Below are 112765 nucleotides of genomic sequence, written 5' to 3'. Positions count from 1 at the left end.
GGCAGGAGGGCCATTGCCTGCACGCCCCCACCGAGGAACTGGTGGGCCTGCGCAACCACTACCGCTACAGCCCCAGCGAGGTCTACGAGCACATCTACCTCAACCCGCGGTTCTATGCCTGGCAATGCCTTGAGGGTGTGGAGAAAGGCTTGTGCGACACCGACCGCTGCCATTACTACAAGATCGCCGAGCAGCTGTACCTGTTCGTCTGGCAGGAGAAGATCGTGCCCACCCTCGGCCTGGTGCTGATCGACCTGCAACAACACCGCAGCGACGGCAAGATCTTCGGCTATGCGGGGGCATCCTTCGACGCGCTGTCGAACTTCCCGATCAGTTCCTATTGCCAGGTGCTCAACCGCACGGAGTACCCCCGTGACTGAGGCGCGCACGGTGGTGATCACCGGGGCCGGCACCGGCATCGGCGCCGCCTGTGCCCGGCTGTACGCGCAGGAAGGCGCACGGCTGGTACTGATCGGCCGGCGCCGCGAGCCACTGGAACAGGTAGCGCAGGCCAGCGGCGGCCTGATCCTGGTGGGCGATGCCGCCTGCCCCGACACCTGGGAGGGCTTTATCCGCGAGATTCACGCCCACTACGGGCGTATCGACGTGCTGCTGGCGTGTGCCGGCGGTCATGGCCTGGGCAGCGCGACCCAGACCAGCCCGTCTACGTGGGAAGCGGCGCTGCGCAGCAACCTGGACAGCGCGTTCTACAGTGCCCGCGCCTGCCTGCCGCTGTTGCAGCAAAGCGCCGGCAGTGTCGTGCTGATCGGCTCCATCGCCTCGCTCGCGGCGGGGCCCGAAGTGTGCGGCTACACCACGGCCAAACATGCGTTGCTCGGGCTCAATCGCTCGCTGGCACGGGACTACGGCCCCCACGGCGTGCGCGTGAACGCGGTGTGCCCGGGCTGGGTGCACACGCCGATGGCCGATGCCGAGATGCAGCCGTTGATGGAGGCGTACGGCGACACCTTGCAGCAGGCGTACGAGCGCGTGTGTGCCGATGTGCCGCTGCACCGTGCCGCCCGGGCCGAAGAGATCGCCAAGGTATGCCGCTTCCTGGCCAGCGACGACGCATCGATCATTACCGGGGCTACGTTGGTGGCGGACGGTGGGTCCAGCATCGTCGACGTGCCGACGCTGGCGTTTACGCGCCTGGAGCCTGCCCATGCCCAATGACCTGGATTTCAGCGACCAAGTCGTGCTGGTCACCGGCGGCGCCCAAGGGATTGGCCTGGGTATCGTCCAGGCCTTTGCCGAACGCGGTGCGCGGGTGGTGATTGCTGATCGCCTGCTGGAACAAGCTGAAAGGGTGGCCGCTGGGTTGTGCGCGCAGGGCTATCAGGTCGAGGCCGTGGGCGTTGACCTGGCGCAAGCCGAGGCGGTGTTTGCCTGCGTTCAAGGCTTGGCACAACTGGATATCGTGGTGCACAACGCCGGGTATTTTCCGCTGACAGCCTTTGCCGACATCACCCCGGCGATCTTGCAACGCACCTTGGCGGTAAACCTTTCGGCGCTGTTCTGGCTGACCCAGGCGGCGTTACCGATGTTTCGTGAGCAAGGCCGGGGTTGCGTGCTGGTGACGTCTTCGGTCACCGGCAACCGGGTGGGTTATCCGGGGCTGAGCCACTATGCGGCGTCAAAGGCTGGGGTGAATGGGTTTATCCGCAACGCGGCGTTGGAACTGGCGCCGTTGAATGTGCGGGTCAATGGCGTGGAACCGGGCATGATCGCCACGCCGGCGATGAGCAACCTGGGCGATGCCGCGCTGAATGAGAGCATCGCCAGCCGTGTGCCACTGGGGCGTTTGGGCGCGGCTGCGGATATTGCCGGCGCGATGCTGTTTCTGGCTTCTGACCTGGCTGGCTATATCACCGGGCAGACCTTGGTGGTCGATGGTGGCTCCACCCTGCCCGAATAACGGGGACCCATGTGGGAGGGGGCTTGCTCCCGATAGCGATGGTTCAGTCAAATATCCAATGGCTGACACACTGCTATCGGGAGCAAGTCGAATCGTCGCACCGCCCCTCCCACATTGGATCTCCTGCAGCCTGAAGGACCTGTTTATGCCCCCACCGCCTGCAACCGGCTGGAACGAAAATCCTTGGGCGACACCTCGAACTGTTTCTTGAATGATCGGCTGAAATGCGCCGAGTCGGTAAAGCCCCACTTGTAGGCAATCGAGGTGATCGACTCGCTACGCAGGAAGGGGTTGGTCAAGTCGTCCGCACTGCGCTTGAGCCGCGCCCGCTGGATGTAGCGGCAGACGCTGTCGTCCTGTTCCTCGAACAAACGGTACAGGTGCCGCACCGAGATATTCAGGCGGTTGGCCAGGCCAATCGGGCTCAGGCCAGGCTGGCCCAATGACTCATCAATGACCTTTTGCACATAGCTGCGCAGATTATTGCCCTGCAACGCAGCAACGCCCTCGCGGCACTCATCGCCCTGCTCCAGCGCCGAGCCCAGCAGCGACACAAAGGCCGCCTGCAGCGCGTCCACTTGCGTGGCGTCGTCATCAGTGTCGTCCTTGCACAGCTGATCCATCAACACATGCAACATACGCCCACAGGCTTTGGTCGAGGAGATCTTGCCGAACGCCAGCGCCTGGCCGCCCAGGTGCTTGCACACCTCGGTGCGCGGCAACGACAGCGAGGCATGTTCGATCAAACCAAAGGGGGTGATTTCGATGGAGCCCACCGAGTCCATCAACAGCATCTCGCCGGGGGCCAGCTGCACGGTCTGCTCGTTTTGGGTGATCTGCGAATAGCCGCTGCGCTGGCTGACCAGGAAGCACTCCTGGTCATTGTCGTGATCGGCGTGGTGCGTCGGGCGTTTGATCAGCCCGGCATTGGTGCGCAGGATGGCCAGGCCACGGGGCAAGTTGTGGATCTCGCCGATAAACAGCGAACGGTTGAAGGCCAGTTCGGTATCGAAGTGGCCGCACGCGGCGCGCAGTTCGCGGTTCCAGCTGTCGAGCCCGTCGGGTGCATGCTGTGGGATGCTCATGGGGTGTCTCCGCAGTGGCGTTCTTTTTGTTGTTCTGATGCAATAGTTAACATGTTATCTATATGCACGCAACAACAACCTGTTTGCCCTTTGCAGAAGCACTAATGATGCCAATCACAGCGTCGACAGCGCCCGCTTGATACCCGCCAACACCGCCAGTAAATGGTTGCGTTGCTCAGGGCTTACAGCAATGTAACGCCGAAACGCAGGCATCCGGTTGACCACCTCACTGCCGCCCATATGCTCCAGGCGCACACACCATTGCCGGTCCTTGAGATCAATGCGCAGGCGCTTGAAATCCAGCGGCATCAGCGCCTGGAACAACCCGCTGTCGGCCAGCAAACGCGACTGTAGCTCACACGCCAGAGCCTGGCTGCCGGAGCGCCGGCGCACGCGGATACCGTTGCGCCGAATAGCGCCGCCATGGTGCACCTCGAAGCTGCCAGCGCCACTCGCTGAAGCAGGTACGCGCAGGACGCACTCGGTCAGCACCAGGTGCATCAACAACTGCGACTCGGTGCGCTCGAAAATCTCGAAGTTCACACCGTCCACTTCAAGCGTCGCCAGGCCCAGATCACGCCGCAAGCGCGCCAGGGTCACCCCAGGTCGATAACCGCTCGGTGCACGGTCTGCGCTGAACAGCTCATACAGTTTTTGCCGCAAAGTCGTTATAACCGTCATGGGCAGGCCCTGGTTCATGACTGAATTCCTTGGCCAACACCTCCTCGACGCAGGCTGGCTTGAAGGGGTTGACCTTCTGCACCACCAGGGTCCAGAACAACGCATAGGTGGCCGTCACGCCGAGCATCACCCCGAATGGCACGTAGATGTCAGCCGGGTTCATGCCTGGCGGGGTGATAAACCACATGCCCAGCAGGATGCCGATGCTGGAGACGATCTGCGGCAGCGGGAACCACGGCGAGCGATAGGCCCTGGGCAGGTCCGGACGACGAATGCGCAGGATCACCACCGACAGCGTCACCAACAGATAAGCAAAACTCCACGCGCACACCGCCGCCAGCACCAGGTGCATGATGTTGTCGGTATTGCCGCCCAGGTACAGCGCGTGCAGGCACGGGATCAGCATCGCCACCAGAATGCACAGCAACGGCGTTTTGAAGCGCGGGTGCAGATAGGTGAACACCTTCGGCAACGCGCCATCCACCGCCATGCCGTAGAGGATACGCGGCACACCGGCCATCAAGGTATTGATGGTCGCAGCACCGGCGAAGAGAAAACCGATACCCAGCCACAGCGGCCCGATCTGCCCCATCACCTGCTCGGCGAACCGGGGGATGGCCATGGGTGTATCCAACAGGTGCACGCCGGAGGCGGAGTCGAGCACCACGTTTTCCACCTGGCGTTTCATCGCGGCGCCATAGATGAACATGCATGTCGCCACGCCCATCAGCCCGAGCATCATCGCCCTTGGCATGACCTTGGCCGATTGGCGCAGGTCCGGCGCCAGCGGGGTGACGAACTCGCAACCGACGAACATGAACATCGCCATGCCCACCAGCGACAGCACGGTGACCAGGTCGGTGCCCACCAGTGATTCCCCGAACCAGCCATCCAACTGCACCGCCGGCGCGGCGATCAGGCCCAGCACGCCGAACACCATCAGGGTGGTCCACATGCCGAACGTAAGGATGATCTCTGCGCGGCCAAAGGCGCTGACCCCGAAGGCGTTCAGCACCCCGAACACGATCACGAAACCCACGCCCAGCAGCCATGAGCCGCCGGCCGATTCTGCCAGGGTATTGAGGTGTTCGAAGTTCACCAGCGCCATGACCCCGGCGAGGATGGTTTCGGCGGTGCCGGCGAACACGTGCACGATCAGATACGCCGACAAAGTGCCGGTAATCGCAAAGAACCGGCCCATGCCGCAGTTGATGTAGTCGTACACCGAGCCGGTGGTGGGCAGTATCGAGGCGGCCTCGGCGAAGGTCGTCGCCTGGGCCAGCATCATCACCACGGCGATCAGCATCGCCAGGGCAAAGGCGCTGCCGCCAATGCCAAAACCCATGGTGGCGGTGAGGATCACCGGGCTTGCCATGATCAGCCCGATGGTGCTGGCCAACGCGGTGGGGAAACCTACCGTACCCCGGTTGAGGTGCGCGGTGAGTCGGTCGTTGATCGACATTGTGGGGTCCTCGAAAGCGGTTTTTTTAGTGTGTCGGCACTCTGCGCCCCACCTGGCTCGATCGTCTTGCCCCTGTCTGCCGAAGGTTTTGTTGCTGCCTGCCACGGCGTATCGCCTGGCGGCCAGGGTCAACTGCCTGGCACGCATATGAAAGACTTGGCCTGCGACCGCTCGCCCTAATGCGCCCTCACTCTTAACCAAGATGGGGACAATAACAATGGAGCACACACTGAAAAACCGCCGCCTGCGCCAGGCGGTCGGCCTGGGCATTGCACTGCTGGTCGGCCAGGCCCAGGCCATCGAGTTGTATGCCGATACCGACACCCAGGTCACCGGCAACTTCCTTGCCGTCTACGGCCTGTTCAACAGCCCGAAGAACTACGATGGCCGCAGCGGCGGCTCCACCTGGCGCGAGGGGTTCATCAAGTACGGCCTGAGCGTCGAGCAGAGCCTGGGCAACCTGGGCGGCGTATACGGCACTGCGAACCTGGTGAGTTCCGGCACCTGGGGCGACGGCGATGCGTCGGGGTTGACCAACGGCACCGAGCGCACCACCAAGTTTGACGAAGCCTTCGCGGGCTGGCGCTCCGGCGAGCTGTTCCCGGCGCTGGGCAAGGATGGGGTAGACCTGTCGTTTGGCCGCCAGATCATCCTGTTGGGCGACGGCTTCATCATCAACGACGACGGCCCCAACCTCGGCAATGGCGTAGGCGACGGCGAGTTCAATCGCGGCGGCGCCTACTACATTGCCGCCCGCCATGCCTTCGACAAGACTGCGGTGATTCGCCTGGGTGGCAAGGACGGCGTGCATGGCAGCCTGATGTGGATCAAATCCGACAACCGCGCCCAGGCCCTCACCGAGATGGCCGCCGGCACCCTGGAGTACAGCGCCGCGCCGGGCACCCTGGGGCTGACTTACATTCACGGCATCGATGTGGACGAGCGCTTCGCCACCGACCTGCAGCGCCAGCGCAAAGGCATGAACCTCTATAGCCTGCGCGGTGCCGGTAATGCAGGTATCGACAACGCGCACTTGGCTTTCGAACTGGCCCGCCAGGACAGGCGTGACAGCCAGCAAAACGCCGGTTACGTCGAAGCCGGCTACACCTTTGCCCACCTGCCCTGGTCACCGGACCTGACCTACCGCTACGCACGTTATTCGAAAAACTGGGATGGCATGTTCTCAGGCTTCAACCGTGGCTACGGCACCTGGGTGCAGGGCGAAGTGGCGGGCAACTATTCAGGCCCATTCAACAGCAACACGGCGGTGCAGCACGTAGCGCTCAAGGTCAAGCCGCTGGACAACATCACCCTCGGCGCACTGTTCTTTGACTACAACACCGTCAGCACCCGCGGCCAGTTGAACCTGGATGGCCGCGAACTGGACCTGTACGCCGAATGGGCCGTGAACGAGCACCTGATCATCACGCCGCTGCTGGGCCTGTACAAACCCGATAAAGCGGCCGACACCGGCGGTAACCAGGTCGGCGGCAACGGCACCAATGTCTACAGTCAGCTGGTGGTGGCCGTGCCGTTCTGAACCACCTCGGGCGCGCAGGGAGGCAGCGCCCGGACCTCGGCGTAGGCGCCCTGGTGGTAGAGCAACGGCGCACGGCCGAAGTCATCGAACGCCACCACCTTGCCGATCATGATCCAGTGATCGCCGCCATCGATCTGCTGGTACTTCTCACAGTGAAAGCGCGCCGAGCAATCGGCGAACACCGGCGAGCCGCCCTCACCCGGCTCGTACTCGATCAGGGCGAAGCGATCTTCACGGGGGCGCGCAAAGTTGTTGGACAGGTGCACCTGGTCCGCCGCCAGCACATTCACCGCAAAATGACTGGCCTCCTCGAACACTGCATGGCTGTTGGAGCGCTTGTCGATGCTCCACAGCACCAGCGGTGGGTCTAGGGACACCGAGTTGAAACTGTTGGCAGTCACGCCGACCTTGTGCCCGGAAGCGGTGGCGGCAGTGACCACCGTCACACCGGTGGCGAAGTTGCCGAGGGCGCGGCGAAAGGCCCGTGGGTCGAAAACGTCAGACATGCAAGACTCCCGGGTGGCCGCTCGTGGCCGCCCTTATTGTTATGGGTGATAGGCGCGGCTACACCATGCTCGGGTCGGGTTCCAGGCCCATCAGCTCACGGCCGAGGATCTGCGCGCACACGTCGTAGTCGGTATAGGCATGGGCGCCTGTCATATGGGAATCGCGGAACAGGCGCTGCATCTCGTTGTGCTCGAACCAGGCATTCCCGCCCGCAGCGGCGAACAAGCGGTCTACCGCGTCGATGCACATCTTGGTGGCGTAACCCTGATTGGTGCGCCAGAACGCCAGGGTTTCCCGCGTGGGGTAACGGTGGGCGGCGCTGTGTTCGGCGTGTTCCTGCCAGGTTTTTTCCAGGAACGCTCGGGCGGCGGCGACCTGGTGGGTGGACTCGGCCAGGCGCATCAACGCCGGGGTGGCTGCGCCGACGGCGGCACCGGTGTAGGCGCGCACCCGCGTCCTGGTTTTTTCGCGAAACACCTCAAGCATACGCTCGGCCACACCGAGGCTGACGGTGGAGAAGCCACTGGCAAAATATGGCCGATACGGCGCGTAGAAAATCTGGCTGTCGGGGTAGAGGCCAATGCCTGCGGACTTGCCCTCCATCATGTCCTTGGCCTTCTGGATACGGTGTTCGGGCACCCAGGCGTTGTCGATGATCAGGGTCTTGGTGCCGCTGCCTTTCATGCCGGCCGCAAACCAGTCGTCGCGAATCTGATAGTCACTGCGCGGTAACACAGCAAAGCAGTAATCCTGGGTGCCTTCGGCGTTCTGGCGACGGCAGCCGACAATCGCCCACTCGCCATGGTCACAGCCGCTGCTCCAGCCCATCTCACCGCTGAAGTACACCCCGCCCTCGCCCTCGGTCACCCGACCGAACGGCGCAATACTGCTGCTGGCCGTGGCATCCGGGTTGGCACCCCAGATTTCCTGCTGCAACTGGGCCGAGAACAGCGCCAGTTGGTGGCTGTGAGTACACAACAAGCTCATCGCCCAGGCGGTACTGGCGCAACTACCGGCGAGCAAGGCGATGCAGTCGGCGAACTCGGGCAGCGTCAGCTCCAGGCCGCCGAAGGCCTTGGGCTGAAAGGCACGGTGCAGGCCGATGCTTTTGAGCAGGGCGATATTTTCATCCGGTACCTGGCGCAGTTGCTCGGCACGGCTGGCATTCGCGGCAATGGCCGGCAAAAGGGGTTTGAGGTCTTCAAGGAGCGGGTTTGGCTTTTTCATGGACGGCCCTGCTTATTATTGGAAGTCCGACAGGCGTTCCGGATTGCGGAACGGCGCTGGATGCAGGGCCAGTATCGAACGGGCCGTGCTGGCGGGAAATGCACGTTCGGCAGGCAAGCTTGTACTTTTCACAGGCGCGGCAGGCACAGGCATAAAACCTGGCAGGCACAGTCAAGCCGCTTATTGGTGCGTTGGTTACCCTCGGGTTTTCTTTTGTGAACTGCCAGGAACCTGCCATGAGCGATATCCCGTTGCTGCCTCAAGTCGAAGCCTTTTTGCGTCGCCGCCATGGGCTGTTTATCGACGGTGTCAGCGTGCGCAGCCACGCCGATCAAACCCTGAACGTCATCAACCCTGCCACCGGGCAGGTAATCGCCGAAGTGGCCGACGCTGACCTGGCGGATATCGATGCCGCGGTCGCTTGCGCCAACCGTGGTTTCCAGCGATGGTCCCAGGCCGCGCCCGCCATACGCGGCAACGTGCTACTCAAATTGGCCGATCTGCTGGAACAGCACCGTGAAGAACTGGCGCAGATCGAAACGTGCCAGTCGGGAAAGATCATCCAGATCTCCCGCGCTTTCGAGGTCGACCAGGCCGCGCATTTCCTGCGCTACTACGCCGGCTGGGCCACCAAGCTCAGCGGCCAGACCCTGACCCCATCCCTGCCGTCGTTCAATGGCGAGCGCTACACCGCCTTTACCCTGCGCGAGCCAGTGGGCGTGGTGGTTGGCATCGTGCCGTGGAATTTCTCGACCATGATCGCCATTTGGAAACTCGCCTCGGCGCTGGTGACCGGCTGCAGCATCATCATCAAGCCCAGCGAATTCACGCCGCTGACCCTGCTGCGCATCGCTGAACTGGCCATCGACGCCGGGCTGCCGGCGGGTGTGCTGAATGTGCTCACCGGCGGCGGCCATGTCGGCAAGGGGCTGGTTGAACACCCCGGCACGCACAAGGTTTCATTCACCGGCTCAGTGCCCACCGGCATCGCCGTCGGCCGCAGCGCCATGGGCGCCGGCCTCACCCGTGCGACCCTGGAACTGGGCGGCAAGAATGCCGCCGGCTTCCTACCCGATATGGACGTGGACAAGGCAGTGGACGGCATCATCGAAGCGGGCTTTTTGCACTCGGGGCAAATCTGCGCGGCGGCCGAACGCTTTTTCGTGCACCGCTCGCAAATCGACGCCGTGCTGGAAAAACTCAAGACGCGCCTCGGCCGCCTGAACATCGGCTCACCGCTGGACGAACACACCGAATTCGGTCCGGTCACACACCAGCAGCACCAGCACAAACTGCTCGGCTACTTCAACCAGGCCCGCGCCGAAAACAACACGATCATCCACGGCGGCCACCTTATCGACCGGCCTGGTTGCTACGTCGAACCCACGGTGATCCTCGCCAACCACCTGCACGACACCCTGCTCAACGAAGAAACCTTCGGCCCCATCGCCACCTTCCTGCCCTACGATGACGAAGACGAACTGCTGGCGCTTATGAACCACGGGCCCTATGGGCTGAGCGCCAGCCTGTGGACCAACGATTTGGGCAAGGCCCTGCGCATGATCCCGGCGATCAAGGCAGGCACCTTGTGGGTGAACATGCACACCTTGCTCGACCCGGCAGTGCCGTTTGGTGGGTGCCGGTCTTCGGGGGTTGGGCGGGAGTTTGGCAGTGCATTTATTGAGGATTACACCGAGCTTAAGTCGGTGATGATTCGGTATTGATTGGGGGGGCAGTGCACATCTGGTTTGGTGTACACCGGCCCCTCCCACATTTGGATCGCATTGCATCAGTGAGATAGCTGTCTTTGTCAGCCACTACTTGCTGCTTTCAAAAAAGCGCTCGCCTAACTGAACGGAACCACCGCCTCCGCCTCAACCTCGATCAACCAATCCGGCAACGACAACCCACTGACCATAATCCACGAAGACGGCGGCGGGTTATGCGCGAAGCGCTGGCGCAGAGCTTCAGCAATCGGTTCCTGCTGATCCCGGGCAGACTCGACGATATACAACCGCAGCATGATCACATGGGACAGATCGCCCCCTACCTCAGCCAGCACCTTCTCGACATTGTCCAACGCAATGGCCGTCTGCTCGGCAATGCCTGGGCCCACAGTGCACTCTTGAGCATCCACGCCCACCTGCCCGGAAAGCATGATCCGCCGACCATCCGGCACTTCCATGGCCTGGCTGAAACCGTATTGCAGCGAATTGAATACCGTCGTGGGATTAATGACCTTTCGTTGCATGACCAATCCTTGTTTGTCAGTAAGAAGACAAGGCTAACCCAGAGAAACTGCCCACGCTGACGGTTCAACATCCAGCAACATGTTCATGGGTGAAGCGCTGGCCTGATGAATAAGCGCAAATTCAACAAGCAATGACATCCCACTGTGGGAGGGGGCTTGCTCCCGATGAGGTAGTGTCAGCCAACACATCTGTGACTGACCCACCGCTATCGGGGGCAAGCCCCCTCCCACATTTGATCTGCTGCACCCGAACCATCGTGCTCAACGCTGGACGATCACTGCTATCATCCAGCCACTACTCATGACATGGAGGTCGCAATGCGCCGGATAACAGCCCTCGCTTTCGTACTGGCCTGCATCGCCCTCACCGGCTGCAGCATCACGCAAACCGTCACGCCTGTTCCCGCCTCTAATGTTCACTCCCCTGAAATCTGCATGATCCCCGCTGCCGGCTTGCGTGAAGGCTTCAACACCACCTACACAGCCCAATTGCGCAGCAAAGGCTTTCAAACCCGCGAGTTACCGCCAGGCACCCCGCCCGCCAATTGCGCGTTGTCGACCACTTACATCGGTACATGGAGCTGGGACATGGCGTTGTATATGAGCTTCGCCGATATTCAGGTGTTCGAGAACGGTCGGCGGATCGGACAGGCACTGTATGACTCAACCTCCGGCGGCGCCCGAATGGGCAAGTTTATTGATGCACAAAGCAAGATCATCGAGATGACCAACCAACTGTTTCCCAACACTGACTACGGCAAAACTGCGGGTCAGGCTAACCGCCTTCCATAGACTGAATTTGTCAGACGGCTCTTACACAAACTTCGGGTTGCGTCCGATGAGTGTCGCCGCTAACCTTCGCGGGTCGCTGCAAAATCAGCGAATGGGTGTGGTAGCCCAGTTCTTTCATAGACCCCAAAACGCTCAAGGGCGTTTTTTTGTGCGGGCTGCTTTGTGGCGGCTGTGCATGGGAGGCTTCGGCCTGCCGGGTTTCTATGACCGGTCTACCACCCCGTGTACAGTCGCCTCCTTACTTCGTGTGGTAGCGAAATGGAGGTGCTCATTCATAGGAGCTTCGCCATGAAAAAAGTCACACCCAATCCCCCGCCATCCCCCTCGGATGACAACCCACAACTACCTCCCGATGTCATTTTCACCGTCCGCCCCGGACTCAGCACTGAAGCCGCCTTGAGCAATGCCAGCGAAATGCTGGAGTCAGCGACTGTCTGTGCCTACGACTGTGCCGAACAGCTTGACGGCCAGAGCCGCAAGCATGTGCTGGCGGTGGTGCAGATGATTGAGATTGCGCAGTTGCTGGTCGATGAAGCGCTGAACCGGGAATGCCCGGTGGCCTGATTAACAAGCGCAAACTCAACAGGCAATGACGTTCCTATGTGGGAGGGGGCTTGCTCCCGATGGCGGTGGGTCAGTCACAAATCTGTCTACTGACACTACCTCATCGGGGGCAAGTCGAATCGTCGCACCGCCCCTCCCACATTTGATCTCACTGCATCAGTGAGGTAGTTGTGCCAGGGAGAGCGCGCCAGGCTACCAGGTGCCCATTGCTAGGCTGTGCGGTGAAAACTCTGCGAACTGCCACCGCAGTGCCAATGCTGCCGGACGGCGGACCACGTTCTCCACCGTCACCGTCCACAAGCGCTGCGCGCCCTCGAACTCGGCCACTGGCGACCCGCTGAGAATCAACGTTGTACGTCCCGCCACTTGCAGCACGTCGCCCGTCTCAAAATCAATAAACAGCAACCCCGCCACCGGGTTGGCTTGCAGGTTACCGAGGGTGTTGAAGAACAGGTTGCCGGCAAAATCAGGGATGGTCAGCACGTTGCCTTCCACCCGCACAAACCCCGTGTTGCCGCCGCGATGGGACACGTCCACCGAGCGTTCGCCGTGCTGGTCCACGTAGCTGGCGACGAAGAAGGTGTCGGCGTTGCGGATCAGCGTTTGGGCGGCGGCGTCCAGGCTGGTGCTGCGCTCGGCTGTATCGCCAGGTTTGCGCGCAACCCCAGCGACAGGCCGCAGTTGGATGTACTTGGGGCAGTTGCCGAAGGTGTGCACCACGTTCACCGCAAAGCCGTCATGATCCAGCGCTCCGATCCGGCCGTTCATGCGGTTGCGACGCCGGGTGCCGAGGTCGATGCCGAGCAAGCCAACAGACGCGCCACGAGTGATGCCAGCCGAGGCCGGATCGCTTCTGGCGGGCAGGCTGTCGATTTGCAGCGCCTGTGGATCCGGTGAATGGGCAAACCCTGGCGCGCCCTCCAGCATGGTCGCCCAGGGGATACCCTGTTCGTCCACCACACCCAGAATGAGGTAAGGCAACAACGGATAAAAATCACGATGCTGCTCGGGCAAATAATCACGAATGACCTTCGGCCCGATCATGGCCATGCGTTCGGCGACGCCTGCACTTTCCTGCAATTGCCGTTCGCCGACATGCCAAGGGGATTGTTCGATCGAGTTCATGGCGATCACCTCTGGTTGGGTAACCGAATGCTGCGCCTACCCAACCCTGCAGAGAATGCCCATCCCAGGCAATCCACTATTACGCCAGCTGAAATGCCGGATGTTCGCGCAACGCGGTGACGCAGTAGTCGACAAAACTGCGCACGCGCATCGGCGCATGGCGGCCTTCGCGGTAGATCACATGCACCGGCAGAGGCGGCAGTTCAAAGGCCGGCAAGACACGACGCAGTTGGCCATTTATGAGGTGATCATGAACCGGATAACTGAGGCAACGAATCACCCCCGCGCCCTGCACCGCCGCATTGATCGCGCCTTGCACCGTGGCGCAACTGAGGCGTGCGCGGGCCTTGAGGGTGTAGTAGGGGAATCCCCAGTGCACCGCTTCAGCGCTGGCAATCAGATGATGTTGCTTGAGGTCGGCCGGATGCCGGGGCTCGCCTTTGGCCGCCAAATACGTGGGGCTGGCGCACAGCAGGGTGCGCACTTGCCCAACCTGCCGTGCAATCAGCGACGAGCTGGGCAATTGGCCCACCCACACCGCCACGTCAAACCCCTCTTCGTGCAGGTTGGGATAATAGTCGTGGTAATGGGCGATGACACGCACCGCCGGGTAGTGATCCATATAGCCAGCCAGCAGTGGCGCCATCACATAGCGGCTGAACAGCAACGGCAGGCATATCCGCAGGTTGCCCTGGGCGTGCACATGGGCGCCGTTGGCCGAGGCTTCGGCCGCGTCCACCGCTGCCAGCAAGCGCACGCAGTCTGTAAGGTAAGCCTGGCCTGCATCGGTGAGGTTGACCCCACGTGTGCTGCGTTGCAGCAACACCACCCGCAAGCGTGCCTCCAGGCGCGCAACCGCTCGTACCAGGGTCGGGCCGGAAACCTCTGCATGGCGTGCCGCCGACGCCAGGCTGGGTTGCCCGGCCAGCGCGGCAAACAGCTGCATATCGCGAAAGCGCTCCATCAGGTGCGCCGCTTCGTCGCCGGGTTCAGGGCCGGGTCCTGCCCGAGGTGATGGCTTAAGAAATCCACAAAGGTGTTGACCTTGGCCGGTATGCGGCCGTTTTGCTGGAACACCACGTGGATCGGCAGCGGCGCCGGTTCGAAAGCCTCCAGCACCAGCTCCAGCTCACCCGCCGCCACCGCTGCCGCCACCTGATAGGACAGCACCCGCGTCATGCCCCAGCCCAGGCGCGCCAGGTTGATTGCGGCATTGTTCGCCGTAACGCTCAGACGCGGCTCAATGGCTATCTTCAGCGGCCGCCCGGCGTCGACGAACGTCCATTCACTGACCAGTTGGCTGGACGATGAGGAGACGATCCTGGCTTCCCGCAATTGCTCAGGTCGCTGCGGGCGCCCATGTTGGTCCAGATAAGCCGGCGATGCGCACACCACCCGGCGCACTTCGCCGACCTTGATCGCCTGCTGCCCGGGTTCGTGCAGATGGCCGATACGCACCGCTACATCGACGCCTTCATCGGCCATATTGACCACACGGTCGACCAGCAAGGCACTGATGTTCACCAGGGGGAACTGGTCCAGGTACTCCCCCAGCACAGGCGCCACATACAACTCGCCAAACAGCACCGGTGCGGTCACCGTCAACTGGCCGCCAGGGATGGAGTAACTGCCCGCTGCCGCTTCCTCGGCCTCTTCCAGTTCGGCGAGGATGCGCCGGCAATCTTCCAGGTAACGCTGGCCGGCATCGGTCAGGTGCAGGCTGCGCGTGGTGCGTGCCAGCAGTTGCGTGCCGATGCGCTGCTCCATGGCTGCAATGGCGCGGGTGACGCTGGGGGGCGAGGTTTTCAGGCGGCGCGCAGCAGCCGCAAAACCCTCCTCCTCGGCCACCGCCAGGAATACCTGCATCTCATGAAATCGGTCCATCGGCATCCCTTGAGCGTTACTGTGATTGCAGCCCCACCGCCGTGCGCGGCATAGCGACAAACCCTGGCAAGGCTTCGATGCTGGCAAGCCAGGCACGCACCTCAGGGTAGTCGGCCAGCGACACGTTGCCTTCCGGCGCATGGGCCACGTAGGTGTAGAACGCGATATCGGCAATGCTTAGCTGATCGCTGGCCAGAAAGCGGCTCTCGCCCAGCTGCTGCTCCATCACGCCCAGCAAGGCATGGGCACGGTTGATCGCGCTGACAGTGTCCACCTCGGCGCCAAACACCGTGGCCAAGCGCGCCGTGGCGGGCCCAGCATGGAGTTGACCGGCGGCGGCCGAGAGCCAGCGTTGGACCCGCGCTTGCCCGAGGGGATCGCTTGGCAACCACTGCCCTTTGCCATAGGTACTGGCAAGGTAGACCAGAATCGCATTGGAGTCGGCCAGCACAATACCTCCGTCATCGATCACCGGTACCTGGCCGAAGCTGTTGAAGTTGGCGATGAACGCAGGTGCTTTGTGGGCGCCTTGTTTGAGGTCCACCAGGATAAATTCATTGGGCAAGCCCAGCATGGACAACATCAGCTCGACTCTGTGGGAGTGGCCAGACAAGGGAAAACCATACAGTTTGATAGCAGGCATGAAAGACTCCAGATCGTTGTCGACCGAGTATTCGCGTCGAGGGAAGCGATCTTCTTATGGACAACCCTGCGATGGAATCACCAGATTGTACAATCCAGCATTTCACAGAATGAAACAATGAGGTGATCCATGGCGAACGGCTACCTCTCCGCCAGATAAGCCCCCCGCCATTCAAGTATGCGAATCTGGTGGTAATCTGCCTCGAGCACGGCGGGGTCTTCATGTACCAGATACACCGTGCCCGGCTGACTGAAAACATCCTGCGTCACGCCGATCTGCTGGCCGTCCTCAACGTAAAACACTGCCTCGAAAAACGACTCAAGCTTGAGTAACTCCCTCAAGAACCCATCTTTTTCAAAACGCCCCTCTGAGCGGTTTATCAAGCAAACATTGTAGGTATGTTGCAGACGCTGATAATTGACCTTCCTCGCCAGTTGTTGTTCAAATAACTCAGGCTGCATGAGGGATAAAACCACAGCATCGATCTGACCAAGGCCAGTAGTTACCTTTGAAACCCCAGGCCGAAGAATGCCGTCAGTGCGGGCAGCAATTTCCACCAGTTTCGGACCGTCTTCAGTAAACATAATCTCCGCATGGCTAGGCCCATTTCGGATCCCCAGGCACTGCACCACTGCTCGTGTGTATTGGACCAGAATCGGATAAACCATCGAATCGGGCCCAATCAGTTCGTCAATGTCATAGAGTACGCCGCCGGTCGGCGTTCGCTGCTTTCGATAACGGACGACTTCAGTGACGAGTTGTTGCCCGTCGAGCGATACCATGTTCACCACATACTCCAGTCCCGCCAGGTATTCCTGAATCAGGACCCGCGTGTTAGGTATATTCAGCTTGTTGGTCGTTCCTAACAGGCGCTCCATAGCAGCTTTGCACGCGCACATATCCTCGCAAATAGACACCCCATCGGCGCCTGCGCTCTCGAGGGGTTTGATGACCACAGGAAAACGTCCGTGTTCATCGATCCACTCTTGTGCAGGACGCCAACTATCAGTAATGAACTGCCTTGCGGCCGGCAACTGCGCCTGGGTAATGCAATGGATCATTTCGTACTTGTTTCGACGTGCGTTAGTTTTGTCGAAATCATTGCGATAAGGCAGCTGCAGTTGCTCATTCAGCTCGTCAGCCAGAAGCACACCCGTTTCTGCACCCGCGAGGATGAACTGTGGCATGAAGCGTTGGACTTCAGCCAAGGTCATTCCAAAATCGCTATTGACGATCATCTGCTCATAAAGCGTGCAATCAAAACCTTGATAATAATAGCCGTCCAGTGTTGCTGATGAAGCCACATGCACCAGCACGCAGCCATGGTCGTTCAATTGCTTCGCTAAAAATTTACCCGATGAGAACCCATCGACTATCACAATTTTCATACGATCTCCCGTTTCAGCGCATGCAACCACCTGAACGACAGCAAAAAGATGATGACTGTTACGGCTGAGAGGCTGGCTACAGAAAATTCAACTCTCGAATCCAGGTACTGGAACAAAAAAACGAACACAGGAAGCGTCAGCAATACCAGGGAAACGTGAATAGGCGTGAGGTAATAGATGGTTTTCTGAATCAGGTAAATCGGCAGCAAATGTCCGGCTATCACCAAGATAGCCATAGGCAGAACCCATCCACTATCGAGTAAAAAGCTGCCTCCTGTAGCAGGAATCGCAACGGCACAGACACCCACCATCGCGATGTTTCTGACACCCAAAATCTCGTAGACCGACCATTGACGAGCGAACATCTCTTTAGAAAAAACCGTGTACATGACCGTGCCCAACGCGCACGTCAATACGCTAACGATACCGAGCACCCGCTGCACAGCGGTGGTGGTGACTACACCGCTGTCCCCCGCAAGGGAATTGAACAACATGATCGCTACCGAGATGAGCACCAGCCATGAAACCACCGCATCGACTACGGCCACCTTCACGCTACGATTGGTCAGCAGGGAGACAATCAACGTGAGTGCAGGGCCGCAGGCTACGGAGGCGACTCCCACTACTGCTGGCTCCAGATACCGGAGTGCGTAAAACAACCCGCCCCAATTGCACAGAACCGCAAGATTGATGATAACGATCAATCGCCATTGGGTTCTGAGCTTTGACCACAATGAATTGGGATTTCGATAAACCGCCCAAACACCAAAGACACAGGCTGACGTTGTAAAACAATAAAAAATAACGTTCAACGTGCTGATCGACTGCGTGACCAACGCAACATAAACATCGAATGCCGCACTGATCAAGCAAAACACCAAGCCGATAATTAACCCGGTTCGTTGCATCAACATTTAGCCACCCGCGCGCGCATTTTCATTCAACCGTTACTCGATCTTCGCTCACCAACACTTTCAAAATAGTTTTAACGGTAATCCCAGTCGCACCTACTACATTCTCAACCCCAAAATTCCCAACCTTCTCTACAGCGCAGACAACATCTGCCACTTCACCACCCGCCCCTTTCACAGCGTCTACCAGCGCAATTACCGCACCGCCGGAACTTAGCGTATCGTCAATGATGATGACTCGATCGCCAACTTCGACGCCGTTGAGATACAACTGTCCCTTGTAGTATTCGGAGTCAATATCGACCACTTGCTCATTGAAACCACCAAGACTGTAGGAATACCACCTGGCCATGGCTAAAGGTATACCCGTCAACAATGAGACCGTGGTTGCCAACGCGGCCCCCTTATCTTCCTCGGTGACAATTTTCGAAACGTCACGCTCCATGACTTTGATGATTTTATGCGCGACCTCAATTAAAACTTCCGGCCGCAAAGCAGGTATCTGATCCGTAAACTCATTGACCGTAGTCAGAGATTTTCCAGATCTCACAACTTTAGCTTTTTTATAAATTTCTTCCAGCAACATGGCGCACCTCACTGTACTCAGGATAAAACCCATCCCAGCGACTCGCATACTTCCAAGAGCTATCAAAAAATAACGTGACTATGTTCTTGCGTTTATGCGCTTGAACGATCTCGTCACACATCAGTAGATTGGCTCCGCAGGTTGGTCCAATGGGTATTTTTTCTGACGCGATGAAGTGCTTCATCCGAGCCCAAGCGTCGACATCATCAATCACTCGTATTTCATCAACTAGACCGGAGTCTGTATTCGCTGATAAAACTCCTGCGCCCAAACCCATCAAATTGTGCGAGCGATGATTGAACGCCAAATTATTTCTTTGCGCAAACAGAGGCGCAGAGTTGCTAACCTCCAGCGCTATTGTTTTAATCCCGCTGTACGTTTGCTTCAATACCTCAGCGATTCCAGAAAAAGTGCCGCCCGTACCGATTGAGCACACGAAGAAATCCGGCACGATATTTTGTGCACTCAACTGTTTCACGATTTCTTTCCCACAGCACCGCCAACTGTCTTTATTCAACAGGCTATTAGACTGATCCAGATAATAAAACTCTTCCGATGAGTTCTCGGATAGATACGCTTTTGCTTGGAGAACTGCTCCCGTCAAAAAAGACTCTTTTGGAGTCTCTACTATATCCGCCCCATAGGTACGTATTTGTGTTTTCCGCTCCTCGGTCATACCTTCAGGCATGAATATCTTTACGCCGTATCCCTTCAACCTGCCGATCCAAGCGAGTGCAGCCCCTCCGTTCCCAGTAGAACAGTCAATTAGCGTCATACCAGGTTTAAGGACGCCTGCCTTCTCCAATTTATTGATAATATTTAAATAGGTGCGATCCTTATGACTTCCCGATGGATTCAAGTACTCACACTTAGAGAAAACCCTATTTCCATTCACAGAAAGTGTTGCCAATTCGAGTAGCGGCGTATTACCAATATCTTTCAGCTCCATTTCCATGCCTCAGCGACTCGTCAATGAATTCAAACGCTAGCAAATCATTTCGACAAATAATAGCTAGCCGAACGGATAGGTAATAGAAAACATTTGGCCACCTATCCATTAAGGGAAATGTATGTAGGAACGCCCCGACAACAGCAGATAAACCACGTAATAACTAGCAATTTATTACGTACAAAAAAGACTTTTCGTACGGGACTCGCCATCTTCAATAGCAGTGCGCCCTGCCAAATCCCGTGGCCGCAATGGTGCGGCGCCCCCCTCAGACGATTTTTCATTAAAAAATTCAAACTATCGCCCTTCCCATCGTTCACACCTTCACGTGCAACGTTAAGTAGGAGGCGACATGCAATACCGACAACTGGGTCATTCCGGCCTGCTGGTATCGGAAATCATCCTGGGCACCGTGCCCTTTGGCGGTCGTGCGGAGTTCGAAAAATGCGGCGCAGTGGACGTGCCCTTGGCCAAGCGTATGTTCGATATCGCGTTCGATGCCGGGGTGAATATGGTCGACACCGCCGATCTTTACTCCCACGGCTTGGCCGAAGAGGTCGTCGGCAAAGCCTTGGGCGACAAGCGCAACGATATTCTGCTGGCGACCAAGGGCCGCAGCCCGGTGGACCAGAACCCGAACAATTCCGGCTCATCGCGCTATCACTTGATTCGCGCCTGTGAAGCCAGTTTGAAGCGTTTGGGCACCGACCATATCGACCTGTACCAACTGCATAACTGGGACGGCATGACGCCCATCGAAGAGACCCTCGAAGCCCTGCGTCTGTTAGTCGGCTCGGGAAAGATCCGTTACTTCGGCACCAGCAACTTCACCGCCTGGCAGATGATGAAAACCCTGGGCAAGGCTGAGCTGCACGGCATGCTCAAGCCCATCACCCAGCAGATCTACTACACCCCGGAATCCCGTGAAGCCGAGTACGAATTGCTGCCGTTGGCCTTGGACCAGCACGTCGGTACTTTGGTATGGGGCCCGATGGGCGAAGGCTTGCTGACCGGCTCGACCCGACGCGGGCATAAGCCGCCGGCAAATACGCGCCAGGGCAGCGGCTGGCCGGAACCCTATGTGCATGACCAGGAGCGTGCCCTGGACATTATCGAAACCCTTGCCGCCGTCGGTGATGAGCATGGCGTCTCGGTCGCCCGTACCTGCCTGGCCTGGCTCAAGGATCGGCCGGGGATCACCTCGCTGATCGTCGGAGCGCGTACCGAAGAGCACCTGCGCGATAACCTTGCCGCGACTGAACTGAAGCTGACCGAGGAACAATCCTCACGCATCGAGGCGGTCACGCGTCGCCAGCCGCTGTACCCCTACTGGCATCGCTTTACGGCCGGGATTGATCGTTTTGATCCTGCGGAACAGCCGTTCCTGGCCGAGCACCAGAAGACCATGGATGCGCGCAAGGACAAGTAAACACAGCCCTTAATGTGGGAGCGAGCTTGCTCGCGAAAGACGTCATCGATAACGCCTAGTTCCTGATTAAACGTGGCGCCTGTGCGTTTTTCGCAAGCAAGCTCGCGCCTACAAAGAACGTTAAGCCCGCGCCCACATTTTCGGGTTGCACCGAATAGCAATGCTGCCTATATTTGCCGCCTGGCGCTCTCTACGCCACCTTCCGCGGAAAGGGCTGCGCCCAGGACATCACAGCTCTACCTCATTTCTACGACTCCCAACCTTAAAGCGGAAAAGGTTCGAACAAGGAGCTCGTATGTCGCAACGCCCTTTCGCCTCAAACACCGACGGCCGCCTCAACCTTGAGCAACAGCGCAAGCGCGCCAAGGAACTGTTGTCGCGCCTGAAAAGCCAAGACCCCAGCGCAATCTTGTCCCAGGCTCAGTGGCAGCTTGCCAAACAGCTGGGCTTCGCCAGTTGGCCCAAGCTCAAGGCCCATGTCGACGCCCTTGACTTTGCCGCCCGCCACCCTGGTTTCGAGGCCAGCGATGAATCCCGCACCACCCATTGGCGGTGTGGCAATGATATTGCCCACAGCCTGCAACTGGCCGGGTTCAAGGGCCAGTTCCGGATGCTCACGGACCCGTTGTGCATGGGGCCAGTGCGTGAACTGCCAAGCGAAGCGTTCCGCGCGATGCGCAGTACTTTTATCAGTCAGGCCTTTGCCCTTGACTCCACGGAAGTTGCGCATCGCGTCAACGATGAATACGACCAACTACAAACCTTGGCCAATACCGATCACAGTGTGCTGTGGTGCGAGGCGGACGCCTACGACCAACTGTTTCTGGTGCGCGCCCTGGCTGGCCTTGAGCAGGCGCCGCGCAAGCTGGAGCTGATTGAGGCCGACCGCATTCCCGGGGTCGAGCGATTTATCGGCATAGGCCAATTGGCCCCCGATGTGCTGGCCTGGCTCTGGCCGCAGCGGCGTTTGATTGACGACAACGCAGTGCAATTAGCCAAACGCACCTGGGCGGCTTATTGCGACAGCTCACCGCTCAAGCTCGCGGAACTGGCCCATGGCAATCACCCTGCCCTGCCTTTTCTGGCACCGGCGTTACGGCGCCAGCTACAGGAGTTGCCGGGTATCGAGGACGGTTTGTCGCTGACTGAACGTTTGTCCCTGAGGTATATCGCCGAGGCCGGGCCTGTGCCTTTCGGCCGGGTGTTTGCCGAGTTGATGGCCAAGCGCGAGCCACTGCCTTTCCTGGGCGACATGATGTTCCATGCGCTGCTGCGCCCATTGATTGATGGGGCGGCGCCGCTGCTGATCGAGTCCGAAACGGGCGTGGAGTGGCCGCGCCGCGTATTGGCGTTGACGCCACTGGCACAGCAGGTGCTGGACGGCGACGCCTGCTGGCTGGACCACGCCAGCCATGAGCGTTGGGTCGGCGGTGTGTGTCTGCGGCCACGGCAACCTCATTGGGCACTGGGCCTTGATGATCTGCCCGTCTGGCGTGACTGATGCTGCGCGATACGCTCAGCGCTTGGGAAACAACCCCACGGCACATGCCACCACAGTCGGGTCGCCCTGGTAGACCGCCCGCGGGCTCATCGAAGGCTGGGGCGCTCGGCCGTCCACGGCGCGCAGCATGGGCCAGTCAGCGGTCGGGGAACTGTGCGCCGGATCAACAATTTCCATGCAGCGACGCAGGGAGTTGAAGTCGGGCGATTGTGACAACGACAGGTGCAGGGTCTGGCTGACCGAGACCGACACCACAGAGCGCTGCGCACATTGCCCGTCATAGATCAGCGTATGGCGGATCAACGGGTTGTCATGGCAGTACTTGAGCAGGTTGACCTGCCGTGAGTGCACTAGCGCAGTGTTGATGATCAGCAGGTCAAACGCCACAACGCCCGAGCGTGTCAGTGCCTGCAACTCGTCGAACGAACTCAACGGCGCGATGCGGTGATAGCCCAGCTGGTTGAGCATTTTCTCGATCTTGATCCGTTGCAAAAGCTCCGCATCGGCAATCAGAAGGCGTAACGCTTTATTGGACATAGGGTAAACCTGACAGTTGGGCATCCGCGTCGATCATTCAACGCTGAGCAAAGTAACCGTCAGGGGTGAACCCTGACTTTAAGGCGATTCTGAAACGGCAATCCGGGGCACACCGTACTTTTAAGAATCGCCTCAAAGCCTTCGCGCCACTCGCCACCTACCATGAGCTGCGTTCCCTTACCCGACCATGGAATTGCCGTGTTCATGTTTCTACTCAGAATGGTGCTGCTGGCCTGCGGCCTGCTGGTGCTTGCGCCCCCGCCTGCCGATGCGGCGCTGAAGATTGAAGGCACCCGCCTGATCTATTTCGGCCAGGACAAGGCCGCCGGTATCAGTGTGGTCAACCAGGCCTCGCGGGAAGTGGTGGTGCAAACCTGGATCACCGGCGAGGACGAATCAGCCGACCGCACCGTGCCCTTTGCCGCCACCGAGCCATTGGTACAACTGGGCGCCGGGGAGCATCACAAGCTGCGCATCCTGTATGCCGGTGAGGGCTTGCCCAGCGATCGCGAATCGCTGTTCTGGCTCAATATCATGGAGATCCCGCTCAAGCCCGAAGACCCCAACAGCGTGCAATTCGCGATCCGCCAGCGGCTCAAGCTGTTCTACCGGCCCCCCGCACTCCAGGGCGGCTCGGCCGAGGCGGTGCAGCAATTGGTATGGAGCAGCGACGGGCGCACGGTAACCGTCAACAACCCCAGCGCCTTCCACCTGTCGCTGGTCAACCTGCGAACCGACAGCCAGACGCTCAGCGATTACCTGCTGCTCAAGCCCCATGAACGCAAAACCCTGACCGCGCTCGACGCTGTGCCCAAGGGCGCCACTCTCCACTTCACCGAAATCACCGATATCGGTTTGCAAGCCCGTCATAGCACGGCGCTCAACTGATAAAACACGGGGTATTTGAACCGATGTCACTGACCAAACGCTGTTTACCGCTTCTGGTGTTGACCTGCGCGGTCTTGCCCGCCACCAGCTACGCACTGGCCTGCCGCGAGGACGGCACCAACTCGATCATCACCCAGGAAGCGCTGGGCACGGCGCTGGCCGTCGCCGCCGATGCACCCAACGGCACCATCATTTGGGAATCCGGCCCGCGCTCGACCAATGTCATCTGCAAGGACGACTACCTCCACGGCCGTGAGGAAGTGTATTTCTACGTCAACCCGGCCAGCGTGAGTATCGGCACCGGGATTCGCGTGGGCATTCGCTATAACAACCAACCGATTACCCAAAGCACCGGTAAGGTCGGTACCGGTTTCTTCTCCGACCGAGGCTGCAATTTGTCCAACTGCGTGGGCTGGGACAAGGCGCGCTTCACCCTCAATTTCAGCGTGTTCATCGAGAAGTACGACCCCACGCCACCGAGCGGCCAGGCCAGCACGCTGACCTCTTACCGCGTGTTCCAACTGGACGGCGTGCGCGGGCTCAACTCACGACCCAACAGCAACTTCAATTATGTGGTCACCGGCATGAACGATATCCGCTTCGTGCCTTGCACTCCCGAACTGACCATCAGCCCCAGCGTGGTCAACTTCCCCACACCCTCGCGCAAGGCCTCGATCGGTGAAGTCGCCAGCAGCGCGAACTTCAGCCTGAACCTGCGCAAGGGCTGCGACACGCCCTATACCGTCAGCGCACGCTTCGCCACCACGCCGGGCGGCGGCAGTGTGAACAATGGCCTGCTGGTGCCGGACAACAACAGCTCAGTCGGCATCTCGCTGTCTCGCGCCGAGAGCCAGCAGCAACTGCCCTTCAACAACTGGTTCACGCTGCAGGAACTGATGGGCCTGGGCCAGAGCCACGATGAATTCCGCGCCGACCTCAAGTGGCGCACCCTACCGATTCCCGGAGCGTTCGACGCTGCCGTGGTGGTGGATATGTACTACAAGTAGGTGATTTTTAAGGATCGTCTTATGCCACCGGCAAAGGCCGAGACGTAAAGTCTGCCGATGCGATTGAAAAGTTATCTGCTCCAGATCAACCCCGTCCTCTCCCGACCCGAAGCAGCCAGAAGGCTGCTTCGTATTTTTGCGACTGTGCTGCTGGTAGGCATCCTCAGCGGGGTCTATACCTTTTTGCTGTCGACCTTCAACAACGACATCTCCCAGCGCCGCGGCTACATGAGCAGCGCCATTGCCGAAGCCCATACCTTTTTCACCAACCGCCAAGCCCTGCTCGAAAGCCTGAGCCTGTCGGCAGTGCGCAAGCAGTCCAGGGTCTATCCGTCCTCGGCCGAAGAACAACACCTGGAATTAGGCGACACATCAGGCAACCAGTGGAGCATCTGGCTGACCGCACGCATGCGCGACTACCTCAAGGCCAAACAGCTTAACCTGCTCTATGTCAACGCCGGCCCCAACCCGCAAGTGATGCGCCTTTACGACGCCACCCCGCAGGTATTGCCGATTTCCAAATGCATGCTCAACCGCCTCAAGGCCCTGCAGCACACCGACCCGGCCACGCTTAACGAACTTTGGCTGAGCGACAGGACTGAACAGCACTCGCACCTGTATATCTTCATCCGCCTGGACGAGCGTGATCGCGACTCCGGCTGGCTCGGCCTGGAGATGGATAGCCGTGAAGTCTCCTCGACACTCAGCGACCAGAGCGCCGGTGAGTTCATGATGCTCAATTCCCAGGGCATGCTGGTGTTCACCAACAGCACCGATACACAGTTGAGCCAGCAACACCTGAGGCCCGGCGAAGACAGTTTTTTCGGTTTTGTCGGCAACGGCTGGCTACCCGACCATCTGGTAATTCGCAAACACCTGAAGTCCTCTGAGTGGCAGTTGATGTACTCCATCGACCTGCGTGCGGTGGTCACCGGCTTGTGGAAACAGCTGCTCGGTTCGCTGCTATTCTGCCTGTTCAGCCTGACACTGATCTGGCTGGTGATGCGCCGCGTCGACCAGCGTTTCATCATTCCGTCGATCCATCGCATCCAGGCGTTGATTGAAAGCGAAGCCTTCGGCCGCGATGTGATCCAGACCGCCCCCGTGGCCCTCTGCGTGCTGCGCCGCACCGACGGCCAGGTGGTACTGGAAAACACCCTGGCCCAGCAATGGCTGGGTAACGGGCCGGAGCGCGAGGCGCTGCGCGCCGGCTGGATCGAGCAAGCCTTTGCCAACGGACCTTCCGAGCGCAGTGACTACTTTGAAACCATCGACGGCCGTCACCTGTACCTGAGCAGTGCACCGACCCGCTACAAAGGCGAAGACGTACTGTTTTGCGCCTTCAGTGACATCAGTGCGCGCAAGCAGGTCGAGGCAGCGCTGGAAGAGGCGCGGCAATCGGCGGACGCAGCCAACGCGGCAAAAACTCTGTTCCTGGCGACCATGAGCCATGAAATCCGTACACCGCTGTATGGCGTGCTGGGCACCCTGGAACTGCTGGCGCGCACGCAACTGGATGCACAACAAAAGGACTACCTGCAGGCGATCGAAGGCTCATCGTCGACCTTGCTGCAACTGATCTGCGATGTGCTGGACGTATCAAAGATCGAAGCCGGGCAGCTGGCACTGGAGATGAGCGAGTTCTCGCCGCTGGACCTTGTGCATGAAATCATCCAGGGCTACGCCGCAGCGGCCCACGCCAAGGGCCTGCAGCTGTATGCCTGCTTCGATCCCAAGTTGCCGGAACGGCTGATCGGTGACGTGACGCGCATCCGCCAGATTCTCAATAACCTGCTCAACAACGCGGTGAAATTTACCGACTATGGGCGCGTGGTGCTGCGGGTCAAAGTGCTGGGCCGCGACGGCGAACGCTCCAGCCTGTTGTGGCAAGTCTCAGACACCGGCAAAGGTATCGCCCAGGAAGACCAGGCGATGATCTTCGAGCCGTTTTACCAGAGTGAAGGCAATACCAATGTGGTTGCCGGCACCGGCCTGGGCCTGCCGATTTGCCAGCGTCTGACGGAGTTGATGAACGGCAATATCCGCATGGTCAGCGAACTCGGCCTGGGTAGCAGTTTCAGCCTGATCCTGCCGTTGGAGGAAGCATCTGTTGCACCGATGACACCGTTGCTGGCCGAGACCATTTACGTGGCCTCGCCGATCCCGGAACTGGCAAACGCGATCGCCGGCTGGTTGCGCCGTTGGGGCGCAAGGGCCCAGGCCGGCTTGCCGACGCTGGCGGACACGCATCTGCTGTTGCAAGTGCACCCCGGCAGCGTCGACCCGTTGCTGGTGCCCGAGTGGCCCGGGCCGGTGATTCACGTAAGCAGCAACGCCTGCCCCGGCGTAGAAGCCGACGCCGGCGCCTGGCACGTCAACCTCAACCACCTGGGGGCTATTCATCAGGCCGTGAGCCAGGCGCAAGGGCTATGGGTGGCCCGCGCCGATGAGCAAACGCACCGGCGGGACCTGAACAAACTCAACCTGCACCTGCTGGTGGCCGAGGACAACATCATCAACCAGCTGATTTTGCGTGATCAACTCGAAGAACTCGGCTGCACCGTGGAGCTGGCGGCCGACGGTCAGCAAGCGTTACAGCTCTACACCGCCGGCAATTTCGACGTGGTGTTGACGGATGTGAACATGCCCCATATCAACGGCTATGAACTGGCGCGTGAACTGCGTCGACAGGGCTGCACGTTGCCGATTATCGGGGCCACCGCCAACGCCATGCGCGGCGAGGCCGACCTGTGCCTGGCCGCCGGCATGAACCATTGCCTGGTCAAACCCTTTGCGTTGCGGGCTCTATTCAACTCCCTGGCGCCTTATGCACGGATCCCCCATGAAGCCCCTTAGTATTCTGATTGTCGAGGACCATCCCCTGCAGCATATCTACCTGCAGAACCTGCTCAGCGAGTTGGGAGATTTCCTGCTCGAAACCGCCGAGGATGGCAAAGAAGCGCTGGAGCGCCTGCGCCAGCGGGACTTCGACCTGGTACTGACCGACCTGCTGATGCCCGGCATGGACGGCGTGCAGTTTATCCAGTGCCTGGCCAGCCTGCGCTGCAAACCGGCGTTGGCGATCATGAGTGCGGCGTCACGGCGCATGTTGATGGGAGCCAGCCTGGTGGCGAAAAACCTCGATGTGGAAGTGATCGGGTTGATCTCCAAACCCGTGAACGCCGAGGCCTTGCGCACTCTGATCGACCAGCTCAGAAACAAGGTGCGCAAGCCCGCCCCCGAACTACCCGAGCACATGGACATCGACCGTCACACGCTGGTGCAGGCCATGAGCAGCGGCCAGTTCCAGGCCTGGTTCCAGCCGAAAAAATCCCTGGCCAACGGCCGTATCGTCGCCGCCGAAGCCCTGGTGCGCTGGATGCACCCCGAGCAAGGCGTGATGCTGCCTGCCGCGTTCCTGCCGGCGATCAAGGCGTTCGAACTGGAGGAGCGGCTGTTGTGGCTGGTGCTCAAGCAAGCGATCCACGCCCAGGAACACTGGCGCCAGCGCGGCTATGAAATTCCAGTGTCGATCAACCTGCCGACCCACTTGCTCAACAGCCATGACCTGGCAGACCGTTTGCTGGAGTTCGTGCTGCACCACAATGGTATCCCGGGCATGATCTGCTTTGAGTTGATGGAGTGTTCGGTGCCGCAGGACATCAGCAACTTCTACGCCGGCGCCTGCCGATTGCGGATCAAGGGGTTCGGTTTGTCCCAGGATGATTTCGGCAAGGGCTACAGCTCCTACCTCAATCTGGTGTCCACGCCCTTTACCGAACTGAAGATCGACCAGGCACTGGTGCAGGGCAGTCACGACAACGAAGGCATCGCCCAGGCATTGGCGAGCATTATCGCGCTGGGCCGCAAGTTGGGTCTGACGGTGGTCGCCGAGGGCGTGGAAACCCCGCAGCAATTGGCGCTGCTGCGCAAAATCGACTGCAATCAGGTGCAGGGTTTCCTGATCTCTCACGCCGTGTCTTCGGACCAATTTCAGCAACTACTGAACAATGATGGCCCCGCGACATCTCACTAGCTGGCGGCCCCGGATTACTTGCCCTTTAAAGGAGTAAGCAGCATCCAGTGCCGATTTTTCCTGCGCCTGCGGACCCCCTGATGAAGCACAACAACGCGATCCTCGAAGCCTTTACCCGCAGCTCATTGCGCCTGAACAAGGGCTTGATGGTCCTGATGGGAATTGCTTTGCTACTGGTACTGACCAATTACTGGTCTCTGCAAAGGGGCGTCGAAATCCGGTACGGCGCCATGCGCTTTCACTTTGCGCGACTGATGGAAAATCTCTCAGATCAGCAAACCTACCTCAAGAGCCTGACGCATCCCGGCATCCAGGCCGAACTGCTGCACGCCACCCACGTGCAGATCAGCCTCAAGAGCCGCATGGTCGACAACCGCCGCACGTTGTACGAAGGCCAGAAGTATTCGTTTTCGGTACCGTTCAGCATCAAGTTCGATGAACAGCAGATCGGCGCCGCCGCCAGACCGCCGATTTTTGCCCTGGGCGCGCACCTGACCAGTTACTACAGCGCCTTCTGGTCCTCGTCGCCGTACGAGGCGCCGCAAACCTCTCTGCTCAATCGTCAGGCGAACTACACCATCACTGTTCCGTCCGTGGGCTATCAGCACCGGGAAAGCCCCGAGGATACCGACAACCCCGTGGCGCGAGTCAACGCTGTGCAGCAAATCCTCGCACAGACACCGCAGCCGCTTGAGCAGAATCGGGTGTATTGGCAGGCCGGACCCGAACCCGAATATTTGCTGGCCTACATCGGCCTGCCACTCGACGCACAGGGCCAGGCAGTGATCGGCACCCTGCTCGACGTGTCGCAGGTCGACGATGTACAGCGCGCATTGAATCACTCGGCGTTTGATCGCTTCACCCTGATTGGCCCTGACGGCAGCCGGTTGATCGGGCCTACCATCCAGGCGCAGCTCAGCGACGGTGTGCATTTCACGGCCAACGGCATTGAATTCAAGATAACCCAGGCCGGCGACCAGCCCTGGAGCGCGGTCTATGGCCTGAACTACTCGCACTTCTTTCACTCCGCATTGTGGCCGTTGAGCACCTTGGCTTTGCTGCTGTTCAGCCTGATCACCCTGGGTTGGGCCGGCAGTCGCTGGTATCGGCGCCAGGTGATTACGCCGGCGCAACTGGCCCACGAACGCATTGCCGAAAGCGTGGCATTCAGCCGCGTGATCATCGACACCGCCCCCACCGGGTTATGCGTGGTGCGACGTAGCGATGGCAAGGTGTTGATCGAAAACCAGCGGGCCCAGCAATGGCCGGGTACCGCACGTTTGGTGGCGGCCATGGCCGGTAAGCACGACATGGCTGAGAGCGGAGAAACGCATCTGGAGATCGAGGGCCGGCACCTGCAGATCGGCTTTGTGTCGACCCGCTATCAGGCTGAAAACGTGCGCCTGTACGCTTTCAACGATATTACCCGGCATATCGAAGATGCCCAGTCCCTGGAGGAAGCGCGTCACGCCGCCGATGCGGCCAGCGAGGCCAAGACGTTGTTCCTGGCAACGATGAGCCATGAAATCCGCACGCCGCTGTATGGCGTGCTCGGCACCCTCGAATTACTCGGTCTGACGAACCTTGACCCACACCAGAAGGCCTACCTTCACACCATCCAGCGCTCGTCCGCCACGCTGTTCCAACTGATCAGCGATGTGCTGGATGTCTCGAAGATCGAGTCCGGGCAAATGGCGATAGAAGCTGTGGAGTTCTGCCCGCTGGACATGCTCGAAGACACCCTGCACACCTACGCCGCTTTCGCCCAGCGCAAGGGGCTGCAGCTCTATAGCTGCATTGACCCGCAGTTGCCGGACTGCGTGATGGGCGACCCGATGCGCATCCGCCAGATTCTCAATAACCTGGTCAGCAACGCGATCAAATTCACCGATTTCGGGCGCGTGGTGATTCGTGCCAGGGTGACGGGGCGCGACGCCAATCATGTCGACCTGCAATGGCAAGTCACCGACTCGGGCGTAGGCATCCCCGAGGCGCAGCAGGCCAAGCTCTTCGATGTGTTCTACCAGGCGCCGGACACCGCCAGCGAAGGTGGCGCCGGGCTTGGCCTACCGATCTGCCGGTGGCTGGCGCAGATGATGGACGGCGAGATCCGTGTGGTCAGCGAGCCTGGGCTGGGCAGCAGCTTTACGTTGAAAATGCGCCTGCCGCTGTGTGGCGGCACACTCACCAACCTGCCGCTGATCGAACCCAGCCCGACGCCGGTATACGTACAGGCACCGGTACGCGAACTGGCGCAGGCGATGAGTGACTGGCTCAACCGCCTAGGCATTACCGCCGCCCTGGCGGCGACCACCCAAGACAAAGACAACCACCATGCAGTGCTGGTGGACCTGTTGCCCAGGGAGCCCGCCAGGCCATGGGTCGGCCAGCGCGTGCTGTGCCTGCCGGGTGCGCACAGCCCGCCGCTGCACACGGCGCAAGGCTGGGTGGTGGATCTGCACGACGTGCGCGCCCTCGCCGCCACCGTGTCACTGGCGCAGCATGGCAAGCATGAGCAGCCGACGCCGACCCGACCACAAAGCGCGGGGCGGTTGGGGCTGCGCATCCTGGTGGCCGAGGACAACCCGGTCAACCAGGCGATCATCAAGGAGCAGTTGGAGGCACTCGGTTGCTCAGTGAGCCTGGCCGCCAACGGCGAGCAGGCGTTGCAATTGTGGCAACCCCAGGCTTTCGACCTGGTACTGACCGACGTGAATATGCCGTTGATGAATGGGTACGAGCTGGCCAGAATCCTGCGCGAACATGACCCTCAGTTGCCGATTATCGGCGTGACCGCCAATGCGATGCGTGAGGAAGGCGTGCGTTGCCTGGCGGTGGGCATGAACGCCTGGATCGTCAAGCCCTTGAGCCTGCAAACCCTGCGTGGCCAGTTGATCAAGCTGTGCAAGGTCCAGCCCCCGGTTGAGCCTGCCGCGTCGGTATTCGACGACAGTGTGCAACTGTCGGACAAGATGCGCCCGCTGTTCATCAGCAGCGTGCAGCAGGACATACAGCGCATCGGTGTGGCTCTGGCACAGCGTGATACCCGCAACCTCGGCCAATTGCTGCATTCGATCGCCGGCGCCCTGGGTGCTGTTCAGGCCCTCAGCCTGGCCCAGGCGTGCATCGAACTGGAAAGCGCCCTTGACCGCGGCAGCCTCGACACAACGCTTGAGCTCAAGGTGAAGACTGTGATGCGGCGTCTGTCGGCCGTTCTGGAGACTCTCCAGCCCGGGCATTCTTCACTCACTTGAACTGGCACTACGGACGGCCCTTTATGAAAAAATTCAACGTGGTAATCGCCGACGATCACCCGATCGTGTTGCTGGGCGTTCGCGAACTGGTAGAGCGTGACATGCGCTTTCAAGTCGTCGGCGAGGCCGTGTGTTCGGCCGGCCTGATCGAGCTGTTGCAGCATCAAGGCGCTGACATCGTGATTACCGACTACAACATGCCGGGCGACTCGCCTTATGGCGATGGCCTGAAGCTGGTGGAGTACCTGAAACGACACTTCCCGCAGGTACAGATCCTGATCCTGACCATGATCTCCAACCACCTGATCCTCACCCGCCTGCAAGAGCTGGGCGTGGTCGGCATCATCCAGAAAAGCCAGTTGCATACCGAGATTCAACTGGCACTCAAGGCGATCGCCCAGGACAGCGACTATCGCAGCCTGGAGCCGCCAAAGACCTCGGTGATAGAGACCCTCACGGCAATTGACGAGCGCTTTACCAGTTTGTCGCCCAAAGAGTTCGAGATCCTGCGCCTGTTTATTTCCGGCATGAGCGTGAGTGACATTGCGCGCCGCCAGAACCGAAGTTCAAAGACCATCAGCGCACAAAAGATATCGGCCATGCGCAAACTTGAAGTCAGCAGCGACCAGGATCTACTTGCTTATTGCCTGGAACGTAACATCTTCAACTAACGCATAACTTGCAAGCCATTCCTGGACAATGGCTTTGCCCTTTATTCTCAAGCCTTTCACCGCTGCAACAGCACAAATAACCTGCCCACGCCAGCGCTTATAAGAATCGTCTTATTCGCTCCCGCCGCCTCGTCGCCTACTCTTTGCTCGCAGTTCAACAACAGCAAACTTTTCAACTAACACTTACGGACATCATCATGAAGAAGTTTTCCCTGGCTGTGATCGCCTCGGCCATTATCGCCGCTTCCGGCAGTGCATTTGCCGTGGACCCTGCTCCGACGCCAACCCTGGGCGGCAGCGGTAAAATCACCTTCACCGGCGTCATTAATAACGATGCCTGCTCGGTGGACGGCGCCAACTCCGACCGCACCATTTCGGTGGACATGGGCAACGTATCGATCAAGGACATGGGCACCGCGGAAAACCCGACCGCAGGTCGCGTGACCGCCAAAGACTTCAACCTGAACGTCAACTGCAACCAGGGCACCAAGGTCGCCATGATCTTTGACGCCAACAACGGCGGTTCGGGCCTGGTCACCGGCAAAAAGGTACTGGCCCTGAACCCGGGTTCGGCCACTGCACAAAACGTCGGTATTGCCCTGCTCGACAGCAAGGGCGGTCTGATTGACCTCAGCTCGCCAAGCACCGCACGCATTGAAAGCACCATGCACGGTGCCGGTACTGAAGGCGGCGACGCCACCCTGAGCTTCGCGGCCGCCTACGTCACCACCGCAGCGGCGGGCTCGTCGACCGCCGGTCGCGGTGACGCCACCCTGCCGTTCATCCTGCAATACGAATAATTCGGCGCCCCGGGCACCGAACGCGCGAGGCCTTGCGGCCTCGCCATTGTCTTCTGATTACACCGGATAACCCTCATGCCGCCTCGTTCTATCGCCGCATGTCTGGGGCTGCTGGGCTTGCTCATGGCTACCCAGGCCGCCGCCAGCATTTCATTGAATGCCACCCGTATCGTGTTTGACGGTGACCACAAGGAAGCCAACATTACCGTGCGTAACGGTAACCAGGATGTATTGATTCAATCCTGGGTCGACATGAACGATGCCCGCGCCAGCCGCGCGCCGTTTGCCGTCACCCCGCCCCTGGCGCGGGTATTTGCCAAGGAACAACAACTGCTGCGAATCCTGTACGAAGGCACCGGCATGCCCACGGACCGCGAGTCGGTGGTGTGGCTCAACGTGCAGGAAATCCCCAAGGCCAGCGAAGCCGAGAACACTTTGCAGTTGGCTATACGCCAACGGATCAAGATTTTTTACCGCCCTGCAGGCCTCACCGGCAGTGCGCTGCAAGCCCCTGCGCAGCTTGAATGGACGCTGGTCAAACACGGCAGCCAAACCCTGTTGCAGGTGAAAAACCCGACGCTGTACCACGTGTCCATGGCCGACATCAAAGTGCAGGCGGTATTGGCCAGCGACTCCACCATGATTGCGCCAGGCGAACAAAAACAGTTTGCGCTCAGTGCTCCAGTTGCCAGCGGGCCGGTGCAGTTGTCGTTTTCCAGCATCAATGACTACGGCGCGCAGAATCACTACAGCGCGCCGCTGTCCAGCGGCACTGCGCTACCGGCGCATGCGACTGAATCGCGCCTCAACCCCTAAGCACTTTCGCTAACCCACAGGCTCACTTCGCGTGCGTGTTTGCGTGCCCGGCTGTCCGTCAATCAGGGATGTCATAGGTCTTCGCATGTCCTTTCTTTCCAGCAACAGGCCCGCACGTGGCGTACTGAAGTTGAAGACGCTGTCGCTGGCGATTGCCGCCAGTCTGCCCGGCCTGGTCATGGCCGATGACGCTACGGAAACCTTCAATACCACCTTCCTGCAAGGCTCGCAGTCACCGGTGGACTTGCAGCAATTGCTCTCTGCAAACAGCGTGCTGCCGGGCACTTACCGCGTCGACCTGTACAGCAACGAAGTGCTGGTGGGCCGGCGCGATATCGATTTCAAGCGCAACCCCAAAAACGGCCGCGTCGAAGCCTGCCTGACCCTCGACCTTCTCAAGCAACTGGGTATCGACCTGCACCGTTTGCAGGCCGAGGGCAAACTTGACCCGCAGCAGCCGCAGGACTGCTACGCCCTTGCCGACATGATCGAAGACGCCAGCGTGCGCTACGACAGCAGCCGTCTGCGCCTGCTCGCAAGTATCCCGCAGGTGGCGATGCAGCGTGGCTTGCGCGGGTATGTCGACCCACAGTTGTGGGACGACGGTGTGCCCGCCGCCTTCATCAACTACCAGCTCAACAGCAGCCGCACCGCCGGCGACTACAAGACCCGCATCGCCAATAACCTGGGCCTGCGCAATGGCATCAACCTGGGCGCCTGGCGGCTGCGCAACGAGTCGAACCTGAGCGGCGGCACCGATCGCTCGAACACCTTCACCAGCAACCGTACTTACTTGCAGCATGACGTCACCGCGATCAAGGGCCAATTCAGCGCCGGTGAAATTTTTTCCGACACCGATTTGTTCGACAGCGTGCGCTATCGCGGGGTCAAGCTGGCTTCCGACGACGGCATGCGCGCCGACAGCGAGCGCGGCTACGCGCCGGTGATCCGCGGCGTGGCGCAGACCAACGCGACGGTTGAGATCCGCCAGAACGACTACATCCTCTACACCGCCAACGTCGCGCCAGGCCCGTTCGAGATCAACGATATCTACCCCAGCGGCTCCAACGGTGACCTGCAAATCACCGTGATCGAAGCCGACGGTACGCGGCGGGTGACGATGCAGGCGTTCTCCAGCCTGCCGATCATGGTGCGCGAAGGCCAGGTGAAATACAGCGTCTCGGCGGGCACGTTCAAAAGCAATGCCGATGGCCTGGCAACCCCGCGTTTTTTTAGCGGTACGCTGGCTTACGGCTTGACCAGCAACCTCAGCGGGATTGTCGGTGTGCAAGCCAGTGAGGACTACAGCGCGCTGTCGATCGGCGCCGGCCGGAACACCTCGTTCGGTGCGTTCTCCCTGGATACCACCCATTCGTCCAGCAAGGCCCAGGGGCGAACCTCCCAGGGCAGCAGCGTACGCGCCTTGTACGCCAAGACCTTTGCCGGCACCGATACCAACTTCACCCTGGCCGCCTATCGCTACTCCACCGAGGGCTATCGCACCCTCACCGACCATGTGGAAGACAGCAGCGAAGACCTGCGCGTACGCACCGGCCACTCGAAAACCCGCACCGACCTGACCATCAACCAGAGCATCGGACGCAACAGCGAATTCGGCAGCCTGTATGTGAACGCCAGCGACCAACGCTACTGGAATCGCGGCGGCTCCCAGAGCTTTTCCGCGGGCTACACCGGCAACTGGGGCGACCTGAGCTACAACCTTGGCGTGACCCGCACCAAGCAGATCGTCACCTGGGGCGAGCCGAGCAGCGACACGCAGGTGAACCTGTCGGTGTCTTTCCCGCTGGGCAGCCAGGCCCGCGCGCCACGAGCGTTTGTCACCACCAGCCACCAACGTGGCGACACCACCACCCAAGCGGGCATCAACGGCTACGTGGCCGACACCAGCGACACCTTCTATTCGGTGCAGGCGGGCCACAGTGACACCAGCGGCGACTCAGGCTCGGTGAACATCAACAGCCGCACCGCCGTGGCAGACGTCAGCCTCGGTTACAGCCAGGGCCAGGGCTACAACTCACAAAACTTCAACCTTGCCGGTTCTGTGGTGGCCCATGCTGGCGGCGTCAACCTGGGGCAAACCGTCAGCGAGACCTTCGCCCTGGCCGAGGTGCCTGGCGTCGCTGGAGCCAAGATCAGCAGCTACAGCGGGGTGGAAACCGGTTACAACGGCTATGCGGTGGTGCCCACTGCGCAACCCTACCGGGTCAACTGGATCAGCCTGGACACCCGCGACCTGGGTGGCGACGTGGAAATCACCAACGCCACCCAGCAACTGGTGCCACGCCGTGGCGCCATCGTGGTGGCGCATTACAGTGGTACTACCGGACGGCGGGTGTTGTTTGAGTTGTTTGATGCACAGCATCAACCGCTGTCGTTTGGTGCCTCACTGGAAGACGCCAATGGCAAGCAGTTGGCGATTGCCGACCCCAATGGTAATGCCCTGGCGCTGGTGGAAGAGGATCAGGGCACGCTGATCATCAAGTGGGGGGAACAGCGTTGTCGGGCCACCTATGCGTTGCCACCGCCGAACAAGGCGCTGAACTATGAGCGCCAGTCACTGGTGTGCACGCCTTGATTGTGCGGGTGATTGCGCTACTGTGCTGACCACGCGCCTACCCTCTGCGAGACTTGCCCATGCGTAACTTGTTCTTCGCCAGTGCCTGCCTGTTGACCACCGCCCTGGCAGGCTGCCAGCAAACACCACCGGCCAACGACCAACTCGACGCCGTGCTCTGGACCCAGACCTCCATCGAGCACGAGCTGATCTACCGCCAGCTCTTCGCCAACGCCACCCGCCAACTCGATGTAGCGCTGGCCGACCCCAACTGGGACGCACTGCCTTTACCTGCGCGCAAGCTGACCGGTTTGCCGCCGGCGGTGATTGTGGATATCGACGAGACGCTGTTGGACAACGTGCCGCTCAACGCTCGCGACATCATCAACAATCAGGTCTATTCCTACGATCGCTGGAATACCTGGGTCGAGCAGGCCAAGGCCGAGGCACTGCCGGGTTCCGTGGCGTTCCTGCAAGCGGCCAGGCAAAAAGGCATCAAGGTGTATTACCTCACCAACCGCGAGCACAGCCAGGTCGCGGCCACCGCCAAAAACCTGCGTTTGCGCGGTTTTCCGATAGAGAGCGACGCACAGATCCTGGCGGCCAGCACCCCCACCGGCCACTGCGCAAGCGCTGGCTATGGCAAGAACTGCCGTCGCCAGTGGGTCGCCAGCCAAGCCCGCGTGTTGTTGATGGCCGGTGACTCGCTGGGAGATTTCGTGCAGGCCGAACACAACACCCTGGCTGCGCAGCGCAAGGCCGTCGAACCCTATGTGAACTGGCTGGGGCAGCGCTGGTTCCTGCTGCCCAACCCGAGCTACGGCAATTGGTACAGCGCGCCGTATGGGGATGATGAAACCTTACCGTTTGTCCAGAAGCGCAAGCTCAAGCAGCAGGCTTTGCTGTTGCAGCAATAAAGAGTAGCCATGTGGAAGGGGGCTTGCTCCCGATAGCAGTGGTTCAGTCAACACATGCAGTGACTGACAATCCGCTATCGGGAGCAAGCCCCCTCCCACATTGGATCTGCGTATCAGGAGCGATCAACACTTCAGCCCTGAGGCTTGGTGTGCCAACCCGAGGGCCGTTCATCCCACTCATTTGCACCGCTGCCCTCTTGTCATCACACTCGTCATCCACCCGTCGACTCAGGAATCGCAGATGCCTCACTCCTTGCTCAAGCCTGCCTTGCCCGGCGTTGCGCTGCGGCGATGGCGTTTGCTGCACCGCATCAAGCAAAGTCATGCAGCGCAGTTGTTCAACGTCACGCAATCGACTATTTCGCGCTGGGAAAGTGGCGTACAAGCGATGGATCCGGCTGCGCACCAACAGCTTGAGCAGTTGTTGGCAGCCCGACTTGATGCAGCCGCCGATCAGGCATTGGCCCGGCTGGTCAGCGAGAGTTCGCAAGCGATGCACTTGGTGTGCGACCTGACGCACCGCCTGCTCGCGTGCTCGCCTTCCCGCGCACGCCAGTTCAGCAGCCCGCTCGCCGAGCTTATGGGCCAGTCGTTGTGGCGCTTCGCAACGCCGCAAATCCAGCTGATCGAAGCCAGCCTGGAGCATACCGGCTGGCGTGAAACCCAGGCACCACCGGCCCTTGAATTCACCACTGGAAGCAACGACTCCAATCTCGTGCCCATACGCCCAAGCCTGTGTCGCTGGACACGCATGACCCTGAGCGATGGCAGCGCAGCACGCCTGGTCGAGACACTCTGAAAGCCCACCGCGCATATTTTATGCGTGGACGATCTGCGCTCGCGCACCTAGGCTTACCTGCACAACCGACCTTGCGGGGCAGCATCATGGACATGGAAAAAATCAAAGGCCGTCTCGATTTTCTGCGCGAAGCGGAAAAACTCAAGGATGTGCTCAGAAGTGCCCACACGGCTTCGGGCCGCACTGAAAGCACGGCCGAACACAGTTGGCGCCTGTGTCTGATGGCGATGGTGTTCGCCGATCAATTGCCCGGCCTGGACCTGCTGAAAATCCTCAAGATGTGCGTTATCCATGATTTGGGCGAAGCCATCCACGGCGATATCCCGGCGGTCAGCCAGGCGGCCTTTCCCAACAAGGGCGAACAGGAGCGGCTCGACCTGCTGCTGTTGGCGCAGTCCCTGGACAGCCCCCTGAAAGCCGAGATCCTGACGTTATGGGATGACTACGAGAACGCACGTTCGCCGGAAGCAAAAGCCGTCAAGGCCATGGACAAACTGGAGACCCTGCTGCAGCACACCCAAGGGCTGAACCCGCCCGATTTCGATTACGCCTTCAACCTGGCCTACGGCAAAAAACACACAGATGCAGCCCCTTTGTTCGAAGCGCTGCGGGCGTTGATCGATCGGGCGACAGAGCAAAGGCTCCACGCCGCAGAGTGACGGGCGTCATCACACCGCCCGAGCAGCAGTCGCCTCCACTTCCACCAACGCCCCCGGCAACGGCAGCGCCACCACTTGCAACGCTGTCCGCGCCGGTTTGTTCGGCTGCTCGGGCGTACCGAAGAACTGCGTATACCCCCGCTGCAACCCGGCAAAATCCAGCTTGCCGTCGGTTTCTTCCGCGCCGACCAGAAATACCCGCAACTGCACGATATCGCCCAGGTCCAGATCCTGCTGCTGGAGGATTTTGCGCAGCTTGTTAAACACTGAAACAGTCTGTACTTCGGTGTCGCCATAAGCCCCAGGCACATTTGGGTCGGCGAGGTCGGGCAGCGTGCCGCTGACGAATATCAGACTGGCCGAGGCCGGCACGGTGACGGTTTGCGAGATGGGAAAATCGCCCACGCTGGTGCGTTGAATGCTGTCGCTCATGGTATTGCTCCTCAAGAGGCGGCCACAGCCGCGATCTGTCGTTGTTGGGTGATGTGCTCGGCCAGTTGCGCCACCACATGGCGCGCGGAGTTGGCCGCCGACTCCTGCCAGATGCCCACGCCACTTTGCACCAGGCCGTCGCCGGCGAAGTACACCCGGCCATGGGGCCGTTCCAGCAAGGCGTGGGCCTGGGCGGGGAAGTGTTCGCGTTGCAGCCACGGGCCTTCGCTGTAGGGGATCTGTTCCCAGGACACCGCCAGTGGATGACGCAAATGTTTGGAATAACCTGGATGCAACAGCTCTACGGCTTGTCGGGAGGCGGCGTGCTGCTGTTCGAGTGGCTGTGCGCCGAACACGTCGGCGCCCTCCCCGGTCACGTAACCGGCCACCAGCACGCCCTCGCGGGTGTTGAGGTCGTTGCTGGGGTACCACAGCAAGCGCGCCGGGTGCTCGACCCATGACAGGCCGCCATAGGTGCGGTAATCGGTTTCCCAGAAACGTGGGGATTGCCACGCCACCTTGGTCGCCTGGTCGCTGCGCGTGCTGAGCAACGCGGCCTTGACCGGGTCGCTGAAGTCGCTGTCCAGCCTGGCCAAAAGGGGCAGCGGCAAGGTCGAGATCAAGTAATCGGCGCGCACCACCTGTTCACGGCCGCTGTGCTGGTCGTGATAGGTCACCGCCACGCCGTCCTCCAACTGACGGATCTGTCGCACCTGGGCGCCCAGTTGCACCTGCTCATGCACGCGTCGGTAGAGGGCGTCGGTGATGCGGTCCATGCCGCCCACCGGCTGGAACATGGTGGCTGAAAATTCCGGGAATTCGGTGTGCAACAAAGCGCCCCAGAGTTCCGGGTGCAGCAAGCGCTCCAACCCCAGCGGCTTGTGGCGGGCGGGCAAGGCGCCAGGGTGGGCGGCGGATTCAAGGTGCCCGGAACGCAGGGTGCCCTCGAAGGCCAGCTCCTGGGACAGGTCGCCGTACACCTGCAAAAAACCCAGCAGGCGCGTGCGCTCTTCACCACTCAACACATCGTCAAGGGCGTCACGTTGCACCGCCCTGGCCAGCAACCCGGACAGGTGCCCACGGGTATCGTTGAGCGCCTGGCCGACGCTGAACGCCGGCTGGCTCAGGTCCGGCCGCACCTGGGCGCCATGGCTGCTGTTGACCAGCACTTCCAACGGCACGCCCAGCTCACTGCAATAGTCGAGGATCGTGCGGTGCTGGCTGGGAATGCGCGCCGGGCCGGCATTGAAATACTGGCCCGGATCAAACCCCACGGTTTGCAAGCGACCATCCTTGTAGTCCACGCGGTCGCCGTTGCGCAGGGTCCAGGTGCGACCACCCACGCGCTCACGGGCTTCCAGCACCTGCACGCTGAAGCCAGCGCGGCTCAGCTCCAGGGCCGTGACCAATCCTGCAATCCCGGCGCCCAGCACCAGCACGCGGGTGCCCTGCCCCAGGCCATCCTTGAGTTTCAGCGGTTGCGGTCGGCGGTGTGACGATGGGCCCAGACCCAACACCGCCAGTGCATCCTTGACCGCCTTCTCACCGCCCACTGCGGCAATGCTCGACAGCGCTTCACGTCGTGTCAGTCCCATGTCGATGCTCCTAGTCCGGCAGGCCCGGTGGATTGATCAGCGACTTGTCGACGCGTTCGACATCCAGGCCCCAGCGTTGCAGCACCTGCTCGTATTGCCCTCCGGCAATCGCGCCTTCCAAGGCAGTGTGGATCGGCTGGACCAGGCCGTTGTCCTTGCGCGTGGTCACGGCGATATCGGCCTGCAACGGCCACCCACCGTTGACAGTGCCGACGCGCTTGATGCCGCCGGTGATCGCCGCCGAATAGGCGTACACCGAGTTCGGCCCGAACAGCGCATCGCTGCGCCCCGACTGTACCGCCAGTTGCGCGGCGGCCTGGTCATCGAAGTATTGCAACAGCGCAGGCTTGAGGCCGGCTTTTTCATTAGCCTCGTTCCAGGCCAGCAGGACCTTTTCCTGGTTGGTGCCGGAGCCGACGATGATCTTCAGCCCGGCAATGTCCGCCGCCTGCTGGATCGCGTTGATCTTGCTGGTGCTCTTGACGTAAAAGCCGAGCACATCCTGGCGGTAGGTGGCGAAGTCAAAACGCTTTTTGCGTGCCTCGGTGACGGTGACGTTGCTGATCACCGCATCGTATTTGCCCGAGCTGACACCCAGAGGCCAGTCTTCCCAGCTGGTCTGCACCACATTGAGTTGCAGGCCGAGGCTGTCGGCGACCAATTGCGCGGTGTCGGCTTCGCTGCCGATGGTGGTGTTGTCGTCACTGGCGAGCAGTGCCAGGGGCGGCCCGGCCACGCCGGACACGGCCACGGTGAACTTGCCCGGCTGGGCGAACTTGAAGCCCGGCGGGATCTGCGCAATGGCCGCTTCATTGCGCGGCACATGGATGCGCGGGCGGTCGGGGCTGAGATCGACCTGTTGCACGGCGAAGGCGTATTGCGCGGTGCTGACGGCAAGCGCCAGCAAGGCCACGCGGATGGTGTTGATGAACATGGGCACTCACTCCTTGAACTAAAGCACCTTGCCGAGAAAGGCCTGGGTGCGGGGATGGCGGGGTTGGCGGAAGATCTGTTCGGGCGGGCCCTCCTCGATCAGTCGGCCATCGCAGAGAAACACCACGTGGTCGGCCACTTCACGGGCAAAGCCGATCTCGTGGGTGACGATCACCAGGGTCACCCCCAGCCGGGTCAGGCCCTTGATCACGTCCAGCACCTCGCCCACCAGTTCCGGGTCGAGGGCCGAGGTGGGCTCGTCGAACAGCAGCACCTTGGGATCCAGCGCCAGGGCCCGGGCGATGGCGACGCGTTGTTGCTGACCACCGGAGAGCTGGCGCGGATAGGCGTCGGCCTTGTCCGCCAGGCCGACCTTGGCCAGCAACTCGGCGGCCTTGAAGTGCGCTTGGGCCTTGCTCCAGCGCTTGTGGGCCAACGGCGCTTCGGCGATGTTTTCCCACGCGCTGAGGTGCGGGAACAGGTTGAAGTTCTGGAATACAAAACCGACGTCGATGCGACGCTTGAGGATCTCGCGTTCCTTGAGTTCGAACAGCAGGTCGCCCTTGCGTCGGTAGCCGACATATTCACCGTCGATGGTGATATGCCCGCTGTCGATTTTCTCCAGGTGGTTGATGGTGCGCAGCAAGGTGGACTTGCCCGAGCCGGACGGGCCGAGGATCACCGTGACCTTGCCGGGGTCGATGGTCAGGTCGATATTATCGAGCACCTGCTGGTTGCCAAAGCGCTTGCCCACGCCCTGGATCTGGATGCGCCCGGCGCGTGCTTCAGCCATGGGACTTCTCCTTGAGCCACAGGCGCAGGCGCTGCAACGGCGTCGGCGGCAGCACCCGCGCGGTGCCGCGGGCAAAGTGACGCTCGACGTAGTACTGGGCGCTGGTGAGCACGGTGGTGATGATCAGGTACCACACAGTGGCCACGATCAGCAGCGGGATCACCGCCTGGGTGCGGTTGTAGATGACTTGCACGGTGTAGAACAGCTCGGGCAAGGCCAGCACGTAGACAATGGAAGTACCCTTGACCAGGCCGATGATTTCGTTGAACCCAGACGGCAAAATCGAGCGCAGCGCTTGGGGCAGGATGATGCGGAAGATGCGCCGCGAGGCCGGCAACCCCAGGGCCGCGGCTGCTTCATGCTGGCCAGCCTCCACACCGATCAGGCCACCGCGGATGATCTCTGCCGCGTAGGCGGCCTGCATCAGGCTCAAGCCAAGCACCGCCACGGTGAATTGACTGAGCACATCCACCGTCGACCACTCGGCGAACACCAGATCGGTGAACGGCACACCGAGCACGATGTGGTCGTACAGGTAGGCAAAGTTGTAGAGGATGATCAGCACCAGCAGCGCCGGCATCGAGCGGAAAAACCAGATATAGCCCCAGGCCAATGCGGCCAGCAACGGTGAGCCCGACAGCCGCGCCAACGCCAGCGCCGTGCCAAGGATGACGCTGAACACCGTGCTCAGCAGCGTCAGCAACAGCGTCTGCCCCAAGCCGCGCAGCACTGACGGCGAGAAGAACCACTGGCCGAACACCCCCCACTCCCACCGCGGGTTGGTGGCCAGGGAATGCACGATGGCCAGCAGCACCAGCGCGGCGAAGATCGACCCGGCCCAGCGCCAGGGATGCCGGGCGGGCACCACTTGCAGCGCCTTGATCGGCGATGAGACGCGGTGCTGACGCAGCGGTTGTACGCTGACCTCATCAAGCAGATCGTAGGGTTTGGCGACAATGGGCATGTGCTATTCCTCGCAGGCCTTAGAAGGCGTAAGTCAGCCGGGTGTAGTAGTACCCACCGGTAAAACCGTAGGGCGAATAAGTGCCGTAGCTGGCAACCATGGTGCTGCTCGGCACCCCTTGTTTCTTGGGGTATTGGTCGAACAGGTTCTTGGCGCCGATGGCGATGTTCAGGTCTTTGGTGAGGTTGTAGCCAAGGTCGAGGTCGGTGATCCATTTGGCGCTGTAGACCCGGTCCAGGTCGCGGTTGGCCGATGAATTGACCTCCTTGTAGGAACCGTAGCGAGTGAGGGCCAGGCTGAGATTGAAGCGTTCGATGCTCCAGTCGCCACCAAGGATCAGCTTGGTATTGGGCTGCACGCCGGTGATCAGGTTGCGGGCCTCGCGATCCATCAGGTCATAAGGCCGGCCAAGGATGCTGGTGGACGCCTTGTAGTTCTGGATTCTGGTCTGGTTCCAGTTGAACGCAGCGGTCCACTTCAGCGCGCCGAACGCGCCCAGGTCCTGGTTGTAGCTGCTGACCAGATCCAGGCCCTTGGTGCGGGTGTCGGCGCCATTGATGAAGTACTGGCCGCCGGAGGTGGAGTTGATGCCGTTGTTCTGCAGTACCTGGGTGACTTCAGGGCCAAGCAAGGTGCCGGTCAGGGTGATGCGGTCACGTAGATTGATCACGTAGGCATCGGCGGTGAAGCTCAGGCGGTCGGTGGGTGTAAGGGTGAAACCGAGGCTGAAATTGGTGGAGCGTTCGGGCTTCAACTCTTCGGCGCCCAGCGCCTTGGCCGCCGCCGACCCCACCGGCAGCACGCCGTAATTGATCGACTGGTACACGCCGTCCACCACGCCATAGGTGGTGGAGCGCGCACTGAACAGACTGTTGGCCAGGGACGGCGCCCGAAAGCCATTGCTCACCGTGGCACGCACCGCGAACTGCGGCGTGAAGTCGTAGCGGGTGGTCAGCTTGCCGCTGCGTGTGGCACCCACGCCTTCGTTGTAATGCTCATAGCGCAAAGCGGTGCCGACATACCAATCCGGCAAGGGGGTGAAGCCCACGTCCACATAACTGGCCAGGCTGTTGCGAGAAGCGCTGCTTTCTTCCTGCGGGGAAATACCGTTGGTGACCTGGGCTCCGGACGAGGCACAGTTACCCGGCGCCACGCAGTAGCCGCCGTTGGCATAAGACCCGTAGTCACCGGCCTGTACCTCGTAGGTATCGCGCCGATGCTCGAAGCCATAAGACAGGTCCAAGGGTTTTTGCAGGCCGATATCAAAGCCGCGTTTGAAGTCCAGGTTGGTGGTCAACTCGGTGGAAATCCAGGTGCCGGACGTGAAGCTGTTCGGCGTGGCCTCGCCCAGGGACGGGTTCTGGTTGTGGGTGGTGCCCTGCTCCGCTTCGTTGCGCCCATAGGTGGTAGACAAGTCCCAGTCCCACTCGCCCACAGTGCCCTTGCCACCGAACGCCGCCTGGAAGTCGTCCTCGTCGATGTACCAGGTCGGAGTGTACCCGGCCGGGTAACCGTTGGGCCCGGTGGTGATGGTGTTGGTAATGGTCGGCAGGCGGAAGTTCTGCCCCTGCTCGGCCTTGCGTCGCGAGTAGGTGGTAAAGGAGTAGAGGCTGAGGCTGTCGTCGATCGGCAACTCGGCGTTGTAGCCCAGGGTCAGCAGGTTGGTCTTGGGCGTGCCGTAGCCGCCATAGGTGGACTTGCCTTCCAGGCCATACGCCTGCTCGTAGGTGTAGCCATTGGCGCTGGCCTTGTTGTCATCGTTCTGGCTACGCGCATCCAGAGCCAACTGCACGATGCCGCCGTTACCGATTTCGAAGCCCTTGTTGAGGCTTTGCTGCACCGTCTGTTTCTTCCCGTCGTAGCCAAGGCCGGTGTTGGTCACCGAAGTGCCGCTGGTGTCGGCCTTGAGGATCACGTTGATCACCCCGGCGATGGCATCGGAACCGTATTGGGCCGCGGCGCCATCGCGCAGCACTTCCACATGGTCGATGGCACTGATGGGGATCAGGTCCAGATCCGCCGGCGCCGCGCCAGTGTTGATGCCGTTGATATTCAAGGTGGCGCTGGTGTGGCGGCGCTTGCCGTTGACCAGCACCAGTACTTCGGCGGCGCTCAGGCCCCGCAGGTTCGGCGCCCGGGCAATGCCGCTGGCGTCCCAGCCGGTTTTTTCCGGCAAGGTCAGCGACGGGATCACTGCGCTCAACGCCTCCATCAACCCGGGCTTGCCGGTGCTTTGCAGTTGCTTGGCGCTGACCACATCAATCGGCACCGGGCTGCTGGTGACCGTGCGCTGCTCGGCGCCACGGTTGCCAGTGACCACGACGGTGGACAGGGTGCTGTCGTCCTGGGCTTGCGTCGCTGCAGCCAGCAAGGACAACGTCAGGGCGGCGGTGGGTTGTAGAACGTGCTTCATATCCATTCCCGGCTTTTTCCAAATCGCGAAATCGAGCAGGCACGCGCCTGACGCGGCGTGACCGGTGTTCAAAAGGCGTTTCGGCTTGGGCTAGGTGTGGGGCAAGCGAGGGGTTTGAAGTGGCAACATACGTTGAGCTCCCGTCCAACGACTCTGCTGCGGGGGATAGTCACCCGGTCAGGCGCGCAGAATCTGAATCACGCTGGGTACCATCCGAGGTCAGGGGTAGGCTGTTGAGCTCAAACATAACGGAATGAATTTCAAAAATATAATGCTGTTTTGGCATAAGCTAATATTCTCTACTTTCATTATTATTTAATATTTTTATTCATAACGGTAATGTTTAACCCATCAGCAGCAGAGAGATTCTGGGCTAGGGAGGTTGCCCTCGATAGCATAGGTATCTACACAACTTTGCAGCCGCCAACCGTAACCACGATGCGAAGCGAGCCGCTCGTGATCTTGATCTGCTTTTGATCCTAGGCGCCCCGTTAAACCACGCTGGCCGGAATTCGACAGGGATTTGGGGGGTAAACCGGCAGGGATGCCGGTTTAGCCGCCCCGCGCCATGGATGGCGCGTGGCGGCGGCCCCCCAAATCACTGTCGGATTACGGGCACACCGAGCCTAAGCGAGGTGCCGAGTGGTGGGGCAAGAGCCCTTTTGGTTACTTTTGGGGCTCTTTTCCAAAAGTGACCCGCTGTAAAAGCGGAACCAATATCAGCCGTTACCACAGGAATGGATATGTACTCGGCATAACTGTGTTGGCTGTCAGGCCGTCATCGCAGGCAAGCCAGCTCCCACATTTGGATCGCGTCGCATCATTTAGGTAGTCGCTGGCAGTCAAGCCGCCATCAGGAGCAAGCCCCCTCCCACATTGGTACTCCGAGCAGCCAGGATTATTGAGCCGGCCGCAACAGCTGCATCTGCTGGCGATAATCATCCGTCACCTGCCGCGCCTGGCTGCTGCTGGTAATGACTCTTGGCGTAATGAGCACTATCAACTCTGTACGGTCCTTGGACTTGCCAGTATTGCCAAACAACCACCGCAACCCCGGTATCTTCCCCAGATAAGGCACGGCACTGACACTCTCGGCGTTGTCCTGTTTGATCAACCCACCAAGCAATACCGTCTGCCCACTCTGCACCGCCACCTGAGTCGACACCGAGCGTGTGGAAATGCGCGGGTTCACCGGCGTCTCACTGCTGCCCGCCGGGTTCTGGGCATCACTGACCTGCTGCTGGATATCCATGTACACCAGCCCGCCCGGATTGATGCGCGGCACCACATCCAGGATCACCCCGGTCTGCACGTATTCGACACTGCTCAAGGTGGTGTCGGCGTCACCGGTGTTGACGGTGGTCTGGCTGATGGGAATGTTATCGCCCACCTGAATCTGTGCCGGCTGATTGTTCATCACCACCAGCGACGGCGCCGACAGCACTTGGGTGCGGCCGTTGGTTTCCAGGGCGTGCAAGGCCACTTGCAGGTTGGAGCTGACAAAGGAGTAGAACAACGAATCCGCCGCCCCCAGCCCCGCCCCGCCACCGCCCAGCGCGCCTTGGCTGCCGGAGGCGTTGGCCACCGTGGTGCTGGTGGAATTGCCCGCCAGGCGGCCGAGATACCACTGCACACCCAGGTCCAGTTCACCGGTGAGTTTGACCTCCAGGATGCGGGTCTCGATCTGCACTTGCAGCGGTGGGTTGTCCAGGCGCTTGATCGCCGCTTCGATCTCTTTCCATTGCGCCGGACGGGTGCGCACCAGCAGCTGGTTGCTGCTCTTTTGCGCGGTGATGCGGGTGCCGGCTTCGAGGTCGCTGGTGGGGGGCGCCTGGGTATTTTCGGCAGGTTCGGATTCGGGTTCGTCGGGTGCAGGCGCTGGGACATTGGCCTGCAGCCCAGCGCTGGTGGACGAGGACAAGGTGGTGGTACGCAACCCCGGCGCGACCTTGGCCGGTGCGTCGTCCTTGATCGCGCCATTGCCGTAGATCTGCCGCAAATATTTGGCCAGGTCGGCGGCCTTCATATTGCGCACGTCGTACACATACATCTGCGGCTCGTTGCCGCCGCCCTCGTCGATGGTGCGAATCCAGTCACCCACCTCGCTGAGGTACTCGGGCTGAGACGAAATCGCCACCACCGAGTTGGTGCGCTCGACCGGCAAAAATCGCAACATACCCGCCAGGGGCGTGCCGCTGTCGGCGCCGAACATGGCTTGCAGCTCGGGCATCAGTTCGGCCACCGAGGCGCGTTGCAGGCCGAAGACCGCCACGGACATGCCCTTGAGCCAGTCCACATCGAAAGTGTCGATGGTGTCCTGGTAGTTGGCCAGCTCTTCCGGGGTGCCGGCCAGGCTCAGTACATTGCGCGCCGGGTCGACCAGCAGAAACGCATTCTCTCGGGCGAACGGCTTGAGCAGTTTCTGCATCTCGGTAGCGGAGATGTAGCGCAGCGGGAAGAGTCGCGCCGAGAGCCCGCTGGAGGGCTGCGTCACGCGCATCTGCGGCACCAGCTTGCCCGCCACCGCCTGGCTGGCCGGCAGGATCACGTAGCGGCTGCCCTGCTTGATCATGGCGTTGTCGGTCCAGGACAGCAGGGTTTCGAGGATCGACAGAGCCTGCTGCTTGTCCACCGGTTTTGACGTGGAGAAGCTGACATTGCCCTTCACGCCCTCGGCGATGCTGTAGTTCTCGTGCAGCAAGTCGCCCATTACGCTGTTGATCACCGCTTCGATGGGCTGGCCCTGAAAGTTGAAGACGATGTCGCCGCCCTCCTCCTGGGCTTTTACCGGCGCAGTGGGTTTACGCACGAACGTCTGATTGCCACGAATCAGCTGGCGCTGCGGCGGCGACTTCGCCTCGGGCAGAGCGCTTTGCATCGCAGGCGCCGCATTCGGCGGGCGTTGCGAACCGGTGCCTTGCAGCGCCTCGTTCAGCAGCTGTTCGTCCGGATCAAGGCGGTCGGGTAAGGATCCACAACCGCCCAGGGAGACGGCAGTGGCCAGGCAAAACAGCGAAGTGCGCATATCGATCAAGGGAGGGGCTCGCGGGGATGGGAAATCAGGGGTAACCGCTTGCCGTAAAGGCTCAGGGTCTGGGTACGCCCGTTGAGGGCGAAACGGGCGTATTGCGGGGTCAGGTGTTCCAGGCGCCAGCCGTTGGGCAGCGTCTGGCCCAGGCGCACCGTCAGGGGTGGGCCGCCGGCTTGCTTGAGCATGGCCATTTGCAGGTTGCCGGTGATCATGATGCCGCTGAGGGTCAGGTTGGCCAGGCTCGCCACCTGGGTCTTGCCGACCACGCTGTCCGGGCGGCGATCGGGGCTGAACAGCGGCGTCTGCCAGGTGCTCGCGAGCTCTTGCAACGCCGGCGCCGGTGCGGCCTGCACAGTGACGGAGGGCTGCGCAGGTGCAGGCGCCTGCGGCAACCATCGCGGTTGATCACCGATGCTGCTGAGGATCACCGCCATCAGTACGCCCAATAGCCCGGCCAAGCCGAGCAAGCCCCACTCCAGGGGGCGCAGTGCACCGATCATGGCGCCACCTGCGCCGGTTGCAGGTAGCCACGCACCAGCAGTTGCACCGCCAGCTTGCCCGCCCCGCCAGTGGCCGGTGCCTGTTTGCTGCGGCGAATGCGCAACTCATCGACAAACAGAAACGGCGGCTGGTATTCCAGCGCGTGCAGGATCGCGGTCAGCGGTTCGATGGCGCAGTTCAGCGTAAGGCTGACCTTGACCTGCCGATAGGGCTCGCTGCTGTCCTGTTCAGTGGTGATGGGTTTGCGCTGGGTGAGGTTGCAGCCGCCGCCCAGGTTGGCGTGGCTGTTGATCAGGTCGGCCAGACGCTGCATCAGATCGGCGGCGACCACATCGGGGTCATCGCCTGGCAACAGGCTGGCGCTGCTGGCCGGGTCTTGCCGCGCCAGCTCAAGCTGCTCGCGCAATGCCTCGCCCTGGTGCAACACGGCGGCGTAGCGTTGCTGCTGTTCACGCAACTGCTGGGCATGCTCGCCCATGGTGCGCAACGGGCCGGCGAACCAGCTGTCGATCAGCAGCCAGTAGGCCGCGCCAAGCACCACGGCCAGGAGCAACAAGGCCCCGCCACGACGTTCACGGGGTGTGAGGGGTCGGCGCATCGGCGGCCTCCGGGCGTAAGTGGGCACGCAAGGCAAACTGGTCCTTGCCGGTGCGCGCATCGGGTTGAATCACCCCTTCGAACTGGGCGTTGTCCAACCGCCGGCAGCCTTTGATGCGGGTGATCAGGCCACTGGCCTTGGCGCTTTGGCCGGAGAAGGTTACCTCAGCGTCCTTGACGTTCAATTGGTCGAGCCAAGTGTCGGCGGGCAGGCAAGTGGTCAAGTCATTGAGCAGCGCAGCCAGCGGCGGTTGCGCCAGTTTGCGCTGGGTGAGGTACTGCGCCGCGCCGCGGGTATTGAGCAGTTGCTGACGCAGGGCGTGCACCTGGGCGACCTGGGCTTTTTGCTGCTGCACGGTGGCGTGCATGGCGTCGAGCACACGCTGGCGGTCGTTGAGCCACAGCAACATGGCGGCGATCAGCAAGGCACCGCACAGCCATGGCAGGCTGCGCTGCAAATCCTTGCCCGTTCGGCGTTGGCGCGAGCGTAACGGTGCCGGCAGCAGGTCAATGCCCAGGCCCGCCACATCGACGCGATGGGGATGCAGACCGAGGGCAGCGCAGTCGCTGAGAATCCGGTCCAGACGCTCGCGCAGGATCGCCACCAGCGTGACCTCAAGGTGGGTGGGTGTGCGCTGCTCCTGACGCGCCACGAAGTACAACTGCTCGGCGTCGAACGGGGTGTAGCGGTCCAGTTCATAGCCGACCACCGCCGTGAGATTGCGCGCGGCCGCCAGGGGCAATTGCAGGCGTTGCTGCAGCACCACGTCAGGGCCGAGCATCAGCACCTGGCAGGCGCTGCCGGGGATAACCGGCGCCGTCAGCGGCCAGTGATGGATCTGTTCAGGCGGCTCTTGCGGGGCCAGCCAGCTCGGCACACAGCCGCGCAGCTCGGTGAGCCAGAGGCGCCAGCCTTGTTGCAACAGGCTGCCGCGCCACTGGCGGGCGATAGGTTCAAGTCGATTCATTCTTGCCACCGCACCACCCGATAGGGTTGTGCACGGTCCTCCGCGGGGCTCAATAAGACGGTGAGTTGCAGGCGTGCCTGATAGCCGCCGGGGCGCTCGGCACGGCTGTCGATTTCCAGCACCTGGCCGGGGTCGGCGCCCTCGGCGTTTTGCCGTGGCAGGTTCAATGCCTTGCGCATCAAGGGGCTGGCAAATGCCGGATCGGGTCGATCCAGGTCGCTCCATAAGGTCATTTCCGGCAGTAATTGGCTGTACAGGGCCTGCGTCATACCGGGCAGTTGCCGCACTTCTTCCAGCACCCGAAACGGCGCCAGGCCCTGATGGCGCCGAGCCTCAAGCGCCTGGACCAGCTGATGGGCCTGGGCCGGGGTAGCGCCGCAAGCCAGGGCCAGGTGCAGCAAGTCATCGGGGTCGGCGTTGACCAGGTACAGCTTGCCGCGCTCACTGCGCAGGCGGACCTGTAGGCGGGCGTCGTCGAAGGTCAGCGCGATGGCACGCCCGTCCGCCACCCAGTGCCGATCAGCCATGACCTGGGCAATACCGGCTTCGGCGGCCAACAGCGTCTGGGTGTGCTGGCGGTACCACAGCGCCTGGCGACTTTGCAGTTGCACCCAGGCAGCCAAACCGCCGAGCAATAGGCTGAGTAAAGCCAGCACCCACAGCACCAGCAGCAACGCCGCTCCGCGTTGGCGCTTCATTGTTCACTGCTCGCGCTGCCGAGGTTCAGGCGCAGGGCAATCACTTGCGTCAGCCACGGCACCGGCCCGTTGACGCTGGCGTCGATGCGTACTGCGACGGGCAAGCGCCGGGGCCAGGGCCACGCGCTCAACCAGCCGGTGGGCTGGCCCAAGGGCGATACGCCGCGATAACTCAATTGCAGCGCCTCGACGTTATGCAGCAGCACTTGCGGTTCAGCGCGCTGGGCGTTGGCAGCGGATTGCAACTGCGAAAACGCCACCTGAAAATCCTGCTCTACCCGTTGCAGGGTAAAGCGCTGGATGCCACCGCCGAGCACGCCGGGCAAGGTCGCCACAAACTGCAAGCGCTCTGCCGTACCGATAAAAAAACCGTCGGCCTGGCTGTCGTCTTCAATGATATTCAAGGGCAACGCCTCGCTGATCGCGGTGCGTAGAAACTGTTGGGCGGTGCGCATTTCATCCAGGCTCACGGTGTAACTTTGGGCCTTGGCCACCGCCCGATTGGCGCCCAGCAACGCAGCGCCCACCAGCAATAACAATATCGAAAGCAGGCTGAGCACCACCAGGATCTCCAGTAAGGTGAAGCCCTGCTCGCGGCGCCTCACAGGCGGGCCTTCAAGGTGCTGAAGCGGGCCTGATGCGCGCCTTCGCGCAGGTTCAGGTCGAGACGAAACAGATGGGGCTGTTGCCGGGTACTGGTCAAGTGCCAATGGATGCCATCAAGTTCGCCTTGCAAGGTGCCCTCGCTCAGCGGGCCGGCCGCTTCCTGGTCCAGCAGCGTGAGCGCGGCCTGGGTTAGCCGGTCGCTGTGGGCAACCTGGGCCAACGAGCGCGCACTCTGGCCGAAGGCAACCAGCAACACACTGCTGCACACCGCCATCAACGTCAGGGCCGCGAGCATTTCCAGCAGGGTAAAACCGGCCTGATGCTTCATGGCAGCGCCCTGGACTGCACGCTGCCGGTGAGCCAGCCAATGTCGATACGCCAACGCCGGGCGCCGCTGGCCAGCAGCAGGTTACCGCCGGTGGAACTGCCATCGGGGTAGAACACCACGGCGGCGCCCGCCTGCTCGGCACTGTGCAGCGTCACCTGCAACGGTGCCTGCCACTGTTGCGGGGCACGCCCTGGAGCCCGGAACGTCAGACGTTGCAGGTCGAATTCGGTGCGCGCCGCCCGGCCGCTGACGATCGCCCCCGCCCGCGTGGCGCGCAGTGCCTCGACCATCTGCCCCACCACCCGCCGCTCCTGAGCCACTTGCAGCCCCTGGCGCACACCCAGCCCCAACAACCCGGCGGCGATACCGATCAATACAATGACCACCAGCATCTCCAGCAAGGTAAAGCCGCGCTGGGCCATGGGCGGGTTACTCCCAGTTACCCAAATCGGCACTGTAGCCCTCGCCGCCCGGTTGACCGTCCTGGCCGTAGAAGATCAGGTCGAAGGCGCCATGCTGCCCGGGGAAGCGATAACCGAACCCGTGGCCGAACGGGTCCTTCAACTCCGAAGGCTTGGCATAGGGGCCCGCCCAGCTGGAGGCATTGGCGGGCTTGTCGAGCAGCTGTTGCAGGGTGCTGGGCGGCGCCCCCACATCCAGGGCGTAGCTGTCGATCTTCATGCTCAAGCTCGCCAACTGCGCCTTGCCTGCGCCGTATTTGCCCTTGTCCACATTGCCGCCGACCTGGCGCACGACAATGGTTGCGACGATGCCCAGCAGCACGATCACCGCGAGCATTTCCAGCAGGGTGAAGCCGTTTTGGCGGTGCCGGGTTCTCATTGATTCCACTCCATGAAGGTTCATATATGGCTGGTGAGGCTCATCAGCGGCAGCATGATCGCGAGCATGATTACCGCCACCAGCACCGCCATGATCACGGTCAGCGAGGGCACCAGCGCAGCGAGCAGGCGGTCGATCGCGCGCTTGGCCTCGACGTCGAAGATGTCGGCGACCTTGAGCAACATGCCGGGCAGTTCACCGGCGTGTTCGCCGACCTCGATCATTTGCAGGGCCAACTGCGGCAACAGCGGTTGACTGCCAAACGCCTCGGCCAGGGTGCCGCCGCCTTTGACCTGTTGCGCCGCCAGAGCCACTTGCGCCTGCAATGCATGGTTGCTGCAGACCTGCCGGGCGATCACCAGCGCGGGCAGCAATGCCACGCCATTGCAGAGCAAGGTGCCGAGGGTGCGAGTCAGGCGTGCGGCTTGCACCCGTTGCAGCAGCGGGCCGACCACACGGATGCCCAGCAGGTGACGGTCGTAGCGTTCGCGGCGGCTGGGGTCGCGCAGGCGCGTCGCCAGGAGCCCGGCACTGATCGCCAACCCGGCCAACAGCACCAGGCCATAGGCCGACAAAAACTCGCCAAGCCCCAGGATCACTTGGGTGATCAACGGAATCGGCACGCCCAGATCCTGAAAAATCGGCACGAATTGCGGCACCACATAGGCCAGCAACAGCGCCAGGGAACCCAGTACGCCCACCACCAGGAACGCCGGGTAGATCAGCGCGTTGATCACCTCGCCACGCAGTCGCTGGCTGCGCTCCAGGTAGTCGCTGAGCTGGCGCAGGGTGTCTTCCAGCGCACCACCGGCTTCGCCCGCGCGCACCATGCTCAGGTACAGCGCAGAAAACGTATCGCCCTCTTCTTCAAGCGCAGCCGACAGCGGCTTGCCGGCCTTGACCTGGTCACGGATGCGCTCGATCAAGGCCCGCACCTGGGGTTGGCCGGGTTGCTTGAGCAGCAGGTTCAACGAGCGTTCAAGGGGCTGACCGGCGCCGAGCAGCGTCGCCAGTTGCTGGGTGAAACTCACCAGCGCGGCCCCCTTCAACGGCCCGCGTACACGACGTAACGAGGCACTACCCGTCGTTTCAATATGCAGCAGCAACCAGCCACGCTTGTGCAAGATGGCGACGGCGGCGGCCTGGTCGGCAGCTTGCAGCGTGCCTCTCTGGGCGGCGCCCTGGCTGTCCAGGGCACGGAACTTGAACAGGCTCACGCATCCTCTCCACGGGTGACGCGCAACACTTCTTCCAGGGACGTGACGCCCGCCAGCGCCTGACGCAGGCCGTCTTCATACAAGGTGCGCAAACCGCCGCGACGGGCGGCTTGCTCAAGGGTGGCGGCGTCGGCGTGGGCCATCAGCAGGCCACGCAACTCATCGTTCATCACCAGCAATTCGGTGAGGGCGCTGCGGCCGTGGTAGTCGCCGTGATACAGCAGAATCGGGCGCTGCTCGGTGAGGCGATCCAGGCCGTGTTCCTTGATCAACGCCGGCGGCACCTGGAACGCGACCCGTGTGGCCGGGTCCAGGCGCCGCACCAGGCGCTGGGCGAGAATGCCGCTGACGGTGGAGGCGATCAGGTAGCTTTCCACGCCCATGTCCAGCAAGCGTGTGATGCTGGCGGCGGCGCTGTTGGTGTGCAGGGTTGAGAGCACCAGATGGCCGGTGAGTGAAGATTGGACGGCGATGCGGCACGTTTCCAGGTCGCGGATTTCACCGATCATGATCACGTCCGGGTCCTGGCGCACGATGGCGCGCAACGCTCCGGCAAAGTCCAGGCCGATGGCGGGCTTGACCTGGATCTGGTTGATGCCTTCAAGCTGGTACTCCACCGGGTCTTCCACGGTGATGATCTTGCGTTCGGCGGTGTTGAGCCGCGCCAAGGCGGTGTACAGCGTGGTGGTTTTACCCGAGCCTGTGGGCCCGGTGACCAGCAGGATGCCGTGGGGCCGCTCAAGCAAATCAAGGAAGGCTGCCAGGCGCTGGCCATCAAAACCCAGGCTTGGAAAGTCGAACTGCACGGTTTGCCGGTCCAACAGGCGCATCACCACCGACTCGCCGAAGCTGGTGGGCACCGTGGACACGCGCAAATCCAACGCCTTGCCCTGGATGCGCAGCATGATGCGCCCATCCTGGGGCAGGCGCCGCTCGGCGATGTCCAGGCGCGCCATGATCTTCACTCGCGAGATCACCGCCGCCGACGAACTGGCGGGCGGCGCTTCGGCGTCGTGCAGTACGCCATCGATGCGGTAGCGCACCTTGAGCTGGTTTTCGAAGGGTTCGATATGGATATCCGACGCCCGTTGTTCCACGGCGCGTTGCAGGATCAGGTTGACCAGGCGAATCACCGGCGCTTCGGAAGCCATGTCCTTGAGGTGCTCGATATCTTCGAGGGCACCACTCTGCTCATCTAGGTTTTCGATCAGCGTGCCCATGGCCGAACGGCCCTGGCCGTAGTAACGCTCGATCAGGCCCTCTACGTCGGTATGCGCGCCGATGGCCAGCCATACAGGAACTTGGCAGGCATACGCCAGGGCCTGGAACGGGTACCGCTGCGTCGGGTTGGCGGCCAGCACGCGCAGGCCGCCCTCGTCCCAACCCATGGGCACCAGGTGGTAGTGACGCAGGAAACGCTCGGTCACGGCAGGTAATGGGTCGAGCAACGGCGGCGCAGCGTCGGCCGCCAGCAATGGCGCAGCCAGCAGATCGGCCCAGGCGCGGGCCAGTTCGATTTCGGACACCAGGCCCAGGCGCGTGAGCAAACCCAGCAGATCGCGAGGGTCATCGGATAAGCGCCGGGCGCGTTCCAGATCCAGCGTTTTAAGCCCGGCGTGCTGCATCAGCCACGCACACACCTGGTCGGTGTGCGGGATGTGCATCTTGCAAGCATCGATGGGGGCTGAAGACATCATTGAGGAATATCTAACGTTGCGAAAAGTATGGCTATTTGGAACTACCGAACAATGCCATTAGTTCGCCACAGCCGATGCAGGAGTTAGCCGGGTGTATCGACTGGAAGTTATAGCTCTAGTTCCGGCTGGCGGGAAATTAAATACAAAACATTGCCAAATGCACTGATTTAGAGCATTAGCAGCCAATAGCCACTAGCTGCACTTAGCCATACCCCGTAATGACTAGGCACTTTCCCTTTCAATTAACTGACAGTGCAAAAGATTCAAGCGTGCAACTTCACCCTCAATCGGTAATACACCCAGACTTTGCAGAACGCGGGTGGCGGCTAATACACCAATCTGCAGGGCCGGTGGCTGGATCGTGCTGAGGCTGGGCAGCAACATCTGTGCGAAGGGGTCATCGCCAAAGCCTAATACGGCGCAGTCCTGCGGGATGTTCAGCTCCGCTCGTTGACCGGCGAGCAAACCACCGGCAGCCAGGTTGTCGTTGGCAAAGAAAATCGCGTCGGGCCTGGTCACCGCCCCCATCAGCTCCTCCATGGCCTGCTTGCCCGCCTCGAAAGGCGCACGGTCGGCGTCGGGGACGAAGACCCACGGCTGCACACCTAGCTCGCTGAGGGTCGCAGTAAAACCATCACGGCGCTCCAGCACGTAGTCCCAGGTTTCCACCACCGGGATGTCCACCTCGGCGATCATCTTTTCGATGCCTGGGCTATGGAAGCGACTGGTCAGCACCAGCGCGGCCGCCAGCAACTGCGGAGCGAACTGGCCCAGCGCGAACAGCTGACACTGGCGCAACTGGGCCGACGCATTGCCGGCGGACGCGGTCATTACAGCTTGATCGGCACGCCTACGCAGATCGCCGATGAGCTGCAGCGCTGGTTCGAAGAAAGCGCGGCGGATGGCTTCAATATTCTGGTGCCACACCTGCCGGGCGGGCTGGAGGATTTCGCCCGCCTGGTCGTTCCCGAGTTACAGCGGCGTGGCTTGTTTCGGCGCGAATACACCGGCACCACACTGCGTGAAAACCTTGGTTTGGCGCGCCCGGCCAACCGTTACAAGGCGGCTCGATCATGAAGAACACGGTCCGCTCGCCGAGCAAAGGTGGCCTGAGCGACTACTGTTTTGTCGCCAACACGAACCGGTGCACCAGCCCACCCAACACGCCACCGAGTAAAGGCACCACCCAGAACACCCACAACTGGGCTATCGCCCAATCGCCTTGAAACAGTGCTACGCCCGTACTGCGCGCCGGGTTAACCGATGTATTGCTCACTGGAATACTGATCAGGTGAATCAAGACCAGGGCAAAACCGATGGCCAGCGGCGCAAAACCGGCCGGTGCCTTTTTGTCGGTGACGCCCAGGATGATCAACAGGAAAAACGCCGTGAGTACAAACTCGGTGACCACTACCGAAAGCAGCGAGAAGCCCCCGGGTGAATGCTCGCCATAACCATTGGTGGCAAACCCCGCCGTCACATCGAACCCGGCCTTGCCGCTGGCGATCAGGTACAGCACGCCGGCCGCCGCAATCGCGCCCAGAACCTGAGTGAGGATGTAGGGCACCACATCCTTGCCGCCGATACGCCCGGCGGCGAGCAAACCCATGGTGACCGCCGGATTGAAATGCCCGCCGGAAATATGCCCGACCGCGTAGGCCATGGTTAATACCGTCAAGCCAAATGCCAATGCCACACCGGCAAAACCAATGCCCAACTCAGGGAATGCGGCCGCCAACACGGCACTGCCGCAACCGCCCAGTACCAGCCAGAACGTGCCGAAGAACTCGGCGGCGAGACGTTTTGTCATCAGGAAACTCCTTGAAGTCAGGTCAAAGAGTTGGAGCCTAACAACAGGGTACGGGCATTGGATGTGGGAAATTTCCTTAGCGCGTAACTAATGAGCAGGTGTGATTCGCGATGAAGATTGTTCACGCGGGAAGGCATTTATTCCCGGCATGAAAAAGCCATAATCAGCAACAACAGTGGCGCATCAAGACAAAGCCGGCCTCTTGCTGCTCAGCGTGGCGCCCCTCTGGATACTCTCACCGTAGCGCGCCCGCCTTGGCGATCAACTCACGCAATCGGGAATCCTTAGGCTCAAACACGTCGAGGAGCCCGATCGCCTTAAGAGCGGGCAGAGATTGAATAATTTCTCGCTCAGCCAGCAGTTGATCATCCATGCTCGCGCCTGGATTACTCCAAACTCGTACGTTTGCCAAAAAGGCACCCACCGTCCCTTTACGTACGGTCACTCCCTCAAATGTTGCTTCGTTTGTGTCGTCGGCAAGAACGTCTTCGGCACGCATATCCGTCTCCGCAGTTGGGTTGCTTTAACTTCTCGGCCTTTCGGAAAAGGGCATCACGCCGACAATAACGTAATTATCTTGCGCTGACATTTAAATGAAAACCCGGCGCTTGGCCGGGTCCGTTGATGCTCAGTTGTCAGGATGCTCACTGGCTACTGAATCGGCAGCGTCCACGTCCGACATATCTTCCTCGAGGGGTGCCTCGTCGTCCGGTGGCAGCGGGATATGATCCTCATCGCGCTTTGGATCATGACCGGCCTCATTGTCCGTTCCACGCGTTACTGCCTGCTGTGAAATATTGCCTGGGGCGTTCTCGTTGATTTCCATGCTGTCTCTCCGCTCTAAAGCGCGACAAATACGCACTTAACCATTGGAGCAGGCGTGTAACAGGGAGTGCCGAACTTTGGACGAACGGAAAATCCCGAGACGGTGTTTGGCGTAAAGACGCCAGCACCAGCAGCCATAACGGCGACTGAGGATCCCGCCAAGGGCTCACGCAGTAGCCCTGTATGTCATCCGCCTTGGCCTGATTGAGTAGTTTCAGCCAATCAATGACTTCCTTGTCGAGGCCCCTTATGGCACTTCCTCACACCGCCTGCATCTTCCTGTATTTCCTGTTGCTCAGCACTGTCTGGCCGAGCCATGCCAGAGATCTGGCCGAGGGCCTTACCGAGCAGTCACCGTCTGTGGCCCTTGAAAATAAAAACCACCGTTATCCGCAATGGACCGGCATCGGTTCACTGGAAAACGCCTTAGGCCAGACCTGCAATGCCGTTCTGCTCGACACGCGCAATCGCCAAGGTAAGGCCATCGGGCCGGCTTATGTGCTGACCGCCGGGCATTGTGTGTTCTACAGCTACGGTACAGCGCGCGTCCACCAGGCGCTCACCGCCGACGTGACCTTCAACTACTTTCATGACACACCCGAACGGCGTATCACCTACGCCGTCAAGACGGCGCATTGGAGCAGCATGGCGGGCACTGACCTGGCCGTGCTCGAACTGGATACGTCACTGGCGGTGCTGGTGGCCAAGGCGATCATGCCACTCAAGCTGGCCTCCCAGCGTCAGACATCGGATCGAGAGGTGATCAACGTGGGAGCGCCGACTGGCTTTCTGAAAAAGGGCCTACGCATGAGCGCCTGCGTGGAATCGACCCTCAACAGTTTTGCCGAACATCCCGGCGTGTTCCCCAGCGCCTTGCGCAACCGCTGCAATGGTCTGCGCCCAGGCAGCTCCGGCAGTCCGATGCTGGACCGGAACACCAATGAAATCACCAGCATCATCAGCAAGGTCGCGTCTGCCATTCAGAAAGACATTCTCAATAGCTGCCAGAACAACTCGGCGTGCGAAGCCGCCAAATTCAACTACAGCTACCCCGCCAACGACTTGTACTACTGCTTTGTAGACGGTGTTTTCCGTAACGACACCCCAACCTGTCAGCTCAAGGCGGTTGAAATCACGCTGGATGAGCCGTGGAACCTGAAGCCCTATGTGCATTTAAAACGTGACGCCACCGACCAAATTACCCGTCCGACTTGGAACCTGAGGTTCTCGATCCAAGAACCGTTCTACCGATTCAAAGCCGTGAATCACATCAGCGATTGCGCACGCACACACGGCTACCAAGTCGCTGCCGCTTCTGACGAGGCCTACATCAACCAGCCCATCGGCCCAGTGCTGGGGCCGCATGTGTTATGCATACTCGGGGTGCAAACGGCCGAACAGCCGCTGACCGAAGCGCTGCTGCGCAATGCGTTCACCCATTCGGTATTCCTGACCAACCCGGCACCTGCACCGCAGCTCAAGCACCGCTATCACATCGCCTGGGAAAACCAGCAGGACGGCTTTAGCCAGCATTATTACTACAGCGTGAACTCGGCGATCAGCACCATCTGCGGCGATATTGACGACGATCGCTACACCTTGGCCATGGACGGCATATTCCTTGATATAGCAGAGCTGCCGGTCACGTTATGCAGTTATGCACGCAACAACGCCGGGCAACCGTCGGCCATTCGCACAGACATGATCACAGGCGCAACGGTTCGCTCGCAGCGTCAGGCCAGGTGAGGCAGCGAGCTGTTTTAAGCAAATGTTGATGAGTCAAGTCAGCGCAATCGAGGGCAATGCCCGAAAGGCACGACTTGAGCGGGATCACTGGGGCTCTCCCCCGCCGAACCGCAGCGGGGGCGACCCGATTACCATTGACCAGAGAGCAAACAGGTTGCTGCCTCAATCATGCTGAAGTGGTACCACGGCTGAGAATCCTGGCAACTGGTGGCGAAAGACGCATGCGCACTTGAGGTCGCTAACAGGCAGGCTGCAGCCGTCATATAGACGTATTTTTTTATAGTCATCTTCACTCCCCTTCCCATCGTTAATACATTGGCTTGCGCTTCAAACTCTACTGCCGGGTTCGTGCAAGGATCAATTAGGGCAGGTGTGCTAGTGGCTTATCGACATGCACGCGACAACGCCTATCGACGTCACGCCAGTCATTTCAGGGGAGTGTCGTAGCGATTGCATGTTCGCTGTACCCCACCGGCAGATCACAAAGGTGAAACAGGCTCTCGGGCCCATAACGGCCCACGGCGCGGTAGGGGGTAGGGGGTATTTTTCAGACATGAAAAAGCCCAATCTTTTCAGATTGGGCTAAGTCATTGAAAAATATGGTCGGGACGGAGTGATTCGAACACTCGACCCCTAGCACCCCATGCTAGTGCGCTACCGGACTGCGCTACGCCCCGACTAGGCGTGTTACTGGGTTCGCTTCTTAACGAAGCGAACCGGAATATACCGCAAGCTTTTGAAATGTGGAAGTATTTTTAAAGCTTGAATCATTTCTTCAGCACCACCAGCACATCTTCCAGTTCGGAGATCATCTGGCGGATCAGTTGCTTGTATTGGGTGGTGTCGTCTTTGGCTTCATCACCGGACATACGCTGGCGTGCGCCGCTGATGGTGAACCCCTGGTCGTACAGCAATGCACGGATCTGTCGGATCATCAGCACGTCCTGGCGCTGATAATACCGACGGTTCCCGGTGCGTTTGACGGGGTTGAGTTGAGGAAACTCCTGCTCCCAATAGCGCAGCACGTGCGGTTTTACGGCACACAGCTCGCTGACTTCACCAATGGTGAAGTAGCGTTTGCCTGGGATGACGGGTAGTTCGTCGTTATGACTTGGTTCCAGCATAAGCCTCAACTCGGGCCTTCAACTTCTGCCCTGGACGAAAGGTGACCACACGGCGAGCCGTGATCGGGATTTCTTCTCCCGTTTTTGGATTGCGGCCAGGCCGCTGGCGTTTGTCCCGCAGGTCAAAATTGCCGAAACCGGACAATTTGACCTGTTCGTTGTCTTCCAGAGCGTGGCGGATCTCTTCAAAAAACAGCTCGACCAATTCCTTGGCCTCGCGCTTGTTCAGACCCAACTCTTCGTACAGACGTTCCGCCATCTCAGCTTTCGTCAAAGCCCCCATACGTCACTTCCTTAACGTGGCGTTCAACCTTTGTTCGAGCGAGGTGAGGATATTTTGTGTCGTGGTATTCACCTCATCGTCATTAAGAGTGCGCGATGGATGCTGCCAGGTCAAGCCGACTGCGAGGCTTTTTCTATGCGGATCAATGCCTTTACCCTGATAGACGTCAAATAGCCTGAGGTCTGTCAGCCATTCCCCTGCATTTTCACGGATTACATCCAGAACGGCAGTGGCGGCGACGTCACGGTCGGCGATCAGCGCCAGGTCGCGACGCACTTCAGGAAAGCGCGACAACTCGCTGAATTTAGGCATCTTGCCCGACGCCACTTCAGCCAAGACTAGCTCAAACACGAAGACTGGACGGTCCAGCCCCAACGTTTTCGACAGTTCCGGGTGAATGGCGCCCACAAAACCTACCAGGCGACCTTCGCGCTCGATACGCGCAGTCTGGCCCGGATGCAAGGCAGGGTGGCTGCCCGGCACAAACGTAAAGGCATCCAGCGCGCCGGCAAAGCCCAGTACCGCTTCCACGTCAGCCTTGACGTCGAAGAAGTCTACGACGTCGCGGCCCTGCGCCCAGCCTTCCGGCAGGCGGCTACCGCAGACGACGCCAGCCAGCATCGGCTCTTGCTTGAGGCCATCGAGCTGACCCACGAAACGCAGGCCGCTTTCGAACAGGCGCACGCGGTCTTGCTGGCGGTTCAGGTTGTGGGAAAGCGCCTTCACCAGGCCCGGCCACAACGACGAACGCATGGCGGCCATGTCGTTGGAGATCGGGTTGGCCAACAACAGCGGCTCAACACCCGGGTTGAACAGCTCAAATTGTTTTGGATCGATGAAGCTATACGTCACGGCTTCCTGGTAACCACGAGCAACCAGCAGGCGGCGCAGCTCAGGCAGGTGCGCACGCGCTTCGGCCTTGGGTTGCGGCGCGAGGCGCGCTTGCGGGTAGCGAACCGGCAGGCGGTTGTAGCCATACAGACGTGCCAGCTCTTCGATCAGGTCAACTTCCAGGCTGATGTCGAAGCGATGGCTAGGTACTGCAACCTGCCACTGCCCTTCCCCACCTGCAGAAATACCCAGGCCGAGCGCGGACAGCAGTTGCTCGATTTCAGCCGGCTCGATGACTAAGCCGAGCATCTGCTCAACGCTTTTGGCACGCAAGGTGATCGGCGCAATCGACGGCAGGTACTGTTCGCTGACGGTTTCGGTGATCGGGCCGGCTTCGCCACCGGTGATTTCCAGCAGCAGGCCGGTGGCGCGCTCCATGGCTTCACGGGCGAGATTCCAGTCCACGCCACGCTCATAGCGGTGCGAAGCATCGGTGTGCAGGCCATAGGAACGGGCCTTGCCTGCGATGGCGATCTGGTCAAAGAACGCGCTTTCAAGGAATACGTCACGAGTGGTCGCGGATACACCGCTGTGCTCGCCCCCCATCACGCCGGCAATTGCCAGGGCGCGAGAGTGGTCGGCGATAACCAGGGTGTCGGCACGCAGGCTGACTTCCTGACCGTCGAGCAGCACCAGCTTTTCGCCTTCCTCGGCCATGCGCACGCGGATGCCACCGTTGATTTCGGCGAGATCGAAGGCGTGCAGCGGCTGACCCAGCTCCAACATCACATAGTTGGTGATGTCGACCGCGGCGTCGATGCTGCGCACGTCGGCGCGACGCAGGCGCTCGACCATCCACAGCGGGGTCGGCTTGGACAGGTCGACGTTACGGACCACACGCCCCAGGTAACGTGGGCAGGCGTTCGGCGCGAGCACTTCGATGGAGCGAACTTCGTCATGCACCGGCGGCACAACAGCAACCGTAGGACGGGTGACGGGAGCGTTGTACAGCGCGCCCACTTCACGGGCCAGACCGGCCAGGGACAGGCAGTCGCCGCGGTTCGGGGTCAGGTCGACCTCGATGCTGGCGTCTTCCAGTTCCAGGTAAACCCGGATGTCCTGACCCACAGGCGCGTCTGCCGGCAGCTCCATCAGGCCATCATTGCCCTCGCCTACCTGCAACTCAGCCTGAGAGCACAACATGCCGTTGGACTCGACACCACGCAGCTTGGCCTTCTTGATCTTGAAGTCGCCAGGCAGTTGGGCACCGATCATGGCAAACGGGATCTTCAGGCCCGGGCGCACATTAGGCGCTCCGCACACGACCTGAAAGGTTTCCGAACCGTTGCTGACCTGGCACACACGCAATTTATCGGCATCAGGGTGTTGCTCGGTGCTCAGCACTTCGCCCACTACCACGCCACTGAAAACACCGGCGGCCGGGGTAACGCTATCGACCTCAAGACCGGCCATCGACAGACGCGCAACCAGCGCGTCGCGATCTACCTGCGGGCTTACCCAGCCACGCAGCCATTGTTCACTGAATTTCATCCTGCTCTCCTAAAGATTCGTTACGACTAGCGAAATTGCGCGAGGAACCGCAAGTCGTTGTCGAAGAACAGACGCAAGTCGTTCACGCCGTAACGCAGCATGGCCAGACGCTCAACGCCCATGCCGAAGGCAAAGCCCGAGAACTCTTCCGGATCGATCCCGGACATGCGCAGCACGTTAGGGTGGACCATGCCGCAACCCATGACTTCCAGCCAACCGGTCTGCTTGCAGACGCGGCAACCTTTACCGCTACACATCACGCATTCCATGTCGACTTCAGCGGACGGCTCGGTGAACGGGAAGAACGAAGGACGGAAACGCACGGCCAACTCTTTCTCGAAGAACACCCGCAGGAATTCTTCGATGGTGCCCTTGAGGTCGGCGAAGTTGATATCGCGATCCACCAGCAGGCCTTCGACCTGGTGGAACATCGGCGAGTGGGTGATATCCGAGTCGCTACGGTACACACGGCCTGGGCAGACAATGCGGATCGGCGGCTTGTTCGCTTCCATGGTGCGGACCTGTACCGGCGAGGTATGGGTGCGCAACAGCATGTTCGCGTTGAAATAGAAGGTGTCGTGCATCGACCGGGCCGGGTGATGGCCTGGGATGTTGAGCGCCTCGAAGTTGTGATAATCGTCTTCTACCTCAGGGCCTTCGGCAATGCCGTAGCCGATGTGGGTGAAGAACTGCTCGATACGTTCCAGAGTCCGGGTAATCGGATGCAGGCCGCCCGAGGCCTGACCACGGCCAGGCAAGGTCACGTCAATGGACTCGGCGGCGAGCTTGGCCGCTAGATCGGCCTCCTCGAGCGACGCCTTGCGCGCATTGAGCACCTCTGTGACACGTTCCTTGGCAACGTTGATCAACGCACCGACTTGCGGACGTTCTTCAGCCGGCAAATTTCCCAGGGTCTTCATCACCTGAGTCAATTCACCTTTCTTGCCAAGGTAGTGAACCCGGATTTGCTCCAGGGCATTTACATCTTCAGCGCTTTGCACGGCCTCAAGGGCTTGGGCAACGAGCGCGTCCAGGTTTTCCATGTACAGACTCCAGATACAAAATAGGGGAAGAGCTTGAAGGCTCTTCCCCTATTTATGACGTTTACCACCTTGGGCTACAGGAGTAACCCAGGATGACTGTCGGGGGTACTTAAGCCAAGGAGGCTTTAGCTTTCTCGACAATCGCAGCAAACACCGCTTTTTCGTTCACGGCCAGTTCAGCCAGAACCTTACGGTCGATTTCGATGGACGCTTTCTTCAGGCCAGCGATGAAACGGCTGTAGGACAGACCGTTAACACGTGCACCAGCGTTGATACGAGCGATCCACAGAGCGCGGAACTGACGTTTTTTCTGACGACGGTCACGGTAGGCGTACTGGCCTGCCTTGATTACCGCTTGCTTGGCAACACGGAATACGCGTGAACGCGCGCCGTAGTAGCCTTTAGCAAGTTTCAGAATTTTTTTGTGACGTTTACGGGCAATGACGCCACGCTTTACACGAGCCATGAGTTACTTCCTCTAGTCTTGATCCAAAAATTAACGAAGGCGCAGCATGCGCTCGACTTTTGCCACGTCAGACGGATGCAGCAAGCTGCTACCGCGCAGTTGACGCTTACGCTTGGTCGACATTTTGGTCAGGATGTGGCTCTTGAAAGCGTGCTTGTGCTTGATACCGTTAGCAGTTTTCAGAAACCGCTTAGCAGCACCACTTTTAGTCTTCATCTTTGGCATGTTCGGATACTCCGCATTCAGTTGATAAACATAATCAGAAGGCCTGCCGTGCCCTGTTGATTACTTCTTCTTTTTCGGGGCGATGACCATGATCAGTTGGCGTCCTTCCATCTTAGGATGCTGTTCGACCGAACCGTACTCGAGCAGGTCAGCTTCAACCCGCTTGAGGAGTTCCATCCCCAGCTCCTGGTGGGCCATCTCACGGCCGCGGAATCGCAAGGATACCTTGGCCCTGTCCCCATCACTCAGGAAACGTACCAGGTTGCGCAGTTTTACCTGGTAATCCCCTTCCTCCGTCCCTGGACGAAACTTGATTTCTTTAACCTGGATCTGCTTCTGGTTTTTCTTGGCTGCGGCAATCTGCTTCTTCTTCTCGAAGATCGATTTGCCGTAGTCCATCAGCTTGCAGACAGGTGGTACAGCATCGGCGGAAATTTCCACCAAATCGAGCTTGGCTTCTTCAGCCTTAAGAAGCGCGTCTTCAATTGACACAATCCCAAGCTGCTCACCCTCAGCCCCAATTAACCGAACCTCGCGTGCCGAGATATTCTCGTTGATCGGGGCTTTCGGTGCAGCTCGTTTATCTTGTCTCATTTCACGCTTAATAATAATTACTCCGAATCTGGGCGACCACGCCGGGAAACCGCTTGCGCGAGGAACTCAGCGAACTGGGCGACGGGCATCGAGCCCAGGTCAGCACCTTCACGAGTACGCACAGCGACAGTCTGCATCTCGACTTCCCGATCTCCGATAACCAAAAGATAGGGAACCTTGAGCAAAGTATGCTCGCGGATTTTAAAGCCGATCTTTTCATTTCTCAAGTCGGACTTGGCACGAAATCCGCTTTCGTTGAGAGTTTTTTCAACTTCGGCGGCAAAATCTGCCTGTTTATCAGTGATATTCATGATCACTGCCTGGGTCGGAGCCAGCCACGCAGGGAACGCTCCCTCGTAGTGCTCGATCAGGATACCGACGAACCGCTCGAACGAACCGAGGATCGCCCGGTGCAGCATAACCGGGTGTTTACGGCTGTTGTCTTCGGAGACGTATTCGGCTCCCAGACGGATCGGCAGGTTAAAATCGAGCTGCAGGGTACCACACTGCCAGACACGGCCAAGGCAATCTTTGAGCGAGAACTCGATCTTCGGACCGTAGAACGCGCCCTCCCCCGGCTGCAGGTCGTACGCAAGGCCCGCACTGTCGAGTGCTGCGGCCAGTGCCGCTTCGGCGCGATCCCACAGCTCGTCGGAACCAACGCGTTTTTCCGGACGAGTGGACAGCTTCATTTCAACTTCGGTAAACCCGAAATCGCGATAAACGTCCATGGTCAGCTTGATGAACGCGGCGGATTCAGCCTGCATCTGCTCTTCGGTGCAGAAGATGTGGGCGTCGTCCTGAGTAAAACCGCGCACACGCATGATGCCGTGCAGTGCACCGGATGGCTCGTTGCGGTGGCAGGCACCGAACTCGGCCAGGCGCATCGGCAACTCGCGGTAGCTCTTCAGGCCTTGATTGAACACCTGCACGTGGCATGGGCAGTTCATCGGCTTGATGGCGTAGTCGCGGTTTTCCGACTGGGTGGTGAACATGTTGTCGGCGTAGTTGGCCCAGTGCCCGGATTTCTCCCACAGGCTGCGATCAACGACCTGCGGGGTCTTGATCTCCAGGTAACCGTTGTCGCGCTGAACCTTGCGCATGTACTGCTCAAGCACCTGGTACAGGGTCCAGCCATTCGGGTGCCAGAACACCATGCCCGGCGCTTCTTCCTGAAGGTGGAACAGGTTCAGGCGCTTGCCGATCTTGCGGTGGTCGCGCTTTTCAGCTTCTTCAATGCGCTGGATGTAGGCGGCCAGCTGTTTCTTGTCAGCCCAGGCCGTGCCGTAGATCCGTTGCAGCTGTTCGTTCTTGGCATCACCGCGCCAGTAGGCACCGGACAGCTTGGTCAGCTTGAACGACTTGAGGAAACGCGTGTTCGGCACGTGTGGGCCACGGCACATGTCGACGTATTCTTCGTGGTAGTACAAGCCCATGGCCTGCTCGTCCGGCATGTCTTCCACCAGGCGCAGCTTGTAATCTTCACCACGCGCGGTAAACACGTCGATCACTTCGGCACGCGGGGTGACTTTCTTGATGACGTCGTAATCTTTTTCAATCAGCGCGTGCATGCGCTGCTCGATGGCCGCCAGGTCGTCCGGTGTAAAAGGACGCTCATAGGCGATGTCGTAATAGAAGCCTTCTTCGATTACCGGGCCGATCACCATCTTGGCGGTTGGGTACAGCTGCTTGACCGCATGGCCAATCAGGTGCGCGCAAGAGTGGCGAATGATCTCCAGCCCCTCTTGATCCTTGGGCGTGATGATTTGCAGGCTGGCATCGCAAGTGATCAGGTCACTGGCGTCGACCAGTTTGCCGTCGACCTTGCCGGCCACGGTGGCCTTGGCCAAGCCTGCACCAATGGATGCGGCGACTTCGGCTACGGAAACCGAATGATCGAATGAACGTTGACTGCCGTCGGGTAGAGTAATAGTTGGCATGGCGCCTCCTCTCCTAGTGGTGACCCCTACCAAAGGTCACGTGGGTTGGGATGAGCCAGTACAAGATCCAACACCAGGCCGTTCAGTGATGAACGCCTGCCTTACAGCGGCAGGAGCCTTTCGGCCAACCGATAATCGAACCAGAGTGACTGGATTGAGCTAAAAAGAAACATGGCAAGGCGGTAATTGACGCGCCTGAAACTAGCCAAGCCCACGATGCTAGCACAGATGAACGGTCATCGCGCCGACGAAGCTTTGTGTATAGCGCAATTCAAGGCTTTATAGCTGCAAAGTGAACTTGAGCTGTACGTCGGGCCTCCAACCCACTGAGAATCGCCGTTCGTCCTCGACCCAAAGGAGCATCCCATGATGCGTTTTACCTCTACCCTCGCTGTCGCCGCTACCCTGAGCCTCCTTTCCCTTGGCGCGCAGGCTGCAGCCCCTTCCAACTGGCCAGCCGGCGCCCGTGACAGCTTTGTGAGCGACTGCAGTGCCGCCGCGAGTCAGAACGTAGACGCCAAAACTGCCAAAGCTCACTGCGAATGTGGTGCTGACAAGATCAATGCCGAATTGAGCACTGCCGAGATCAAGGAACTGATGACCAATCAGAACGCCAGCCCTGAGCTTAAGAACAAAGCGGTAGCGGCTATTTCGTCCTGCAAAGTCGTGAAGAAAAAGTAAGATTGACCACTGATCTGACGACCATATCGCTGGAAAAATGGCCTGAAAACTGCCATTTCACACAAATTATGCAGGTTTTACGGCTTTTTTTAACAGTTGATATTTCAGCGCAAAGCCCCGTAGATCGGGGCTTTGCGCCGATCCAGGGATCAGATGCAACGCGATTGATTAGCAAACAATGCCTTGGGGGGGCTCCCAAGTCGAACATTTCGACTATGATAGCCCAGTGTGCCCAGTTGGCCTGAGCAGCACAGCACTACTGAAAATATATGTTTCTTGGAGATACACCATGTCTAATCGCCAAACCGGCACCGTTAAATGGTTCAACGATGAAAAAGGCTTCGGCTTCATCACTCCTCAAGGTGGCGGTGACGACCTGTTCGTACACTTCAAAGCTATCGAAAGCGACGGTTTCAAAAGCCTGAAAGAAGGCCAAACCGTTTCCTTCGTGGCTGAGAAAGGCCAAAAGGGTATGCAAGCTGCACAGGTTCGCGGCGAGTAATTCTCCGCTGAGCTAAAAAAAACCCCGTCCATGTGACGGGGTTTTTTATGGGCGATGCAAAAGCCGAAGCTGTCAGCCGCAATTGACCCGCGTGATCACCAGGTTGTTGTCAGTGTTGAGGTTCAGGCGGTCAGAACGATATTCCAGGGTAATCATATCGTTGGGCTTGAGGATGCGTGCATTCTGCGCGCCAGCACGGGTACGAGCCTGCTCCAGCAACTGCGGCGAGGCTTTCTGGCCGATTGCGAACTCGGCGGCCTTCGACTCACAGCGGCTATGACCGGCATCGGTCACGGTGGCGTCTTTGCCTGGCTCAGAGGCACCCGGGGTGCTGCAACCCGCCAATGCGAGTGCTGCCAACAAAGTACCGAATGAAGCGAGCTTCCAAGGCATGAAGCCTCCTATGATAAAAAATGGACAGAGATCGTGCGACAGCGATATGAACGATTGGTTTCAAGACGTTAATCGCCTGCGCGCAAGTCTGCCTGACTCGCGCGGGGCAATCGCCCAGTCAATCGTGACTAGATATGAACGCACTCAGTAGATGTCGATGTAGTCAGATGGTGGGTATGGCCAGTTCTGTTTCAGCGCGTTGAAGATCTGCATGACCCAGACCTCATCGCTGGCCGCCACAATACCGACATAGCCAGAACCCTTGGCCCAGGTCTCCAGACGAAACAGCAGGCCATCTATCTGAGCTCCACCGACTACGCCGGAAGAAATATAGGCAATACCAGCCCTGGTTACCCGAAGCTGGGTATGTACGTCGTCACTGGCGTGGGCAAGCAGTTGGCGCACGGCATCCAGCGTCAGGTTCTCAGGCTTGTTCAGATCGATCTGCACGCGGTGTTTCCCGGCTGTTAAACAAGCCAACAGTGTCGCATACCCCCTCCTTCATGCCTAAGTAGCAGTGCCAAAAGCCGCGCAAAATGGTTAACTGCGCCGCTGGAACCGCGTTCCAGCGCATTGCCCAGTACTTTCAGCCGTGAGATTTCCATGACCACCGTAACGCTCCAAGCCGATATCAAAGCCAAGTGGCCCCAGGGGCAAAGCTCCTATAGCCCCGGCAGCCCCGAAGAACTGGCGATCATTGGTATCGATCTGTTGGTCAAGGAACTGGGAACCCAGGCGGCACAAGCGTTCATCGGCCAGGTATTCGAGAAATACCCGGCCGACTACATGGGCGCACAAGAATAAGAACTGGCCGACGAACGCCGACCGGTAAAACGTATTACTTCAAACGCGCCAGACGCTCGGTCAGCAGATCGAAGAAGCCCTGGGCGTCGCCGTTCTCGACCCAGAACACATTCTTCTCCTGCTTGAGGCCGTCGTACCAATCGACGATGGTCTGGCCAAAGGTTGGGCCTTCGCGGCTGTCGACGACCATATTGGCCTGACGACCGCTGAACAGCGATGGTTTGAGCAGGTAGGCAACCACGGTAGCGTCGTGGACCGGGCCACCCGGAATGCCGTAATGCTCCATGTCGCCTTTGACGTACTCATTCAGAATACTGCTGACGACCTTGCTCGCGTTGTTGTTCAGGTCCGCAATCTTCTTCAGGCGGGCGTCGCTGGTGAGGACTTTATGGGTCACGTCCAACGGCAGGTAGGTCAACTTCACTCCACTTTTGAGCACAATCTCAGCGGCCACCGGATCGGCGAACAGGTTGAACTCGGCCACGGGCGTGATATTACCGCCATTGAAGTGCGCACCACCCATCACCACCACTTCCTTGATGCCCTGGGTGATTTCCGGCGCCTGGGTCAGTGCCAGCGCGAGGTTGGTCTGCGGACCGAGCATGGCGATGGTGATGCTGTGCGGTTTGGCGGTGCTCAGCGTCTTGATCAGGTAGTCAACGGCATTACCTTCGGCCAGGCCTTTTTTCGGCTCGTGCACGGTGACGCCGGAGATGCCCTCTTTGCCATGGATATTCTCGGCGTAGATCGGCTTGCGCAACAGAGGCGCCGGCGCACCTGCGTACACCGGAATGTCCTCACGCCCTGCCCACTCGCGCGCCAGACGCGCATTGCGGGAGGTCTTGTCCAGGCGCACATTACCGGCGACGGTGGTCAGCGCACGAATGCTCAGCTCCTCCGGCGAGGCCATGGCGAACAGCAGCGCCACCACGTCATCGGCCCCAGGGTCGGTATCGATGATCAGGTCGATTTTTTCCGCCGCCTGGGCGCTTGCAGCTGTGAGTGCGGACAAAAGCAGAACACTCCGGAACAGGTTTTTCAGGATGGGTAGACCACGTTGCATAAAGCACTCCTTGTCATTGGGGGGACGCTAAAACGTTACGCCGGATACCAGCGCGATATTGCAGTAAGGCTGGCACTCGCCGGTACGCACAACCGCGCGTGCTGTGCGGCTCAGTTGCTTGAATTCTTCATGGCTGAGCAGCCGCCGCTCACCCAGCGCTGCCTGCTCTGTCAGCGCATTGAGCGCGCTCAGCGCCGGCGGTTGCTTGAGCAGGATTTCTTCCGCGAGCACGTGGCTTTCAACCTGCATCTCACTGAGCACAATGCGCAACGTGCTGATGAAATCCGGAATGCCCTGGGTCAGTGCCAGGTCGATCAACTCCACGCCGGGCGGCACCGGCAAACCGGCATCGCCGATGACCAGCACATCACCATGGCCCAGGGACGCGATCACGCGTGACAGGGCGATATTGAGCAAAGGTGTCTTTTTCATGAGGGCACAAAACCTTGTACGTCGTGCAGCGTAGGAATGGAAGGCTGAGCGCCGGCGCGGGTCACAGACAATGCCGCCGCTACCTGGCCAAAACGGATCGCCTCGGCTTCGCTCTTGCCCGCGGCCAGTGCAGCAGCAAAGCCACCGACGAAGGTATCGCCAGCGGCTGTGGTGTCCACCGCCTTGACCTTCGGCGCCAACAGATGCTCGAAGCTGCTACCGTCGGCGAACAGTGCCCCCTGGGCGCCAAGCGTAATGATGACTTTACCCGCCCCCGCCTTGATCAGCGCTGTCGCGGCGACCTTGGCGCTGTCGAGCGAGTCGACGGTGACACCGCTCAGGGCGGTGGCTTCACTTTCATTGGGGATCAGGTAATCGATCGAGGCATACCACTGAGCGGGCAAAGGCCCACTCGCGGGCGCCGGATTGAGGATGACTGTCTTGCCCAGTTCGCGGCCGCGCTTGAGCGCATGACCAACGGTGTCCATCGGCACTTCAAGCTGGCAGATGATCACGTCTGCCGACTGCAGCACAGCGTCGCACGCTTGCAGAGACGCGGGCGTCAACTCACCGTTGCTGCCGGCCACAATGACAATCGCATTCTGGCTGCTGTCATCCACCACGATCAATGCCACACCACCGGAGCCCTCTACGGTGCTGACCGCCTGGCAATCGATCCCTTCCACCAGCAGTGCATCACGCAATTGACTGCCATAGGCATCGGTGCCCACGCATCCGACCATCGCAACACTGGCCCCCAGCCGCGCCGATGCCACCGCCTGGTTGGCGCCCTTGCCACCCGCAACGGTGGAAAAGCTCTGGCCGATCAAGGTCTCACCGGCACGCGGCAAGCGACTGGCCCGGGTGACCAGGTCCATGTTCAAGCTGCCTACTACCACTACTTTTGCTGGCATACATCAGTACTCATCAATTCGGTTCAGCGGTATTGGGCGAACACACCGGCCAATGGCGCCGTCGACTCACGCAAAACGATACTTGGCGTCACGATGCGTTGATCGATCGACCGTTGGGGTGTTGCTATTCGTTGCAATAATAATTCGGCCGCCGTCTCACCCAATTGCAGGATCGACTGCCCGACCGTGGTCAGCGCAGGATAGACATAGCGTCCCATCTGGATGTCATCGAAACCGATCACCGACAACTCGGCCGGCACGCGGATGCTGCGTTCTGCGGCTGCGCGCAGCACGCCGAAACCAATCATATCGTTGCTGGCGAAAATCGCGCTGGGCGGGTTTTGCGCTAACAATTGCACGGCTGCGGCATGCCCCCCCGTGCTGGTGAAATCGCTTTCCAGGATCCGGCTGGCCAACACCTCGACACCCGCTTCGCGCAATGCACGCTGGTAACCCGCCAGGCGCATTTGTGCCACGCGGGTATGCCCCGGGCCGCCGATACAGGCGATATCCCGATGGCCCAACTCCAGCAAGTGCCGGGTCGCGAGGTAGGCGCCCTGTTCGTGGTCGATGCGCACCAGGTCGACATCGATTCCATCCAGGGCCCTGTCGACAATCACCATGGGCGTGCGCACTGCACTCAAGCCCGCCGCCAAGCCGCTGTCATCGCCGCCCACCGACGTCACGATCAAGCCGTCGACGCGTTTTTCGAGCAACACGCGCAAATAACTGCGCTGTTTTTCCGCGTCGTCGTCGGAGTTGCAGAGGATCACGCAGTAGCCATTACGCTCGCAATAATCCTCGATGCCCCGCGCAAGCTCGGCAAAATACGGGTTGAGGCTATTGGGCACCAACAGGCCAATGGTGGCCGTGGTCTTGGCCTTGAGCGAACGCGCCACGGCGCTGGGCACGTAGTCCAGCTGTTTGATCGCCGCCTCGACCTTGATGCGGACCGGCTCGCTGACCGGACGCGTCTTGTTCACCACATGGGACACGGTGGTGTAGGAAATACCTGCAAGCGCTGCCACATCCTTGATCGTTGCCATGACTCAGCCCCGCCGACTGGCGCGCTGGCTGCGGTAAGTATCGAGGACCACGGCGATCACGATCACAGCACCGGTAATGATGCGTTTGGTGGGTTCCGTAGCGCCGATCTGCGCAAGCCCCGCCGCCAATACCGAAATGATCAATACACCGAAGAACGTACTGATGACCGAACCGCGCCCGCCCATCAGGCTGGTGCCGCCGATTACCACCGCGGCGATTACCTGCAGCTCCAGGCCTGAACCAGCATTCGGGTCTGCCGCCTCCAGGCGCGAGATCTGGAACAGCGCAGCTACACCGGCCAACAGGCCCATCAGGCTGAACACCAGAATCTTGTATGGCTTGGGATTAATGCCAGCCAGGCGCACTGCTTCTTCGTTAGTGCCGATGCCGATCAGGTAGCGCCCGAAGACAGTGCGGGTCAGCACCAACTGAGCCGCAATGATCACCAGCAGCGCAATGATGAACGACGGGGAAATACCGAAAGCAATCGGGTTGGACAGCCAGGCAAACGAGTCACCGATATAAGCGGTGCGCGAGCCCGTCATTTGATAGGCCACGCCCCGGGCCATCTCCAGCACACCCAAAGACACGATAAATGACGGGATACGCCAGGCCACGGTGATGGAGCCGGTGATGGTCCCGGCCAATGCAGCGCAGCCCATGCCCAGTAGCGCAGCCGGTAACACGCTCCAGCCCCAGCCCAGGATTGCCACGCTGACCGCCGATGCCGCCAATGCCAGCACCGAACCTACCGACAGGTCGATACCGCCGATGATCAGGATGAAGGTCATGCCCACCGCCAGCACCATCAGGTCCGGAATCTGGTTGGCCAGGGTGCTGAAGGTGTCGTAGGACAGGAAGTGGTCGCTGAGTACCGAGAACAGCGCAATCATCGCCAGCAAGGCACCCGCCAGCCCCAGGTAAGTACCCAGGCCATAGAAGTTGCCGCCAGTTTTACCGGAGGAAATGCTTGTTTTCATGGGGTATTCCTAGGCGCTGCCTCATTGAGCAGCGCATCACGTTTCTGATAGCCGGCAAAGGCGGCGGCGAGCAATTCGTCCTGGGTCCAGCTGTCACGCTCGAAGGTCTCGATCAGGCGCCCCGCGGACAACACCCCGATGCGATCACAGATCAGCATCAGTTCACGCAGGTCGCTGGAGACCACCACCAAGGCTTTGCCCTGGCGAGTCAGTTCGCCAAGCAACGCATAGATGTCGAACTTGGCGCCGACGTCGATGCCTCGAGTGGGCTCATCGAACAGCATTACTGCGCAATCGCGCTCCAGCCAGCGGCCAATCACTACTTTTTGCTGGTTGCCACCCGACAACTCGGACACCAATTGCCCCGGGCTGGAACTGCGGATACGCATGGCGTCGATCTGGCGTTTGGCCAGGGCGGTTTCGTTGCGGCTATTGACGACGCCACCGCCGGAAATTTCCGGCATGTTGCCCAAGGCTATATTGGCGCTGATCGATTGGGTCAGCAGCAGGCCCTCGCCCTTGCGGTCCTCGGTGATCAGGGCGATACCATGACCAACCGCATCCACTGGCGAGCGAATACTGACCACCCTGGCCGGCGATCCCAGGGCCACGGTGCCGCTGTCGGCCTGGTCGGCACCGAAGATCAGGCGCAGCAACTCAGTGCGGCCGGCGCCGATCAGTCCGGAAATACCGTAGATCTCACCGGCGCGCACTTCAAAGGACACGTCGCGAACCTTGTCCGAACGGCTCAGGCCCTTCACCGTCAGGGCCGGTTCGCCGATGGTGCGCGGGCCCAGGTCAATGTGTTCGCCCAGCTCGCGACCGACCATCAAGGTCACCAGTTGCTCACTGTTGTAATTGGCCATCGGCTCGACGCAGACCAGCTTGCCGTCGCGCAGTACCGCAATGCGCTGGGCGACACGGGCCAGCTCTTCCAGCCGGTGTGAAATATAAATGATCGCCACGCCCCGGGCCTGCAGACGGGTGATTTGCTCAAACAGCATCTCGACTTCACGGGCGGTGAGCATGGCCGTGGGTTCGTCGAGAATCAGGACGTGGCAGTCGCCGATCAGGTTGCGCGCAATCTCGACCATTTGCTGGTGGCCAATGCCCAGGCTGCCAACCAAGGTGTCGGGGTCGATCGCATCCAGGCCAACTTGAGCCATGGCCTCGATCGCGGCTTTGCGCAGTTGCTTGCGGCTGATCCAGCCACAGTTGCTCGGCAGGCTATCCAGAAACAGGTTTTCAGCCACCGTCAGGGTCGGCAGCAGGTTGAGTTCCTGCATGACCATGCGCACGCCCAAGGCTTCGGCCTGGGTGCGGCTGGCGGGGCAGTACTCCTGACCGTTGAACTGCATGTGCCCGGTAGTCGGTGTGACCAGGCCGCCGATGATCTTCGACAAGGTACTTTTGCCTGCGCCGTTCTCACCGGTCAGCGCGAGCACTTCCCCGCGATTGAGCGTCAGGGTGATGTCGGACAGAACCGGCTGAGCATAGGTCTTGCCGATACCGCTGACCGAGAGGACAGCGTTCGGGGCGGAAGATGACATAGGAAAATCTCCAGGCGCCCGCTCAGGACGAGCGAGCGCTGTTGGGTACTGCCGGGATTACTGCTTGATGACGAGTTCGACCGGGGTTTCGATCACGCCATCTTTGGCATCGACCTTCTCACCCTTGACCAGCTTCAGTGCGTTCTGGATACCGAATACCGCTTGTTGCGCGGCAGCCTGGTCAGCGGTGGCCAACACACGACCATCCTTGAGCATTGGCTTGATCGCATCAATGTTGTCGTAGCCCACCACCAATACCTTGCCGGCCTTGCCTGCCGCACGCACGGCGGAGACAGCGCCCAGGGCCATGTTGTCGTTACCGGCCAGCAGCGCCTTGATATCCGGCGTTTCGCTCAGCATCGCTGCAGCAATCTTGTTGCCCTGGTCGATTTCCCAGTTGCCGGATTGGGTGGAAACAATCTTCATGCCTGCTGCGTCCATCGCATCCTTGAAGCCTGCGGTGCGCTGCTGGGCGTTAGTCGTGGTGGGTACGCCTTCGATGATGCCAACCTTGTCACCCGCGGCCAGTTGCTTGGCCAGGTAGTCGCCCACCAGCTTGGAGCCTTTGCGGTTGTCCGGACCTACGAACGGGATATCGAGGTTTTTGCTTTTGAGTACCTCCGGGTCCAGGCGATTGTCGATGTTAACGACCTTGATACCGGCATCAGAAGCCTTCTTCAGCACACTGGCGAGTGCCTTGGAGTCGGCGGGAGCAATGACAAGCGCGTCTACCTTGGAGTTGATCATCTCGTTGACGATGGCGATCTGCGCACTGGTGTCTGTTTCGTTCTTGATCCCGTTGGAGATCAGCTTGAACTCTGCCGGGTGCGCTTTCTGGTAGTCCTTGGCACCGTCGGTCATGGTGACGAAGAACTCATTGGCCAGGGACTTCATGACCAAACCAACAGTAGGTGTTTTGGCAGCGTCATCAGCAAGTGCAGAAGAGAGAGGCAAAGCAGCGGATGCGGCAAGCACAGCGACAGCAAGAAGACGTCCAGCGAATGGCAGCTTCATGGGTTCACTCCGATCTTATGATTATTGTGAGCAACGCTTGCACCGAAGACCTCTTCGGCGGCCCTCCCACCCGGGCGGCTGATGCGAGCTGTCACGATACTCTTGGAGCGCTCGTGAAACATCTCGCAAACGTTTGCGTTGAGCAAACTATGAGAACCTTGTCGGGATTTGTCAACGGTAGAAACTGGCCTTTCAATCCCATGCCCTCGGCCTGGTCCAACCAACCTTGGGGACTGAAACGTTTAAGGCCACCTCTTTCTCGCACTCTCTAAAACGACAGGTGTTGACGCTAATCGCACTCGAATTTTGTGACAGGGCTGTCGGACAACCGAACACACTACCCCTCAACCGTTCGGAAAGCCGGACGCCACTCACTCAAAACAAGTTTAAAAAATCTCATAAGTTGTTTTAAATCAATACGTTAATTTAAGAAGAACCACACACTCGGCCTGGTACAAATCCTGCTTTTCCCCTGCACCTCGCGGCGTTCAGAACCGCCCGGGTGTTCTAGATGAACCGGCTACAGCACTCATCAAAAACCAGAGAGAAAAATAATGAAATCTGCATTGAAGAACTTTGTCCCGGGCGCCATGGCCCTGCTGCTGCTGTTCCCCCTTGCCGCACAGGCAAAAGAAGTCGAAAACAAAACCAAACTGTCCAACGTAGTGATCCTTGCCACAGGCGGCACCATTGCTGGCGCCGGCGCCAGTGCAGCCAACAGTGCTACGTACCAGGCAGCCAAAGTCGGCATCGAACAACTGATCGCCGGCGTTCCTGAGCTTAGCCAGATCGCCAACGTACGCGGCGAACAAGTGATGCAAATTGCTTCGGAAAGCATCAACAACGAAAACCTGCTGCAACTGGGTCGCCGCGTCGCAGAACTGGCTGACAGCAAAGACGTGGATGGCATCGTGATCACTCACGGCACCGACACCCTTGAAGAAACTGCCTACTTCCTGAACCTGGTAGAAAAAACCGACAAGCCTATCGTCGTGGTCGGCTCCATGCGTCCAGGTACCGCCATGTCGGCTGACGGTATGCTCAACCTGTATAACGCAGTCGCTGTCGCAGGTAGCAAGGATGCGCGGGGCAAAGGCGTGCTGGTGACCATGAACGACGAAATCCAATCGGGTCGCGACGTCAGCAAGATGATCAACATCAAGACCGAGGCATTCAAGAGCCCGTGGGGCCCGCTGGGCATGGTCGTTGAAGGCAAATCCTACTGGTTCCGCCTGCCGGCCAAGCGTCACACCATGGATTCGGAATTCGACATCAAGACCATCAAGAGCCTGCCTGACGTTGAAATTGCCTACGGCTATGGCAACGTGAGCGACACTGCCTACAAAGCACTGGCCCAAGCTGGCGCCAAGGCCATCATCCACGCCGGTACCGGTAACGGTTCGGTATCCTCGAAAGTCGTTCCCGCGCTGGTCGAATTGCGCAAGCAAGGCGTACAGATCATTCGCTCCTCCCACGTCAACGCCGGCGGTATGGTTCTGCGTAACGCTGAACAACCAGACGACAAATACGACTGGGTTGCGGCTCTGGACCTGAACCCGCAGAAAGCTCGCATCCTGGCCATGGTAGCCCTGACCAAGACCCAGGACAGCAAAGAACTGCAACGCATGTTCTGGGAATACTGATTACTGCTGATCGACCTGTGGGAGCGAGCTTGCTCGCTCCCACAATTGCTCCCCTTCTCAACAAACTTCCCGAATCGCTGTCAGACGAACTTCTTGAAATTTAAGCAGTTGCGAAATCGCCTACAGTTAAATACTGTATGTGCGTACAGCAAATTAAGGAATGCTCCGTGGCAAAGCCCTCTTCCGCAGCACCTGCAGCGCCTGACGCCTATCAGCGCCTGGCTATTCGCGTGCAAAAGATCATCAATTCGACCAACGCACAGAAAGCCAAGGCAGCCTTGCTCTTCCGTTTACCCGATGAGCCGGAAGACGTGTGGCAACGTCTACTGGAAGAAATTGCAGAAAACGACAACGTCACCCTCGCCTATCGGGATGACGGTGGCGTGCAGATTTTTTGGGTTGTGCCGAAGGAAGATTGATTGTGAGTGCCCGTTTTATTGCTGTGTGCTGTCTGTTTTTAAGCGTAACCGCCAACGCCCAAGCCCCTCGGACCTTTAGCGAAGCCAAGAAAATCGCCTGGAAGCTTTACGCCCCCCAATCGACCGAATTCTATTGCGGCTGCAAATACACCGGTAACCGCGTGAATTTGAAAGCCTGCGGTTACATCCCGCGCAAAAACGCCAATCGCGCCGCGCGCATCGAGTGGGAACACATCGTGCCGGCCTGGCAAATCGGGCATCAGCGCCAATGCTGGCAAAACGGCGGGCGAAAGAACTGCACGCGCCACGACGATGTGTTCAAGCGCGCCGAGGCGGACCTGCACAATCTGGTGCCGAGCATCGGCGAAGTGAATGGCGACCGTAACAACTTCAGCTTTGGCTGGCTGCCCGTGCAAAGTGGGCAGTACGGCTCGTGCCTGACCCAAGTGGATTTCAAGGCCAAGAAGGTCATGCCACGCCCGTCCATTCGCGGCATGATCGCACGCACGTATTTTTATATGAGCAAGCAATACGGCCTGCGCCTGTCGAAGCAGGATCGACAGCTGTATGAAGCCTGGAACAAGACTTACCCGGTGCAAACCTGGGAGCGCCAGCGCAACCAGACCGTGGCTTGCGTGATGGGACGGGGCAACGAGTTTGTCGGCCCGGTGAATCTCAAAGCCTGCGGTTGAACGTGGGCGGGGGTTGCCGCCCACTTGGCACGTCACTGCGCGGCGTTGTGTTCGATAATTTCAGACACGGTGTCGGTTTTCTTCGCGCGGGCCATCTTTTCGTTGAGCAAGGCTTGTTTGGCCTCGGCCTCGGCCTTGGTTGCGAACGGACCCAACAGCACCTCATCCTTGCCGTCGACCTTCACGATATAAAAATTGAAACCATGCTCCAGCAACCAGGCGGTCAGGTCGGTGATCGCCTGCAGCTTGTGGTCTGGCGGGCCGACGCGCACATCCCATTCCTGAGCGGCAATCGCGCCGGTTTGTGGCAGGCTTTCGGTCACGGCAGGTTTGGCCTTGGGCGCATCGACCGATTTACCTTCACCGCATCCGGCCAACGCCAACACCACAATTGCCATCGCTACTTTACGCACTGCCCTGCTCCTTTGAGGATAAAGAGGCGACTTTACCATTCACTGTCTATTCTGGCCGTCATAAACGTTGGCTTAAACAATGCGAATGATGTATCGCGACCTGTATGATGCCGCCATGGGAATTAATGTCGCCTCTATGCGTCCTAAAAGAGGCAGCCACAGGGAAGCGCTTCGCAGTAAGCTACACACATCCGACACCTGCCCTGTCTGACACATGTGTCCTTAAAAGTAATCAAGGAGAAGTCCATGCTTATACTCACCCGTAAAGTTGGTGAAAGCATAAACATCGGTGATGACATTACGATCACCATTCTGGGCGTTAGCGGCCAGCAAGTACGAATCGGCATCAACGCACCCAAGGACGTTGCCGTGCATCGCGAGGAGATTTACCAGCGCATCCAGGCCGGCCTGACTGCACCCGACAAAAACCAGACGCCTTGAAACGCCTCCAGTAGCCAGCCCTTTCGTTCACTGTAATGGCTGGCGAAAACCCAATCGGCCTGCTCGCGTCTTCCAGCCTGACCAGTGCGCTTTGAGCATGCCCCTTCGCTGCAAGATGAAACTGTCTGGGCATCTGGAACTTGTTGAAGTATTCGCAGCCCAATTTCTGACACTTTATCCTGCCATCCGTGTGCATTCAGGAATACGTCGATGAGGCCAGTCGCGACGCCACCTCTTGTTTCCAGATCCTGGATGATCGCCCTGCTGATCGGGGTGGCCTTCCTGGCGCTTGGGTATGGGCTGAGAGTCGAAGTCGAGGGCGCCGATCCCGACGCCCATTCCTGGCTGGACCTGGCGCTCCTTCTCTGCGGCTACCTGCTGGTGTTCTGCCTCAAACCCATCCAAAAAGTTATCTTGCGCAAGCTATGCCAGCGCGCAGCGCATCGTGCCCATCAGAAAACCACACGCTGAGGACCTGCTGCGTATCACGGCGCCAGCTTGCGCAAAGACAACAAGCCATCAGCGCCATGCTCGGTGCATAAATCGCCGTAGTCGTTGATGCAAGCGTGTGCAGTCACCATGGGCTCCAAGTGTGCCGAGGTGACAACCACAACATCCGCCCCCGCTGCTTCACCCGCTCGAATGCCCACCGCGGCGTCTTCGAACACCAGGCTGTCCTCAACCGACACCCCCAGGCGTTTCGCGCCCAATAAATAGCACGCAGGGTCGGGTTTACCGTTGGCCACATCTTCGGCCGTCACCCACACGGCCGGCACGGGAATGCCTGCCGCTTGCAGTCGACGTAACGCCAGCGCCTTGGGGGCAGACGTGACCAGTGCCCATTGATCCGCGGGCACGCCTTTCAAAAACGCCACTGCGCCGGGAATCGCTACAACGCCGTCGACATCGTTGAGCTCCGCGTCGGTAATCCACTGGGCTTCAACTTCTGGATCGACACCCGGCAACGCCTGGCGGGTGATCGTATCAATCGCGCGCGCGCCATGAATGGTAGGCAGAAACGCTTCCACATCCAGACCATGGCGCTCGGCCCAGATGCTCCATACACGTTCGGCCGCAGCGATGGAGTTGAGCAGGGTCCCATCCATATCGAACAGGAAAGCGCGGTAACGCCGGTTGAACACGGATGAAGTTGAGATGGACACTGCGCGGCTCCCTCATGAGCTGGACCCCTGCAATCTACGGATCACCTCGGCGCTTGTAAACGTAGAGCCTCCTCGACCGGACACTCATTGCCCACGCGCCAGGCTCGAACCAAGAATGACGAACTTGTCATGATCCTGTTGGTTGGCTGTTGGGGTCGCGTGGTTACTGTGAACTCACTGCCAACCCGGCAGCCCCCAGTCACGAGAGAGACCGCCATGAAACTGTTCGCCCTGGGCTTTGCCGCCTTGCTCGCCACCGGTACTGCCTTCGCTGCCGACGTAACGTCTGCCTGCGATGTCATCCACGACAAAACCGGCTTCTTCCTACACCTGGATGTCGACAAGGTGCTATCGAGCACCGACATCTCTGGCCAATGCGGGATTGTCCCCGCGCACTTGCGCTACCTGGACCATCAGGGCCGCGAACACCTACTCGATTACCAAGTCCAGGGCGTCGGTTGCGCCAGTGACAATTGATCGGGCTACACTTGCGCCACTTATTGAAGCAGGACACTTTCCATGAACATCCTCGTAGTCGAAGACGAACCCAAGGCCGGCAATTACCTGCTCAATGGCTTGCAGGAGCTGGGCCACTCGGTGAGCCTGGCGCGCGACGGCGTAGAGGGTTTGCACTTGGCCCTGGAAACACCATTCGACGTGATCGTGCTGGACGTGATGATGCCGAAAATGGATGGTTGGGAAGTGCTGCGTCGCCTGCGCAAAGAGGCCGATACACCGGTGCTGTTCCTCACCGCTCGCGATGACATCGCCGACCGCATCAAGGGCCTTGAACTGGGTGCCGACGACTACCTGATCAAACCCTTCTCCTTCGCCGAACTGGTTGCACGCCTGCGCACCCTCAACCGACGTGGCCCGAGCCGCGAAGAAGAACAGCTGCACATCGCCGACCTGCACATTGACGTGCTCAAGCGCCGTGTGACCCGCGCCGGTACGCGCATTACCCTGACCAACAAGGAGTTCGCCTTGCTGCACCTGTTCGCCACCCACCAGGACCAGGTGCTGTCCCGCTCGCTGATCGCTTCACGCGTATGGGACATGAACTTCGACAGCGACACCAATGTGGTCGATGTTGCCGTACGCCGCCTGCGCCTGAAGATCGATGACCCGTTCCAGCTCAAACTGATCCACAGCGTGCGGGGCATTGGCTACCGCTTCGATACCCAACCATGAAGCTCGATCGCCATTATTCCCTGACCCTGCGCCTGGCATTGATCTTTGCCCTGCTCGCCTTCGCCCTGCTGGCCACCCTGGGCGTGACGCTATACCACGAGCTGGAGCGTGAGCTGATCAAGCGTGACGACGCCGCGCTGATCTCGCGCGCCAACCAACTGCGCAACGTGCTCAATGACGGCAATACCCGCGAGCTGATCAAGACCAAGCCCCAGCTGTTCCAGAACATGCTGGGCAACAGTGAGTCGGTACTGAGCATCGCTGCACCTGGGCAGACTCCGTTATTGCTGGTCAACCCGGGCAACATTCAAATACCGGCCGTGCCGGCCGTGGCAAAAGACCACGCCCTTGGACTCGCCGACGTACACCATTTGCCCGGCGTAGATGGCGTGCCCTTCGCCACCGTGGCGGCTTTCATCGACACCGGTGACCTGGGGAGCCTGCAAGTCACCGTCGGGCGCCTGATGGCTGAACGCACAGCCATGCTTGCCAGTTATCGCTTGAGTGTTTTTATCCTGGCCAGCATCGCGGCGGTCATTCTCGCCTTGGTTGGTTATGTGCTGGTACACCGTGGGCTGGTGCCCTTGCGGCGCCTGGCCGGACACGCACAGGGCATCGGCGTGAACAACCTGGCCGAGCGCCTGGGCAGCCAAGGCGCGCCCAAGGAGCTGCTGCCGATGATTGACGCCTTCAACACCATGCTTGAACGGCTGGCCAAAGGTTTTATTCAACTGGGCCAGGTGTCCACCGATATGGCCCATGAACTGCGCACCCCCATCAATAACTTGCTCGGTGAAACCCAGGTCGCGCTGCAACAGAGCCGCACTATTGAAGACTATCAGCAACTGCTGGCCTCAAACGTTGAAGAGCTTGAACGCCTGGCACGGATGCTCGACAACATGCTGTTCCTGGCCCGTACCGACCCTGCCAGCGCCTTGCGCCAACGTCAGGCGCTGGACGCAGCCGATGAAGTGGAGCGCATCGCCGATTATTTCGAGGGCTTGGCCGGTGATGTGGGTATGCACATCGTTGGCGTGGGCGAAGGTGTGATCTGGGCGGAACCGATGCTGCTGCGCCGGGCACTGGCGAACCTGTGTGCCAATGCCATCAAGTATGGCGCGCCGAACACCGAGCTGAGCATCCAGGCCATCCCGACAGTCGAGGGCACTTGCATCAAGGTCAGCAACCAGGGTGCAACCATTGCCGCGGAGCATTTGCCCAGGCTGTTCGAACGCTTTTACCGGGTGGATGAATCCCGTGAATGTTCATCCCAGTCCAATGGACTGGGATTGTCGATTGTGGCGACCATCATGCAGCTGCATAACGGTCGGTATGGCGTCAGCAGTGAAGGAGGCGTGACGTGCTTTGAATTGTTTTTCCCCGCACAGGAGACGTGAGGGTTATCCCGCTCAATCAAAGGCGCCATTGAGTACTTCGTAGATGATGCCGCTGGCGATGGCGACCAGAATCAAATCGGTTCCCGCTTGCTGCCATTCATAACCGTCGTAGTGAGGCAGCCGCCCCAGCAGGCGACCATCGAGTTTCTTGGCGATACCGGGCGGCAGCCGCTTGCCGCGCGCCAGGTTCTTCTGGATCCCCGGCGGCAATGCAGGCCCCGGGCTCCAGTAATCGCGATAACCGCCGAGCACATTCAATACGCTCCCTCGGTCAACGCTGGGGCCGTGACCACCTGAGCCGCCCTTGCCCTTGGGCTTGTCGTAGGCCTGCCCTGCGGGGTTATTGCCTTTGTTATTGCCCTGCCCCTGACCGCCCTTGTTACCCTGGCCCTGCCCCCCTTGGTTATTACCCTGCCCCTTGCCGTTACCGGGATCGGCAAAGGCAAGACCGCTACCCGCAAACAGCGCGAGGGACAACACGACAGATACGAACTTCGGGTACTTGATCATGATGGTTTTCCAAGGTGGATACGCCTGTGAACTATAGTCGAAGTTGCCCCACGAATGACTCCATTCACAGCCCGACCGTCAGCTCACCTGCCCGCCTGTTTCCCGCACATCCGTTTCGGTTAGCCAGGCCGTCGAGACCGCCAGTCGCAAGGCCTCAACCAAAGGCGGCTGGTCGGCCGGCGGCGCGCTCGGCACATGGATAAACCCACTGCGCACCCCGGCCTCGACCAGCCGGTGCTGCAAAAGGTAGAACACCTGATTGCACACGAACGTGCCCGCCGTTTGCGAAACGGCAGCCGCCACCCCCGCGTCACGCAGCGCCTTGACCATGGCCTTGATCGGCAATGTCGAGAAGTATGCAGCCGGGCCACCGGCTACCACTGGCGTATCAATCGGTTGCTGCCCGAGGTTGTCGGGGATGCGTGCGTCATTGATATTGATCGCTACACGCTCGATAGACATCTCGCTGCGCCCGGGCGCCAGGCCGGTGGCAATCACCATTGCCGGGTTCAACTCGCTGATCAATCGGCGCAGGTGTTCACCCGCCGTGGCAAATGCACAGGGCAGGCAATGCGCGACAATGCGTGCACCCTCGCCCAGTTGCACGCCATCCAACTGGCGTGCAGCTTCCCATGACGGGTTCACAAGGTCGTTATCAAAGGGCTCGAAACCCGTCAGCAGTACAGTTTGCATAGTGACCTCACATCAACAGGTAAAGCAGCACGATATTGACCACCAGCATCATCAGCGCCGTGGGGATCTGCGCCTTGATCACCGCGTTCTTGTCGGGCAACTCCAGCAACGCCGCCGGCACGATATTGAAGTTGGCCGCCATCGGCGTCATCAACGTGCCGCAGTAACCGGAAAACATACCGATCGCCGCCATCACCGCAGGGTTGCCGCCATAAATCCCTACCAGCACCGGCACGCCGACGCCGCCAGTCATCACAGGGAAAGCCGCAAAACCATTGCCCATGATCACCGTAAACAGGGCCATGCCCAGTACATAGACCATCACCGCCACCAGCTTGTAGTCCAGGTTGATGTAGGTGGTGGTGACGTGGGCGACTGCCGTGCCCACCCCGGCCTCGTTGAACAACAATCCAAGCATCGCCAGCATCTGCGGCAACACCATGGCCCAGCCCAGGGCTTCGGTCAGGCGACGGGATTCGCGCAGGGCTTGTACCGGCGTATCGCGGGTCAGCCAGCAGGCCAGGCCCAGAGCAATCAGGCAGCCGATGCCGAGCGAGACGAAGGTGGTGTTCTTCGGGTCCAGCAACGGTACACCGCCAATTTCGGTGTGCTTGAGCAATACCGAGCCAATCACCGTAGTCAACGGAATCGCCAAGGCCGGGATAAACAACTTGTGGCCCAGGCGCCCGGCGCTGGCGCGGGACGCCTTGACGTGCAATTCGGCGTACTGGCCGCGACCAACGCCACCCAAGCCGGCGATCAACGCCATCACCACCACACCGATGCCGATGGCCACCGAGGGCAGACGCTCCCCCACCAGGAACGGTATGGCGAACAACAACCAGAACAGCGCGCTGGACCAGCGTTTGGGATGGGTGCGATCGAGCAGGATCATGCCCGCAGTGATCAGCAACAGAACACCGGCGAGCCAATAAAGGTATTGAATGGAAATGATCATTGAGCAGCCTCCACGGAAGTGTTGGCCGGGCTCATTTCGCGGGTCAATCGTCGATCAAAGCGATGCAGCCGGATCGCATGAATGATGAACGCACAAATCGCCGTCGGAATGCCCCACACCGCGATGTGCAGCGGCTCCACGTCAATCCCCGAGCCCAACAGGAAGGTGTGCATCAACGCAATTGCACCGAAGGCGACAAAAATATCCTCACCAAAAAACAGCCCGACGTTATCGGTGGCCGCACACATGGCCAAGACCTTGTGGCGCAGCTTGTCTGGCAGCTTGCCGTAGCGTTTTTCCGCTGCACCTTCGGCCATCGGCGCCAACAGTGGCCGCACCATTTGCGGATGCCCACCCAGGCTGGTCAGCCCCATGGCCGCCGTGGACTCACGCACAAACAGATAAATGATCAGCAAACGCCCAACCGTGGCGCGCTCGAAGCGCGCGATCCAGTTCTGCGCATGCAGGCGCAGGCCATGGCGCTCCAACAGGCCAATCACCGCCAGCGGCAATAAAAGAATCAATTGCAGGGCACGAGTCTGAAGGAAACCATCGCCCATGGTGGCGAGAATTTTTTCCAGCGGGAACTGGGCGGCAAGCCCGGTGGCGATGGCGGCGGCGGTGACCACCAACAGCGGATTGAAGCGCAATACAAAGCCGACCACGATGACAAGCACGCCGATCAGCGGCCATAGGTTCACAACTGTTTGCATGGCACAGAGGTCCTTTAGTGCGCGCTGCGGCGCCATAACAGCAGGATGTGGGCAAAGGGCTCACAGCTTGGAAGTGGCGTGCAGTCGGCTCGGTTTTTTTATTGTTGACCCGGAAGGTCGAGCGTCAGTGGCGGCAACTTTGCTGTCTGGAGACCGGGGGTGTCCAACAAGAAAAATTGTTGCTGCACACCAATAAATTTTGTGGGGGGATGGCGCCGACGGTCGGGCGCTATCAGGAGAAAGCGTCCAGGCCTCAAGGGGAAAGTCGCGCAGCCCACCTGATGAGGAGCTCAAAATCGTTCAACCGTGTAGATTCTCAATCAGAACCTATACTCCATCATGCAGCTGTGTGTACCTGCAGTTCGTTCACGGTGTTATACCGACAATGAGGGCTCGCGCTATGTATGCCGGACAAATGAGTGATATGGCGACCACGTTTGGCGAAATACGCTGCCAGGTGTTCGTCCAGATAATTTGCCTGCTGTCGGTGGCTACGCTGTTCTGCTGATCGAGCGTTCAAACCCCTGAATACACGCCTTGAGTCGTTTAGGGATGGCTATTGCCCAAATTCCAGACAACAAAAAAGGGCCCACCTTTCGGTGAGCCCTTCCAGACCGCCCAGCAGAGCGGATTTTGTTTGGTAGGCGCGATTGGACTCGAACCAACGACCCCCACCATGTCAAGGTGGTGCTCTAACCAACTGAGCTACGTGCCTGCTGTGAGGCGGCATTCTACGGAATTCCGGAGGGGTGTCAACATCTTTTTTGCAGCTAAGCCTATGAATATGCGAATTTTTTATTTATGCCGGGTACACCTGGGATTTCCGGGTGGCTGGCAGGCAATTTTCAACTCAGGTAGGATCGCCGCACTCGTAAAAAATATAAAACAGAGGTTCCAGGATGGCGAACACCCCCTACCCCCAGTCCTATTACGCCGCTTCCGCGAATGCAGCCCCACCCCGACCAACCCTGCAAGGTGAGGTCGAAACCGATGTCTGTGTGATTGGTGCCGGCTATACCGGGCTTTCCAGCGCGCTGTTTTTGCTGGAGAACGGCTTTCGCGTCACGGTACTGGAAGCCGCCAAGGTGGGTTTTGGTGCCTCGGGTCGTAATGGCGGGCAGATCGTCAACAGCTACAGCCGTGATATCGATGTGATCGAGCGCAGTGTCGGGCCCAGACAGGCTCAGTTGCTGGGGCAGATGGCCTTTGAAGGCGGCAAGATCATTCGTGAGCGCGTGGCTAAATACCAGATCCAGTGCGACTTGAAGGACGGCGGTGTATTTGCCGCACTCAACAGCAAGCACATGGGTCATCTGGAATCGCAGAAGCGCCTGTGGGAGCGCTACGGCCATACGCAGCTGGAATTGCTCGACGAACGCCGCATCCGCGAAGTGGTGGCCTGTGACAACTATGTGGGCGGTTTGCTGGACATGAGCGGCGGGCATATCCACCCGCTCAACCTGGCACTGGGCGAAGCGGCGGCCGTGGAATCCCTGGGCGGTACGATTTATGAGCAATCGGCAGCGGTGCGCATCGAGCGCGGCGCCAACCCTGTGGTACACACCGCCGAAGGCAGGGTCCGGGCCAAATTCATTATCGTTGCCGGTAACGCTTACCTGGGCAACCTGGTGCCGGAGCTGGCGGCCAAGTCGATGCCATGCGGTACCCAAGTGATCACCACCGCACCCCTTGGCGATGAATTGGCCAAGACGCTGTTGCCGCAGGATTACTGTGTCGAAGACTGCAACTACCTGCTCGACTACTACCGTCTCACCAGTGACAGGCGCCTGATCTTCGGCGGCGGCGTGGTGTATGGCGCGCGGGACCCGGCGAATATCGAGGCAATCATCCGGCCAAAAATGCTCAAGGCATTCCCGCAACTCAAAGACGTGAAGATCGACTACGCCTGGACCGGCAATTTCCTGCTGACCCTGTCGCGCCTGCCCCAGGTCGGCCGTCTTGGCGACAACATCTATTACTCACAAGGCTGTAGCGGCCATGGCGTGACGTACACGCACCTGGCAGGCAAAGTACTGGCGGAGGCATTGCGCGGGCAGGCTGAGCGTTTTGATGCGTTTGCGGACTTGCCGCATTACCCGTTCCCGGGCGGGCAGATGTTGCGCACGCCGTTTGCAGCGCTGGGGGCTTGGTACTACGGGTTGCGCGATAAATTCGGAATGTAAACACATCCGGTGTGAGAGCGACTTGCTCACTCCCACACCGGCTGTACGCTTCATACGCTGCCGTCAATGCGCCTTGTGTTCGACGGAAGGCGCCTCGGCTTGCAGCTTCTGCACATCGCCTACGGCCAGCTCAGCCGATTGGCCGCCCCAACCTTGACGCAGGTAATTGAGCAGATCAGTCAGCTGTTGCGCACTGAGCTTCTCGGAAAACCCCGGCATCGGTTGCATGTGCTCGAACCCGGAAAATTTCTGCTCGCCAATACCGTCCTCGATCACACGCAGCAGGTTGCGCGGGTCTTCCAGTCGCAACGTGGTGTTGCCGCGCATGGCCACCGCGATGTGCGGCTTGCCTTCGCCACCTGCGGCGTGGCAACCGGCGCAGACGTTCAGGTATTCCTGGCGGCCGCGCTGAGCGCTCTGGCTGAGTTTATCCACCGGCACGTCGACCAGCGCTTTGGCGGCTGGCGGGTTATCGCCCAGCAGGAACGTGGCCATCGCGGCCAGATCCTGATCGCTCAGGCCCTGGGTGCTGTTGTGGAACACCGGGAACATCTCGTTGAACATCGTGCCCTGGGCGCTCATGCCGTGCTTGAGGAATGTGGCCAGGTCCTGTTCATTCCAACCGCGCGCAGCCAGGTCAGTGGCGAGCAGGCTGGGCGCCAGGTAACCATTGAGGATGCCGCCGGTCAGGCGCTTGTCCAGCTCCATCGCGCCCGGCAGGCCGCGTGGCGTGTGGCATTCGCCGCAGTGACCAAGCACTTCGACCATGTACTGGCCGCGTTTCCAGGCTTCGCTTTTACCTTCGGTCGGCTCCAGTTTCAGCGCTTTGCCGTACAGCACATTCCAGCCCATCAGGCCCAGGCGCACGTTGAACGGAAAGCTCAGGCTCGTCACCGGCCCTGCGCGCTCGATCGGCTCGATGGTTTTGAGGTACGCATGAATCGCATCCGAATCTTCGCGCGGCATCAGGTGGTAGGAGGTGTACGGCATCGCCGGGTACAGATTCGCCCCATCGCGACGCTTGCCTTGCGTCAGCGCAGCGAAGAACTCGTCATCGTTGTACAAGCCGATGCCGTGCTCTTTGCTCGGCGTGATGTTGGTGCCGTAGATCGTGCCGAACGGCGAGACGATCGGCAGCCCGCCCGCAAACGGCGCGCCGCCCGCGGCAGTGTGGCACGCCATGCAGTCGGCGGCGCGGGCCAGGTATTCGCCGCGCTTGACCTGATCATCGGCATGAGCAAACAGCACCGGCGCAGCCAGGCCGACCGCCAGGGTCATTCGGGTCAGAAAAAGCTTCATGCTCAACCCTCCTTGACCAGGCCGAGATCGGTCAGCACGTTGCGAGTAGCGTTGTAATAACGCACGTACCCGGTGCAACGGCAGACGTGATGCCCAAGGCTGTCCTCGATGACTTGTTCCAGTTTGCTGTGTACGGTCGGCTGGCGCTGCAGCTTTTCCACCAGCACGGTCGCTGCGTTGACGAAGCCCGGCGCGCAGTAGCTGCACTGGAACGCAAACTCATCCACGAAGCGCTGCTGGATCGGGTTCAGTTCGATGACCTGCCCCGACTCGTCGCGCTTGGCGTGGGATTCGATGGTGCGCACTCGCTTGCCTTCAAAGTAATGCGCGCCGGTGATGCACGTGCGCACTTCTTCGCTGGTGCCGTCCGGGTTGTCGACGATGACCACGCAAGCGTGGCAAATACCCTGGCCGCAGCCAAGACGCGAGCCAGTGAGGTTTTTGTATTCGTGCAGGTAGTCGATCATCGGCAGGTCATCAGGGATGTCCACTGGGCCGACGGATTGACCATTGAGGGTCAGTTGAAGCGGACGGTTAGGCATTGAGGGCTTCCTTGATGCGCGCAGCAGTGATTGGCAGGTCGCGAACACGTTTACCGATGGCGTGCGCCACGGCATTACCGATGGCCCCGACGATCGGGATCATCACCACTTCAGCGATACCCTTGGATGGATCGCTCGGCGACAGCGCCGGCAAAATCTCCGACGTCTGTTTCCACACGGCAACGTGACGCGCCATCGGCAGACGGTAACGGTTGAAGTTCCAGTCACCCTCCCCCGGCCCGCCTTCATACAGCGGCATTTCCTCCATCAATGCGTGGCCGATGCCCATGGCGACACCGCCCTCAAGCTGACCTTTGACTAACTCCTCAACCAACACGCGACCGCACTCGATCCACGAATGGTGATTGAGCACCTCCACCTGCGCCGAGCCCTTATTGACCTTCAGCTCGACCAATGTGGCGACCGGGCTGTAGTAAGTCACGGCAGCGTTGTTCAACTGCGTCGCGGGGTAGCTGATGTTCTGGCGATCCAGCAGATGGAAGCCGGCAGTGCTCATCAGCGCCTGCTTGGCTTTTGGCGCGCCGTCGCCGTACTTCACGGCCAGGCCGTCGAGCGGCAGGCGCTCACGCACGCCGTCGATGCTGTATTCAGCCTCGGCCCAACTCCAGCGGTTGAAACCGTGCACAGTGGCCGCGGTGACCAGGCCGCGCTCGTGGGCACGCTTGGCCAATTCTTCAAAACTGAGCGGCTGCATGCCGTTGGCGGTGAGCTTGCCGTCGACCCAATGCGCATCTTCGCGGCGCACCACATACGGGTTGGCCTGACCGCCGAACGGGCCCTGACGCCAGATCTCCAGCGCCGCCGGCCACAAACCATGGTTGAACAGCACGCGCGCCGCTTCACGGGTGGCGTGGCTGAAGTAGTACGCCGAGTTGGTGGCCGAAGATGCCGAAGCGAGCTTGCCCACCCAGCGCGGGTTGCGCAGCAGGTTGTCCTGCTCGGCCTGGCTCATGATGTAAGGGTTGCCGCTGGTGATCAGCTGCATTTCCTTCCACTCTGTTTCGCCGGTCTTCACTTCGTGTGCCGGGCTGCCAAGGAAATCGGCAACGACCAGCGATTGCGAGGTAGACATACCGGTGCCGATTTCGATACCGATATGACGCAGGCTGATGCGACCGTCAGCGCTGAATTCGATACTGGCCATCGGTGCTTCGGAACCAGTGCCAAAGTCTTTCTGGCAGATAGCAAAACCCACGCCGTACCAGTTATCCGGGTCCGCGGCTTCGCGTTGTTGCTTGATCGCGTCGCGGTTTTTCCAGACCTCGTGCACAGAGGCTTTGTCGAGGATTTCGTGCAGGCGCAACGCACCGGCAGGAATGGCGCCCTGGGTGTTTTTCATGCCCGAACGCAGTGCGTTCTTGCGGCGCAACTCGATAGCATCCACACCGAGACGACCGGCGATTTCGTCGACCATCATTTCCGTCGCGGCCATGCTTTGCAGGGTGCCGTAACCACGCATCGAACCGGCTTCAACGCCCCGCGAGTGATACGCGGTGACTTGCAGGTCGTTCTGCGGCATGTAGTAGATCGACTGTGCGGCCGTGGCGCCTACTGCGGCGACCGAGGGGCTGTAGTTGATCCGGCCACCGCCGTCGACGCTCATGTCGGCGAGGAAGATCTTGAAGCTGTGATCGTTCTTGTCGACAGCCAATTGGTAACGAATGTCGAACGGATGACGCTTGATGCCACTCTGGAACTGCTCGTAACGGTCATTGGCCAGACGCACCGGCACGCCGGCACCGTACAACGCCGCGAGGGCGGCGTAGTAGACAAAGATGTTGTGGTCCTTGGAGCCGTACCCCACGGTGTAACCGGGGTGCATGTTCAGGTTGGCCAGGCCGAAGCGCGACGGCGAGATCATTTTCGCAGTCTCGGTGGCCACCTCCAACGGGCACTGGGTGGCCACCACGAAGTGCAGGGTCTTGGTTGCCGGATCGTACCAACCGTTGCCGTTGTCCGGCTCCATGGCGGCCGGCTCGATTGACGGGGTCTTGTAGCGCTCGTCGAACACCAGCCAGTTGTCCGGCGGTGTGTTGATCTGACTCTTCATGCGGTCGGCGTAGAACAGCCCGCGCTCGGTCAGGTTGCCGTGCAGATTCGGTTGTGAATTCCATACCGGGCGACGGTTTTTCAGCATCGGAAACAGAATCGAATCCTTGAGGCTGGCAAATTCGTCTTCATCGGCCGAGGTGGCGCCGCCAACGCGCACATAGCGGAAGCTACCGTAAGGGTCGCCTTCGTAGTACGGCACTTTGGCGCCGTAACGAATCGCCTTGTCGTTGAATTTGAGTTTGTTCTTGGCCTGGCGGAAACGCTCGAAATCGTTCCAGATCAGGATCGCCACCGGGTGACCGATAAACATCGGCACCTTGCCTTCAGGCAGCAGCGGGTCCGGAGCATGTTCCTCGGGGAAAACGATACCGTCCTTGTCCAGATCGGCAGCGGTGACGATACGATCCGGCTGCAGATCGGCGCCGAGCCACGCCAGGTCGTAGCCCGCATAAATATGGTCGGCCTTGATGGTTTTCAGCAGCATGGCGTGACCTTGCTGCGCAGGCCAGCCGGGCATGTCCTTGGAGCGGATGTCGCGGGCGAAGACTTTGCTGCCGCACACTTTGGACAACGCATCGTTACGCTGACGCGCCTTGCCGTTATTGCCCAGCCATTTTTCGGACGGCACGGTAACGCTGTTTTCCATCAGGGCAGCCAGCGCCTGGGTGCTCAGCGGTGTCAGCGTGACGCTCACACCCGCCACCAGGCCGCCCTGGAGGAACGAGCGCCGGGTTATTTCACGGTTGGACATGGATCATCCTCTGAGCGGTTATAAATCCGCCCTTATGGTTAAGTACACCGAATATCGAGACTTGCAGAAGCCTTTTTACGACGAATCAAAAGGCCATGATGACAGTGCAAAGTTGACCGAAGGGTTAACTTTAAAGGTTTCTGCGCCTGCGGCAAATAACCACATTGAAATTTTTTGACACAACAACGCAAAACGGCCGACAAGATCGAGACGATCTGTCAGCCGCTTGCCTATAAATGAGGACGATGTCACAAACACAATGACGTTTTTTCAAACGCCAGACACAAAAAACCCCGGTCTTTCGACCAGGGTCTTTGCTATCGGATCAAGTCAGCCAGTGGCTTTCTTGTGCTTCAAGGCGTTCAGTGGGCCTTGATGCAGATATGGCGCAGCGGACGGGACTCGAACCCGCGACCCCCGGCGTGACAGGCCGGTATTCTAACCGACTGAACTACCGCTGCGTATCGCTTGGCTGATTGAGCGTAAAGCCTCAACCACCTTTGAACATCTGATCGATCAACCTGGGTTGTTCAATCTCAAGCTCGACACATCGAACCTGGAAAATATGGCGCAGCGGACGGGACTCGAACCCGCGACCCCCGGCGTGACAGGCCGGTATTCTAACCGACTGAACTACCGCTGCGCGTCGGTGCAACCTTTAACGTTGCGTCTTGCCACAAGTGCAAGACTCTCAAGAAGTGGTGGGTGATGACGGGATCGAACCGCCGACCCTCTGCTTGTAAGGCAGATGCTCTCCCAGCTGAGCTAATCACCCTTTGCTTCGTTGAGGCCGCGAAATTTACGCAGGTAGCGGACCTAAGTCAATAGCCTGCTTGAAGTTTTTCTGAAAAAGACAAAATCACTTCAAGACGGCTAACCGCCCTACTCGCTGTAAATCATCTTCTTGCTCATGCCACCGTCCACCACAAACTCTTGCCCGGTGACAAACCCGGCCTGACGCGACAGCAACCAGGCCACCATCGCCGCCACGTCCTCTACAGTACCGACCCTGCCCGCCGGATGCTGGGCATGATCAGCATCGGTGAGCGGCTCCGCACGCCGTGCAGCAGGATCACGCGCATCAATCCAGCCAGGGCTGACCGCATTGACCCGAACCTCTGGCCCCAGGCTCATGGCCAAGGCGTGAGTCAGGGCCAGCAAGCCACCCTTGCTCGCCGCGTAAGCTTCGGTATCCGGCTCCGATTGACGGGCCCGGGTCGAGGCCAGGTTGACGATCGCACCGCCGTGGGCGCGCAGGTACGGCGCGCAATGCTTGGCCAACAGCATCGGCCCGCCGAGGTTCACCGCCAGCACGCGATTCCAGTACGCCAGATCGAGGCTTTCCAGGGTGATATTGCGCGGGTCAGCCACGGCGGCATTGCAGACCAGCGCGTCGAGTCGCCCGAACTGCCCCAACACCTCGGCAACCCCCTGGGCCACTTGCTTCTCGTCGGCCACGTCCATGGTGATGAACCAGGCGTTATCACCCAGCACCTTGGACACTTTGGCGCCGCGCTCGCGGTCAAGGTCGGTCAACACCACCTGCCAGCCTTCGCTGATCAGCCACGCGGCAATCCCCAGGCCAATGCCCCGCGCCGCGCCCGTTACCAGCGCAACGCGTCCGTTACTGGCCGCTGCGGCCTCCATGGACCACTCGATCACAAGGCCGCCAGCCCGCGGGCCAGGTCTGCCTGCAAGTCTGCTACATCTTCCAGGCCCACCGCGATACGGATCAGGCTGTCACGGATACCGGCCGCTTCACGCTCCTGCGGCGCCAGGCGCCCATGGGAGGTGGTGCTCGGGTGGGTGATGGTGGTCTTGCTGTCACCCAGGTTGGCGGTAATGGAGATCAAGCGCGTCGCATCGATAAAGCGCCAGGCGCCGTCTTTGCCGCCCTTGACTTCGAAACTCACCACCGCACCAAAACCACGCTGCTGGCGCTGGGCCAAGGCGTGTTGCGGGTGGCTCTTGAGGCCAGCGTAGTGCACCTTCTCGATACCGTCCTGCTGCTCCAGCCACTCGGCCAGGGCCTGGGCGTTGGCGCAATGGGCTTTCATACGCAGGCTGAGGGTTTCCAGGCCCTTGAGGAAGATCCAGGCGTTGAACGGGCTCAGGGTCGGGCCGGCGGTACGCAGGAAGCCCACCACTTCCTTCATCTGCTCGCTGCGCCCAGCCACCACGCCGCCCATGCAACGGCCCTGGCCGTCGATGAACTTGGTTGCCGAGTGCACCACGATGTCCGCACCCAGCTTCAGCGGTTGCTGCAAGGCCGGGGTGCAGAAGCAGTTATCCACCACCAGCATCGCACCCTTGGCGTGGGCGACTTCGGACAGCGCAGCGATGTCGACCAACTCGGCCAGCGGGTTCGACGGCGATTCGACGAACAGCAGCTTGGTATTGGCCTTGATCGCCGCATCCCAGCCGGACAAATCCGCCAGGGGCACGTAATCCACTTCGATACCGAAGCGCTTGAAGTACTTCTCGAACAGGCTGATGGTCGAGCCGAACACGCTGCGCGACACCAGCACATGGTCGCCAGCGCTGCACAGGCTCATCACCACCGCCAGGATGGCCGCCATGCCGGTCGCGGTCGCCACAGCCTGCTCAGCGCCCTCCAGGGCCGCGATACGCTCTTCGAACGCGCGCACGGTCGGGTTGGTGTAGCGCGAGTACACGTTGCCCGGCACCTCACCGGAAAAACGCGCCGCAGCGTCGGCCGCCGTGCGGAACACGTAGCTTGAGGTGAAGAACATCGGGTCACCGTGCTCCCCTTCCGGGGTGCGGTGCTGGCCGGCGCGCACAGCCAGGGTATCGAAAGCTACGCCATCGAGGTCGCTGTCCAACCGACCGGCATCCCATTCCTGACTCATGCTGCGACTCCTTACTCAATACGTTATTTAAGATACAAAACCGGCCCCTCAGGGCCGGTGTCTACTCAGTTGTTGTACAGGTCGATGATCGCGCTGACCGCCTGGGTCTTGATCTTGGACGAGTCGTTACGCGCCTGCTCGATCTTGTTCAGATAAGCCTCGTCGACATCTCCGGTCACGTACTTGCCGTCGAACACGGCGCAGTCGAACTGCTCGATCTTGATCTTGCCCCCGCCAACCGCTTCGATCAGGTCCGGCAGGTCCTGGTAGATCAGCCAGTCGGCGCCGATCAGGTCGGCCACGTCCTGAGTCGAACGATTATGCGCAATCAGCTCATGGGCGCTCGGCATGTCGATACCGTACACGTTCGGGTAACGCACCGCAGGCGCCGCAGAACAGAAGTACACGTTCTTCGCACCGGCTTCGCGGGCCATCTGGATGATCTGCTTGCAGGTGGTGCCGCGTACGATGGAGTCATCCACCAGCATCACGTTCTTGCCGCGGAACTCAAGCTCGATGGCGTTAAGCTTCTGACGCACCGATTTCTTGCGCGCAGCCTGGCCGGGCATGATGAAGGTACGGCCGATGTAGCGGTTCTTGACGAAGCCTTCGCGGAACTTGACGCCCAGGTGGTTGGCCAGTTCCAGCGCAGCGGTACGGCTGGTGTCCGGAATCGGGATAACCACATCGATGTCGTGCTCAGGACGCTCGCGCAGGATCTTCTCGGCCAGCTTCTCGCCCATGCGCAGACGCGCCTTGTAGACCGACACACCGTCGATGATCGAGTCCGGACGCGCCAGGTAGACGTGTTCGAAGATGCACGGGGTCAGCTTCGGCGCAACGGCGCACTGGCGGGTGTGCAGCTTGCCGTCTTCGGTGATGTAGACAGCCTCGCCCGGCGCCAGGTCGCGGATCAGGGTGAAGCCCAGTACATCCAGGGACACGCTTTCGGACGCGATCATGTACTCGACGCCTTCGTCGGTGTGACGCTGGCCGAACACGATCGGACGGATGCCGTGGGGGTCGCGGAAACCGACGATGCCGTACCCGGTGATCATCGCCACCACGGCATAACCACCGACGCAACGGTTGTGCACGTCGATCACGGCAGCAAACACGTCTTCTTCGGTCGGCTGCAGCTTGCCGCGCTGGGCCAGTTCGTGGGCGAACACGTTGAGCAGCACTTCCGAGTCGGAACTGGTGTTGACGTGGCGCAGGTCAGATTCGTAGATCTCCTTGGCCAGCTGTTCAACGTTGGTCAGGTTACCGTTGTGCGCCAGGGTGATGCCGTAAGGCGAGTTGACGTAGAACGGCTGAGCTTCGGCCGAAGTCGAGCTACCGGCAGTCGGGTAGCGCACATGGCCAATGCCCATGTGCCCGACGAGGCGCTGCATGTGACGCTGATGGAACACGTCACGCACCAGGCCATTGTCCTTGCGCAGGAATAACCGGCCGTCGTGGCTGGTCACAATACCGGCAGCGTCCTGGCCGCGGTGCTGGAGGACGGTTAGCGCGTCATACAGCGCCTGATTGACGTTCGACTTACCGACGATACCGACGATGCCACACATGCGACGCAACCCCTACTTAATGAATCTTGACTGAACACAGCTTACTGAGGCGTTTGCGCCGGCAAGAGGTGTTCCTTGAACGGAAGATCAGCGGGTACGCTGATTCCGCTGGCCAGCCACTGACTGCTCCACCCCAATATGAGGTTCTTGGACCAATCTGCAACCAATAGAAATTTTGGCACGAGTACAGACTCCTGCCACCACGAATCCTGCTGTACCGGCCCCAGGCTCAACAGCCCGACCGCCACAACCACCAGCAACGCGCCACGCGCGGCGCCGAAGGCCATGCCGAGAAATCGATCGGTCCCGGAGAGGCCGGTGACACGTATCAACTCGCCAATAAGATAATTGACCATTGCCCCCACCAGCAGCGTGGCGATGAACATGATGGCGCAGCCCGCGATGACGCGAGCCGAAGGTGTCTCTATGTACCCGGCCAGGTAGACCGACAGTGAACCACCGAACATCCAGGCTACGACTCCTGCGATGATCCAGGTCAGCAACGACAGTGCTTCTTTTACGAAGCCGCGGCTCAGACTGATCAAAGCGGAGATGGCGACGATTGCAACGATCGCCCAATCAACCCAGGTAAATGGCACAGTGCAGCCTACGTACGGATAAGGCGGCGCATTTTAGCAGAGCGCCGGGCTATCGGTAAGCGGTGATTGCGGCTGCTTTGCAAATCAATAGATTGGGCGGTGTGAACGCCATTTCAAGCCCACCATAAACCAATGTGGGAGGGGGCTTGCTCCCGATTGAAGTGTGTCAGTATCAGATGTACTGACTGACCCACCGCTATCGGGAGCAAGCCCCCTCCCACACTTAGATTGCGTTAATGCCTGCTTGAATCAGCCGCGCTCTGGCTGGAAGCGCACCACAAACCCATTGAGGTTCTGCTGGCGACCCAGCAAATCGCGCAGGCGATCAGCCTCGGCGCGCTCGATCAGCGGCCCGACAAACACACGATTCTTGCCATCGGCGCTGCGGATGTAAGCGTTATAACCCTGGGCACGCAGCTTTTTCTGCAAGGCGTCGGCACTTTCGCGATTGGCCAGGCTGGCGAGCTGGATCGACCAACTGATCGGCAGGCCATTGGGATCAATGCGGCTCTGGCCCACATCCGGTTTACCCGGCGCAGCAGGCTGCGGCGCCACAGGCTTGGGCGTGGGCGCCGGTGCAGGCGGTTTGGCAGCGACAGCCGGTGCCGGCGTCGGCTTGACCACCGGCACACTTGGCTGCACCGGCATCGAAGGAGCCGGTTGCGTGGCGACCTCCTCCTCGACAGGTACAGGTTCTTCCGGCAACGCCTGAGGCTCGGGCACCACCACCGGCTCGACCTGAACCTGGGGCACCACCGGCGCCTGGGGCGCAGCGGGCGCTTCAACCACCACCTGGCGCTGCTCGTCCTGACGGGAAAACAGCATCGGCAGGAAGATGACTGCCAACGCCACCAATACCAGGGCTCCAACCATTCGCTGCTTGTATGCGCTATCCAGTAATGCCATGTGCAGCTTCCTCCGTGGAGCGCCGGGCCAGCCATTCGAGCGCCTCGGCAACACAATAAAATGATCCGAACAACAGGATTTCGTCCTCTGCCGTAGCCACCGCACACTGCGCTTCAAGGGCGGCAGTGATGCTTGCATACGACGTCACGGGCGCGCCAAGGTTCTGCAAGGCGGTCTGCAGCTCAACCGCCGGCCGGCTGCGCGGCGTATCCAGCGGCGCAACAGCCCAAGACTGAACACTGCCAAGCAACGGCGCAACCACCCCATCCAGATCCTTGTCGGCCAACAGCCCGAACACCGCCAGTCGACGGCCGGCCGGTGGCGTGCGCGCCAGGCGCTGCGCCAAATAGTGAGCCGCATGGGGGTTGTGCCCCACATCCAACAACAGGTTCAGGCGCTTGCCTTGCCAGTCGAGCACCCGACGATCCAGGCGCCCCACCACTTTCGTCGCCCGCAGGGTTGCGCCGATCTGCTCGGCATCCCACGGCAGATCCAGCAGCAAATAGGCTTGCAGCGCGAGCGCAGCGTTTTCCATCGGCAGGTTCAGCAGCGGCAAATCAAGCAGCTCGACCACCTTGCCACGGGCATCATGCCCGCGCCATTGCCAATGGGTCGCACCGATGTCGAGTTTGAATTCACGACCGCGCAGGTAGAACGGGCAATCCAGTTCGCGCACCTTGTCCAGCAAAGGTTGCGGCGGATCCAGGTCGCCACACAGCGCCGGCCTGCCCTGGCGGAAAATCCCGGCCTTTTCATAGGACACGGACTCGCGGGTATTGCCCAGGTAGTCGGCATGATCAACACCGATGCTGGTGACCAGCGCCAGGTCGGCATCCACCACGTTGACCGTATCCAGGCGCCCGCCGAGGCCGACTTCCAGTACGACCACATCCAGTTGCGCACGCTCGAACAGCCAGAACGCCGCCAGGGTGCCCATCTCGAAATAGGTCAGGGAAATATCGCCACGCCCGGCATCCAGGGCAGCGAAGGCTGCGCACAACTGCTCGTCCGTGGCTTCGACGCCATTGAGCTGCACCCGCTCGTTGTAGCGCAGCAGGTGCGGCGAGCTGTACACACCGACCTTCAGGCCCTGGGCCTGCAACAGCGCCGCGACAAAGGCACAGGTGGAGCCCTTGCCATTGGTGCCGGTCACCGTGATCACACGCGGTGCCGGCTGGCCCAACCCGAGGCGGGCCGCTACCTGTTGCGAGCGCTCCAGGCCCATGTCGATGGCGGACGGATGCAACTGCTCAAGGTAGGCGAGCCATTCGCCCAGGGTACGTTGGGTCATAGGTTTGCAGGCACCGGCGGCACGACGATTGGCTCGACTTTAGGCGCGACGTACACAGGCGTCGGCAGGCCCATCATTTGCGCCAGCAGGTTACCCAGACGTGGACGCAGTTCGCCACGCGGGATGATCAGGTCGATAGCACCGTGCTCCAGCAGGAACTCGCTGCGCTGGAAGCCTTCCGGCAGCTTCTCGCGCACGGTTTGCTCGATCACACGCGGGCCGGCAAAACCGATCAGCGCCTTGGGCTCGCCGACGATCACATCGCCGAGCATCGCCAGGCTGGCGGAAACGCCGCCGTAGACCGGGTCGGTCAGTACCGAGATGAACGGAATGCCTTCTTCGCGCAGACGCGCCAGTACCGCCGAGGTCTTGGCCATTTGCATCAGGGAGATCAGCGCTTCCTGCATACGCGCACCACCGGAGGCGGCGAAGCAGATCATCGGGCAACGGTTTTCCAGGGCGTAGTTGGCCGCACGCACAAAGCGCTCACCGACGATGGCGCCCATGGAACCGCCCATGAAGGAAAACTCGAAGGCCGAGACCACCACCGGCATGCCCAGCAGCTTGCCGCTGACCGAGATCAGCGCGTCCTTCTCGCCGGTCTGCTTCTGCGCACCGACCAGACGGTCCTTGTACTTCTTGCTGTCGCGGAACTTGAGACGGTCGACCGGCTCCAGGTCAGCGCCCAGTTCGTTGCGGCCATCGGCATCCAGGAAGATGTCGATGCGCGCGCGCGCGCCGATACGCATGTGGTGATTGCACTTGGGGCAAACATCCAGGGTCTTTTCCAGCTCCGGGCGGTACAGCACCGCGTCGCAGGACGGGCACTTGTGCCACAGACCTTCAGGAACCGAGCTTTTCTTCACCTCGGAACGCATGATCGAAGGGATCAGTTTGTCTACTAACCAGTTGCTCATGCTTTCTTTCTCCAGTACCGGTGGCTTGAACACAGCCCCGCGTATGCCCTTGAGCTAAATTCATATGTGGCGATGATGCCTGCGGGACGGGGTCAGACGTTGGACCTGCCATTTCCCGCCTGCATCCTCAGCCTTCCAGACAACCTGCCAGCGCAGGGTTGCCACTTCATTTCCGGGCCACCCACAGGCGGCGCCGGGCTGTTTTACACAGTGGTAGTTATGGACGGCGGCAGACTGCCAGCCGTCACATCCCGCCACTGCTGTTGCGCACGGCCTGCATGAATGCGCGAATCCTGTTGTGATCCTTGATGCCCTTGCCCTGCTCCACCCCACCGCTGACGTCCACGGCATACGGCCGCACCTGCTCGATGGCAGCCCCGACGTTCACAGGGTTGAGCCCACCGGCCAGGATGATCGGCTTGCTCAACCCTTCGGGAATCAGCGACCAATCGAACGCCTCACCCGTACCACCCGGTACGCCTTCGACGTAGGTGTCGAGCAGGATCCCGCGAGCGCCGATATACGCGGCACACGCCGCGGCGATATCGTCGCCCGTCTTGACCCGCAACGCCTTGATGTACGGGCGCTGATAACTCTCACACTCATCAGGCGTTTCATCGCCATGGAACTGCAGCATGTCCAGCGGCACCGCATCCAGGGTTTCATTGAGTTCGCAGCGACTGGCGTTGACGAACAAGCCCACGGTGGTCACGAAAGGCGACAGCGCCGCAATGATGGCCCGCGCCTGCAGCACATTCACCGCGCGCGGGCTTTTGGCATAAAACACCAGACCGATGGCATCGGCCCCTGCCTCGACTGCCGCCAGCGCGTCTTCTATGCGGGTAATCCCGCAAATCTTGCTGCGAACGGCTGACATGTCGTAGGAACCTCAGGGTTGGACCGAGAAAGTCCCGGATGTTAACAAAAGCTTTTCCGGGCGTCAGCCGCCAAGTTCACTGAAACCTGTGAGGAAGTGTGGCCCGATAAAGCGTTCCGGCAACTGGAACTCGTCGCGGTACTCCACATCCACCAAATACAGGCCAAACGGGTGCGCCGTGACGCCACCCGTGCGACGGATGCGGCTTTCCAGCACTTCCCTAGCCCACTCAACCGGGCGCTCGCCGGCGCCGATGGTCATCAGCACGCCGGCAATGTTGCGCACCATGTGATGCAGGAACGCCCCGGCGCGAATATCCAGCACGATCATCTTGCCGTGGCGGGTGACTCGCAGGTGATGAACTTCCTTGATCGGCGACTTGGCCTGGCACTGGCCGGCGCGGAAGGCGCTGAAGTCATGCACGCCCACCAGGTGCTGCGCGGCCTCGGCCATGCGCTCTGCATCCAGTGGGCGGTGGTTCCAGGTAATTTCTTCATTGAGATGCGCGGGCCGGATCTGATCGTTGTAGATCACGTAGCGGTAACGCCGGGCGATGGCCTTGAAGCGTGCATGAAAATGCGCCGGCATGACCTTGGCCCAGCTCACACTCACGTCGTGGGGCAAATTGATATTCGCCCCCATCACCCACGCCTTCATCGACCGCTCGGCCTGGGTGTCGAAGTGCACCACCTGGCCACACGCGTGTACGCCAGCGTCGGTACGCCCGGCGCACATCAGCGACACCGGCGAGTCAGCGACTTTGGACAGGGCGTTTTCGAGGGTTTCCTGCACCGTCAGCACGCCGGAGGCCTGACGCTGCCAGCCGCGATAGCGCGAGCCTTTGTATTCCACGCCCAGGGCGATGCGGTAAAAGCCGGCGGCCGCCATTTCGGCGGCCGCGTTATCTATATTTGCCAAGAACTGAGAGCCTGATGAGTTGCGCAAAGGCGGGCATTATAAAGGCGTCGGATGCCTGACGGGCGTTTTGTTATGGATCGATGCCAAACAAATGTGGGAGGGAGCAAGTCGAATCGTCGCACCGCCCCTCCCACACTGTTATAGCGCCTGGCTTTAGATTCGGCCGAGCATTTCCTTGGCTTCGCCACGCTGGTCTTCGTTGCCTTCGACCAAGACTTCATCAAGGATGTCTTTAGCGCCATCGGCATCACCCATGTCGATGTAAGCCTGGGCCAGGTCGAGCTTGGTAGCGACTTCATCCGTGCCTGAGAGGAAATCGAAATCCGGTTCATCATCACCGCCCAGCGCGGCATCCTCGGCCGTGAAGGTCGGCTCGATCGGCGGGTGCTCCAGGCTCTGGGACAATCGGTCCAACTCGGCATTGACGTCGTCCAGTTCCGAGGCAAACGCATCGGGCTTGGCTGCCGGGGCCGTCGGCTCATCAGCCAGGGACAGGTCAAAGTCTTCCGGCAACTCGAATTCGTCCAGCGCGGCAGGTGTCAGGGTGGGCGGCTCGACAGGCGGCACGTCCTTCATCTGCTCCTCAAGTCCCGAGAGGAAGTCGTCATCGGATTTCGACGCTGGCGGATCCAGTTGCAGGTCCAGATCAAAGTCCGAGAGATCCTGCGCATCGGCCTTGGCCTCAGTCTGTTGTTGCAGCAGCGCTTCAAAGGTTTGCTGGTCCCGGGCGATCTCGGCCGGCGAGGCAGCTTCCAGCTCATCCAGGCTAAGGTCAAAATCGTTGTCGAAGGTGTCCGCCGGCTCAGGCGCGGCCGGCTTGTCATCGAGCAAATCCTTGACGTACTGCGCATCGAGAGCCGCAGCAGCCACGGCGGCGCTGACGCCCGCTGCCAGCACGGCCATGGCCGGGAAGCGGCTCTTGAGCTGCTCGACCTGGGCGTGGTTCTCACCGTTGGCGACCAATTGGCGCTCCTGGGTGACGAAGCCGTCCTTGTCGTTCTGCAGGCCGTAGACTTCCATCAGCTTCAAACGCAGGTCGCTGCGCTTGGGCTCATGCTTGATGGCTTGTTCAAGCACATCAGCCGCCTGGTTCAGGTGGCCGCGGTCGATATGGGACTGGGCCTGAGCCAATGCATCGCTGGAATTCTCCTGGGCAACAGCGACGGCCAGGGGTGCGAGCACGGAAGCGACAGTCGGCACGACAACCGGCTCAGCCACCGGGGCAGGCGCTGGCGCGGCGCCCAGCTTGACGCTCGGCGGTGGCACTTCAAGGCCTTCAAAACTGTCAGGCGGCAGGTCCTGGTCAATATTGGGCGTGAACTCAGGCTCTTCGGCCAGCGCCCGCGCCATGCGCAGATGCTTTTCCTCTTCGCGGCGGGCATTGCGATGACGCGCCCATAGCAACAGAAGCAACAGCACCACCAGGATGCCTGCCCCGCCAATGATGCCGAGGATAATAGGGTTGGTCAGCAAGTCATTGAACTTGCCTTCGGTGGTAGCAGGTGCCGCGACCGGCTTGGGCGGTTCAGCGGCGGGTGCAGGGGTTGCAGGGGTTGCAGCGGGCGCCGCAGGCTCTGCTGCGGGCTCACCTGCCAGCTGCGCAGGGATTGCAGCCGTAGCCGGCTCACCGTTTTGCGCCTGCAAGCGAGCCAACTGGTCATTCTTCAACTGAATCAGCTTTTGCAACTTGTCCAACTGGCTTTGCAAGTCGGCGGCGCGGCTCTTCAGTTCTTCGTTATCGCGGCGGGTGGTGTCCAGCTCTTCCTGGGTCATCGCCAGCTTGTCGCTCAATGCGCGGTTATCACCGGCCTTGCCCTTCGTACCTTGCTTGGCGGCTTCGGCCGAGACCAGGCTCAAGTTGTCCCTAGCCTGGGTGCTCGTCGGCGCATTGCCGGCCTGGGTACGCTTGGTCGCATCCAACTGCGCCTTGCCGGCCACTTGGCCCTTGGGGGTACGACGGCCCTGACGCCATGCGGCGTTCTGCGCGCTGACTTCGGCGATCGCTTGAGGCTGCGCCAGCGCCGTACTTTGCGTGACATCTGGCAGGCGCAGGACCTGGCCGGTTTTCAGGCGGTTGATATTGCCATCGATAAAAGCGTCAGGGTTGAGCGCCTGGATCGCCAGCATCGTCTGCTGGACCGAGGCGCCGTTACGATTCTTCGCGGCGATTTCCCACAAGGTGTCGCGGGACGTGGTGGTGTGCTGGGCGGGCGTGCCGGCGGCAGGTGCGGTAATGGCCGGCGCGCTGGCAGTCGGTGCCGGCTGGTCGAACTTGGCCGGGTCGAGCAGTACGCTGTAGTCACGCATCAAACGGCCATTGGGCCATTGCACCTGCAGCAGGAAACGCACATAGGAATCGGGCAGCGGCTTGCTGGAGGTCACGCGCACCACGCTGCGACCTTCGGGGTTGATCACCGGGGTGAACGTCAGGTCGTCGAGAAACGCCTGGCGGTCAACGCCCGCATCCACGAAGGCCTGGGCAGAAGCCAGGCTCGGAGTGATCTCGGCCGCCGTGAGGCCGCCCACATCACGCAATTCGATTTCCACCGACAGCGGCTGGTTCAACTTCGACTTGAGGGTCATCTCCCCAAGTTGCAGCGCCTGCGCCATACCGGAGGACAGCGCCGAGGCGGCCGCTATTGCTAACACCAGTTTGCGAACTTGAACCATAGCCTCATCCTTTGTTTGAACGCTCCCCGCCCTGCGAGAAGGTTGGTAACCGCTGCCATAAGGCATGGCGAGCCGATAGGTCACCGACGCGCTTGTGTTTCACTTGGAACCAAGCATAGCGCCTGGCTAGAATCAATCTACAAATTGCCGCCAAGTATCTTTTACACAAGGCCTTTTATCAACAACTGCGCCAGCTCCACAGCGTTCAGGGCCGAGCCCTTGCGTACGTTATCTGACGTCAACCACAGATTTAGTTCCGCGGGGTCGTCGACACCTGCACGTACGCGTCCTACGTAAACCACATCCTGGCCGACCGCATCGCCTACAGCCGTTGGGTAATCGCCCTCCTCAACCAGCTCGATACCCGGCGCAGCATCGAGTGCACGGTTGACTGCGGCCAGATCGACCGGCGCGGCCAATTGCAACGACACTGTCAGGCTATCGCCGAAAAACACCGGGGCTTGAACGCAGGTTGCGGAAATCTTTAGCAAAGGTGTTTCCAGCACGGCACGCAGCTCGTGTACGAGGCGTTTCTCCAAGGCTGTATGACCTTGGGCGTCTGGCGTACCGACTTGAGCCAGCAGGTTGAACGCCATTTGCCGATCGAAGAACTTCGGTTCCAGTGGACGCACGTTCAATAACTCAGCGGTCTGCCGCGCCAACTCGCTGACGGCCTCCCGGCCCTGGGCAGAGACCGCCAGGTTGGCGGTGACATTCACGCGCTGGATGTCCACCAAACCCCGCAACGGCGCGAGCACTACCGCCAGGTAGGTGGCAGACGGGCTTGGGCTGGCGAGCTGGAACGGCTTTTTCAAACCGTTCAACACCTGGGCGTTGGCCTGCGGCACCACTGGCGGCGCCTGTTCGGCAGGCAATGCACCGGACAAGTCGATCACCGAACAGCCAGCGGCTGTGGCGCGCGGGGCGAAACTCAGGGTCACCGCCGGGCCTGCTGCGAAGAACGCCAACTGCGCCTTGCTGAAATCGAACTCGTCGACCTCTTTGACCCGCACGTTCTTGCCACGAAACGGCACCGAAGCCCCCGCCGAGTTGCTGCCCGCCAGCAAATACAGGGTGCCTACCGGGAAATCCAGTTCTTCGAGGATCTGCACCAGTGTTTCACCCACGGTGCCGGTGGCACCGATCACGGCGATTTCAAAGGTCTGGGTCATGGGGGCTGCCTCGGGCATTGCAGGGGGGAGCGGCACTTTACCGGGTGGCTGGGGGTGAGGCAATTAGCCTGGGCCTTGTGGTGTGGCTGATGGCGCTATCGGGAGCAAGCCCCCTCCCACACTTGCCCTCCATTTCAAGGTTGGAACTGGGTTGAATGTGGGAGGGGGCTTGCTCCCGATAGCGCCCGACAGAACAATAAAAAACCCCGCGCCTGTCACCAGAGCGCGGGGTTCTTCAATGCAAGAAAGCGATCAACGCTCCAGCAAAATCCGCAACATGCGACGCAGCGGTTCAGCCGCGCCCCACAGCAGCTGGTCGCCGACGGTGAACGCACCGAGGAACTGGCTACCCATGTTCAGCTTGCGCAGACGGCCCACCGGTACATTCAGGGTGCCGGTGACCTTGGTCGGGCTCAGCTCCTGCATGCTGATATCGCGGTTGTTCGGCACCAGCTTGACCCAAGGGTTGTGCTGGCTGATCAAGCCTTCGATATCGGCGATCGGCACGTCTTTGTTCAGCTTGATGGTCAACGCCTGGCTGTGGCAACGCATGGCGCCAATGCGCACGCAGATGCCGTCCACCGGAATCGGGTTCTTGAAGCGACCGAGGATCTTGTTGGTCTCGGCCTGGGCCTTCCACTCCTCGCGGCTCTGACCGTTGGGCAGTTCCTTGTCGATCCACGGGATCAAGCTACCGGCCAATGGCACGCCGAAGTTCTCGGTCGGGTAGGCGTCGCTGCGCATGGCTTCGGCCACACGACGGTCGATGTCGAGAATCGCGCTGGCCGGGTCGGCCAGTTGATCGGCGACAGCGGCATGGGTCGCGCCCATCTGTTTGATCAGCTCGCGCATGTTCTGCGCACCGGCACCGGAAGCAGCCTGATAGGTCATGGCACTCATCCACTCGACCAGGCCGGCTTCGAACAGGCCACCGAGCCCCATCAGCATCAGGCTGACGGTGCAGTTGCCGCCCACGTAGTTCTTGGTGCCTGCATCCAGTTGCTGGTCGATGACCTTACGGTTGACCGGATCAAGGATGATCACCGCGTCATCCTGCATACGCAGGCTGGAAGCGGCGTCGATCCAGTAACCCTGCCAGCCGGCTTCGCGCAGCTTGGGGAAGACTTCGCTGGTGTAGTCGCCACCCTGGCACGTCAGGATCACGTCGAGGGTCTTCAACTCTTCAATGCTGTAGGCGTCCTTGAGCGGGGCAATATCCTTGCCCACGGACGGCCCTTGGCCACCTACGTTCGAAGTGGTGAAAAACACCGGCTCAATAAGATCGAAATCCTGCTCTTCCAGCATCCGCTGCATGAGCACGGAACCGACCATACCGCGCCAACCGATCAGACCTACACGTTTCATCGCAACTACACCTTGTTAAAAAGTGGGCCGCCTTGCAGCAACAACTGCAAGCGGGCCCGAGAGATTACAGATTCCGCAGCGCGGCGACTACTGCGTCGCCCATTTCTTGCGTTCCGACCCTGGTGCAGCCCTGGGACCAGATGTCCCCGGTGCGCAGGCCCTGGTCCAGTACCAGGCTGACGGCTTTCTCGATCGCGTCGGCCGCTTCACTCAGGTTGAAGGTGTAACGCAGCATCATCGACACCGACAAAATGGTCGCCAGCGGGTTGGCAATGCCCTGGCCTGCGATGTCCGGCGCCGAACCGTGACACGGCTCGTACATGCCCTTGTTGTTGGTGTCCAGGGACGCCGACGGCAACATGCCGATGGAACCTGTGAGCATGGACGCCTGGTCGGACAGGATGTCGCCGAACAGGTTGTCGGTGACGATCACGTCGAACTGCTTGGGCGCACGCACCAGTTGCATCGCGGCGTTGTCGACGTACATGTGGCTCAGTTCGACGTCCGGGTAATCCTTGGCCACTTCCTCAACGATTTCGCGCCACAGTTGGCTGGAGGCCAGCACGTTGGCTTTATCCACCGAGCACACCTTTTTGCCACGCACACGGGCCATATCGAAACCGACCCGGGCAATACGGCGGATTTCGCTCTCGCTGTACGGCAGGGTGTCGTAGGCCTGGCGCTCGCCATTTTCCAACTCGCGCACGCCCCGTGGCGAGCCGAAGTAGATACCGCCGGTCAGCTCACGCACGATCAGGATATCCAGGCCCGCCACCACTTCCGGCTTGAGGCTTGAGGCATCGGCGAGTTGCGGGTAGAGGATCGCCGGGCGCAGATTGCCGAACAGGCCCAGTTGCGCGCGGATTTTCAACAGGCCGCGCTCCGGGCGGATGTCACGCTCGATCTTGTCCCACTTCGGGCCGCCCACGGCGCCGAGCAACACGGCGTCGGCCGCACGGGCACGGTCCAGGGTTTCGTCAGCCAGGGGCACGCCGTGCTTGTCGATGGCCGCGCCGCCGATCACGTCGTGGCTCAGCTCGAAGCCCAGGCTGTACTTGGCGTTTGCAAGCTCCAGCACCTTGACCGCTTCGGCCATGATTTCCGGACCAATACCGTCGCCAGGGAGAATCAGAATCTGCTTGCTCATGGGTTCCTCATTTCATCAAGCGACCCGCCCGTGGGCAGGTCGGGAAAAATCAATCAACACTGGGCAAAGACCACCAGCACGTCGGTGCTGAAGGTGCCGTCGGCCTGAATTTCGTAATAATCGCGCACTTCCTGGCCCATCGCCCTTTGCAGCTCAAGGATTGCCGCACGCAGCACCTCTGGCGTGCGCATGCGCTCGACCCACGAGGTGTACTCCAGGCGCAGGCGCTGGCGCAGACTGTTACGCACATGCAGACCGGACTCGCTGAGTTGCTGCATCCACTCGGCGGCGGCGTAATCTCGCACGTGGCTGGTGTCGCGCAGCACTTCGACGGTTTGCAGGTAAGTGTCCAGCAATGGGCTACCCGGTGACAAGACATCCACAAACGCCGCCACCCCGCCCGGCTTGAGCACGCGGCGCACTTCCCGCAGGGCCAGGCCCAGGTCACTCCAGTGGTGGGCCGAATAACGGCTGAACACGAAGTCGAACTCGCCATCGGCGAACGGCAGACGCTCGGCGGCGCCGTGGACGGTGCGGATATTGTGCAG

109 protein-coding genes, 5 tRNA genes and 3 pseudogenes (2 of these 117 cut by a window edge) are annotated in these 112765 nt (G+C 60.3%); 36 read left to right on the top strand and 81 right to left on the bottom strand.

Features of this window, described 5'->3' with window-relative positions; all coding sequences use genetic code 11:
• The 3 genes in view from TK42_RS06195 to TK42_RS06185 are tightly spaced (each overlapping or abutting the next) and all read left to right on the top strand, a layout consistent with a single transcriptional unit that may run on beyond the window.
• A protein-coding gene (locus TK42_RS06195; protein ID WP_078821794.1) for a molybdenum cofactor biosynthesis F family protein crosses the window boundary here: on the top strand, positions 1-380 show its final stretch. Its footprint begins 442 nt before the window's first position; 380 of the gene's 822 nt are visible here — the last part of the coding sequence; its start codon lies off the left edge, out of view; the stop codon is at positions 378-380.
• The gene (locus TK42_RS06190) at positions 373-1176 is read left to right on the top strand and encodes an SDR family NAD(P)-dependent oxidoreductase (protein WP_103733831.1); all 804 of its coding nucleotides are present in this window, start codon (positions 373-375) and stop codon (positions 1174-1176) included. Before TK42_RS06195 ends, TK42_RS06190 begins: the two co-directional genes overlap by 8 nt.
• Entirely contained in the window at positions 1166-1918 is a 753-nt protein-coding gene (locus TK42_RS06185) for an SDR family oxidoreductase (protein ID WP_103733830.1), read from the top strand. The genes TK42_RS06190 and TK42_RS06185 overlap by 11 nt, the downstream gene beginning before the upstream one ends.
• A gap of 143 nt (positions 1919-2061) precedes the next feature.
• On the opposite strand, the gene feaR is transcribed toward TK42_RS06185, so the two are convergent.
• The 3 genes from feaR to TK42_RS06170 all read right to left on the bottom strand — a co-directional run bounded on the left by feaR (position 2062) and on the right by TK42_RS06170 (position 5146).
• Positions 2062-3003, bottom strand: coding sequence for a transcriptional regulator FeaR (gene feaR / locus TK42_RS06180; RefSeq protein ID WP_005789555.1), 942 nt, complete (start codon positions 3001-3003; stop codon positions 2062-2064).
• Between the two features lie 114 nt (positions 3004-3117).
• Positions 3118-3684: a DUF3156 family protein gene (locus TK42_RS06175; RefSeq protein WP_103733858.1), complete on the bottom strand. Its 567-nt coding sequence runs from the start codon at positions 3682-3684 to the stop codon at positions 3118-3120.
• Entirely contained in the window at positions 3647-5146 is a 1500-nt protein-coding gene (locus tag TK42_RS06170; RefSeq protein WP_103733829.1) for an APC family permease, read from the bottom strand. The genes TK42_RS06175 and TK42_RS06170 overlap by 38 nt, the downstream gene beginning before the upstream one ends.
• Positions 5147-5363: 217 nt before the next feature.
• On the opposite strand from TK42_RS06170, the gene TK42_RS06160 reads away from it, so the two are divergent.
• Positions 5364-6686: a hypothetical protein gene (locus TK42_RS06160; protein WP_103733828.1), complete on the top strand. Its 1323-nt coding sequence runs from the start codon at positions 5364-5366 to the stop codon at positions 6684-6686.
• A 32-nt stretch (positions 6687-6718) separates the two neighbouring features.
• On the opposite strand, the pseudogene TK42_RS06155 reads toward TK42_RS06160, so the two are convergent.
• Positions 6719-7192: pseudogene (locus tag TK42_RS06155) on the bottom strand (flavin reductase family protein); the annotation flags it as partial.
• Positions 7193-7250: 58 nt separating this feature from the next.
• Positions 7251-8420: a p-hydroxyphenylacetate 3-hydroxylase oxygenase component gene (locus TK42_RS06150; RefSeq protein WP_103733827.1), complete on the bottom strand. Its 1170-nt coding sequence runs from the start codon at positions 8418-8420 to the stop codon at positions 7251-7253.
• 236 nt (positions 8421-8656) lie between these two features.
• Here TK42_RS06150 and TK42_RS06145 point away from each other — a divergent pair, with 236 nt between their 5' ends.
• Positions 8657-10144, top strand: coding sequence for an aldehyde dehydrogenase family protein (locus TK42_RS06145; protein WP_032880359.1), 1488 nt, complete (start codon positions 8657-8659; stop codon positions 10142-10144).
• Positions 10145-10266: 122 nt separating this feature from the next.
• On the opposite strand, the gene TK42_RS06140 is transcribed toward TK42_RS06145, so the two are convergent.
• Entirely contained in the window at positions 10267-10671 is a 405-nt protein-coding gene (locus TK42_RS06140) for a RidA family protein (protein WP_103733826.1), read from the bottom strand.
• 318 nt (positions 10672-10989) lie between these two features.
• Between TK42_RS06140 and TK42_RS06135 the strand changes: the two genes are divergently transcribed.
• Both TK42_RS06135 and TK42_RS06130 read left to right on the top strand, forming a co-directional pair.
• Positions 10990-11463 (top strand): Sbal_3080 family lipoprotein, encoded by a 474-nt coding sequence (locus tag TK42_RS06135; protein ID WP_043049349.1) that lies wholly within the window; start codon positions 10990-10992, stop codon positions 11461-11463.
• 288 nt (positions 11464-11751) lie between these two features.
• The gene (locus tag TK42_RS06130; protein WP_078821802.1) at positions 11752-12027 is read left to right on the top strand and encodes a DUF6124 family protein; all 276 of its coding nucleotides are present in this window, start codon (positions 11752-11754) and stop codon (positions 12025-12027) included.
• Positions 12028-12219: 192 nt separating this feature from the next.
• On the opposite strand, the gene TK42_RS06125 is transcribed toward TK42_RS06130, so the two are convergent.
• From TK42_RS06125 to TK42_RS06090, 8 genes are all read right to left on the bottom strand, one after another.
• Positions 12220-13152, bottom strand: coding sequence for a pyridoxamine 5'-phosphate oxidase family protein (locus TK42_RS06125; protein ID WP_103733825.1), 933 nt, complete (start codon positions 13150-13152; stop codon positions 12220-12222).
• A 79-nt stretch (positions 13153-13231) separates the two neighbouring features.
• Positions 13232-14116 (bottom strand): LysR family transcriptional regulator, encoded by an 885-nt coding sequence (locus tag TK42_RS06120; RefSeq protein ID WP_103733824.1) that lies wholly within the window; start codon positions 14114-14116, stop codon positions 13232-13234.
• On the bottom strand, positions 14116-15036 hold the full coding sequence (locus tag TK42_RS06115) for a LysR family transcriptional regulator (RefSeq protein WP_103733823.1): 921 nt from the start codon (positions 15034-15036) through the stop codon (positions 14116-14118). Before TK42_RS06115 ends, TK42_RS06120 begins: the two co-directional genes overlap by 1 nt.
• A 16-nt stretch (positions 15037-15052) precedes the next feature.
• Positions 15053-15679, bottom strand: a complete 627-nt coding sequence (locus TK42_RS06110) for a glutathione S-transferase family protein (protein WP_103733822.1) — start codon at positions 15677-15679, stop codon at positions 15053-15055.
• Positions 15680-15819: 140 nt separating this feature from the next.
• On the bottom strand, positions 15820-17067 hold the full coding sequence (locus TK42_RS06105) for an ATP-grasp domain-containing protein (protein ID WP_103733821.1): 1248 nt from the start codon (positions 17065-17067) through the stop codon (positions 15820-15822).
• Positions 17064-17981 (bottom strand): DMT family transporter, encoded by a 918-nt coding sequence (locus tag TK42_RS06100; protein ID WP_256584518.1) that lies wholly within the window; start codon positions 17979-17981, stop codon positions 17064-17066. The genes TK42_RS06105 and TK42_RS06100 overlap by 4 nt, the downstream gene beginning before the upstream one ends.
• Positions 17982-18003: 22 nt before the next feature.
• Complete coding sequence (locus TK42_RS06095) at positions 18004-18564, bottom strand: phosphoribosyltransferase family protein (RefSeq protein WP_005789578.1); 561 nt, start codon at positions 18562-18564, stop codon at positions 18004-18006.
• Positions 18542-19519, bottom strand: a complete 978-nt coding sequence (locus tag TK42_RS06090) for a cysteine synthase family protein (protein WP_248161688.1) — start codon at positions 19517-19519, stop codon at positions 18542-18544. Before TK42_RS06090 ends, TK42_RS06095 begins: the two co-directional genes overlap by 23 nt.
• A gap of 346 nt (positions 19520-19865) precedes the next feature.
• Between TK42_RS06090 and TK42_RS06085 the strand changes: the two genes are divergently transcribed.
• Together TK42_RS06085 and TK42_RS06080 are read left to right on the top strand one after the other, a co-directional pair.
• Positions 19866-20942 (top strand): aldo/keto reductase, encoded by a 1077-nt coding sequence (locus TK42_RS06085; protein ID WP_103733819.1) that lies wholly within the window; start codon positions 19866-19868, stop codon positions 20940-20942.
• 295 nt (positions 20943-21237) lie between these two features.
• Positions 21238-22443 carry a DUF1835 domain-containing protein gene (locus TK42_RS06080; RefSeq protein ID WP_103733818.1) on the top strand — a complete coding sequence of 402 codons (1206 nt, stop codon included), beginning with the start codon at positions 21238-21240 and terminating at the stop codon, positions 22441-22443.
• A 15-nt stretch (positions 22444-22458) separates the two neighbouring features.
• On the opposite strand, the gene TK42_RS06075 is transcribed toward TK42_RS06080, so the two are convergent.
• Positions 22459-22980 carry a chemotaxis protein CheY gene (locus TK42_RS06075; protein WP_103733817.1) on the bottom strand — a complete coding sequence of 174 codons (522 nt, stop codon included), beginning with the start codon at positions 22978-22980 and terminating at the stop codon, positions 22459-22461.
• Between the two features lie 198 nt (positions 22981-23178).
• On the opposite strand from TK42_RS06075, the gene TK42_RS06070 reads away from it, so the two are divergent.
• The 12 genes from TK42_RS06070 (at position 23179) to TK42_RS06015 (ending at position 39402) form a co-directional block, all read left to right on the top strand.
• Positions 23179-23868 (top strand): molecular chaperone, encoded by a 690-nt coding sequence (locus TK42_RS06070; RefSeq protein WP_005789586.1) that lies wholly within the window; start codon positions 23179-23181, stop codon positions 23866-23868.
• 23 nt (positions 23869-23891) lie between these two features.
• On the top strand, positions 23892-24875 hold the full coding sequence (locus tag TK42_RS06065) for a fimbrial protein (protein WP_103733816.1): 984 nt from the start codon (positions 23892-23894) through the stop codon (positions 24873-24875).
• 57 nt (positions 24876-24932) lie between these two features.
• Entirely contained in the window at positions 24933-27731 is a 2799-nt protein-coding gene (locus tag TK42_RS06060; protein WP_103733815.1) for an ATP-binding protein, read from the top strand.
• Positions 27718-28911, top strand: coding sequence for an EAL domain-containing protein (locus tag TK42_RS06055; RefSeq protein ID WP_005789591.1), 1194 nt, complete (start codon positions 27718-27720; stop codon positions 28909-28911). The genes TK42_RS06060 and TK42_RS06055 overlap by 14 nt, the downstream gene beginning before the upstream one ends.
• Before the next feature lie 80 nt (positions 28912-28991).
• Positions 28992-32165: a hybrid sensor histidine kinase/response regulator gene (locus TK42_RS06050; protein ID WP_103733856.1), complete on the top strand. Its 3174-nt coding sequence runs from the start codon at positions 28992-28994 to the stop codon at positions 32163-32165.
• Between the two features lie 23 nt (positions 32166-32188).
• Positions 32189-32836 carry a response regulator gene (locus tag TK42_RS06045; RefSeq protein ID WP_032880328.1) on the top strand — a complete coding sequence of 216 codons (648 nt, stop codon included), beginning with the start codon at positions 32189-32191 and terminating at the stop codon, positions 32834-32836.
• Between the two features lie 197 nt (positions 32837-33033).
• Positions 33034-33636: a fimbrial protein gene (locus tag TK42_RS06040; RefSeq protein ID WP_003192447.1), complete on the top strand. Its 603-nt coding sequence runs from the start codon at positions 33034-33036 to the stop codon at positions 33634-33636.
• 75 nt (positions 33637-33711) lie between these two features.
• Positions 33712-34452: a molecular chaperone gene (locus TK42_RS06035; RefSeq protein ID WP_032880326.1), complete on the top strand. Its 741-nt coding sequence runs from the start codon at positions 33712-33714 to the stop codon at positions 34450-34452.
• An 85-nt stretch (positions 34453-34537) separates the two neighbouring features.
• Positions 34538-37048, top strand: a complete 2511-nt coding sequence (locus TK42_RS06030) for a fimbria/pilus outer membrane usher protein (RefSeq protein WP_103733814.1) — start codon at positions 34538-34540, stop codon at positions 37046-37048.
• Between the two features lie 59 nt (positions 37049-37107).
• Positions 37108-37944, top strand: a complete 837-nt coding sequence (locus tag TK42_RS06025; RefSeq protein ID WP_103733813.1) for a 5'-nucleotidase, lipoprotein e(P4) family — start codon at positions 37108-37110, stop codon at positions 37942-37944.
• A 241-nt stretch (positions 37945-38185) separates the two neighbouring features.
• Entirely contained in the window at positions 38186-38743 is a 558-nt protein-coding gene (locus tag TK42_RS06020) for a helix-turn-helix transcriptional regulator (protein WP_005789603.1), read from the top strand.
• Between the two features lie 86 nt (positions 38744-38829).
• Positions 38830-39402: an HD family hydrolase gene (locus TK42_RS06015; protein ID WP_032880322.1), complete on the top strand. Its 573-nt coding sequence runs from the start codon at positions 38830-38832 to the stop codon at positions 39400-39402.
• 9 nt (positions 39403-39411) lie between these two features.
• Here the strand turns inward: TK42_RS06015 and TK42_RS06010 are convergent, their stop codons facing one another.
• From TK42_RS06010 to TK42_RS05925, 18 genes and pseudogenes are all read right to left on the bottom strand, one after another.
• On the bottom strand, positions 39412-39834 hold the full coding sequence (locus TK42_RS06010) for a RidA family protein (protein ID WP_103733812.1): 423 nt from the start codon (positions 39832-39834) through the stop codon (positions 39412-39414).
• Positions 39835-39845: 11 nt separating this feature from the next.
• A complete protein-coding gene (locus TK42_RS06005; protein WP_103733811.1) occupies positions 39846-41429 on the bottom strand; it encodes an FAD-dependent oxidoreductase in 1584 nt (527 codons plus the stop codon).
• 10 nt (positions 41430-41439) lie between these two features.
• Positions 41440-42363, bottom strand: a complete 924-nt coding sequence (locus tag TK42_RS06000; protein WP_103733810.1) for an ABC transporter substrate-binding protein — start codon at positions 42361-42363, stop codon at positions 41440-41442.
• A gap of 18 nt (positions 42364-42381) precedes the next feature.
• A complete protein-coding gene (locus tag TK42_RS05995; protein WP_103733809.1) occupies positions 42382-43155 on the bottom strand; it encodes an amino acid ABC transporter ATP-binding protein in 774 nt (257 codons plus the stop codon).
• Positions 43148-44119, bottom strand: a complete 972-nt coding sequence (locus TK42_RS05990) for an amino acid ABC transporter permease (RefSeq protein WP_103733808.1) — start codon at positions 44117-44119, stop codon at positions 43148-43150. Before TK42_RS05990 ends, TK42_RS05995 begins: the two co-directional genes overlap by 8 nt.
• 19 nt (positions 44120-44138) lie before the next feature.
• Positions 44139-46532, bottom strand: a complete 2394-nt coding sequence (locus TK42_RS05985; RefSeq protein WP_103733855.1) for a TonB-dependent siderophore receptor — start codon at positions 46530-46532, stop codon at positions 44139-44141.
• An 898-nt stretch (positions 46533-47430) separates the two neighbouring features.
• A complete protein-coding gene (gene gspD, locus TK42_RS05980; protein WP_078821827.1) occupies positions 47431-49557 on the bottom strand; it encodes a type II secretion system secretin GspD in 2127 nt (708 codons plus the stop codon).
• Positions 49558-49562: 5 nt separating this feature from the next.
• A complete protein-coding gene (locus TK42_RS05975) occupies positions 49563-50063 on the bottom strand; it encodes a general secretion pathway protein GspN (RefSeq protein ID WP_032880312.1) in 501 nt (166 codons plus the stop codon).
• Positions 50060-50662 (bottom strand): type II secretion system protein GspM, encoded by a 603-nt coding sequence (gspM, locus tag TK42_RS05970; protein WP_103733807.1) that lies wholly within the window; start codon positions 50660-50662, stop codon positions 50060-50062. Before gspM ends, TK42_RS05975 begins: the two co-directional genes overlap by 4 nt.
• Positions 50637-51629, bottom strand: a complete 993-nt coding sequence (locus TK42_RS05965; RefSeq protein ID WP_103733806.1) for a PilN domain-containing protein — start codon at positions 51627-51629, stop codon at positions 50637-50639. Before TK42_RS05965 ends, gspM begins: the two co-directional genes overlap by 26 nt.
• Positions 51626-52327, bottom strand: a complete 702-nt coding sequence (locus TK42_RS05960) for a hypothetical protein (protein ID WP_032880306.1) — start codon at positions 52325-52327, stop codon at positions 51626-51628. Before TK42_RS05960 ends, TK42_RS05965 begins: the two co-directional genes overlap by 4 nt.
• The gene (locus TK42_RS05955) at positions 52324-52932 is read right to left on the bottom strand and encodes a prepilin-type N-terminal cleavage/methylation domain-containing protein (RefSeq protein WP_032880305.1); all 609 of its coding nucleotides are present in this window, start codon (positions 52930-52932) and stop codon (positions 52324-52326) included. The genes TK42_RS05960 and TK42_RS05955 overlap by 4 nt, the downstream gene beginning before the upstream one ends.
• The gene (locus TK42_RS05950) at positions 52929-53261 is read right to left on the bottom strand and encodes a type II secretion system protein (RefSeq protein WP_032880303.1); all 333 of its coding nucleotides are present in this window, start codon (positions 53259-53261) and stop codon (positions 52929-52931) included. Before TK42_RS05950 ends, TK42_RS05955 begins: the two co-directional genes overlap by 4 nt.
• A complete protein-coding gene (locus TK42_RS05945) occupies positions 53258-53683 on the bottom strand; it encodes a type II secretion system protein (RefSeq protein ID WP_103733805.1) in 426 nt (141 codons plus the stop codon). Before TK42_RS05945 ends, TK42_RS05950 begins: the two co-directional genes overlap by 4 nt.
• Positions 53684-53690: 7 nt before the next feature.
• Positions 53691-54101, bottom strand: coding sequence for a type II secretion system major pseudopilin GspG (gspG, locus tag TK42_RS05940; protein ID WP_103733804.1), 411 nt, complete (start codon positions 54099-54101; stop codon positions 53691-53693).
• Positions 54102-54121: 20 nt separating this feature from the next.
• Positions 54122-55318 (bottom strand): type II secretion system inner membrane protein GspF, encoded by a 1197-nt coding sequence (gene gspF, locus TK42_RS05935; RefSeq protein WP_103733803.1) that lies wholly within the window; start codon positions 55316-55318, stop codon positions 54122-54124.
• On the bottom strand, positions 55315-56982 hold the full coding sequence (locus TK42_RS05930; RefSeq protein ID WP_371920237.1) for a GspE/PulE family protein: 1668 nt from the start codon (positions 56980-56982) through the stop codon (positions 55315-55317). The genes gspF and TK42_RS05930 overlap by 4 nt, the downstream gene beginning before the upstream one ends.
• A 255-nt stretch (positions 56983-57237) precedes the next feature.
• A pseudogene (locus tag TK42_RS05925) lies at positions 57238-57759 on the bottom strand (substrate-binding domain-containing protein); the annotation flags it as partial.
• On the opposite strand from TK42_RS05925, the pseudogene TK42_RS05920 reads away from it, so the two are divergent.
• Positions 57739-58092: pseudogene (locus TK42_RS05920) on the top strand (nitrilotriacetate monooxygenase); the annotation flags it as partial. The pseudogenes TK42_RS05925 and TK42_RS05920 overlap by 21 nt on opposite strands.
• Positions 58093-58132: 40 nt before the next feature.
• On the opposite strand, the gene aqpZ reads toward TK42_RS05920, so the two are convergent.
• The 3 genes from aqpZ to TK42_RS05905 form a co-directional block, all read right to left on the bottom strand.
• Positions 58133-58825, bottom strand: coding sequence for an aquaporin Z (aqpZ, locus tag TK42_RS05915; protein ID WP_103733801.1), 693 nt, complete (start codon positions 58823-58825; stop codon positions 58133-58135).
• A 235-nt stretch (positions 58826-59060) separates the two neighbouring features.
• Positions 59061-59324 (bottom strand): hypothetical protein, encoded by a 264-nt coding sequence (locus TK42_RS05910; protein WP_078821836.1) that lies wholly within the window; start codon positions 59322-59324, stop codon positions 59061-59063.
• 129 nt (positions 59325-59453) lie between these two features.
• The gene (locus TK42_RS05905) at positions 59454-59651 is read right to left on the bottom strand and encodes a hypothetical protein (RefSeq protein WP_032880294.1); all 198 of its coding nucleotides are present in this window, start codon (positions 59649-59651) and stop codon (positions 59454-59456) included.
• A gap of 248 nt (positions 59652-59899) precedes the next feature.
• Here TK42_RS05905 and TK42_RS05900 point away from each other — a divergent pair, with 248 nt between their 5' ends.
• Complete coding sequence (locus TK42_RS05900; RefSeq protein WP_103733800.1) at positions 59900-61396, top strand: serine protease; 1497 nt, start codon at positions 59900-59902, stop codon at positions 61394-61396.
• Between the two features lie 600 nt (positions 61397-61996).
• Here TK42_RS05900 and TK42_RS05890 read toward each other — a convergent pair.
• The 9 genes from TK42_RS05890 to thrS all read right to left on the bottom strand — a co-directional run bounded on the left by TK42_RS05890 (position 61997) and on the right by thrS (position 69453).
• A tRNA-Pro gene (locus TK42_RS05890) sits at positions 61997-62073 on the bottom strand.
• Between the two features lie 90 nt (positions 62074-62163).
• Positions 62164-62520 carry a MerR family transcriptional regulator gene (locus tag TK42_RS05885; RefSeq protein WP_003174972.1) on the bottom strand — a complete coding sequence of 119 codons (357 nt, stop codon included), beginning with the start codon at positions 62518-62520 and terminating at the stop codon, positions 62164-62166.
• Complete coding sequence (gene ihfA / locus TK42_RS05880; RefSeq protein ID WP_002553164.1) at positions 62501-62803, bottom strand: integration host factor subunit alpha; 303 nt, start codon at positions 62801-62803, stop codon at positions 62501-62503. Before ihfA ends, TK42_RS05885 begins: the two co-directional genes overlap by 20 nt.
• A 3-nt stretch (positions 62804-62806) precedes the next feature.
• Positions 62807-65185 (bottom strand): phenylalanine--tRNA ligase subunit beta, encoded by a 2379-nt coding sequence (gene pheT / locus TK42_RS05875; protein ID WP_103733798.1) that lies wholly within the window; start codon positions 65183-65185, stop codon positions 62807-62809.
• A gap of 26 nt (positions 65186-65211) precedes the next feature.
• Positions 65212-66228, bottom strand: coding sequence for a phenylalanine--tRNA ligase subunit alpha (pheS, locus tag TK42_RS05870; protein WP_003192486.1), 1017 nt, complete (start codon positions 66226-66228; stop codon positions 65212-65214).
• Positions 66229-66337: 109 nt separating this feature from the next.
• Complete coding sequence (rplT, locus tag TK42_RS05865; protein WP_005789679.1) at positions 66338-66694, bottom strand: 50S ribosomal protein L20; 357 nt, start codon at positions 66692-66694, stop codon at positions 66338-66340.
• 30 nt (positions 66695-66724) lie between these two features.
• Complete coding sequence (gene rpmI, locus TK42_RS05860; protein ID WP_002553160.1) at positions 66725-66919, bottom strand: 50S ribosomal protein L35; 195 nt, start codon at positions 66917-66919, stop codon at positions 66725-66727.
• A gap of 60 nt (positions 66920-66979) precedes the next feature.
• On the bottom strand, positions 66980-67531 hold the full coding sequence (gene infC, locus TK42_RS05855; protein WP_169851780.1) for a translation initiation factor IF-3: 552 nt from the start codon (positions 67529-67531) through the stop codon (positions 66980-66982).
• On the bottom strand, positions 67531-69453 hold the full coding sequence (gene thrS / locus TK42_RS05850) for a threonine--tRNA ligase (protein WP_005789682.1): 1923 nt from the start codon (positions 69451-69453) through the stop codon (positions 67531-67533). Before thrS ends, infC begins: the two co-directional genes overlap by 1 nt.
• 366 nt (positions 69454-69819) lie before the next feature.
• Here thrS and TK42_RS05845 point away from each other — a divergent pair, with 366 nt between their 5' ends.
• Both TK42_RS05845 and TK42_RS05840 read left to right on the top strand, forming a co-directional pair.
• The gene (locus tag TK42_RS05845) at positions 69820-70134 is read left to right on the top strand and encodes a hypothetical protein (RefSeq protein ID WP_078821838.1); all 315 of its coding nucleotides are present in this window, start codon (positions 69820-69822) and stop codon (positions 70132-70134) included.
• Between the two features lie 289 nt (positions 70135-70423).
• A complete protein-coding gene (locus TK42_RS05840) occupies positions 70424-70636 on the top strand; it encodes a cold-shock protein (RefSeq protein WP_003234260.1) in 213 nt (70 codons plus the stop codon).
• A gap of 72 nt (positions 70637-70708) precedes the next feature.
• Here TK42_RS05840 and TK42_RS05835 read toward each other — a convergent pair whose 3' ends face one another.
• Together TK42_RS05835 and TK42_RS05830 are read right to left on the bottom strand one after the other, a co-directional pair.
• Positions 70709-71029, bottom strand: coding sequence for an I78 family peptidase inhibitor (locus tag TK42_RS05835; RefSeq protein WP_032880290.1), 321 nt, complete (start codon positions 71027-71029; stop codon positions 70709-70711).
• A gap of 144 nt (positions 71030-71173) precedes the next feature.
• The gene (locus TK42_RS05830) at positions 71174-71479 is read right to left on the bottom strand and encodes a hypothetical protein (RefSeq protein WP_032880289.1); all 306 of its coding nucleotides are present in this window, start codon (positions 71477-71479) and stop codon (positions 71174-71176) included.
• A gap of 153 nt (positions 71480-71632) precedes the next feature.
• Between TK42_RS05830 and TK42_RS05825 the strand changes: the two genes are divergently transcribed.
• Complete coding sequence (locus TK42_RS05825) at positions 71633-71833, top strand: hypothetical protein (protein WP_032880288.1); 201 nt, start codon at positions 71633-71635, stop codon at positions 71831-71833.
• A gap of 34 nt (positions 71834-71867) precedes the next feature.
• Here TK42_RS05825 and TK42_RS05820 read toward each other — a convergent pair whose 3' ends face one another.
• The 7 genes from TK42_RS05820 to TK42_RS05790 are packed head-to-tail and all read right to left on the bottom strand — an operon-like array spanning position 71868 to position 78833.
• Positions 71868-72896, bottom strand: coding sequence for a nucleoside hydrolase (locus tag TK42_RS05820; RefSeq protein ID WP_032880287.1), 1029 nt, complete (start codon positions 72894-72896; stop codon positions 71868-71870).
• Positions 72897-72923: 27 nt separating this feature from the next.
• Complete coding sequence (gene rbsD, locus TK42_RS05815; protein ID WP_005789692.1) at positions 72924-73328, bottom strand: D-ribose pyranase; 405 nt, start codon at positions 73326-73328, stop codon at positions 72924-72926.
• Entirely contained in the window at positions 73325-74242 is a 918-nt protein-coding gene (gene rbsK, locus TK42_RS05810) for a ribokinase (protein WP_103733797.1), read from the bottom strand. The genes rbsD and rbsK overlap by 4 nt, the downstream gene beginning before the upstream one ends.
• A gap of 23 nt (positions 74243-74265) precedes the next feature.
• Positions 74266-75288, bottom strand: a complete 1023-nt coding sequence (locus TK42_RS05805; protein ID WP_032880284.1) for a LacI family DNA-binding transcriptional regulator — start codon at positions 75286-75288, stop codon at positions 74266-74268.
• Between the two features lie 3 nt (positions 75289-75291).
• Entirely contained in the window at positions 75292-76269 is a 978-nt protein-coding gene (locus TK42_RS05800) for an ABC transporter permease (protein ID WP_032880283.1), read from the bottom strand.
• Positions 76266-77819, bottom strand: coding sequence for a sugar ABC transporter ATP-binding protein (locus TK42_RS05795; protein WP_103733796.1), 1554 nt, complete (start codon positions 77817-77819; stop codon positions 76266-76268). The genes TK42_RS05800 and TK42_RS05795 overlap by 4 nt, the downstream gene beginning before the upstream one ends.
• Before the next feature lie 57 nt (positions 77820-77876).
• Positions 77877-78833 carry a sugar ABC transporter substrate-binding protein gene (locus TK42_RS05790; protein ID WP_005789700.1) on the bottom strand — a complete coding sequence of 319 codons (957 nt, stop codon included), beginning with the start codon at positions 78831-78833 and terminating at the stop codon, positions 77877-77879.
• Between the two features lie 554 nt (positions 78834-79387).
• Between TK42_RS05790 and TK42_RS05785 the strand changes: the two genes are divergently transcribed.
• From TK42_RS05785 to TK42_RS05775, 3 genes are all read left to right on the top strand, one after another.
• Positions 79388-80476: an asparaginase gene (locus TK42_RS05785; protein ID WP_005789702.1), complete on the top strand. Its 1089-nt coding sequence runs from the start codon at positions 79388-79390 to the stop codon at positions 80474-80476.
• Between the two features lie 167 nt (positions 80477-80643).
• A complete protein-coding gene (locus TK42_RS05780; protein ID WP_005789704.1) occupies positions 80644-80895 on the top strand; it encodes a DUF1654 domain-containing protein in 252 nt (83 codons plus the stop codon).
• A 2-nt stretch (positions 80896-80897) separates the two neighbouring features.
• A complete protein-coding gene (locus tag TK42_RS05775; protein WP_005789706.1) occupies positions 80898-81587 on the top strand; it encodes an endonuclease in 690 nt (229 codons plus the stop codon).
• 32 nt (positions 81588-81619) lie between these two features.
• On the opposite strand, the gene TK42_RS05770 is transcribed toward TK42_RS05775, so the two are convergent.
• Positions 81620-81985, bottom strand: coding sequence for an SPOR domain-containing protein (locus TK42_RS05770; RefSeq protein WP_032880279.1), 366 nt, complete (start codon positions 81983-81985; stop codon positions 81620-81622).
• 261 nt (positions 81986-82246) lie between these two features.
• Here TK42_RS05770 and csrA point away from each other — a divergent pair, with 261 nt between their 5' ends.
• Both csrA and TK42_RS05760 read left to right on the top strand, forming a co-directional pair.
• A complete protein-coding gene (csrA, locus tag TK42_RS05765) occupies positions 82247-82441 on the top strand; it encodes a carbon storage regulator CsrA (RefSeq protein ID WP_003192511.1) in 195 nt (64 codons plus the stop codon).
• A 210-nt stretch (positions 82442-82651) separates the two neighbouring features.
• On the top strand, positions 82652-82912 hold the full coding sequence (locus TK42_RS05760; protein ID WP_078821843.1) for a hypothetical protein: 261 nt from the start codon (positions 82652-82654) through the stop codon (positions 82910-82912).
• Positions 82913-82926: 14 nt separating this feature from the next.
• Here the strand turns inward: TK42_RS05760 and TK42_RS05755 are convergent, their stop codons facing one another.
• Positions 82927-83604: an HAD-IA family hydrolase gene (locus TK42_RS05755; protein WP_103733795.1), complete on the bottom strand. Its 678-nt coding sequence runs from the start codon at positions 83602-83604 to the stop codon at positions 82927-82929.
• 216 nt (positions 83605-83820) lie between these two features.
• On the opposite strand from TK42_RS05755, the gene TK42_RS05750 reads away from it, so the two are divergent.
• The 3 genes from TK42_RS05750 to TK42_RS05740 are packed head-to-tail and all read left to right on the top strand — an operon-like array spanning position 83821 to position 86192.
• Positions 83821-84081, top strand: coding sequence for a DUF2790 domain-containing protein (locus TK42_RS05750; protein WP_103733794.1), 261 nt, complete (start codon positions 83821-83823; stop codon positions 84079-84081).
• Positions 84082-84123: 42 nt separating this feature from the next.
• Positions 84124-84795, top strand: a complete 672-nt coding sequence (locus TK42_RS05745; RefSeq protein WP_032880272.1) for a heavy metal response regulator transcription factor — start codon at positions 84124-84126, stop codon at positions 84793-84795.
• Positions 84792-86192: a heavy metal sensor histidine kinase gene (locus TK42_RS05740; protein ID WP_103733793.1), complete on the top strand. Its 1401-nt coding sequence runs from the start codon at positions 84792-84794 to the stop codon at positions 86190-86192. Before TK42_RS05745 ends, TK42_RS05740 begins: the two co-directional genes overlap by 4 nt.
• A gap of 12 nt (positions 86193-86204) precedes the next feature.
• Here TK42_RS05740 and TK42_RS05735 read toward each other — a convergent pair whose 3' ends face one another.
• The 5 genes from TK42_RS05735 to TK42_RS05715 all read right to left on the bottom strand — a co-directional run bounded on the left by TK42_RS05735 (position 86205) and on the right by TK42_RS05715 (position 89781).
• Positions 86205-86702 (bottom strand): anti-virulence regulator CigR family protein, encoded by a 498-nt coding sequence (locus tag TK42_RS05735; protein ID WP_103733792.1) that lies wholly within the window; start codon positions 86700-86702, stop codon positions 86205-86207.
• A 78-nt stretch (positions 86703-86780) separates the two neighbouring features.
• Positions 86781-87395 carry a pyroglutamyl-peptidase I gene (pcp, locus tag TK42_RS05730; RefSeq protein ID WP_103733791.1) on the bottom strand — a complete coding sequence of 205 codons (615 nt, stop codon included), beginning with the start codon at positions 87393-87395 and terminating at the stop codon, positions 86781-86783.
• Positions 87396-87402: 7 nt separating this feature from the next.
• Positions 87403-88353, bottom strand: coding sequence for a DUF979 domain-containing protein (locus TK42_RS05725; RefSeq protein WP_103733790.1), 951 nt, complete (start codon positions 88351-88353; stop codon positions 87403-87405).
• Positions 88350-89066, bottom strand: coding sequence for a DUF969 domain-containing protein (locus tag TK42_RS05720; RefSeq protein WP_032880264.1), 717 nt, complete (start codon positions 89064-89066; stop codon positions 88350-88352). The genes TK42_RS05725 and TK42_RS05720 overlap by 4 nt, the downstream gene beginning before the upstream one ends.
• 638 nt (positions 89067-89704) lie before the next feature.
• Positions 89705-89781 (bottom strand) — tRNA-Val (locus tag TK42_RS05715).
• Positions 89782-89965: 184 nt separating this feature from the next.
• Here TK42_RS05715 and TK42_RS05710 point away from each other — a divergent pair.
• Positions 89966-91249, top strand: coding sequence for an FAD-binding oxidoreductase (locus TK42_RS05710; protein ID WP_103733789.1), 1284 nt, complete (start codon positions 89966-89968; stop codon positions 91247-91249).
• Between the two features lie 63 nt (positions 91250-91312).
• On the opposite strand, the gene TK42_RS05705 is transcribed toward TK42_RS05710, so the two are convergent.
• The 3 genes from TK42_RS05705 to TK42_RS05695 are packed head-to-tail and all read right to left on the bottom strand — an operon-like array spanning position 91313 to position 95914.
• On the bottom strand, positions 91313-92548 hold the full coding sequence (locus TK42_RS05705) for a cytochrome c (RefSeq protein WP_078821849.1): 1236 nt from the start codon (positions 92546-92548) through the stop codon (positions 91313-91315).
• A 2-nt stretch (positions 92549-92550) separates the two neighbouring features.
• Complete coding sequence (locus TK42_RS05700; RefSeq protein ID WP_005789732.1) at positions 92551-93090, bottom strand: (2Fe-2S)-binding protein; 540 nt, start codon at positions 93088-93090, stop codon at positions 92551-92553.
• The gene (locus TK42_RS05695; RefSeq protein ID WP_103733788.1) at positions 93083-95914 is read right to left on the bottom strand and encodes a xanthine dehydrogenase family protein molybdopterin-binding subunit; all 2832 of its coding nucleotides are present in this window, start codon (positions 95912-95914) and stop codon (positions 93083-93085) included. Before TK42_RS05695 ends, TK42_RS05700 begins: the two co-directional genes overlap by 8 nt.
• On the opposite strand from TK42_RS05695, the gene TK42_RS05690 reads away from it, so the two are divergent.
• Entirely contained in the window at positions 95913-96092 is a 180-nt protein-coding gene (locus tag TK42_RS05690) for a hypothetical protein (RefSeq protein WP_032880254.1), read from the top strand. The genes TK42_RS05695 and TK42_RS05690 overlap by 2 nt on opposite strands.
• A gap of 206 nt (positions 96093-96298) precedes the next feature.
• Here TK42_RS05690 and TK42_RS05685 read toward each other — a convergent pair.
• The 17 genes from TK42_RS05685 to TK42_RS05605 all read right to left on the bottom strand — a co-directional run.
• Positions 96299-96375: transfer RNA gene (locus tag TK42_RS05685), tRNA-Asp, on the bottom strand.
• A 105-nt stretch (positions 96376-96480) separates the two neighbouring features.
• Positions 96481-96557, bottom strand: a tRNA-Asp gene (locus tag TK42_RS05680).
• A 56-nt stretch (positions 96558-96613) separates the two neighbouring features.
• Positions 96614-96689 (bottom strand) — tRNA-Val (locus tag TK42_RS05675).
• A 107-nt stretch (positions 96690-96796) separates the two neighbouring features.
• Positions 96797-97561: an SDR family oxidoreductase gene (locus TK42_RS05670; protein WP_032880253.1), complete on the bottom strand. Its 765-nt coding sequence runs from the start codon at positions 97559-97561 to the stop codon at positions 96797-96799.
• Between the two features lie 11 nt (positions 97562-97572).
• Positions 97573-98784, bottom strand: coding sequence for an O-succinylhomoserine sulfhydrylase (locus TK42_RS05665; protein ID WP_005789748.1), 1212 nt, complete (start codon positions 98782-98784; stop codon positions 97573-97575).
• A 65-nt stretch (positions 98785-98849) separates the two neighbouring features.
• On the bottom strand, positions 98850-100355 hold the full coding sequence (purF, locus tag TK42_RS05660; protein ID WP_003192537.1) for an amidophosphoribosyltransferase: 1506 nt from the start codon (positions 100353-100355) through the stop codon (positions 98850-98852).
• Between the two features lie 41 nt (positions 100356-100396).
• A complete protein-coding gene (locus TK42_RS05655; protein WP_005789751.1) occupies positions 100397-100954 on the bottom strand; it encodes a CvpA family protein in 558 nt (185 codons plus the stop codon).
• A gap of 249 nt (positions 100955-101203) precedes the next feature.
• Positions 101204-101860 carry an SPOR domain-containing protein gene (locus tag TK42_RS05650; RefSeq protein ID WP_032880251.1) on the bottom strand — a complete coding sequence of 219 codons (657 nt, stop codon included), beginning with the start codon at positions 101858-101860 and terminating at the stop codon, positions 101204-101206.
• Positions 101844-103151 (bottom strand): bifunctional tetrahydrofolate synthase/dihydrofolate synthase, encoded by a 1308-nt coding sequence (folC, locus tag TK42_RS05645; protein ID WP_103733787.1) that lies wholly within the window; start codon positions 103149-103151, stop codon positions 101844-101846. The genes TK42_RS05650 and folC overlap by 17 nt, the downstream gene beginning before the upstream one ends.
• Positions 103148-104068 carry an acetyl-CoA carboxylase, carboxyltransferase subunit beta gene (gene accD, locus TK42_RS05640; RefSeq protein ID WP_005789754.1) on the bottom strand — a complete coding sequence of 307 codons (921 nt, stop codon included), beginning with the start codon at positions 104066-104068 and terminating at the stop codon, positions 103148-103150. The genes folC and accD overlap by 4 nt, the downstream gene beginning before the upstream one ends.
• Positions 104069-104312: 244 nt before the next feature.
• Entirely contained in the window at positions 104313-104945 is a 633-nt protein-coding gene (locus TK42_RS05635; RefSeq protein ID WP_103733786.1) for a phosphoribosylanthranilate isomerase, read from the bottom strand.
• 63 nt (positions 104946-105008) lie between these two features.
• A complete protein-coding gene (gene truA / locus TK42_RS05630; RefSeq protein WP_103733785.1) occupies positions 105009-105833 on the bottom strand; it encodes a tRNA pseudouridine(38-40) synthase TruA in 825 nt (274 codons plus the stop codon).
• 183 nt (positions 105834-106016) lie between these two features.
• Entirely contained in the window at positions 106017-108533 is a 2517-nt protein-coding gene (locus tag TK42_RS05625) for a FimV/HubP family polar landmark protein (protein ID WP_103733784.1), read from the bottom strand.
• Positions 108534-108694: 161 nt separating this feature from the next.
• Positions 108695-109705, bottom strand: a complete 1011-nt coding sequence (locus TK42_RS05620; RefSeq protein ID WP_103733783.1) for an aspartate-semialdehyde dehydrogenase — start codon at positions 109703-109705, stop codon at positions 108695-108697.
• 252 nt (positions 109706-109957) lie between these two features.
• A complete protein-coding gene (asd, locus tag TK42_RS05615; RefSeq protein WP_005789767.1) occupies positions 109958-111070 on the bottom strand; it encodes an aspartate-semialdehyde dehydrogenase in 1113 nt (370 codons plus the stop codon).
• Positions 111071-111134: 64 nt separating this feature from the next.
• Positions 111135-112217: a 3-isopropylmalate dehydrogenase gene (gene leuB, locus TK42_RS05610; RefSeq protein ID WP_032880245.1), complete on the bottom strand. Its 1083-nt coding sequence runs from the start codon at positions 112215-112217 to the stop codon at positions 111135-111137.
• Positions 112218-112270: 53 nt separating this feature from the next.
• Positions 112271-112765 carry the 3' portion of a class I SAM-dependent methyltransferase gene (locus TK42_RS05605; protein ID WP_032880244.1) on the bottom strand. Its footprint extends 270 nt past the window's final position, so only the last 495 of its 765 coding nucleotides appear in the window; its start codon lies beyond the right edge, outside the window; it ends in the stop codon at positions 112271-112273.

The organism is Pseudomonas sp. GZJR-8 (genome assembly GCF_002916705.1).
In the GTDB taxonomy this organism is placed as follows: domain Bacteria; phylum Pseudomonadota; class Gammaproteobacteria; order Pseudomonadales; family Pseudomonadaceae; genus Aquipseudomonas; species Aquipseudomonas synxantha_A.
This window is presented reverse-complemented; position numbering and strand designations above follow the sequence as displayed.

Excerpts from the sequence above, each read along its gene's own strand:
- TK42_RS06040 (WP_003192447.1), top strand. The coding sequence starts at position 33,034 with ATGAAGAAGTTTTCCCTGGCTGTGATCGCCTCGGCCATTATCGCCGCT.
- TK42_RS06000 (WP_103733810.1), bottom strand. The coding sequence starts at position 42,363 with ATGTTCATCAACACCATCCGCGTGGCCTTGCTGGCGCTTGCCGTCAGC.
- gspM (WP_103733807.1), bottom strand. The coding sequence starts at position 50,662 with ATGCGCCGACCCCTCACACCCCGTGAACGTCGTGGCGGGGCCTTGTTG.
- TK42_RS06085 (WP_103733819.1), top strand. The coding sequence starts at position 19,866 with ATGCAATACCGACAACTGGGTCATTCCGGCCTGCTGGTATCGGAAATC.
- TK42_RS05750 (WP_103733794.1), top strand. The coding sequence starts at position 83,821 with ATGAAACTGTTCGCCCTGGGCTTTGCCGCCTTGCTCGCCACCGGTACT.
- TK42_RS05825 (WP_032880288.1), top strand. The coding sequence starts at position 71,633 with ATGACCACCGTAACGCTCCAAGCCGATATCAAAGCCAAGTGGCCCCAG.
- TK42_RS05945 (WP_103733805.1), bottom strand. The coding sequence starts at position 53,683 with ATGGCCCAGCGCGGCTTTACCTTGCTGGAGATGCTGGTGGTCATTGTA.
- TK42_RS06025 (WP_103733813.1), top strand. The coding sequence starts at position 37,108 with ATGCGTAACTTGTTCTTCGCCAGTGCCTGCCTGTTGACCACCGCCCTG.
- TK42_RS06105 (WP_103733821.1), bottom strand. The coding sequence starts at position 17,067 with ATGAAAATTGTGATAGTCGATGGGTTCTCATCGGGTAAATTTTTAGCG.
- TK42_RS05635 (WP_103733786.1), bottom strand. The coding sequence starts at position 104,945 with ATGTCAGCCGTTCGCAGCAAGATTTGCGGGATTACCCGCATAGAAGAC.
- pcp (WP_103733791.1), bottom strand. The coding sequence starts at position 87,395 with ATGCAAACTGTACTGCTGACGGGTTTCGAGCCCTTTGATAACGACCTT.
- rbsK (WP_103733797.1), bottom strand. The coding sequence starts at position 74,242 with ATGCCAGCAAAAGTAGTGGTAGTAGGCAGCTTGAACATGGACCTGGTC.
- rplT (WP_005789679.1), bottom strand. The coding sequence starts at position 66,694 with ATGGCTCGTGTAAAGCGTGGCGTCATTGCCCGTAAACGTCACAAAAAA.
- TK42_RS06125 (WP_103733825.1), bottom strand. The coding sequence starts at position 13,152 with ATGAACTCGATCGAACAATCCCCTTGGCATGTCGGCGAACGGCAATTG.
- thrS (WP_005789682.1), bottom strand. The coding sequence starts at position 69,453 with ATGCCAACTATTACTCTACCCGACGGCAGTCAACGTTCATTCGATCAT.
- asd (WP_005789767.1), bottom strand. The coding sequence starts at position 111,070 with ATGAAACGTGTAGGTCTGATCGGTTGGCGCGGTATGGTCGGTTCCGTG.
- TK42_RS06075 (WP_103733817.1), bottom strand. The coding sequence starts at position 22,980 with ATGTCCAATAAAGCGTTACGCCTTCTGATTGCCGATGCGGAGCTTTTG.
- TK42_RS05725 (WP_103733790.1), bottom strand. The coding sequence starts at position 88,353 with ATGATCATTTCCATTCAATACCTTTATTGGCTCGCCGGTGTTCTGTTG.
- purF (WP_003192537.1), bottom strand. The coding sequence starts at position 100,355 with ATGTGTGGCATCGTCGGTATCGTCGGTAAGTCGAACGTCAATCAGGCG.
- leuB (WP_032880245.1), bottom strand. The coding sequence starts at position 112,217 with ATGAGCAAGCAGATTCTGATTCTCCCTGGCGACGGTATTGGTCCGGAA.
- TK42_RS06115 (WP_103733823.1), bottom strand. The coding sequence starts at position 15,036 with ATGGACCGATTTCATGAGATGCAGGTATTCCTGGCGGTGGCCGAGGAG.
- TK42_RS05670 (WP_032880253.1), bottom strand. The coding sequence starts at position 97,561 with ATGGAGGCCGCAGCGGCCAGTAACGGACGCGTTGCGCTGGTAACGGGC.
- TK42_RS05625 (WP_103733784.1), bottom strand. The coding sequence starts at position 108,533 with ATGGTTCAAGTTCGCAAACTGGTGTTAGCAATAGCGGCCGCCTCGGCG.
- TK42_RS06185 (WP_103733830.1), top strand. The coding sequence starts at position 1,166 with ATGCCCAATGACCTGGATTTCAGCGACCAAGTCGTGCTGGTCACCGGC.
- TK42_RS05905 (WP_032880294.1), bottom strand. The coding sequence starts at position 59,651 with ATGGAAATCAACGAGAACGCCCCAGGCAATATTTCACAGCAGGCAGTA.
- TK42_RS06090 (WP_248161688.1), bottom strand. The coding sequence starts at position 19,519 with ATGGAAATGGAGCTGAAAGATATTGGTAATACGCCGCTACTCGAATTG.
- feaR (WP_005789555.1), bottom strand. The coding sequence starts at position 3,003 with ATGAGCATCCCACAGCATGCACCCGACGGGCTCGACAGCTGGAACCGC.
- TK42_RS05650 (WP_032880251.1), bottom strand. The coding sequence starts at position 101,860 with ATGGCATTACTGGATAGCGCATACAAGCAGCGAATGGTTGGAGCCCTG.
- pheT (WP_103733798.1), bottom strand. The coding sequence starts at position 65,185 with ATGAAATTCAGTGAACAATGGCTGCGTGGCTGGGTAAGCCCGCAGGTA.
- gspD (WP_078821827.1), bottom strand. The coding sequence starts at position 49,557 with ATGCGCACTTCGCTGTTTTGCCTGGCCACTGCCGTCTCCCTGGGCGGT.
- TK42_RS05840 (WP_003234260.1), top strand. The coding sequence starts at position 70,424 with ATGTCTAATCGCCAAACCGGCACCGTTAAATGGTTCAACGATGAAAAA.
- rpmI (WP_002553160.1), bottom strand. The coding sequence starts at position 66,919 with ATGCCAAAGATGAAGACTAAAAGTGGTGCTGCTAAGCGGTTTCTGAAA.
- TK42_RS05900 (WP_103733800.1), top strand. The coding sequence starts at position 59,900 with ATGGCACTTCCTCACACCGCCTGCATCTTCCTGTATTTCCTGTTGCTC.
- TK42_RS05975 (WP_032880312.1), bottom strand. The coding sequence starts at position 50,063 with ATGATCGGTGCACTGCGCCCCCTGGAGTGGGGCTTGCTCGGCTTGGCC.
- TK42_RS06055 (WP_005789591.1), top strand. The coding sequence starts at position 27,718 with ATGAAGCCCCTTAGTATTCTGATTGTCGAGGACCATCCCCTGCAGCAT.
- TK42_RS06095 (WP_005789578.1), bottom strand. The coding sequence starts at position 18,564 with ATGTTGCTGGAAGAAATTTATAAAAAAGCTAAAGTTGTGAGATCTGGA.
- TK42_RS06145 (WP_032880359.1), top strand. The coding sequence starts at position 8,657 with ATGAGCGATATCCCGTTGCTGCCTCAAGTCGAAGCCTTTTTGCGTCGC.
- TK42_RS06065 (WP_103733816.1), top strand. The coding sequence starts at position 23,892 with ATGTCACTGACCAAACGCTGTTTACCGCTTCTGGTGTTGACCTGCGCG.
- TK42_RS05790 (WP_005789700.1), bottom strand. The coding sequence starts at position 78,833 with ATGAAGCTGCCATTCGCTGGACGTCTTCTTGCTGTCGCTGTGCTTGCC.
- csrA (WP_003192511.1), top strand. The coding sequence starts at position 82,247 with ATGCTTATACTCACCCGTAAAGTTGGTGAAAGCATAAACATCGGTGAT.
- TK42_RS05960 (WP_032880306.1), bottom strand. The coding sequence starts at position 52,327 with ATGAAGCGCCAACGCGGAGCGGCGTTGCTGCTGGTGCTGTGGGTGCTG.
- TK42_RS05735 (WP_103733792.1), bottom strand. The coding sequence starts at position 86,702 with ATGATCAAGTACCCGAAGTTCGTATCTGTCGTGTTGTCCCTCGCGCTG.
- TK42_RS05995 (WP_103733809.1), bottom strand. The coding sequence starts at position 43,155 with ATGGCTGAAGCACGCGCCGGGCGCATCCAGATCCAGGGCGTGGGCAAG.
- TK42_RS05690 (WP_032880254.1), top strand. The coding sequence starts at position 95,913 with ATGGATCATCCTCTGAGCGGTTATAAATCCGCCCTTATGGTTAAGTAC.
- TK42_RS05910 (WP_078821836.1), bottom strand. The coding sequence starts at position 59,324 with ATGCGTGCCGAAGACGTTCTTGCCGACGACACAAACGAAGCAACATTT.
- TK42_RS06175 (WP_103733858.1), bottom strand. The coding sequence starts at position 3,684 with ATGACGGTTATAACGACTTTGCGGCAAAAACTGTATGAGCTGTTCAGC.
- TK42_RS06150 (WP_103733827.1), bottom strand. The coding sequence starts at position 8,420 with ATGAAAAAGCCAAACCCGCTCCTTGAAGACCTCAAACCCCTTTTGCCG.
- TK42_RS06045 (WP_032880328.1), top strand. The coding sequence starts at position 32,189 with ATGAAAAAATTCAACGTGGTAATCGCCGACGATCACCCGATCGTGTTG.
- TK42_RS06050 (WP_103733856.1), top strand. The coding sequence starts at position 28,992 with ATGAAGCACAACAACGCGATCCTCGAAGCCTTTACCCGCAGCTCATTG.
- TK42_RS05985 (WP_103733855.1), bottom strand. The coding sequence starts at position 46,532 with ATGAAGCACGTTCTACAACCCACCGCCGCCCTGACGTTGTCCTTGCTG.
- TK42_RS05930 (WP_371920237.1), bottom strand. The coding sequence starts at position 56,982 with ATGCACATCCCGCACACCGACCAGGTGTGTGCGTGGCTGATGCAGCAC.
- TK42_RS05990 (WP_103733808.1), bottom strand. The coding sequence starts at position 44,119 with ATGCCCATTGTCGCCAAACCCTACGATCTGCTTGATGAGGTCAGCGTA.
- accD (WP_005789754.1), bottom strand. The coding sequence starts at position 104,068 with ATGAGCAACTGGTTAGTAGACAAACTGATCCCTTCGATCATGCGTTCC.
- TK42_RS05710 (WP_103733789.1), top strand. The coding sequence starts at position 89,966 with ATGGCGAACACCCCCTACCCCCAGTCCTATTACGCCGCTTCCGCGAAT.
- truA (WP_103733785.1), bottom strand. The coding sequence starts at position 105,833 with ATGGCGGCCGCCGGCTTTTACCGCATCGCCCTGGGCGTGGAATACAAA.
- aqpZ (WP_103733801.1), bottom strand. The coding sequence starts at position 58,825 with ATGACAAAACGTCTCGCCGCCGAGTTCTTCGGCACGTTCTGGCTGGTA.
- TK42_RS06015 (WP_032880322.1), top strand. The coding sequence starts at position 38,830 with ATGGACATGGAAAAAATCAAAGGCCGTCTCGATTTTCTGCGCGAAGCG.
- TK42_RS06140 (WP_103733826.1), bottom strand. The coding sequence starts at position 10,671 with ATGCAACGAAAGGTCATTAATCCCACGACGGTATTCAATTCGCTGCAA.
- TK42_RS06135 (WP_043049349.1), top strand. The coding sequence starts at position 10,990 with ATGCGCCGGATAACAGCCCTCGCTTTCGTACTGGCCTGCATCGCCCTC.
- TK42_RS05885 (WP_003174972.1), bottom strand. The coding sequence starts at position 62,520 with ATGCTGGAACCAAGTCATAACGACGAACTACCCGTCATCCCAGGCAAA.
- TK42_RS05760 (WP_078821843.1), top strand. The coding sequence starts at position 82,652 with ATGAGGCCAGTCGCGACGCCACCTCTTGTTTCCAGATCCTGGATGATC.
- TK42_RS06010 (WP_103733812.1), bottom strand. The coding sequence starts at position 39,834 with ATGAGCGACAGCATTCAACGCACCAGCGTGGGCGATTTTCCCATCTCG.
- TK42_RS06005 (WP_103733811.1), bottom strand. The coding sequence starts at position 41,429 with ATGGGACTGACACGACGTGAAGCGCTGTCGAGCATTGCCGCAGTGGGC.
- TK42_RS06110 (WP_103733822.1), bottom strand. The coding sequence starts at position 15,679 with ATGCCTGCTATCAAACTGTATGGTTTTCCCTTGTCTGGCCACTCCCAC.
- TK42_RS05950 (WP_032880303.1), bottom strand. The coding sequence starts at position 53,261 with ATGAAGCATCAGGCCGGTTTTACCCTGCTGGAAATGCTCGCGGCCCTG.
- TK42_RS06035 (WP_032880326.1), top strand. The coding sequence starts at position 33,712 with ATGCCGCCTCGTTCTATCGCCGCATGTCTGGGGCTGCTGGGCTTGCTC.
- TK42_RS05720 (WP_032880264.1), bottom strand. The coding sequence starts at position 89,066 with ATGCAAACAGTTGTGAACCTATGGCCGCTGATCGGCGTGCTTGTCATC.
- rbsD (WP_005789692.1), bottom strand. The coding sequence starts at position 73,328 with ATGAAAAAGACACCTTTGCTCAATATCGCCCTGTCACGCGTGATCGCG.
- pheS (WP_003192486.1), bottom strand. The coding sequence starts at position 66,228 with ATGGAAAACCTGGACGCGCTCGTTGCCCAAGCCCTTGAGGCCGTGCAA.
- TK42_RS05795 (WP_103733796.1), bottom strand. The coding sequence starts at position 77,819 with ATGTCATCTTCCGCCCCGAACGCTGTCCTCTCGGTCAGCGGTATCGGC.
- TK42_RS05800 (WP_032880283.1), bottom strand. The coding sequence starts at position 76,269 with ATGAAAACAAGCATTTCCTCCGGTAAAACTGGCGGCAACTTCTATGGC.
- TK42_RS06080 (WP_103733818.1), top strand. The coding sequence starts at position 21,238 with ATGTCGCAACGCCCTTTCGCCTCAAACACCGACGGCCGCCTCAACCTT.
- TK42_RS05965 (WP_103733806.1), bottom strand. The coding sequence starts at position 51,629 with ATGAATCGACTTGAACCTATCGCCCGCCAGTGGCGCGGCAGCCTGTTG.
- TK42_RS06030 (WP_103733814.1), top strand. The coding sequence starts at position 34,538 with ATGTCCTTTCTTTCCAGCAACAGGCCCGCACGTGGCGTACTGAAGTTG.
- TK42_RS05620 (WP_103733783.1), bottom strand. The coding sequence starts at position 109,705 with ATGACCCAGACCTTTGAAATCGCCGTGATCGGTGCCACCGGCACCGTG.
- TK42_RS05695 (WP_103733788.1), bottom strand. The coding sequence starts at position 95,914 with ATGTCCAACCGTGAAATAACCCGGCGCTCGTTCCTCCAGGGCGGCCTG.
- TK42_RS05820 (WP_032880287.1), bottom strand. The coding sequence starts at position 72,896 with ATGCAACGTGGTCTACCCATCCTGAAAAACCTGTTCCGGAGTGTTCTG.
- TK42_RS05740 (WP_103733793.1), top strand. The coding sequence starts at position 84,792 with ATGAAGCTCGATCGCCATTATTCCCTGACCCTGCGCCTGGCATTGATC.
- TK42_RS05745 (WP_032880272.1), top strand. The coding sequence starts at position 84,124 with ATGAACATCCTCGTAGTCGAAGACGAACCCAAGGCCGGCAATTACCTG.
- TK42_RS05700 (WP_005789732.1), bottom strand. The coding sequence starts at position 93,090 with ATGCCTAACCGTCCGCTTCAACTGACCCTCAATGGTCAATCCGTCGGC.
- TK42_RS06060 (WP_103733815.1), top strand. The coding sequence starts at position 24,933 with ATGCGATTGAAAAGTTATCTGCTCCAGATCAACCCCGTCCTCTCCCGA.
- TK42_RS05835 (WP_032880290.1), bottom strand. The coding sequence starts at position 71,029 with ATGCCTTGGAAGCTCGCTTCATTCGGTACTTTGTTGGCAGCACTCGCA.
- TK42_RS05705 (WP_078821849.1), bottom strand. The coding sequence starts at position 92,548 with ATGAAGCTTTTTCTGACCCGAATGACCCTGGCGGTCGGCCTGGCTGCG.
- TK42_RS05785 (WP_005789702.1), top strand. The coding sequence starts at position 79,388 with ATGAAATCTGCATTGAAGAACTTTGTCCCGGGCGCCATGGCCCTGCTG.
- TK42_RS06170 (WP_103733829.1), bottom strand. The coding sequence starts at position 5,146 with ATGTCGATCAACGACCGACTCACCGCGCACCTCAACCGGGGTACGGTA.
- TK42_RS05665 (WP_005789748.1), bottom strand. The coding sequence starts at position 98,784 with ATGAGTCAGGAATGGGATGCCGGTCGGTTGGACAGCGACCTCGATGGC.
- gspG (WP_103733804.1), bottom strand. The coding sequence starts at position 54,101 with ATGAGAACCCGGCACCGCCAAAACGGCTTCACCCTGCTGGAAATGCTC.
- TK42_RS06130 (WP_078821802.1), top strand. The coding sequence starts at position 11,752 with ATGAAAAAAGTCACACCCAATCCCCCGCCATCCCCCTCGGATGACAAC.
- TK42_RS05805 (WP_032880284.1), bottom strand. The coding sequence starts at position 75,288 with ATGGCAACGATCAAGGATGTGGCAGCGCTTGCAGGTATTTCCTACACC.
- TK42_RS06020 (WP_005789603.1), top strand. The coding sequence starts at position 38,186 with ATGCCTCACTCCTTGCTCAAGCCTGCCTTGCCCGGCGTTGCGCTGCGG.
- folC (WP_103733787.1), bottom strand. The coding sequence starts at position 103,151 with ATGACCCAACGTACCCTGGGCGAATGGCTCGCCTACCTTGAGCAGTTG.
- ihfA (WP_002553164.1), bottom strand. The coding sequence starts at position 62,803 with ATGGGGGCTTTGACGAAAGCTGAGATGGCGGAACGTCTGTACGAAGAG.
- TK42_RS06100 (WP_256584518.1), bottom strand. The coding sequence starts at position 17,981 with ATGTTGATGCAACGAACCGGGTTAATTATCGGCTTGGTGTTTTGCTTG.
- TK42_RS05845 (WP_078821838.1), top strand. The coding sequence starts at position 69,820 with ATGATGCGTTTTACCTCTACCCTCGCTGTCGCCGCTACCCTGAGCCTC.
- TK42_RS06120 (WP_103733824.1), bottom strand. The coding sequence starts at position 14,116 with ATGGAGCGCTTTCGCGATATGCAGCTGTTTGCCGCGCTGGCCGGGCAA.
- TK42_RS05770 (WP_032880279.1), bottom strand. The coding sequence starts at position 81,985 with ATGGCAATTGTGGTGTTGGCGTTGGCCGGATGCGGTGAAGGTAAATCG.
- TK42_RS06160 (WP_103733828.1), top strand. The coding sequence starts at position 5,364 with ATGGAGCACACACTGAAAAACCGCCGCCTGCGCCAGGCGGTCGGCCTG.